This is a genomic window from Virgibacillus proomii (genome assembly GCF_018916875.1).
GTDB classification, from domain to species: Bacteria; Bacillota; Bacilli; order Bacillales; family Amphibacillaceae; genus Virgibacillus; species Virgibacillus proomii_B.
This window is the reverse complement of record NZ_JAHLNO010000019.1, coordinates 1-115,343: the sequence shown is the minus strand read 5'-3', so window position 1 is coordinate 115,343 and position 115,343 is coordinate 1. Positions and strand designations below refer to the sequence as shown.

The 115,343-nt window shown below is 35.6% G+C and carries 103 protein-coding genes, 13 pseudogenes, 1 CRISPR repeat array and 1 riboswitch (1 of these 118 running past the window's edge); of the genes and pseudogenes, 39 read left to right on the top strand and 77 right to left on the bottom strand.

Translation table 11 applies throughout. From position 1 onward, the window contains the following. The 15 genes from KQI21_RS08065 to KQI21_RS07995 all read right to left on the bottom strand — a co-directional run. Window positions 1-158, bottom strand: partial view of an enoyl-CoA hydratase/isomerase family protein gene (locus KQI21_RS08065; protein ID WP_373687653.1) — the start only. 619 nt of this gene lie to the left of the window's left edge; only the first 158 of its 777 coding nucleotides appear in the window; the start codon lies at window positions 156-158; the stop codon falls past the left edge of the window. Beyond that, window positions 151-453 (bottom strand): EthD family reductase, encoded by a 303-nt coding sequence (locus tag KQI21_RS08060; protein WP_216483693.1) that lies wholly within the window; start codon window positions 451-453, stop codon window positions 151-153. Before KQI21_RS08060 ends, KQI21_RS08065 begins: the two co-directional genes overlap by 8 nt. Before the next feature lie 447 nt (window positions 454-900). Continuing rightward, on the bottom strand, window positions 901-1,416 hold the full coding sequence (paaD, locus tag KQI21_RS08055) for a 1,2-phenylacetyl-CoA epoxidase subunit PaaD (RefSeq protein ID WP_216484278.1): 516 nt from the start codon (window positions 1,414-1,416) through the stop codon (window positions 901-903). Between the two features lie 26 nt (window positions 1,417-1,442). Further along, the gene (paaC, locus tag KQI21_RS08050; RefSeq protein ID WP_216483692.1) at window positions 1,443-2,237 is read right to left on the bottom strand and encodes a 1,2-phenylacetyl-CoA epoxidase subunit PaaC; all 795 of its coding nucleotides are present in this window, start codon (window positions 2,235-2,237) and stop codon (window positions 1,443-1,445) included. 3 nt (window positions 2,238-2,240) lie between these two features. Next, window positions 2,241-2,558 carry a 1,2-phenylacetyl-CoA epoxidase subunit PaaB gene (gene paaB, locus KQI21_RS08045; protein WP_216483691.1) on the bottom strand — a complete coding sequence of 106 codons (318 nt, stop codon included), beginning with the start codon at window positions 2,556-2,558 and terminating at the stop codon, window positions 2,241-2,243. Between the two features lie 469 nt (window positions 2,559-3,027). Next, window positions 3,028-3,999: a 1,2-phenylacetyl-CoA epoxidase subunit PaaA gene (gene paaA, locus KQI21_RS08040; protein WP_216484277.1), complete on the bottom strand. Its 972-nt coding sequence runs from the start codon at window positions 3,997-3,999 to the stop codon at window positions 3,028-3,030. A gap of 48 nt (window positions 4,000-4,047) precedes the next feature. Further along, on the bottom strand, window positions 4,048-5,370 hold the full coding sequence (locus KQI21_RS08035) for a phenylacetate--CoA ligase family protein (protein ID WP_216483690.1): 1,323 nt from the start codon (window positions 5,368-5,370) through the stop codon (window positions 4,048-4,050). A gap of 192 nt (window positions 5,371-5,562) precedes the next feature. Continuing rightward, window positions 5,563-5,781 (bottom strand): ferredoxin family protein, encoded by a 219-nt coding sequence (locus KQI21_RS08030; RefSeq protein WP_077319658.1) that lies wholly within the window; start codon window positions 5,779-5,781, stop codon window positions 5,563-5,565. Window positions 5,782-5,797: 16 nt separating this feature from the next. After that, window positions 5,798-6,808, bottom strand: coding sequence for an NAD(P)/FAD-dependent oxidoreductase (locus KQI21_RS08025; RefSeq protein WP_216483689.1), 1,011 nt, complete (start codon window positions 6,806-6,808; stop codon window positions 5,798-5,800). 484 nt (window positions 6,809-7,292) lie between these two features. Continuing rightward, window positions 7,293-8,570, bottom strand: a complete 1,278-nt coding sequence (locus KQI21_RS08020) for a TRAP transporter large permease (RefSeq protein WP_216483688.1) — start codon at window positions 8,568-8,570, stop codon at window positions 7,293-7,295. Continuing rightward, window positions 8,567-9,031: a TRAP transporter small permease gene (locus KQI21_RS08015; protein ID WP_216483687.1), complete on the bottom strand. Its 465-nt coding sequence runs from the start codon at window positions 9,029-9,031 to the stop codon at window positions 8,567-8,569. The genes KQI21_RS08020 and KQI21_RS08015 overlap by 4 nt, the downstream gene beginning before the upstream one ends. Window positions 9,032-9,092: 61 nt before the next feature. Beyond that, window positions 9,093-10,097: a TRAP transporter substrate-binding protein gene (locus KQI21_RS08010; RefSeq protein ID WP_253291362.1), complete on the bottom strand. Its 1,005-nt coding sequence runs from the start codon at window positions 10,095-10,097 to the stop codon at window positions 9,093-9,095. A 22-nt stretch (window positions 10,098-10,119) separates the two neighbouring features. Further along, a complete protein-coding gene (locus KQI21_RS08005) occupies window positions 10,120-10,887 on the bottom strand; it encodes a carbon-nitrogen family hydrolase (protein ID WP_253291361.1) in 768 nt (255 codons plus the stop codon). 426 nt (window positions 10,888-11,313) lie between these two features. Continuing rightward, the gene (locus KQI21_RS08000; RefSeq protein WP_216483686.1) at window positions 11,314-12,006 is read right to left on the bottom strand and encodes a DUF2848 family protein; all 693 of its coding nucleotides are present in this window, start codon (window positions 12,004-12,006) and stop codon (window positions 11,314-11,316) included. Between the two features lie 13 nt (window positions 12,007-12,019). After that, window positions 12,020-12,667: a GntR family transcriptional regulator gene (locus tag KQI21_RS07995; RefSeq protein ID WP_216483685.1), complete on the bottom strand. Its 648-nt coding sequence runs from the start codon at window positions 12,665-12,667 to the stop codon at window positions 12,020-12,022. A gap of 502 nt (window positions 12,668-13,169) precedes the next feature. Between KQI21_RS07995 and KQI21_RS07990 the strand changes: the two genes are divergently transcribed. After that, window positions 13,170-13,484 (top strand): helix-turn-helix domain-containing protein, encoded by a 315-nt coding sequence (locus KQI21_RS07990; protein ID WP_216483684.1) that lies wholly within the window; start codon window positions 13,170-13,172, stop codon window positions 13,482-13,484. A 218-nt stretch (window positions 13,485-13,702) separates the two neighbouring features. On the opposite strand, the pseudogene KQI21_RS16110 reads toward KQI21_RS07990, so the two are convergent. The 5 pseudogenes from KQI21_RS16110 to KQI21_RS07985 form a co-directional block, all read right to left on the bottom strand. Further along, window positions 13,703-13,849 (bottom strand): annotated as a pseudogene (locus KQI21_RS16110) (transposase domain-containing protein); the annotation flags it as partial. A 212-nt stretch (window positions 13,850-14,061) separates the two neighbouring features. Next, window positions 14,062-14,266 (bottom strand): annotated as a pseudogene (locus tag KQI21_RS17055) (IS3 family transposase); the annotation flags it as partial. 56 nt (window positions 14,267-14,322) lie between these two features. Continuing rightward, window positions 14,323-14,394, bottom strand: a pseudogene (locus KQI21_RS16525) (HNH endonuclease); the annotation flags it as partial. Window positions 14,395-14,630: 236 nt separating this feature from the next. Continuing rightward, window positions 14,631-14,888 (bottom strand): annotated as a pseudogene (locus KQI21_RS16520) (IS110 family RNA-guided transposase); the annotation flags it as partial. Next, a pseudogene (locus KQI21_RS07985) lies at window positions 14,883-15,026 on the bottom strand (recombinase family protein); the annotation flags it as partial. The pseudogenes KQI21_RS07985 and KQI21_RS16520, both read right to left, overlap by 6 nt. A 461-nt stretch (window positions 15,027-15,487) precedes the next feature. Between KQI21_RS07985 and KQI21_RS07980 the strand changes: the two are divergent. Beyond that, entirely contained in the window at window positions 15,488-16,084 is a 597-nt protein-coding gene (locus KQI21_RS07980; protein ID WP_216483683.1) for a hypothetical protein, read from the top strand. A gap of 125 nt (window positions 16,085-16,209) precedes the next feature. Next, entirely contained in the window at window positions 16,210-16,803 is a 594-nt protein-coding gene (locus KQI21_RS07975) for a hypothetical protein (protein ID WP_216483682.1), read from the top strand. An 817-nt stretch (window positions 16,804-17,620) separates the two neighbouring features. On the opposite strand, the gene KQI21_RS07970 is transcribed toward KQI21_RS07975, so the two are convergent. From KQI21_RS07970 to KQI21_RS07920, 11 genes and pseudogenes are all read right to left on the bottom strand, one after another. Next, window positions 17,621-18,478, bottom strand: a complete 858-nt coding sequence (locus KQI21_RS07970) for an AraC family transcriptional regulator (protein ID WP_216483681.1) — start codon at window positions 18,476-18,478, stop codon at window positions 17,621-17,623. A 218-nt stretch (window positions 18,479-18,696) separates the two neighbouring features. Beyond that, a pseudogene (locus KQI21_RS07965) lies at window positions 18,697-19,383 on the bottom strand (sugar phosphate isomerase/epimerase family protein). Between the two features lie 153 nt (window positions 19,384-19,536). After that, complete coding sequence (locus KQI21_RS07960; protein WP_253291411.1) at window positions 19,537-20,865, bottom strand: glycoside hydrolase family 30 protein; 1,329 nt, start codon at window positions 20,863-20,865, stop codon at window positions 19,537-19,539. Between the two features lie 530 nt (window positions 20,866-21,395). Next, on the bottom strand, window positions 21,396-22,418 hold the full coding sequence (locus KQI21_RS07955) for a Gfo/Idh/MocA family protein (protein WP_216483679.1): 1,023 nt from the start codon (window positions 22,416-22,418) through the stop codon (window positions 21,396-21,398). 23 nt (window positions 22,419-22,441) lie between these two features. After that, window positions 22,442-23,338, bottom strand: coding sequence for a myo-inosose-2 dehydratase (iolE, locus tag KQI21_RS07950; RefSeq protein ID WP_216483678.1), 897 nt, complete (start codon window positions 23,336-23,338; stop codon window positions 22,442-22,444). 711 nt (window positions 23,339-24,049) lie between these two features. Then, complete coding sequence (locus tag KQI21_RS07945; RefSeq protein WP_216483677.1) at window positions 24,050-25,534, bottom strand: aldehyde dehydrogenase family protein; 1,485 nt, start codon at window positions 25,532-25,534, stop codon at window positions 24,050-24,052. 26 nt (window positions 25,535-25,560) lie between these two features. Next, on the bottom strand, window positions 25,561-26,457 hold the full coding sequence (gene dapA / locus KQI21_RS07940) for a 4-hydroxy-tetrahydrodipicolinate synthase (protein WP_216483676.1): 897 nt from the start codon (window positions 26,455-26,457) through the stop codon (window positions 25,561-25,563). Between the two features lie 111 nt (window positions 26,458-26,568). Next, the gene (gene nhaC / locus KQI21_RS07935) at window positions 26,569-28,002 is read right to left on the bottom strand and encodes a Na+/H+ antiporter NhaC (protein WP_216483675.1); all 1,434 of its coding nucleotides are present in this window, start codon (window positions 28,000-28,002) and stop codon (window positions 26,569-26,571) included. A 46-nt stretch (window positions 28,003-28,048) separates the two neighbouring features. Continuing rightward, entirely contained in the window at window positions 28,049-28,951 is a 903-nt protein-coding gene (locus KQI21_RS07930; RefSeq protein WP_216483674.1) for a proline racemase family protein, read from the bottom strand. Window positions 28,952-28,963: 12 nt separating this feature from the next. Continuing rightward, the gene (locus KQI21_RS07925) at window positions 28,964-29,989 is read right to left on the bottom strand and encodes a proline racemase family protein (protein ID WP_216483673.1); all 1,026 of its coding nucleotides are present in this window, start codon (window positions 29,987-29,989) and stop codon (window positions 28,964-28,966) included. Next, window positions 29,990-31,171: an NAD(P)/FAD-dependent oxidoreductase gene (locus KQI21_RS07920; protein WP_216483672.1), complete on the bottom strand. Its 1,182-nt coding sequence runs from the start codon at window positions 31,169-31,171 to the stop codon at window positions 29,990-29,992. A gap of 805 nt (window positions 31,172-31,976) precedes the next feature. On the opposite strand from KQI21_RS07920, the gene KQI21_RS07915 reads away from it, so the two are divergent. From KQI21_RS07915 to KQI21_RS07900, 4 genes are all read left to right on the top strand, one after another. Further along, window positions 31,977-33,701: a sigma-54 interaction domain-containing protein gene (locus KQI21_RS07915; RefSeq protein WP_309245524.1), complete on the top strand. Its 1,725-nt coding sequence runs from the start codon at window positions 31,977-31,979 to the stop codon at window positions 33,699-33,701. Window positions 33,702-33,773: 72 nt separating this feature from the next. Next, entirely contained in the window at window positions 33,774-34,028 is a 255-nt protein-coding gene (locus tag KQI21_RS07910; RefSeq protein WP_216483671.1) for a (2Fe-2S)-binding protein, read from the top strand. Further along, window positions 34,025-34,360 carry a (2Fe-2S)-binding protein gene (locus KQI21_RS07905; protein WP_216483670.1) on the top strand — a complete coding sequence of 112 codons (336 nt, stop codon included), beginning with the start codon at window positions 34,025-34,027 and terminating at the stop codon, window positions 34,358-34,360. The genes KQI21_RS07910 and KQI21_RS07905 overlap by 4 nt, the downstream gene beginning before the upstream one ends. Then, window positions 34,353-35,570 (top strand): NAD(P)/FAD-dependent oxidoreductase, encoded by a 1,218-nt coding sequence (locus KQI21_RS07900; protein WP_216483669.1) that lies wholly within the window; start codon window positions 34,353-34,355, stop codon window positions 35,568-35,570. The genes KQI21_RS07905 and KQI21_RS07900 overlap by 8 nt, the downstream gene beginning before the upstream one ends. Window positions 35,571-36,048: 478 nt before the next feature. Here the strand turns inward: KQI21_RS07900 and KQI21_RS07895 are convergent. Continuing rightward, a pseudogene (locus KQI21_RS07895) lies at window positions 36,049-36,560 on the bottom strand (IS4 family transposase); the annotation flags it as partial. Window positions 36,561-36,930: 370 nt separating this feature from the next. Between KQI21_RS07895 and KQI21_RS16745 the strand changes: the two are divergent. Continuing rightward, window positions 36,931-37,104, top strand: coding sequence for an IS3 family transposase (locus KQI21_RS16745; RefSeq protein WP_373687640.1), 174 nt, complete (start codon window positions 36,931-36,933; stop codon window positions 37,102-37,104). 282 nt (window positions 37,105-37,386) lie between these two features. Here KQI21_RS16745 and fba read toward each other — a convergent pair whose 3' ends face one another. The 5 genes from fba to KQI21_RS07865 all read right to left on the bottom strand — a co-directional run bounded on the left by fba (window position 37,387) and on the right by KQI21_RS07865 (window position 43,851). After that, entirely contained in the window at window positions 37,387-38,244 is an 858-nt protein-coding gene (gene fba / locus KQI21_RS07885) for a class II fructose-1,6-bisphosphate aldolase (protein ID WP_216483667.1), read from the bottom strand. 73 nt (window positions 38,245-38,317) lie between these two features. Then, window positions 38,318-40,234, bottom strand: a complete 1,917-nt coding sequence (gene iolD, locus KQI21_RS07880; protein WP_216483666.1) for a 3D-(3,5/4)-trihydroxycyclohexane-1,2-dione acylhydrolase (decyclizing) — start codon at window positions 40,232-40,234, stop codon at window positions 38,318-38,320. Between the two features lie 22 nt (window positions 40,235-40,256). Next, window positions 40,257-41,234, bottom strand: a complete 978-nt coding sequence (iolC, locus tag KQI21_RS07875) for a 5-dehydro-2-deoxygluconokinase (RefSeq protein ID WP_216483665.1) — start codon at window positions 41,232-41,234, stop codon at window positions 40,257-40,259. Window positions 41,235-41,251: 17 nt separating this feature from the next. Further along, a complete protein-coding gene (iolB, locus tag KQI21_RS07870) occupies window positions 41,252-42,067 on the bottom strand; it encodes a 5-deoxy-glucuronate isomerase (RefSeq protein ID WP_216483664.1) in 816 nt (271 codons plus the stop codon). A gap of 323 nt (window positions 42,068-42,390) precedes the next feature. Further along, window positions 42,391-43,851, bottom strand: a complete 1,461-nt coding sequence (locus KQI21_RS07865; RefSeq protein ID WP_216483663.1) for a CoA-acylating methylmalonate-semialdehyde dehydrogenase — start codon at window positions 43,849-43,851, stop codon at window positions 42,391-42,393. 215 nt (window positions 43,852-44,066) lie between these two features. Here KQI21_RS07865 and KQI21_RS07860 point away from each other — a divergent pair, with 215 nt between their 5' ends. Then, window positions 44,067-44,843 carry a DeoR/GlpR family DNA-binding transcription regulator gene (locus KQI21_RS07860; protein WP_216483662.1) on the top strand — a complete coding sequence of 259 codons (777 nt, stop codon included), beginning with the start codon at window positions 44,067-44,069 and terminating at the stop codon, window positions 44,841-44,843. Window positions 44,844-45,448: 605 nt separating this feature from the next. On the opposite strand, the gene KQI21_RS07855 is transcribed toward KQI21_RS07860, so the two are convergent. From KQI21_RS07855 to KQI21_RS07835, 5 genes and pseudogenes are all read right to left on the bottom strand, one after another. Further along, window positions 45,449-45,694 (bottom strand): hypothetical protein, encoded by a 246-nt coding sequence (locus KQI21_RS07855; RefSeq protein WP_216483661.1) that lies wholly within the window; start codon window positions 45,692-45,694, stop codon window positions 45,449-45,451. 34 nt (window positions 45,695-45,728) lie between these two features. Beyond that, the gene (locus tag KQI21_RS07850; protein ID WP_216483660.1) at window positions 45,729-46,991 is read right to left on the bottom strand and encodes an MFS transporter; all 1,263 of its coding nucleotides are present in this window, start codon (window positions 46,989-46,991) and stop codon (window positions 45,729-45,731) included. A 1,049-nt stretch (window positions 46,992-48,040) separates the two neighbouring features. Further along, window positions 48,041-48,430, bottom strand: coding sequence for a tautomerase family protein (locus KQI21_RS07845; RefSeq protein WP_216483659.1), 390 nt, complete (start codon window positions 48,428-48,430; stop codon window positions 48,041-48,043). Between the two features lie 877 nt (window positions 48,431-49,307). Continuing rightward, window positions 49,308-49,721, bottom strand: coding sequence for a hypothetical protein (locus KQI21_RS07840; RefSeq protein WP_216483658.1), 414 nt, complete (start codon window positions 49,719-49,721; stop codon window positions 49,308-49,310). Continuing rightward, window positions 49,718-49,928, bottom strand: a pseudogene (locus KQI21_RS07835) (helix-turn-helix transcriptional regulator). The gene KQI21_RS07840 and the pseudogene KQI21_RS07835 overlap by 4 nt, the downstream one beginning before the upstream one ends. A gap of 248 nt (window positions 49,929-50,176) precedes the next feature. Between KQI21_RS07835 and KQI21_RS07830 the strand changes: the two are divergent. Next, complete coding sequence (locus KQI21_RS07830) at window positions 50,177-51,217, top strand: zinc-dependent alcohol dehydrogenase family protein (protein WP_216483657.1); 1,041 nt, start codon at window positions 50,177-50,179, stop codon at window positions 51,215-51,217. Window positions 51,218-51,665: 448 nt separating this feature from the next. Continuing rightward, window positions 51,666-51,758, top strand: a riboswitch (TPP riboswitch). Between the two features lie 119 nt (window positions 51,759-51,877). Further along, complete coding sequence (gene tenA / locus KQI21_RS07825) at window positions 51,878-52,570, top strand: thiaminase II (RefSeq protein WP_216483656.1); 693 nt, start codon at window positions 51,878-51,880, stop codon at window positions 52,568-52,570. A gap of 986 nt (window positions 52,571-53,556) precedes the next feature. After that, a CRISPR array of direct repeats spans window positions 53,557-53,928; the repeat unit is 33 nt; unit sequence GTCGCATCCTATATAGGGTGCGTGGATTGAAAT. Window positions 53,929-54,162: 234 nt separating this feature from the next. On the opposite strand, the pseudogene KQI21_RS07820 reads toward tenA, so the two are convergent. Beyond that, window positions 54,163-54,561 (bottom strand): annotated as a pseudogene (locus tag KQI21_RS07820) (aldehyde dehydrogenase family protein); the annotation flags it as partial. Window positions 54,562-54,723: 162 nt separating this feature from the next. Here KQI21_RS07820 and KQI21_RS07815 point away from each other — a divergent pair. Then, a pseudogene (locus KQI21_RS07815) lies at window positions 54,724-55,063 on the top strand (IS21 family transposase); the annotation flags it as partial. A 26-nt stretch (window positions 55,064-55,089) separates the two neighbouring features. On the opposite strand, the gene KQI21_RS07810 reads toward KQI21_RS07815, so the two are convergent. The 4 genes from KQI21_RS07810 to KQI21_RS16735 form a co-directional block, all read right to left on the bottom strand. Further along, entirely contained in the window at window positions 55,090-55,593 is a 504-nt protein-coding gene (locus KQI21_RS07810; RefSeq protein ID WP_216483655.1) for a hypothetical protein, read from the bottom strand. Window positions 55,594-56,465: 872 nt separating this feature from the next. Beyond that, window positions 56,466-56,579, bottom strand: coding sequence for a hypothetical protein (locus tag KQI21_RS16740; protein WP_373687652.1), 114 nt, complete (start codon window positions 56,577-56,579; stop codon window positions 56,466-56,468). Window positions 56,580-56,652: 73 nt separating this feature from the next. Beyond that, the gene (locus KQI21_RS07800; RefSeq protein ID WP_216483654.1) at window positions 56,653-56,898 is read right to left on the bottom strand and encodes a helix-turn-helix domain-containing protein; all 246 of its coding nucleotides are present in this window, start codon (window positions 56,896-56,898) and stop codon (window positions 56,653-56,655) included. Next, complete coding sequence (locus KQI21_RS16735; protein WP_373687651.1) at window positions 56,898-57,167, bottom strand: HTH domain-containing protein; 270 nt, start codon at window positions 57,165-57,167, stop codon at window positions 56,898-56,900. The genes KQI21_RS07800 and KQI21_RS16735 overlap by 1 nt, the downstream gene beginning before the upstream one ends. A gap of 1,175 nt (window positions 57,168-58,342) precedes the next feature. On the opposite strand from KQI21_RS16735, the pseudogene KQI21_RS16420 reads away from it, so the two are divergent. From KQI21_RS16420 to KQI21_RS07765, 5 genes and pseudogenes are all read left to right on the top strand, one after another. Continuing rightward, a pseudogene (locus KQI21_RS16420) lies at window positions 58,343-59,563 on the top strand (LLM class flavin-dependent oxidoreductase). A gap of 158 nt (window positions 59,564-59,721) precedes the next feature. Continuing rightward, window positions 59,722-60,705, top strand: coding sequence for an ABC transporter substrate-binding protein (locus tag KQI21_RS07780; RefSeq protein WP_216483651.1), 984 nt, complete (start codon window positions 59,722-59,724; stop codon window positions 60,703-60,705). A gap of 21 nt (window positions 60,706-60,726) precedes the next feature. Further along, window positions 60,727-61,731, top strand: coding sequence for a FecCD family ABC transporter permease (locus KQI21_RS07775; protein ID WP_216483650.1), 1,005 nt, complete (start codon window positions 60,727-60,729; stop codon window positions 61,729-61,731). Beyond that, on the top strand, window positions 61,728-62,753 hold the full coding sequence (locus KQI21_RS07770) for a FecCD family ABC transporter permease (protein ID WP_301281741.1): 1,026 nt from the start codon (window positions 61,728-61,730) through the stop codon (window positions 62,751-62,753). The genes KQI21_RS07775 and KQI21_RS07770 overlap by 4 nt, the downstream gene beginning before the upstream one ends. 28 nt (window positions 62,754-62,781) lie before the next feature. Continuing rightward, window positions 62,782-63,555 (top strand): alpha/beta hydrolase, encoded by a 774-nt coding sequence (locus KQI21_RS07765; RefSeq protein ID WP_216483649.1) that lies wholly within the window; start codon window positions 62,782-62,784, stop codon window positions 63,553-63,555. A gap of 932 nt (window positions 63,556-64,487) precedes the next feature. On the opposite strand, the gene ulaA is transcribed toward KQI21_RS07765, so the two are convergent. The 9 genes from ulaA to KQI21_RS07720 all read right to left on the bottom strand — a co-directional run bounded on the left by ulaA (window position 64,488) and on the right by KQI21_RS07720 (window position 74,109). Further along, window positions 64,488-65,846, bottom strand: coding sequence for a PTS ascorbate transporter subunit IIC (gene ulaA / locus KQI21_RS07760; protein WP_216483648.1), 1,359 nt, complete (start codon window positions 65,844-65,846; stop codon window positions 64,488-64,490). A 70-nt stretch (window positions 65,847-65,916) separates the two neighbouring features. Beyond that, the gene (locus tag KQI21_RS07755) at window positions 65,917-66,195 is read right to left on the bottom strand and encodes a PTS sugar transporter subunit IIB (protein ID WP_216483647.1); all 279 of its coding nucleotides are present in this window, start codon (window positions 66,193-66,195) and stop codon (window positions 65,917-65,919) included. Window positions 66,196-66,208: 13 nt separating this feature from the next. After that, window positions 66,209-66,943: a sugar isomerase domain-containing protein gene (locus KQI21_RS07750; RefSeq protein ID WP_216483646.1), complete on the bottom strand. Its 735-nt coding sequence runs from the start codon at window positions 66,941-66,943 to the stop codon at window positions 66,209-66,211. Window positions 66,944-67,295: 352 nt separating this feature from the next. Beyond that, window positions 67,296-67,739 (bottom strand): PTS sugar transporter subunit IIA, encoded by a 444-nt coding sequence (locus KQI21_RS07745; RefSeq protein ID WP_216483645.1) that lies wholly within the window; start codon window positions 67,737-67,739, stop codon window positions 67,296-67,298. A 43-nt stretch (window positions 67,740-67,782) separates the two neighbouring features. Next, window positions 67,783-69,354 carry a BglG family transcription antiterminator gene (locus KQI21_RS16515; protein WP_309245542.1) on the bottom strand — a complete coding sequence of 524 codons (1,572 nt, stop codon included), beginning with the start codon at window positions 69,352-69,354 and terminating at the stop codon, window positions 67,783-67,785. 618 nt (window positions 69,355-69,972) lie between these two features. After that, on the bottom strand, window positions 69,973-70,962 hold the full coding sequence (locus KQI21_RS07735; RefSeq protein WP_216483643.1) for an asparaginase: 990 nt from the start codon (window positions 70,960-70,962) through the stop codon (window positions 69,973-69,975). Window positions 70,963-70,976: 14 nt separating this feature from the next. Beyond that, window positions 70,977-72,461 carry a tripartite tricarboxylate transporter permease gene (locus KQI21_RS07730; RefSeq protein ID WP_216483642.1) on the bottom strand — a complete coding sequence of 495 codons (1,485 nt, stop codon included), beginning with the start codon at window positions 72,459-72,461 and terminating at the stop codon, window positions 70,977-70,979. An 11-nt stretch (window positions 72,462-72,472) separates the two neighbouring features. Continuing rightward, window positions 72,473-72,928: a tripartite tricarboxylate transporter TctB family protein gene (locus KQI21_RS07725; protein WP_216483641.1), complete on the bottom strand. Its 456-nt coding sequence runs from the start codon at window positions 72,926-72,928 to the stop codon at window positions 72,473-72,475. A gap of 185 nt (window positions 72,929-73,113) precedes the next feature. Beyond that, a complete protein-coding gene (locus KQI21_RS07720) occupies window positions 73,114-74,109 on the bottom strand; it encodes a tripartite tricarboxylate transporter substrate binding protein (RefSeq protein ID WP_373687650.1) in 996 nt (331 codons plus the stop codon). A gap of 1,442 nt (window positions 74,110-75,551) precedes the next feature. On the opposite strand from KQI21_RS07720, the gene KQI21_RS07715 reads away from it, so the two are divergent. From KQI21_RS07715 to KQI21_RS07660, 12 genes are all read left to right on the top strand, one after another. Next, window positions 75,552-75,719 (top strand): hypothetical protein, encoded by a 168-nt coding sequence (locus KQI21_RS07715; RefSeq protein WP_216483639.1) that lies wholly within the window; start codon window positions 75,552-75,554, stop codon window positions 75,717-75,719. Window positions 75,720-76,264: 545 nt separating this feature from the next. Beyond that, a complete protein-coding gene (locus KQI21_RS07710) occupies window positions 76,265-76,642 on the top strand; it encodes a BlaI/MecI/CopY family transcriptional regulator (protein ID WP_216483638.1) in 378 nt (125 codons plus the stop codon). 3 nt (window positions 76,643-76,645) lie between these two features. Beyond that, window positions 76,646-77,875, top strand: coding sequence for a M56 family metallopeptidase (locus tag KQI21_RS07705; RefSeq protein ID WP_216483637.1), 1,230 nt, complete (start codon window positions 76,646-76,648; stop codon window positions 77,873-77,875). Window positions 77,876-78,178: 303 nt separating this feature from the next. Then, entirely contained in the window at window positions 78,179-79,240 is a 1,062-nt protein-coding gene (locus KQI21_RS07700; RefSeq protein WP_216483636.1) for a beta-glucanase/beta-glucan synthetase, read from the top strand. Window positions 79,241-79,253: 13 nt separating this feature from the next. Next, complete coding sequence (locus KQI21_RS07695) at window positions 79,254-80,456, top strand: transcriptional regulator (RefSeq protein WP_216483635.1); 1,203 nt, start codon at window positions 79,254-79,256, stop codon at window positions 80,454-80,456. 300 nt (window positions 80,457-80,756) lie between these two features. After that, a complete protein-coding gene (locus tag KQI21_RS16730) occupies window positions 80,757-80,888 on the top strand; it encodes a hypothetical protein (protein ID WP_373687649.1) in 132 nt (43 codons plus the stop codon). Between the two features lie 300 nt (window positions 80,889-81,188). Continuing rightward, window positions 81,189-82,061 carry an ABC transporter ATP-binding protein gene (locus KQI21_RS07685; protein WP_216483634.1) on the top strand — a complete coding sequence of 291 codons (873 nt, stop codon included), beginning with the start codon at window positions 81,189-81,191 and terminating at the stop codon, window positions 82,059-82,061. 191 nt (window positions 82,062-82,252) lie between these two features. After that, window positions 82,253-83,293: an ABC transporter permease gene (locus tag KQI21_RS07680; protein WP_253291360.1), complete on the top strand. Its 1,041-nt coding sequence runs from the start codon at window positions 82,253-82,255 to the stop codon at window positions 83,291-83,293. Then, window positions 83,274-85,295, top strand: coding sequence for a DUF5050 domain-containing protein (locus KQI21_RS07675; protein ID WP_309245523.1), 2,022 nt, complete (start codon window positions 83,274-83,276; stop codon window positions 85,293-85,295). The genes KQI21_RS07680 and KQI21_RS07675 overlap by 20 nt, the downstream gene beginning before the upstream one ends. A gap of 937 nt (window positions 85,296-86,232) precedes the next feature. Next, complete coding sequence (locus KQI21_RS07670; RefSeq protein WP_216483632.1) at window positions 86,233-86,616, top strand: helix-turn-helix domain-containing protein; 384 nt, start codon at window positions 86,233-86,235, stop codon at window positions 86,614-86,616. Between the two features lie 657 nt (window positions 86,617-87,273). Beyond that, complete coding sequence (locus KQI21_RS16725) at window positions 87,274-87,378, top strand: PTS system mannose/fructose/sorbose family transporter subunit IID (RefSeq protein WP_216483631.1); 105 nt, start codon at window positions 87,274-87,276, stop codon at window positions 87,376-87,378. Next, on the top strand, window positions 87,329-87,478 hold the full coding sequence (locus tag KQI21_RS07660; protein ID WP_216484327.1) for a hypothetical protein: 150 nt from the start codon (window positions 87,329-87,331) through the stop codon (window positions 87,476-87,478). The genes KQI21_RS16725 and KQI21_RS07660 overlap by 50 nt, the downstream gene beginning before the upstream one ends. Before the next feature lie 177 nt (window positions 87,479-87,655). Here the strand turns inward: KQI21_RS07660 and dagF are convergent, their stop codons facing one another. The 13 genes and pseudogenes from dagF to KQI21_RS07595 all read right to left on the bottom strand — a co-directional run bounded on the left by dagF (window position 87,656) and on the right by KQI21_RS07595 (window position 98,556). Then, window positions 87,656-88,411 carry a 2-dehydro-3-deoxy-phosphogluconate aldolase gene (dagF, locus tag KQI21_RS07655; protein WP_216483630.1) on the bottom strand — a complete coding sequence of 252 codons (756 nt, stop codon included), beginning with the start codon at window positions 88,409-88,411 and terminating at the stop codon, window positions 87,656-87,658. Next, a pseudogene (locus tag KQI21_RS07650) lies at window positions 88,412-89,514 on the bottom strand (DgaE family pyridoxal phosphate-dependent ammonia lyase). Window positions 89,515-89,595: 81 nt separating this feature from the next. Beyond that, entirely contained in the window at window positions 89,596-90,249 is a 654-nt protein-coding gene (locus tag KQI21_RS07645; RefSeq protein WP_216483629.1) for a DUF4310 family protein, read from the bottom strand. A 16-nt stretch (window positions 90,250-90,265) separates the two neighbouring features. Next, window positions 90,266-91,048, bottom strand: coding sequence for a DUF4311 domain-containing protein (locus tag KQI21_RS07640; RefSeq protein ID WP_253291359.1), 783 nt, complete (start codon window positions 91,046-91,048; stop codon window positions 90,266-90,268). Continuing rightward, window positions 91,041-91,376: a DUF4312 family protein gene (locus KQI21_RS07635; protein WP_216483628.1), complete on the bottom strand. Its 336-nt coding sequence runs from the start codon at window positions 91,374-91,376 to the stop codon at window positions 91,041-91,043. Before KQI21_RS07635 ends, KQI21_RS07640 begins: the two co-directional genes overlap by 8 nt. After that, window positions 91,373-91,738 (bottom strand): SFCGS family glycine-rich protein, encoded by a 366-nt coding sequence (locus KQI21_RS07630; protein WP_216483627.1) that lies wholly within the window; start codon window positions 91,736-91,738, stop codon window positions 91,373-91,375. The genes KQI21_RS07635 and KQI21_RS07630 overlap by 4 nt, the downstream gene beginning before the upstream one ends. Window positions 91,739-91,751: 13 nt before the next feature. Further along, window positions 91,752-92,084 carry a PRD domain-containing protein gene (locus KQI21_RS07625; RefSeq protein ID WP_216483626.1) on the bottom strand — a complete coding sequence of 111 codons (333 nt, stop codon included), beginning with the start codon at window positions 92,082-92,084 and terminating at the stop codon, window positions 91,752-91,754. A 4-nt stretch (window positions 92,085-92,088) separates the two neighbouring features. Further along, the gene (locus KQI21_RS07620) at window positions 92,089-93,213 is read right to left on the bottom strand and encodes an amidohydrolase/deacetylase family metallohydrolase (RefSeq protein WP_216483625.1); all 1,125 of its coding nucleotides are present in this window, start codon (window positions 93,211-93,213) and stop codon (window positions 92,089-92,091) included. Continuing rightward, window positions 93,210-95,042, bottom strand: coding sequence for a BglG family transcription antiterminator (locus tag KQI21_RS07615; protein ID WP_253291408.1), 1,833 nt, complete (start codon window positions 95,040-95,042; stop codon window positions 93,210-93,212). Before KQI21_RS07615 ends, KQI21_RS07620 begins: the two co-directional genes overlap by 4 nt. Window positions 95,043-95,505: 463 nt before the next feature. Next, complete coding sequence (gene isdG / locus KQI21_RS07610; RefSeq protein WP_216483623.1) at window positions 95,506-95,826, bottom strand: heme oxygenase; 321 nt, start codon at window positions 95,824-95,826, stop codon at window positions 95,506-95,508. After that, entirely contained in the window at window positions 95,807-96,607 is an 801-nt protein-coding gene (locus tag KQI21_RS07605) for an ABC transporter ATP-binding protein (protein WP_216483622.1), read from the bottom strand. The genes isdG and KQI21_RS07605 overlap by 20 nt, the downstream gene beginning before the upstream one ends. After that, on the bottom strand, window positions 96,607-97,602 hold the full coding sequence (locus KQI21_RS07600; protein WP_216483621.1) for a FecCD family ABC transporter permease: 996 nt from the start codon (window positions 97,600-97,602) through the stop codon (window positions 96,607-96,609). Before KQI21_RS07600 ends, KQI21_RS07605 begins: the two co-directional genes overlap by 1 nt. Window positions 97,603-97,605: 3 nt before the next feature. Next, window positions 97,606-98,556, bottom strand: a complete 951-nt coding sequence (locus tag KQI21_RS07595) for an ABC transporter substrate-binding protein (protein ID WP_216483620.1) — start codon at window positions 98,554-98,556, stop codon at window positions 97,606-97,608. 315 nt (window positions 98,557-98,871) lie between these two features. Between KQI21_RS07595 and KQI21_RS07590 the strand changes: the two genes are divergently transcribed. The 7 genes from KQI21_RS07590 to srtB all read left to right on the top strand — a co-directional run bounded on the left by KQI21_RS07590 (window position 98,872) and on the right by srtB (window position 105,444). Then, window positions 98,872-99,564, top strand: a complete 693-nt coding sequence (locus KQI21_RS07590; protein ID WP_216483619.1) for an NEAT domain-containing protein — start codon at window positions 98,872-98,874, stop codon at window positions 99,562-99,564. Next, entirely contained in the window at window positions 99,561-100,196 is a 636-nt protein-coding gene (gene isdC, locus KQI21_RS07585) for a heme uptake protein IsdC (RefSeq protein WP_216483618.1), read from the top strand. The genes KQI21_RS07590 and isdC overlap by 4 nt, the downstream gene beginning before the upstream one ends. Before the next feature lie 28 nt (window positions 100,197-100,224). Beyond that, window positions 100,225-101,922 (top strand): NEAT domain-containing protein, encoded by a 1,698-nt coding sequence (locus tag KQI21_RS07580; protein WP_216483617.1) that lies wholly within the window; start codon window positions 100,225-100,227, stop codon window positions 101,920-101,922. Window positions 101,923-102,001: 79 nt separating this feature from the next. Beyond that, on the top strand, window positions 102,002-102,925 hold the full coding sequence (gene isdE, locus KQI21_RS07575) for a heme ABC transporter substrate-binding protein IsdE (protein WP_216483616.1): 924 nt from the start codon (window positions 102,002-102,004) through the stop codon (window positions 102,923-102,925). Then, window positions 102,918-103,901 carry a FecCD family ABC transporter permease gene (locus KQI21_RS07570; RefSeq protein WP_216483615.1) on the top strand — a complete coding sequence of 328 codons (984 nt, stop codon included), beginning with the start codon at window positions 102,918-102,920 and terminating at the stop codon, window positions 103,899-103,901. Before isdE ends, KQI21_RS07570 begins: the two co-directional genes overlap by 8 nt. Continuing rightward, window positions 103,891-104,661: an ABC transporter ATP-binding protein gene (locus tag KQI21_RS07565; protein WP_216483614.1), complete on the top strand. Its 771-nt coding sequence runs from the start codon at window positions 103,891-103,893 to the stop codon at window positions 104,659-104,661. The genes KQI21_RS07570 and KQI21_RS07565 overlap by 11 nt, the downstream gene beginning before the upstream one ends. A 21-nt stretch (window positions 104,662-104,682) precedes the next feature. Beyond that, the gene (gene srtB, locus KQI21_RS07560; RefSeq protein WP_216483613.1) at window positions 104,683-105,444 is read left to right on the top strand and encodes a class B sortase; all 762 of its coding nucleotides are present in this window, start codon (window positions 104,683-104,685) and stop codon (window positions 105,442-105,444) included. A gap of 266 nt (window positions 105,445-105,710) precedes the next feature. Here the strand turns inward: srtB and KQI21_RS07555 are convergent, their stop codons facing one another. The 6 genes from KQI21_RS07555 to KQI21_RS07530 form a co-directional block, all read right to left on the bottom strand. Further along, window positions 105,711-106,805 carry a galactitol-1-phosphate 5-dehydrogenase gene (locus KQI21_RS07555; protein ID WP_216483612.1) on the bottom strand — a complete coding sequence of 365 codons (1,095 nt, stop codon included), beginning with the start codon at window positions 106,803-106,805 and terminating at the stop codon, window positions 105,711-105,713. 254 nt (window positions 106,806-107,059) lie between these two features. Next, window positions 107,060-107,719, bottom strand: coding sequence for a deoxyribose-phosphate aldolase (gene deoC, locus KQI21_RS07550; RefSeq protein WP_216483611.1), 660 nt, complete (start codon window positions 107,717-107,719; stop codon window positions 107,060-107,062). 23 nt (window positions 107,720-107,742) lie between these two features. Further along, window positions 107,743-108,774: a zinc-binding dehydrogenase gene (locus KQI21_RS07545; RefSeq protein WP_216483610.1), complete on the bottom strand. Its 1,032-nt coding sequence runs from the start codon at window positions 108,772-108,774 to the stop codon at window positions 107,743-107,745. Window positions 108,775-108,940: 166 nt separating this feature from the next. Then, window positions 108,941-110,200 carry a galactitol-specific PTS transporter subunit IIC gene (locus KQI21_RS07540; protein ID WP_216483609.1) on the bottom strand — a complete coding sequence of 420 codons (1,260 nt, stop codon included), beginning with the start codon at window positions 110,198-110,200 and terminating at the stop codon, window positions 108,941-108,943. Between the two features lie 228 nt (window positions 110,201-110,428). Beyond that, a complete protein-coding gene (locus tag KQI21_RS07535) occupies window positions 110,429-110,713 on the bottom strand; it encodes a PTS sugar transporter subunit IIB (RefSeq protein ID WP_216483608.1) in 285 nt (94 codons plus the stop codon). 14 nt (window positions 110,714-110,727) lie between these two features. Continuing rightward, window positions 110,728-111,195 (bottom strand): PTS sugar transporter subunit IIA, encoded by a 468-nt coding sequence (locus KQI21_RS07530; protein ID WP_216483607.1) that lies wholly within the window; start codon window positions 111,193-111,195, stop codon window positions 110,728-110,730. Between the two features lie 1,184 nt (window positions 111,196-112,379). Between KQI21_RS07530 and KQI21_RS07525 the strand changes: the two genes are divergently transcribed. Beyond that, window positions 112,380-112,769: a helix-turn-helix domain-containing protein gene (locus KQI21_RS07525; protein WP_216483606.1), complete on the top strand. Its 390-nt coding sequence runs from the start codon at window positions 112,380-112,382 to the stop codon at window positions 112,767-112,769. Window positions 112,770-113,990: 1,221 nt separating this feature from the next. Beyond that, a pseudogene (locus KQI21_RS07520) lies at window positions 113,991-114,152 on the top strand (IS110 family transposase); the annotation flags it as partial. Window positions 114,153-114,185: 33 nt separating this feature from the next. On the opposite strand, the gene KQI21_RS07515 reads toward KQI21_RS07520, so the two are convergent. Beyond that, window positions 114,186-114,461 carry a transposase gene (locus tag KQI21_RS07515; RefSeq protein WP_216483605.1) on the bottom strand — a complete coding sequence of 92 codons (276 nt, stop codon included), beginning with the start codon at window positions 114,459-114,461 and terminating at the stop codon, window positions 114,186-114,188. Between the two features lie 180 nt (window positions 114,462-114,641). Next, window positions 114,642-114,950, bottom strand: coding sequence for a hypothetical protein (locus KQI21_RS07510; protein ID WP_216483604.1), 309 nt, complete (start codon window positions 114,948-114,950; stop codon window positions 114,642-114,644). Between the two features lie 213 nt (window positions 114,951-115,163). Here KQI21_RS07510 and KQI21_RS07505 point away from each other — a divergent pair. Continuing rightward, window positions 115,164-115,343 (top strand): DUF4372 domain-containing protein (locus tag KQI21_RS07505; protein ID WP_216483603.1); only part of this gene is annotated, 180 nt, incomplete at its 3' end.

Sequence of the window (115,343 nt, the reverse complement as noted above, 5' to 3'; positions counted from 1 at the left end):
ATAACTTTTACTTGTTCTAATTGATCAAATTCCCGTAAAGCAGCTAAAATCTCTACTACCATGGATCGGTTGATGGCGTTTAAAACTTCCGGGCGTTGCAACTTTAATTTTCCAATCCCATTGCCAGTCCAAACCTTAATAAATTGATAGTTATTCAACATCTTCACCAATCATCATGGTAACCAAGTCGCCTGCAAATGACATCAGGTCTTTTCCGGAGGCTTTTGCTTCTTTGGTTTTCATCGCAGCTTTTAATGATTCATGATCGTCATAATACATTTCGCATAACAGATAGTACTTACTTTTTCCTGTAGGCGAACCAACAATTTTCGTAACCTCCATCTTACGTAACCCAGGTATCTTCTTTGTGATCGGCGTATGAACATTCTGGTAGTGCTCATCAAAAGCAGCTTTGTCATCCGGCTGTTTATAAAGTGCAATTAACTTAACCATTATTTTCCACCCTTTCGAATAAATTGAATCTTCATCAGTGAGATTTTCTTTTATCTCTCACTGATAGAATTGGGCATTTAGGTGACGTTTTCCACTTGACCCATTTGTACCAGCTCAGACTCTTAATGTGGGAAAGCTTACGGCACCTTACATGCGGGATAAAGTGAATCTTCATTTCTTGGAATGCTTTTCCCAAGAAATGTTAGATGAACCAATCGGGCATTTAGGTGACGTTTTCTTCCACTTGACCCTTTTGTACCAGCTCAGACTCTTAACGTGGGAGACTTACGGCACCTTACATGCGGGATAAAGTGAATCTTCATTTCTTGGAATGCTTTTCCCAAGAAATGTTAGATGAACCAATCGGGCATTTACTTGCAGTTAGATCCTCCCACCTAACCTCCTAGGTTTTTCCTCATAGCATGGAAGGGGAGGTCTTACTGCAAGTTACATGCGGGATAAATTAGCGATTGGCTTCATCGCTTCAAATGGATTTTTACATTTATTACAATAAAGAATGCTTCGGCATGCTGTTGGTCCGAAAATATTCTCCATTGTTGTGTACATGGAATTACAATAAGGACATGCAATTCTCCAAGATTCACCTGCAGAATACTGTGCTGGCGGTGGAGAAATTCCATTTCGTTTTAACTTTTCTTTTCCCTCCTCGCTGATTCGATCCGTTGTCCACGGAGGATGAAAACTAAATATAACTTCAATCACAAGGTCATTATTCCATTCGTTTAATAATTTTTTTGCCTTTTCTTTCACATCGGCTTTAATCATGTCTAATGCCGGACAACCGCTAAATGTTGGCAATAGCGTCACTTGAACAAAATCATCATCTTGAACAGTTATATCCTCGAGCATCCCCAGTTCAACAATATTAATAAATGGCATTTCTGGATCTGTCACTTGCTCCAATACGTGACGTACTTCAGCCTTTAGATGTGAATTTTTCATCATACCCATCCCTCATCTCGTCTTTGTTACCAGGAAACTGCTTCTTTGTCACCTCCGTATACTTCATTTAACACTTTCAATGCCTCCGTTAGATCATTCGTATGCTCTCCATTACGTCCATTTCCACTTTCCATTCCTGGAGGTTCTTCTATCCTGAACTTCAACTTTTGAAATACGTTTTCAATTCTATCAAGCCATGCCTTTCGCAAATCAGCTTCACTGGTAATTAATTTACGCTTACTCAGTTCCGCACTGTACATGCCTAGTGAAATCACTCCGGCAAACTCTTTCCAGCAGCGGAGAATAGCCTGTTCCATCCGCTCACGTGCTTCCTTGGTGCTAGCCATTAACTGCGTAAACCAAGTTTCCCAATGCATGAAATGATAATAATGTTCGGATAAAATTTTAACAGCAGTTTGCTTTAGTGGTTCATAGCTTGATTGCGTAAGTGCTTCCAAACGATTTTGTTTGAAAACACTAAAGAGAAAATTCCGAGCGACGGTAAAAGCCCAATCATAATCAGGATTTTCCAGATAGTGACCTGAACCATTTTTTAATTCAAGTAAAATTGCATTGCGAAAGTTCTGTGGTTTTCTGGAGTGAGATAGATCATCCATATTTCCTGACCCGATTTCTTCAAGTAAGCTGTAATACATTACCGCATGCCCCATCATATCTTGATTAATGGAAGAAAAGGCAACATCTTCTTCAATATGCGGTGCCAATCCAAGCCATTCTGATCCGCGATAGGCGAGAATAAAATTATCATCTGCTAATTGATACAGTAATTCACGTAAATAATAATCATCTTGCTGCTTCATATACTATGCCTCCTCTATTTGAGGTTCTTTTTTGAATTCCTTCCACTTTTTTGGCAAATCTGTATAGCCTCTTGTTTCTCGATATGCTTTATTATCTAAGAGCTTGAATGCTTCCCGCTCTTCTTGATTCATCATTCTAATATCTTTCCGCTTAACGACCCATAGCTCCTTTATCGGTTCCCTGCGAAAAAAATTCTCTTTAGCTAACAGATAAGCCATCTCTTTATTTGGTGCCGTTAAACTAAATCGGTGTTCCAGTGCCAACCCATCTCTTTTTCTGCTAAAAACCTCGTATTCTTCATAAAATATGTCATCACTCATTGCTGTACCTCCATTCATAAAGTGAAACTTCATTCCGTGAACGCTTTTTACACGGAATGTTAGTTGAACGAATCGGGCATTTAGGTGCCGTTTTCTACCGCTTAGACCTTTTTGTACCAGCTCAGGTGCTTAAAGCGGGAGGATTACGGCACCTTACATGCGGGATAAAGTGAATCTTCATTCCGTGAACGCTTTTTACACGGAATGTTAGTTGAACGAATCGGGCATTTAGGTGCCGTTTTTCCAGCTCATACTTCTCACGTATTCTCTCAACCCTTGATGGGGAAAGCTTACGGCACCTTACATGCGGGATAAAGTGAATCTTCATTTCTTGGAATGCTTTTCCCAAGAAATGTTAGATGAACCAATCGGGCTTTTACTTGCAGTTAGATCCTCCCAACTAACCTCCTTAGGTTTTTCCTCGTAGCATGGAAGTGGAGGTCTTACTGCAAGTTACATGCGGGATAAATTAACTAACAAATTCATTGACAGCTTCTTTATAAACACACAGCGCATCACGAACCCATTGACTGTTTTGATAAGAAGTTTTTCGCAACGCTATTCTTGCATCCGACTCCGGTCCATTTCCCGAAACAATTATTTTAAAATTCTGCCAATCAGGTTCTGTATAATGCCATTCTTGGGTGTTTTCATTAAAATGCAGGTTTTCATCAGGAATTGTTAACCCAAGTAATTCAATCTTTGGTACATATTTTGACAAAAACTCTTGACGTAATTGTTCATTGGTTTTCGTTCTAAGTTTATACTTCAGGTTAATATCGACATTCGAATGTCCTGTTTCTTTTTTGGACTTTGGACCAAAGAAGGTTAGTAGTGATTCCCACCAGCGATCAAGCGCCCCTTGCAACATTTCTTTTTGCTTTTTGGTTCCTGCTGCTAATGCAAGCGTGAGACTTTCTCCATGCTTTGCATGAAACGATTCTTCCTGACAAATTCGTTTTAACGCTCTGCCGTACGGACCATAAGATGTATGTAACATCATCGTCTGGGTTAAAATTGCAGCACCATCAACGAGCCAGGCGATGATTGCAGCATCTCCCCAGGAAGGTGCCGGCATATGAAATACATTGTGGAATTTTAATTTTTTGCTAAATAAATCATGCAAAATATGCTCTCGGTTCTTGCCGTATGGTTTAATTAAATCTTCTACCACCCGTAAAAGCAGCTGTCCATGCCCCATTTCATCTTGAACTTTTGCCATGATCGCTAATTTTCTTTTTAATGTTGGCGCCTTAGGTACCCATTCTTTTTCAGGCAGTGCTCCCATAATTTCGCTAACACCGTGCATAGAAATTAAACGAATTAACGCTTTTCTATAATCCTCTGGCATCCAGTCACTAGCTTCAATTTTCTCATTGTTTTCAATACGCTCCATAAAATGATCGTATTTTTCTTTCTCTGTCAATTGAGTAAATGACATCTGCATTAGATTCATTTCCTTTCATGTAATTCAATAATCAATCAAACACTAAACTTGGGCAACCTTGTCCCGAACGATACGAATTGCTTTGCCATTTGATCGTGGAATGGCTCCGGGATGCTCAATATGAATATCTACACTAACTAGACATTTGTTTTTTAAACGATATGAAATCTTGTTAGAAAGCGCTTTAATATGATCGTGTTGTAAATCTTGTCCAAGGCTCCGGTAAATCTGTTCATTTATTTCAACCTTTAACGTTACTTTATCCAACGCTCCTTGTCTTGAAAGGTACAATTGATAATGCGGCACAAGCTCTTCTATCTCTAATAAGACACTTTCAACCTCTGATGGAAACACATTTACACCACGAATAATGAGCATATCATCAATTCTTCCTTTTACCCTTGACATTCGTCTTGTCGTCCGCCCGCATATACATGGTTCTGAAATAATCGAAGCAATGTCTCCGGTACGATAACGTATGATTGGAAAGGCTTCTTTCGTTAAACTCGTAAATACAAGCTCCCCTTCTTCTCCTTCTGCTACCGGTTCTAAAGTTTTAGGATGAATCACCTCTACATAAAAGTGATCATCGGCCACATGAAGTCCTTGCTGCGCTTCTTTACACTCGCAAGAAATTCCCGGTCCCATCACTTCACTCAGCCCGTAGATATCCATCGCCTTAATGCCAAGTCTTCGTTCCAGTTCCTCACGCATTTCTGTTGACCACGGTTCCGCACCAAAAATACCGTATTGCAAACTAGTTGCTCGCGGATTTTTTCCTAATTGTTCCATTTTATCAGCAATATTTAAAATATATGACGGTGTTCCAACAATAACTGTCGGTTCAAAGTCTTCAATCAATAGTATTTGCCTTTCTGTATTACCTCCGGAAACCGGTACGGTCGCCATCCCTAACTTCTCTGATCCATAATGTAATCCGAGGCCCCCGGTAAATAAACCGTAGCCAAACGTGTTTTGTAACACTTGATCTCGCATACCTCCACAAGCAACAATTGCTCTGGCAACAATTTCCGACCAATTATCTAAATCATTTCTTGTATATCCAACCACTGTCGGTTTTCCACTTGTTCCACTAGAGGCATGAATTCTTACTAGTTTATTTACAGGTAGAGCAAATAAATCAAATGGATAATGATCGCGGAGATCCTTTTTTTCTGTAAACGGTAATCGTTGAATATCTGTTAATGATCGGATATCTTCAGGTTTTACTTTATGTTCAGCTAATTTCTTCCGATAGAAAGGTGTCTTTTCATAAACAGTCTGTACCGTTTCTTGCAACCTATTTAATTGAATTTCTTCCATTTCTTTCATAGGAAGCGTTTCCATTTTAGTGTTAAAGATCATTTTCTCACCTACCATTTATTATTTTAGTTAAGACTGTATATGGAAAAGCTTTGCACAGAAAACTCTCTTTTTTTATAGAAAAGTTATTAAGCACCAAACCTTTTTGTAAGCGATGAACTAGTTGCACTTATACTGAAAACTTTAAAATTTTCACTACGCTGTGTTAACATCTGTGGTTAAATTCTATCTTTGTTAACGTGTGATAATAAACTGCTCCTCATGCTTCGGTACATCTTCTTCTGCGTAAATTGCCTGAACGGGACAAGCAGCCTCACATGCAGCACAATCAATACATAAATCAGGATCTATATAGTACATATCTTCTCCAGCATGAATGGCGTCAACCGGGCAGACTTCTACACATTCTGCTGACTTTTCTTGTAAGCAAGGGGAGGTGATTACAAATGCCATGCTTGTTCCTCCTTTGTCAGACCTTCATCTTTTCCCATTTTTCAAAAAGTGTTGTACTATGTTGCGGCTGTAGCCTTGCCTTAGGATCGATAAATGTTTTAGCACTGCCAATTGCAGTAGCGGCATCACTAAAGCCGGTTGCAATTAATTTTACTTTCCCTTTAAATGTTACAATATCACCAGCAGCATAAATTCCTTGAATATTGGTATTCATTGCAGAGTCTACTATAATTGAATTCTTGTTAAATTCCACCCCCCAATTCTTAATAGAGCCCAGGTAGGATACAAAACCATAGTTTACGATTAATTCTTCTAGTGGAATTTTTAAACTTTTTCCAGTTTGATTGTGTATAATAATGATTTCCTCAACTTGTTCATCTCCTAAAATTTCCTCCAACTGATATGGCGTCAAAACTTCAGCACTAGAGGCAAGAAGTTCCGCTACACTATGTTCATGCGCCCGAAACTGTTCTCTACGGTGAATTACTTTTACACTCTTGGCGATTGGTTCTAGCATCATTGCCCAATCTACAGCAGAATCTCCTCCTCCTAATATACAAACATCTTTCTTTTTATACCGATTGATATCTTTTACAAAATAATGTAAGTTCTTTCCTTCATACGCTTGAGCATTTGCTAATTTAATCCGTCGCGGTTCAAAAGCACCTATACCTGCTGTGATAAGAATGGTTCTTGAATAATGCACTTCCTTATCTGTGATGAGCTGAAAGTTTCCGTTATCTATTTTAACTACATTTTCAACGGTTTGATTAAGTACAACGGACGGGTTAAATTGTATCGCTTGTTCGGTAAGTTGATCAATTAAATCCTGAGCTTTCACTTTTGGATATGCAGCAACATCATAGATAAACTTTTCCGGATATAAAGCTGACAACTGCCCTCCTAATTGTGGCAGACTTTCAATGATTTTAACTTTCATTTGCCGCATTCCTCCATAAAAAGCAGCAAATAAACCAATAGGTCCACCGCCAATAATCGTTACATCATATATATTTCCTTCTTCCACCTTTTCACCTCCATCCTAGAAAACAATGATCCTACATTTATATAACTATATTTAACATACCGTTTTAAAAACGTTATATTCATTTTCGTTATAACACATAATATCAGTACTCGCCTAAGTTGTCAATATTTAAAATTGATATTATTATTTGTTATTTCTGAATGTTTTAATTAAATGTGTATGGTTCCAGCTTAGCTAGGAGAGTTATACTAACGGGAAAACTATCTTTGTTTCTTACAATCTTGACGTAAAAAGTTCCCGAAAAGACCAGCTTAACGTACCAAGAAAGTTACACGTGAAAGCTATTTTTTCAGCAAATGAACCTCTTTTTACATTTTTTACATGGAAAGAACAACAGCTAGAAGCGCTCGGTTAGCGAAGTATAAAATTTGGAGAACTTTTGATGAGAAAAAGGAAATGCTAGCCAAAAACAAAACGCCCATATCCTTTAACACTTAGGAACTGGGCGTTAGATAATTATTTTCTATGAATGGAACAGGTTTACAGGAAACAGGATTAGATCTGGAATATACGTAATAACCAAAAGTATGAATAGTAAAATTATTATTTGCGGCATTAAATACGTAAACATTTTAGGGACCTTTATTTTAGCAATGGAAGATGTAACAAATAAACAAACTCCTAATGGTGGTGTTACCATACCAATGGTTAAATTGACAGCCATTACAATTCCGAAGTGAACCGGATCAATACCAGCCGCAGAAACTAAAGGGAAAAATAAAGGTGTAAAAATGGATACTGCCGAAATAGTATCGATAAATGTACCGGCAATCAACAAGATGACATTAATAATAAATAGCAATACGAGCGGATTCTCTGAAATACCTCCCATCATCTCTATTAGTTGATTAGGTATTGAATTATACGATAAAAACCATATAAATAATGACGCTGATCCGATTAAAAAAACAATTGTTGCAGTTGTTTTTGCAGTATGAAGCACAATTGGTAATAAGTCTTTTATTGTAATCTCCTTATAGACAAACAGTCCTATAATTAAAGCATACACTACTGCTATGACCCCTGACTCTGTTGCAGTAAAAATCCCAGATACAATACCTCCAATGATTATAATTGGCATAATTAAAGCTAAAATAGCATCTTTTATCCCACTCATTACTTCTACAAAACTAGCTCTTTTATCACTGGAACGATAGCCATTTTTCTTACCAATATAATAACTATATCCCATCAACCCAATTCCCATAAGTAAGCCAGGGATTACCCCTGCAATAAATAAATCACCTATAGATACACTGGCTATTACACCGTATAATATAAGAACAATACTAGGTGGAATAATTGGTCCGATTGTAGCTGCACTTGCTACTAGACTTGAAGAAAATCTAACATCATACCCTTCTTTATTCATTGCTGGAATCATCATACCACCAATTGCCGCTGCAGCAGCAATTGCAGTTCCTGTTAATGCTGAGAAAAAAATACTTGCTAAAACAACTACCATGGCAAGTCCACCGGGTAATGGACCAACAATTGTTTTGGAGAAATCAATGAGACGTTTAGAAATACCACCTTTTGTCATAATTTCTCCTGCTAAAATAAACAATGGAACAGCAACAAGCGTAAAATTATCAATTCCTCCAAAAATATGTCTCGGTACATTGATTAATAAACTAGGAGATATTAGTAAAATACCTAATATTGACACAAATCCTAAACTAAATGCAATGGGGATTCTTAATATAATCAACAAAAACAATACGATAACGAGCCAAATCATGAAAACACCTTCTTAATATGGAAAAATAGCATAAAGAAAGCACTTATTGGTATAGCTAAGTAAACATAGGCTTTTTTTATTGGCAATGAAGCAAATGTCTGTCCGGATTGAAGGTTCTCCATTACAAGTATGTATCCATAATACATTAGTACAATAATGACCATTCCAACAACTAAAAATTGTAAAAAATCTAGAAATAAAGTTAATGGTTTCGAGAGATTTTCAAACAAATCTACAGTCAAGTGTTCATTGTTTTTAATGGCGATTGCCGCACCAAATAATACGCTATATACAAAACTAATCATTAATGCTTCTTGAGACCAAGGAAGAGGTTGTTGCAAAATATATCGATAAATAACTTGCAACAAAGTTAATAAGACTGTTATAGATAAAGAAGCTGTTATAATAAATTCCAAAAGCTTTGTAAATAAATGTTCTACTTTTTTGAAGAATAACGTCATATTTTCACCTCTTTATATTATTTGTCCCATAAGCCAGATATCCTTATGGGACCCTAAATTATTACTTTTCCTTATCTATTCTATTAATCAGCTCTTTTTGTGTATCGTCTGCAACTTCATCCTTGACTTTTATCGTTACTTCCCTAAACAGTTCTCGATCAGGTTCTGTTATCGTTACACCATTTTCTTTTAATTTACTTTTTATCTCTTCTTCTTTATCAGCCAGGTATTCTCTTTGGTAAGTGGCTGTTTCATCTACCGCTTGCTTAATCACAGATTGTTCCTCTTCACTTAAACGATCCCACTTTTCCAAACTCATTAATACAACAGCTGGTGTATATGTATGAGCAGTTAGAGCTAAATGCTTTTGGACTTCATAGAACTTCATAGAATCAATGGTAGCTAAAGGGTTTTCCTGTCCATTTATAACCCCTTGATCTAAGGCAGAAAACAGTTCACTAAAATCAACTGGAGTGGGGTTAGCGCCTAAAGTCTTCATATGATTTTCCCATACAGGTGCAGGTTGAACACGGATTTTAAGTCCCTTAACATCTTCAGGTTTTTTAATCTCTGTCTCATCATTTGTTATGTGACGAAAGCCAACTTCCCAAAATCCAAGACCTTTCATATTTTTATCCTCTGTTAGTTTTAATAAATCAGCTCCTATTTCCCCATCCAGCACTTTATAAACATGTTTTTCGTCTTTAAAAACATAAGGAATTCCAAACAGATTCATCTCAGGAACAGTGTTAGCCAAAGCACTATCAGCTGCTACAGTGGTCATATCTACTGATCCACTAATAACTTGTTCAATTACTTCGCCTTCACTTCCAAGAGTTGAATTAGGGTGGATCTCAATTTTTAACGATTTACTTTTTTCTTCTACCAATTCTTTGAACTTTTCTGCTGCGATATGATATTGATGAGATTCAGATCCTGAATGAGCTAATTTTAATGTAGTAGTTTTTCGTTCACTATCTTTACTTTCAGCTGAATCTGATCCACATGCATATAAAAAAGTAAACCAAACCATAGCAATGCCAAATAGTATTAATCTTCTTATCATCCCATTCTCTCCTTTGCCGGTGTTATTTATATAAATGTGGTACTCGACAACTAAATATTGGAACCTTTTTTCTTACTTCTTTCACTTTTAATAAATCTAATTCAGCAAATATTGATTCTTCGTTTGTTTTACTACCTTCCTTCATAATTTCTCCCCATGGATCAATAATCATGGAGGTTCCACAAAATTTTACACTGTTATATTCACCTACTCTATTTGAAGAGACTATATACATTTGATTTTCTATTGCTCTTGCTATTTGAAGATATTTCCAATGATCGATTCTAGGACAAGGCCACTCAGCAACAATGTGTAGAATCTGAGCACCTTCTAAAGCTAAACTGCGAATCATTTCAGGGAAACGCAAATCGAAGCAAATCACTAATCCCATTTTAATTCCTTCTAAATGAAATATTTCAGGTGGATTTTTTCCGCCTGTCAAGTAATGATGTTCATCTAGCATAGGAACTAAGTGAACCTTGTTATATTCATATACTAGATTTCCTGATCTATCATATACTAGAGCAGTATTGTATAAATTTCCGTTAACTTTATTAGCAATGGATCCACCAATGATGTTGACATTTAATGTTTTTGCCAACTTCTTCAAAAAACATTTCGTTGGTTCCCCATCTCTATCTGCTATTTCATTTAAGGAACTTAATGTATATGCAGTTGTCCACATTTCAGGTAAAACCAGAATATCTGAACTGTTTTTAGTCACCTCCTCCTCAGCCCACTTTTTAACTAATTTTCGATTTTTTTGAGGGTCCCCAGGTACTATATCCATTTGAAATATAGAATATTTAATTTTAATTACCTCCTATATCAATTTATTGTAATTGCTTTCTAAAAAGGCAGTATCCTTTATTTGATAAGTAAATTAGCAGTCTTACACTTACAATGCTTTCTTTCCTGTCTACTATAAAGAGATCATATCAACCAGTGAGGGTTTTCTTTTGTCCTCCACTGATTGTTAGAATGAACAGAATCAGGTATTTGACTCGCAGTTGGCCCCTCCACTTATCCGTTCACCTCGTAGCATGGAAGGACAGGTCTTACTGTCAGTTACATGCGGGATAAAGTGAAACTTCATTCCGTGGAATGCTTTTTACACGGAATGTTAGTTGAACGAATCGGGCATTTAGGTGCCGTTTTCTTCCACTTAGACCCTTTTGTATCAATTCAGGTCTTGAAGGGGGAGGCTTACGGCACCTTACATGCGGGATAAATTTTTTATGCAGTATTCTGCACGAATTGTATCCTTGTTAACCGGATCAATGAGCTCCATTCTAAATTTTTCTCCATATTTAAAGCCGTCTACTAATGGAACAGTACCGCAAAAGACAATGGTGTTTTCCAGATGTATATATTTTTTAATTAAAAAATCTTCTATTTCCTTTAAACGAATAATCGATGAAACACTATCAAATTGATATTTTTGCCATTTTTCATCTATGAAAACGCTGGAAGATAATATTAATTTATCCCAATATGTTTTTATTTTTCGAACACACCAGGCTTTATTGGCAAATGGTTTGCTGCAAACTTGCTTTGATTTATTAATATTATTTGTCTCTAATGATCGATCCGTATGATCACTTCCAACAGTTACATAAACTTCCTCAGAAGTATTGCCAAAAATAATTACTATTTCCGCTTCGCCACTAGTTTCTTCCCCTATAACTTCTATTATATTTTTTTGAGTTAATGTACTGACACTGACCGGATATAACGTTGGTATTTCTGTAGGCTCCGGGACGCCAATTCTAGCCAATTCTCTAATATGAGCTAAGGTTTTTTCTTTATCACGCCCAGAATATCCTATACAAAAGGCTTTTTTAATATGGAATTCTTTATTTTTTCCATCAACTTCGATATTACTAGTAAAAACTAACGAAGCTCCCATTTTTTCCCCCACCTTAATTAATTTTTTTTACAATATCTGTAGTCATTTCTAAATGTGCTTTCATTAATTTTATTGCGATTTTATCGTCTTTTTCTTCCAATGCTTGTATTATTCCTCGATGCTCATCAAGCACCTCTGCCATTCTCCCATCTTTCATCAACGCGTTATGACCTATTAGTCTCGTGAGATTATATACTCTAAGCAGCACTTCTTCTAATAAATTTTGATTTGAAAATTTTAAAATTTGCCTATGAAAGTCCTGATCAAGTTCAATGTATTTAATTCTATTATTTTGTTCCATAGCTTCTTCTTGTTCTGCAATAATCGACTTTAATTGTAAAATATGTCGCTCTGTAATTACTGGGACTAGTTTAAGAAGCCCCTCACATTCAATAGAAACTCTTAAAAAAGTAATCTGTTCGATTTCAGAAATAGATATTTTGGGGACATGAAATCCTTTTCTTGGTATATGAACTAGTAATCCTTCATTGGTAAGGTCTGCAACCGCCTCTCTAATAGGAGTTCTTGAAATCTTGAGCATTTCAGAAAGCATTGTTTCAGTTAAAATTTCATCACTTTTTATTTTTCCGCCTAAAATAGCCTCTTTTAACTCATCATAAACACTTTCTTTCGCAGTTTTTCTTTTTGGTATCGGTTTCATTTATCTCACAACCTTTTTTGTGTTCTGTATTATGTATACATAATACATTAATTTGACCGAAAAAGCCAATACTTTTTATATTCAGTTTTTTCGAGGTTAAACCATCTCTTTAAATAACTGCTCATCCGACCCCACAATAACAAAAAAATACCATAACAGATGATTCCCTATTTACAAAATGTTTTTCGACATCGTTTTTTTACTCGGGTGATAAATATAATTATAATGGCAGCGGTTACCGTTTTTTTCCATCTGATGAAGATCTCCTTTTTTATCTTATTCATAGTTTTACATTAATATAGATCATGACATTTAACACGTAATACTCTAAGACTACTAACTATCTAAAAGGATATACTAATTTGTAGTTTATTCATCTAAGTTCTGCTTATCAATATTTTTATTACTATTTGTTCTAAAAATTAGATAATGCTTTCTCCCTTATAAAATCCAGCTAAACTAGTAGTAAAGAGTATATTTCTATATTTAAAGGGAGTATCTTATGGAAAATAGTAATGTAGTTGGAAACAAGTTAAGGAAGTTAAGAAAAGCCAAAAATTATTCTACCCAGCAACTTGCAGACATGGTAAATGTTTCTCAGTCGTATATTAGTCGTTTTGAAAATGGAAATGCTATCCCTAATGTAGACATGCTTGAAAGAATACTTCATGCACTTGAAACAAATTTGTCCACATTTTTCTCTGCGGAGTTTGAAGAAATGCCGCAAGATCTTTTGCAATTAATTGACACAGTTAAAAAGTTGAGCCACGAAGCCAGGGTGAAGTTAAATGAATTCTTGAAGGTTATGGTGGAATGATTTTCGCTTACAAACTTACACGTTGAACCTAATTTATATTAATTAAAAAAGAAATAAAGGAATGAAGAAGGGTCTGGCTGCGTAGTTCGAATATTGGAATGTATCCTAGATTAGAAATGCAAGCGTAAAACAGCCCTCACTGTCATAAGAAGTGGACTTTATGTATCCTTTTATTCAGATTGATTTAGTACACGGCATTCATCAGAAAGAGTTGGTGATCAAGGAAGCAATAGAACTATATTTGTTTCATCTGTCGTTTTCATATTGGGAAGCATTTCAAACAGATAAATAAGGTCGTTGAACGGATTTAACCCATTTTCTTTTGCCGTCTCTGCTACGCTAATTGCACTTGAGCAAGCTCCTTGGATCTATGTCAAGAAGTTGGACAAAAAGAATATGTATTTTTATAAAATTACTTCTCTGTTTTGTTTTGTCGTTTTCAGGAGGATAGCACTCCTTTGGAAGCCATCAAGGGTAAATGCCCCCTGTTTTCGCCCCCTATACCTCCTAAACCCGTGCTGTGTTAAAAGCACCACAAATAAACTTTAAAAATGGGGAGGCCCAAGAGAGCTACAGATTAAATATTCCCCCTCCTTAGGGAGGAAGTTTGAGTCTGCTTATGTTGCTTTTCAAGCGATAGGCATCCTATCGTAGAATGAATTCTTTTGTAATGTTTCGATATAATCAAATATATTCATTTTCGCTTTTACAGGCTAACTTTCATGGAAGATAAGTTCTTTCTTAATTACGCTGTGAAATGACTTAATACAGGCATTGTCATAATCATGTCAACCCTCAATTCTGGCTTCACCATTTTTAATTACAACTTTCAAAACCTAACACTTTCATAACCTTTAGGAACAATGGATCTATTAATCAAATCATAATCATTTTTAATTACACCATCCATTTCAGAATATCCGTACCCTATGTTGTAATCTTAAAAGCAAAAAATAAAGTGAAACTTCATTCAGTAGGAGTTTTCTTCCATCTCCTATTGAATGTTAGTACCACAAGAGTATGACCTAAAGGCTCTTGAACGAATCGGGTATTTAGGTGCCGTTTTCTCCCACTTAGACCCTTTTGTACCAACTTAGGCTCTTGAAGTGGGGAGTCTTACGGCACCTTACACACGGGATAAAAAAATCATTCATTTATAACCGTATAAACTATTTCTTTCTCATCTGCTTCCGAAAATTTGTAGGCTGATTGTGCTTCATCATGCCATATATAATGTTCGTAAACCTCCTAATAATACAAACCAATGTCTGTCCTTTTGTTTTGCCTTCTTTAAGCTTTCGTTGGTAAATGAAAACAAGGTTCCTTATTATTTCCTTTTGCTGCTAGTACTTGTTGGAGTGCTAGGTTGTAAAATAATCGCCCGATTTCTCTGTTTGCTTTTTTATGAATACTGTAAAATGGTTGTTCAATGCTTTTAATATCACAGCCATATTTCTTTAGTTCTCGTTGAATCAATACCTTAACAATATCCGACTTCAATAATCGAATTGTATGAAGTACTACCACATAATTTATTTGGACACACGAAAGGTGACCTACATTTCCCGCAAGTCATCCTGTCTTTTCCAATGCTTCTTCAATTAATTTGGTACTAATTTCTTCATCCGTTTTCTATTAGGGACGTAAAAATGATTGTAGATTTTTAGTAAATTCATTGCTTTTAACTTATTAATCCAAGAATCATCTATTGTAAGAAATGAAGAATTGAGATTTCCTCTAATGGATGCTGAAAGTTAAATTTCCTAGGTCATGTGACCTGTTCTGGGGAAATATTAATTCTTTTGTACAGCCATTCGCTTCAGCAAACCTTTGCTTCCGCTCAGAACGCACAAAAGAATAATTATTTTTCAATAAACTTATGAGAAAAGGTATTGTGTTTTACAATTTTTGAGTTAACTAGAAATATTTGACAGAATTAAAGTTATATGTATTAATAAAGATACATAGTATCAAAAATAAATTATTTTATGGAGGTAAGAATGATGAAAACGCAAACACGTTTAGGAGTTATGTTACTTGCCCTGTTAATGAGTAGTATCATATTTGCTACTCCTGCATTTGCGGCAAAACCGCAAGTATCTGTGAATACCGCTGGTGAAAGCGTCTACACACAGACAGTTGATATGCAACTTCAAGCAATGCCGTATGCTTTCGAGAGCAGTAAAACAGTAACCGCAAATAAAAGTTTAGGGCTAGCGCTGGACCCCGGACGAAGTGGATGGAGTGTACCTGTAACTTTTAGATATTCGCTTCCATCTAATGCAGTGGTTCGTTCTATTGAAATTGACCCTGGAAGAGGCATCATAAATAATAATAATAAAAATATGATGGGCACAATTCTTATTTCTAAAATCGAAGTAACCAGCCCATCAGGAAAAATGGCTGATATTGGTTGGAAAGCTAGTGGAATGAAAGATACCACTCATTTTTTGCAACAATCAGCTAACGGAAATTGGATCGCACGCATTTATGGAACAAATATTTCTCAACCTACCGGAGACCCAATTCTTGATATCCGCTTTTTCGGCAGTATTTCTTATAAATCTGCTAAAATGACCATTTCATACATTTTGGAATAGTCTGTTCAAGTACAGAAGAGGTAACGATAAAGAATGTTCTTCCTTATTTTTTGCTTTAAATATTTATTTTTCCCCAAAACAGACGATAATATAATTGTAACTATTTCATAAAAAGGGGGGATATTATGATTATGCGTTCTATTGGTTTGGAACGTTTTTCAAGTATAAATTCTCATACCATTTATAAAGCAAAAACAGAAACGCCAAAAACAGATAAAAGCATTTTCGAAAAGAAAAATACAAGCTCTTTACCAGATAACGTTGTAAGAAAAATTAAGGAAATGGCACAGGATGGTGCAGCGAAAGGTGTGTACATGGGAAAGGATTATATATCCTATATCAATTCTTATAAGAAACAACATGTATCTCCTGACCGTTCAAGACTTATTTCACTGATGACACCTAGGTTAATGAATGCAACATATACAAATGGTTTACCATTCTTTTTTAAGATTACCGGATTACCCTTTACAGGGCAAATGTGTGTTGGTGCAACTGGGTCATCGATGTTTATTTATGATAAAAACGGTGAAGAAGTATTATCTTATAGCACTAATGCTGGATGGGCAGAGAGGCAGACAAGAGCAGAAACTCAGTTTTATAATGAAACAACGGCAATTTATTATGAAGCCTACAAAGCCGCAAGAGCAGAGATGAAAACAAACCCGACACAAAACTACAGCAGGGTCGCTAGTTCTAACTTTGATATAAAAGTGTAAATACCATCAAGATAAGCAATTTAATTACCTCTCTTTGAATATTTCCAACTCTTTTTAATCATGATTAGTAAAAGTATAATTTAGCCGTCTAGGATGGAAAAAAGGGTAAAAATACCTCAGGATAAACTATTGAAGGTATTTTTTCCCTTTTGTTCTAACAAGGCAGTTACAATTTCCATTCGCATGTTGATAGCAACCTCCAATTTATTGGTGTTCTTCCCGCGCCAAGGATACTGGAATGTCCCTGACCGTCAAAGTCACCAGTTGCAAATTCATATCCTTTCTAAAGGAGAATATTTCTGCCGTCTTAGTCCTCACTTTTCTATTTATATGTAAACACCCATAAAAAGGATCTTTTTTTGTTGAGCAAACTCATCCAATGATACCTAATTTGTGTTCCTCAGACAGGGGATTTGTCGTTCACTTCCTTTAGATTCCGTATCACTACGGACCCTTGCATTAAGATATCACCACTACTGCCTTTACGATTTGAAACTTTCACTAGAGAGTGCAACCAGCCAGACGACTGTTAAAAACCAGCAGAGATTTCCCCTCTGGTTTTTTCATTCTAAAAAATTATATCATCTTCTACATTGTGGATATAGCTTCATTCAACTAATGCAATCAAGCTATAGTATGCCTCGTTCCTCTCCTACAATAGATCAACATCGGCTCGAATCTAAAGGAAGGCCGACTAAAAGTGGGCTTGCCGTTCAGGCGTCGACATCCCCCTGTTTTAGAGGCATGTTTTCTCTATCATGTCAGATATTCTCCTCCAGTTTGTACATGGTTAAACGAGTGCTTCTCACTTGTCTTTCTATATTTCATTATTTTTTTTATATTCATTTCTATACTGCTTAGGTGTGACACCAACATGCTTTTTAAAGGTCGTATGGAAATGGCTTTGACTATTAAATCCAACCTGATAAGCGATATCCGTTACTTTTATATTTGTATTTTGTAACAGTGTCTGAGCTTCACCTATTCTGCGTTTAATTAAATATTTAACAGGCGAACAATGGAATTGTTTCTTAAACTGATGTGCTAAATAATAAGGGCTTACTCTTACCATTTTAGCCAGATCTTCCAGTGTTATTGGCTCATAGTAATAATGTTCTATATACTCTTTCGTTCGGTATAAAATAATTTCATTATCGTAGCTTGAATAAGTTTCTACATGATTCAAAATGTTCGTTTCTAAATATTCTAAAAAAATGATGAATAATTTTTGTGCGATTATATCCTTATGTTTACAGTTAGAAGCAAGCTGTGAATGAATCAATCCCATAAATCGATTGACATCTTCAAAATGAGTACCTAAAGAAAAAACGGGGGAAGCATTATCAGGTATTAATGCATTTTTTCTAAGGTTATTTTTTTGCAGTCCTTTTATTGCACAGCAATATGTTTCAACAACATGAGCTTGAGACAAATGCTCATCATGTGCCACGAAACTGTTAAATATAATTAAATCACCTTTTTTTACCGAATAAACTCGTCCATCAATAAGGTAATCACCAGCACCACTTGTCACCAGGATGACTTCAACTAAATCATCGTGGATGTGCATAAAGCGTTTATACTGTCCATCTAAAGCTTTCACCTTACTGGTAAAAAACAGGTAAGGATCGTTATTGATTATGTCATTCGTCAAATCCGTGAAATAGACTTTCATTTCCTCACCACTTTTATAGGTACATTGTCATTTACTATCATTTTAACTAATGATGAACCATTCGTACACTGTACACTATCTGTAAAGTCCGTCTAGAAAGTCCGAGACGTCATGTCTTTTCAAGCGGAAAAATTGTACTTAAAAAACAATAGATCCTCTAACAAACCATCGAAAAACTCACGTACTCTTTTTAACGGACTTATTTAAACCACCACCTTTTAAAGATACTTTCTGCTCTTCTCTGCACCAATTTGAAATACATGTTCAGGAGAAAGCATCCAATAATCTGGGTTAAACAATTCCAAGGAACAAATGCCTGCAAATCCCTTATCTTTTAAAGCTTTACTAATTTTCTCCAATTCAATCACACCATTACCTGGAAATAAACGATGACAATGATCAAGCACCTCTATTGGCAGATCATCCGCATCATCAATATGATAAATAAAGATCTTATCAAGCGGTATTTTATCCAATACATCTATATCTTTCCATTAATCATATAAATAAAGATTAAACGCATCAATGACCAAACCTACGTTTTTTTTGTTTACTGCCTCTACAATGGCATATGCTTTATCTAAACTTCGCACACAACAATTTTGACTTCCAATAGGCTCAAAAGCTACCTTAAGTCCATAAGGTGAAACTTGATCGGCAATTTGGTTTAAGACCTTTACACTGTTTTCAAAGACTTCTTCGTTATTCCATATAACTCCATCTTTTATTGTAGGTACTACAACTATAAATTCTCCACCAATTTCTTGACTTACTTGACAAGCAAAAGCAACATCATCATGGATTACTTGCCAGGATTTTTTTTCATAAAAGTTTATGTCTTCAATGGAGTTGTATCCAATGGGCTGAAGATGACTTTTGGTAAAGAATTTTTTCAAATCCGCTATAGAGTGTTTCTACAGATAGTCTCTTAACATATCGATACGAATCTCTATAAAATCATAACCGTATTTTTCCGCCAGTAATCATCATTATACAAATTAGAATTTTTCATACAGGTTGCTTGATTAAAGCCTAATTTCATTATCTCTCCTTCCTTACTATTCCCATATTAATGTTACTGCTTGTTTAGCCACTAATTCGATAGACGTTTCTACATCTTTATCTATTACTCGAAATGCTTTAGAATCATCAGAGGCATTGTAGGCTACTAATACTTTTTCACCTTCAGGGTTGATAAATGCTACTTGCTCAATGGACTGATCATACGTAGACGAATATATTACATGAGCACCTTTTTGAACAAATCGACTAAAATGCCCAATGTAATAATAAGAAAGATTAACATGAAGTTTTTGATTATCACCATCATACTGAATTGGTGCTTCACAAGTATTTCCCATATGATTTGGTCCGCCATCAATATCGAGGAGAATATTCCAATCAATAAACGCATTCATTCCATGTTTAAAATTTCCAATTAGATCGTGAATATATACTTTCCCGTGTTTTTCTTGCGTATTATGATCAAATCCTTCAAGTGGCACACAGCCTTCAGTAAACAATAGATCCTTTTCCGGATAGGCATTTGCCAAGTAGGTAATTTGTTCAAAATGATCGCCTGTATACCAGTGAAAAGCTATCCCATCAATTGCGTTACGATACTCGGAGTTACGGAAGGTTTGATCGACCCATTCAATTAACCCATCTTTATCATGATCCCAAATATAAAGCTCTATATGATCATATCCTGATACAGAAAGAATTTTCTTCAATACTTTCACAGCGAAATAAGCCTCCTGTTCATTCGTATAAAGACAAGAATCCCATTGTTTAACTGCTACAGGCTCATTTTGTACCGAAAGCTTTTGCACATTAATGCCATTTTCTTTATATATATCCAGATACAGTTTGATTAAATTTGCCCAGTCTTCATAATACTCCTCTTTTAAATACCCGCCCCCATTCATACTATTATTCGTTTTCATAAAAGCAGGCGGACTCCAAGGAGATGCCATAAAAATGGTTTCCGGATTAGCGGCAACCGCATCCCTGGCAACAGGGATAATATTCTCTTTATCCCGGTCAAAGTTAACTTTACTTTGTTGTAAATCCTCTTCATTTTCTAAATATGCATAATTTCCTAATGAAAAATCACAGCTTTGAATTGGCATTCTTACTAAATTGTATCTATTTCCAATTTCTCCAAAACAAATGTCTATGAAAGCTTGTTTGAGAGAATCAGGCATTTTATTGTATACAGAACCACTTGCCTCCGTAAAGGAGCTACCAAACCCATAAACTTTTTGTCTTGTTTTATCTGAAAAGACCTTTAATACTTGGTTATTGTCTGTCTCTCTTTGTTTGAAATCTACTGTTACTTTCTTAAATTGCTGGTCCACGTCTGAAAAGTACGCTGTTCCTTTCATCAAACAATCACTTCCTCTCTATTTATAACAAAAACATAGGTGCAAGTAGCGACGTACAAACGGCAGAACTTCTGAAGCGATAAAGTAAAACTTCATTTCATGGAACGATTTTCCCAAGGAATGCTAGATGAACCACTCGGGCATTTAGGTACCGTTATCTCCAATTTAGACTTCTCCGTATTCTCTATAATCTTGAAGTGGTAGTCTTACGGCACCTTATATGCGGGATAAAGTGAAACTTCATCCAAGGAGTGCTTTTCTCCTTGAAAAAGAAGAACGCTTTTTCTGCGTGCAATGCTTATTCAAGCAACTTTCCTTGTCCTTGAAAAGTAAAACACTTTTCAAGGAGACTGCCATCTACACGAAGATAAAAATTTCACAGTACGAAATGAACTTCAGTGTAAATTTTCACAGTATATATGCGGTATAATTCGGTCTGTCATTTTAAGCAATGCTGTTGATCGTCCACTTTTAACTATCAAAAGGTAATAGGTTACAAAAACACCTATTACCTTTTGCTATCCAACCAATTAATTATAGAATGCAGGTTTTTTCGCACCTTCTACTTTTTCTGTTTTACCAGATTCTTGAGATTTCACACAAGCATCGGATGTAATTGCTGCAAGATAACCGTCCCATGATGTTGGTCCTGCTGGCGCTTCCCCTTTATTCAGGCGATCAAAGAAGTCTTGAAACTCTACATCATAAGCTTCGATAAAACGTTCTTTCCAATCGACAAGAATATCTGTACTGTATTTTGCATCCTTACGAACGGCTACACTTGCCGGACTAGGAAGTTCAGCCATTCCAAGTTCACCGGTTATATCACAATGAATATCGTATCCATATTTTGCATTAACAAATACTTCTACTACAATGTTAACACCTTTAGAGGTTTGCATTACAATGACTTGTGGATCTTTTAAATTTCCATTATCACTAGTTGCATATTTAGACTTACGAGGGAAGTATACTTTTACATCCTCATAATCATCATCTAACAACCAATGTAGTACATCAATTTCGTGAATCAATGTTTCATAGATTGCTTGTGCTGTTTTATATTCAGGAACACAGCTTGCATTATAATGTCTGCAATGAAGCATTAATGGTTCACCAATTTCTCCGCTAGATACAATTTCTTTCAATTTGACATAGCCAGCATCGTAGCGGCGCATAAACCCAACTTGAAGCATTTTCTTGCCGTTTTTTTGTTCAGCTTCCATCACTCGTAAACAATCATCTGCATTTAACGCTAATGGTTTTTCACAGAATACATACTTATTAGCTTCTAAAGCAGCTACTGCTATATCAGCATGTGCTTCATTAGAGGCAGTAATAATGACTACTTCTACCTCTGGATCAGCAATTAAATCATGATAATCCGCATAATCTTTTGCTTCGATTCCGAATTCATCTAATGCTGCTTGTGCTTTTCCTGGAACAATATCACAAACTGCAACTACTTCTACTCCAGCTATTACATGAGCCAAACGGCGTAAATGATCCGATCCAATAAATCCAATTCCTACAATTCCAGCTTTTAATGTCATAATAAATTCCTCCAAATAAATTTTTATTTTATAACCAATTCTTGTTCAATATACTGGCGACCTTTTTGGGCATACTCTAATGGATTAGCAATCTTAGGGTCTTGCTCAGCTTCAATTACTACCCAACCTTTATAACCATGTTCAACAAGGTAAGCAAAAATAGGTTTAAAATCAATGTCTCCATCTCCAGGAACAGTAAACATTCCGTGTAGGAAGGATCCTAAGAAAGATCTATGTTGCTCCCGGCATTCTTTTAGTTTTTCTACTCGAACATCTTTAAAGTGTACATGCTCAATCCGGTCAAAATGCTTTTTAAGTAAAGCCATTGAATCACCGTCAGATACAAAGATATGACCAGTATCATAAAGCAAGAAAACTTTGCTAGGATCTGTCATTTCCATTAAGCGATCCACTTCTTCCAATGTTTGTACCCCTGTGCCCATATGGTGATGGAAACAACATTTTAGATTATGTGATAAAGCGATTTCACCGAATTTATTTAAACCTTCTGCAAGCTGCTTCCATTCTTCATCTGTAAAATACGGTTTTTCTGTATAAACGCATTTCTCTGTACCTTGAATACTGTATGTTTGTTCGGAAACAACTGCAATATCTGCATGAACAGCTTCTAAAAACGCACAGTGTTTTTCAAACTCTTTGCAAGCCGCTTCAATGCCATCACGGATAATATAAGCTGAGAACCATTGACCAACTAGTCTCATATCTCGTAACTTTAATTCTTTATTTAATTCTTCCGGATCGGTTGGATAGCAACCACCGATCTCTGTTCCTTCAAAATCAGCAAGCTTAGCTTCGCTTAGGATTTGTCTGTAGGTGTTTTCTTTTCCTATCTCAGGGATACCATCATTTCTCCATCCGATAGGAGCAATCCCAAATATAATATTTGCATCTTTAGCCATTAGACATTACCTCCGTTATTTTTTCGGATATTATACAAACTATATTGAAAGCGTTAACTAAGTATTATTTTAGCTTACTAAGCGCCATTTTACTTTTGCAATCTTGTTCAATATCTCACAAAATAACGCTGTTTTATCGCTAATTTTTTATAAAAACTTAAGTATATTGCTATTATTTGGTTTTATGATGGAGCTAAATTTTCAATATATGATCAAAATAATAGTATATTGTTATGTTTTGGTTATTTAATAATTTGTAATTACCTTTAAAAGACCAACCATCTTCCAAATATTAGGAAGAGGTTGAATCAAAATGTAACCTTATGATAATATATGCGCAAGAAAATGTATAAAACTTGTTTGACTTAAATAAAGTGAAGCTTCAATCCGTGATGGTTTTCTTTCATCCCTTTTTGAAATAGTAGATCAAAGGCTAGGATCGTAGGCGTGCTTGAAAAAGAAGAACACTTTTTCTCTGTGCGAGGTATCGCTTGAAACGCCTCCTCAGGTCAACATCCTACCTGATGCGAACGAATCGTGCATTTAGGTGCCGTTATCTCCCGCTTAAACTTTTTGTTCTGCCTTTTGATCCCTGAAGTGGGAAGTTTTACAGCACCTTACATGCGGGGAAAAAAATGAACCATACATGTCACCAAGATGTATGGTTCATACATATCTCTCTTAAACTAAATCAAGGTCTTCCTCTTATCCTTATTGTAAATTCACCCAAACACTTTTGACCTCAGTATAATTGTCGAGTGCATAATTCCCCATTTCTCTACCAATACCTGACTGTTTATACCCTCCAAATGCAGCAGCGGGATTTTCCTGATTACAGTCGTTAATCCATACTGTCCCAGCCTTTAATCTTCTGGCTACTTGGTGTCCAGTTCGGATATTTTCAGTCCATACCGCAGCTGCTAAACCATATTCACTATCGTTGGCTCTTCTAATTGCTTCCTCTGTCGTATCAAATGAAAAGACTGCAACAACAGGACCAAATATTTCTTCTCTTGCAATCCGCATATCATCTTCAACATCTGCAAACACCGTCGGCTTAACAAAATATCCTTTATCTCCTGCTCTTTCACCACCAGCTACTAATTTAGCTCCTTCTTCTTTGCCAATTTCAATATAATTAAGCACTCGATCGAATTGTTCTTTTGAAACAAGTGGTCCCATATCCGTACCTGCTGCCATCCCGTTACCGAGTTTTGTTGCATTTGCACGCTCGACTAACGCTTCAACAACACGATCATAATGTTTCCTGTACACATAGACACGGGATGTAGCACTACAATTTTGCCCGTGATTGTACATAATTCCATCAAACGCACCTTCAATTGCTTTGTCAATATTTGCATCTTCTAAAATTAGATTTGGTGATTTCCCCCCTAATTCCAGTGTCACATCCTTTATTTGCTCTGCAGCCTTACGCATAATTGATTTTCCAACACTCGTAGACCCTGTAAATGCTAATTTATCAATTCCTGGATGGGTTACAATTGCTTCACCTGCAACTTCACCATATCCAGGAACAATATTAACAACTCCCTTTGGAAAGCCAGCTTCCTCCAATAAGCGAGCCACATATAATAAAGAAAGTGGTGTTTGTTCTGCAGGCTTTAATACAGATGTACAACCAGTGGCTAAAGCAGCTCCCAATTTCCATGAAGCCATCAATATTGGAAAGTTCCAAGGAATAATTTGCCCTACTACGCCAACAGGTTCATGGATTGTATAATTTAAATAGTCTGGAGAAATAGGAACGGTTTGTCCTAAAACTTTGGTTGCCCACCCAGCGTAATAACGAAAATGTTCTATCGTACCGGCAATGTCATCCTCTAGCGCAACTTGGTAAGGCTTCCCATTATCAAGTGTTTCTAATTGTGCTAATTCTTCTTTATGTGCTTCCAATAAGTCAGCGAATTTATATATTAAATGCGAGCGTTCCGCAGCTGATAATTTGGGCCATTCTCCTCCTTCAAATGCCTGCCTAGCTGCGTACACAGCCAGATCAACATCCTCTGCTTGCGCTTCACTAACTTCAGCTAAAACCTCTTCCGTAGCAGGATTGTACACCGGGAATGTTTGACCGCTTTTTGCAGATGTATACTCTCCATTAATATATAATCCAACCTCTTGATCTAAAAAGGCTTTTACATTCGGCTTTAACTCCATTTGCGATGTAACCATACGACTATTCTCCTCTCATTTATTTTTTATATTACTACATATTGCTCAAGCTGCTGCAAAATATCTTTTAACATCTCTTCTTCTTGCGGATTTAAAGGTAATCGTGGTTTTCTTGATGGTCCTCCCGCAAGTCCCTGCAAATCCATCGCCCGCTTCACAATCTGTACATATTTCCCTGAACCTTCCAAAAAATTGCATAACGGAAGGATTTGGTCGTAATAATGCCAAGCCTTCTCCAATTCTCCCTGTTGTACACTATTAAATAAATCGGTAGCTAATCTTGGAACAATATTGCCCGCTACAGAAATCCAACCTGTTGCTCCGACTAATAAAGACTCTAACACTAGATCATCGGCACCACAGAACGTTTTAATATGGCCTTTTCCTTGTCTTGAAATATCACGCACTTTCCGAATTTCCCCACTCGATTCTTTAATATGGGTAATATTTTCGACGTCACGCCCCACTTGTAAGATCGTTTCTGTTCCAATATCAACACCTGATGTAAACGGATTATTATAAATCATGATTGGAAACTTCACAGAATTCGCTACGGCTTTAAAATGTTCATAAATCTCTGCATCTTTCGGATGTGCATAATACGAATTAATTAGTAAAGCTGCATCTGCTCCTGTTTTTTCAGCATATTGTGTATACATAATCGCATCTTTTGTTGTCTCTGCAGCCGTTCCAACAATTAAAGGAACTCTGCCAGCTACTTGTTCAACAGCTACTTCCATTAAATGTAGTTTTTCCAGATTTTCCAAGCTAGCAAATTCTCCTGTGCTTCCGTTAACGACTAATCCTGCTACACCCTGTTTAATAAAATGTTCAATATTGGATTTTAAACCGTCAACATTCACCTCCTCGCTTTCAAACATTGGTGTAACGAGTACAGGAAATGCACCTTCCAATTGTTTCATTTTTACTTCCTCCTCTAATTTTTCTGTTATAAAATTTATAGTTATTTGTCAAAAAAGAAGTACGGATGTCTTAGAAGACCTTAATCCTTTTTTGCTTTTTTTAAACATAAATTATAGGCTTTCAGCTTGTTTTGTATCCAATCGGTTTGTTTTTGAGTCAACATTCTTTTTGGTATACCAAATAAACGTATTGGTAAATCCATATAATATCGTGATCAAAATAACGATTAAGTTAAACCATAGAAATGGGAGATAAGCTAATGTTGTCACCCCAAGGGTTGTTGCCATAAACACACCGCCATCTGACCACGGAACCATGGGCGTCGTCATTGTGCCACCTGCCTCTGTATTTCTAGATAACACTCGACGATCAATATTTAAACGATCATAATTCTCCTCGGTAATTTTACTTGCAGTAATAATCGAAACATATGCAGCACCACCAAAGAAATTACCAAAAAATCCAGATAATATAGTCGTTATTGTTGTTTTACCGGCGTTATCTGCCCAACGTAACATCCTTAGGCAAATCGCTTGTAAGATTCCAACTTTTTCCATTAACCCCCCAACACCAAGTGCAAATATAATTAAAACGATGACATCAAACATAAATACAATGCCACCACGGTTTAACAAATTATCAATAAATTCTACACCAGATGTAATTTCACCCCCTTGATACAAAATCTTGAAGGCTTCTAATAGTGAGATATTCTGAAACAAATACGCCCATATTGTTCCGAGTAAAGCACCAAACAAAATAACGGGAATAGATGGTAATTTCATGGCCAGTAAACCAATAACAATAATGGCAGGGATTAACATATACCAACTAATGGAAAAGTGTTCATTCAGTGCAGCCATTGTTTCATTTGCTTGGGTTAAATCTCCAGAGGTATCTAAAAAGAAATAACCAGTGATTAAAAATAGAAGGCCTGTTAGCAAAAATGCAGGGCCACTTACTGTAAGCATAGATTTAATATGCTCAATAAGGTTCACCCTTGATAAGGAGGCTGACATAACAGTCGTGTCAGATAAGGGTGATATTTTATCCCCTACATAGCATCCAGAAACAACAGCCCCTGCAACTAATGCTAAAGGCAAGTCAAAGCTTGCTCCTATCCCCATCATCGCAATCCCTGCTGTACCTGCTGAACCAAACGAAGTACCAGTCGCAATAGATGTGATCGCACAAATGATAAACGCTGCGACTAAAAAAATGCTCGGATGAATGATTGTAAGTCCATAGTAAATAATACTTGGAACAATTCCCCCAGCAATCCATGTTCCAATTAATGCACCAACTGAAATAAGAATCAGCACTGCTTCTGAACCATCATATACCCCCTTAAGTAAGCCTTCTTGCATCTCATTATACGAATAACCAATTTTCCAACCTACTAGCATAATGATGAACCACGTTGATAACAAGCCTAACTGAATTGGAATTGAAAACTGTACAACAAATAAAAACATAATCAAAACAAATGAGATCAGTACAAACAAAACCTCTCCAAGTGTAGGCAAACGCCTATTCATTTCCATTCTTCACATCCCCTTTTGTGAAGCGTTTTCATATGATTTCGCTATTTTACTTTAATAAAAAACCTTCTCTCAATGGGTCATCTTCTTGCAAAATGAACTGATGATCACCAGTTAAAATCGGCCGCAGTCGAATAGAGTACACCCCATCCGTCATTGTCGCAGTCAAACGGGTACCAATGAGATTTTCATGAATAATATGTGCTATTTTTTCTTCCTTTTCTCTCGCCGATGTTAATAAAGCAATTGTGCTATCTATACCTGGTGAACGTAAAATAAATCCATCCTTTTCAAATGAAACAGAACGAAACTTCTCTTCTCCTAAAGCCTCTGTTAAAATAATCCCGGCAAAATTCCTCCTTCCTTTAAAATTTGGAAGTACTAGCTTTACCCAGTTTTTCATTTGAGAAAGATGTTGCAACGAAATAGTCGGAATGGATGAAGGTAACTTAAAAACATAATAGTCCCTTAGCTCATCCATTTGCACTCGTTCCCAATCATTCGTATTACCTGTTACTTCGCCTAATAGGAAATTCATTTGCATGTTTACTACTTCATTTCCATTCATTTCAGCATATAAATTGTAAACCCCCTGCGTAGTTTCAATCGCATACTCCCCACTTCGAGAAGCCTCCAGTATTCCAGTTTCTAACAGAGCTGTTAAAGCAGCAAAAAGACCGCTATAACTAAAATAAACTTCATCGTGATGATGCAAAAACATAACTCCAAAATCAGCCTGCTCTGATGGTGTAATTACACATCCAGTTATTCCGCGATGTCCCCTCGGTTCATTCAATAGAAGCCGCCTTTTTGACAAAAGCTGATTTTTTAAAGCTGTATCTAAAGAAATACTCTCTTTCCTCTGTAGTTGGAAAGGTGAATACATTATTATTCGAAATCCTTCTCCTAATACATGGACATCATATGTGTTCATTATCTTGTTTACATCCAACCGCTTCCCTCCTCAATGTTGTGATTCCATTGGCGGAATTAGCAAAAAGCCTTCTTTCAATGGATCACGTTCATTGTAATAAAACCGGTGCATACCCATTACCCAAGCAGACCCTGTTACTTCAGGAATTATCGCTATATATTCATCTACGTTCGTTTCTTCGATGATTCTCGCTTTAAATAAAGTACCGACAATACTTTCATATGTAAAAAATTCATTTACACTGATTTCTTGCTGGCTATACATCAGAGCTAGTTTCGCAGAAGTTCCCGTACCACAAGGTGAACGATCAATACCGCCAGGAGGAACAATTACAGTATTTTTTAAATCTGCTTCCGGATGTACTGGATCTGTAAAGAACTCAATATGTGTTAAACCTTTAATGAAAGGATACAATGGGTGAACCACTTCCACATTTTCGTTAATCATGTTACGTATGGTAATGGCCTGCTCAATAATGTGTGAAGCGTTGTCTGGTGTTAAGCTAATACCGAGTTTTCTGGCATCGATAATACCATAAAAATTACCGCCATAAACAATATCACAATGCACATTCCCCATTCCTTCCACGTCTATTTCAACCGACGTTAATAAAAAGGAAGGTACATTTGTAAAAGTTACCTCTTTGGCTTTACCGTTTGTAACTTTAACCCTCGTTTTCACTAAACCAGCTGGTGTATCTAAATGAATGTATGTATATGGTTCTATAACCTCTACCATACCCGCTTCAATTAATGCTGTACAAAAACCAATTGTATCGTGCCCGCACATTGGTAAATAACCACCTGTTTCAATAAAAATCACTCCAGCATCAGCATCCGAACGACAAGGTGTTACCATCAATGCTCCAGACATAACATCATGCCCACGAGGTTCATTCATGAGGAACTTTCTAATCCAATCATGATTTGCTTTCATATCAAGCATTTTTTCAGCCATTGTTTCCCCTTTTAACTCAGGTAAACCGGTTAAAACAGTTCTAGTCGGGTTACCTCCTGTATGTGTATCAATCGTCGTAAATAACTTATTAAATTTCACTTAATTCACCACCCTCTCTTTAAAGCGATCATATCTTAATGCCTCAACGGGAATCGTTGTTTCCTCTCCGGCGAGCATTTCTGCCATTACTTTTCCAGTAATTGCCGCTAAGCTAATCCCATCTCCTTCATGACCAGAAGCAATATAAAAGCCAGGAACTTCATCAACAGGTGATACAATTGGCAGATGATCTTTTGTCCATGGTCGCAGCCCTGCATATGTTCGAATAACCATCATATCAGCCATTTTCGGATAAAATCGGATTGCCCGCTTAGCTATGTATTTAGTGATTTCATGACTCACTTTATGATTAAAGCCTACAAATTGCCGACTACTGCCAATCAAAAAATTCTGACTTTCGGTCGGTTCAAACACCAATGCCACCCCATACTTTTCCGTCATATTGTCTACTTGCCTCTCTCCTCCAAACTTGGAAATTAAATAGCCAAACTCCATTACCTTGCGAAGACCAACAGGATGTTGTCTGGACGCCACAATGATTTGACCCTTCCTTGGATGAATTGGAATGCTTACTCCCAGCATTTCTCCAATGAATGGCGCCCACACACCACAGGCATTCACTACTTTATTGGCTGTAAATTCACCCGCTGTTGTTTGAACAATAAATTGTCCATTCTCGTCTCGGTTTAATCGCTTAACTTCCGTATACGTATGTACTTTTGCTCCAAGTTGTTTGGCACTATAGAACAAAGAATAGGTAAGCATATAGGGATTTACTGTCGAATCTGTTTTACATTCCAATCCACCGTATAAATCATCCGCAAAATAAGCCGATTCATTTTTCAAATCATTTCGATCAAGCATATGAAACTCAAGGCCCGCTTCCCGCTGCTGATTTACCCACTTATGAGCAGCTTCCAGCTCTTGTTCATTTTCACAAACGAGAATGCTTCCCGGATTACGATATTCGAATGGAACGTGCAATTCTTGAGCTAGCTCATGTACTAACTGCTGGCTTTTTAATGACATTTGACTATCGAACCCCGGGTCTTTATCAATCGCTAAAATATTTCCATCACATCTGGAAGAAGTTCCACTAGCTAATTCATTTTTCTCTAGCACAGTAACATCTAAACCAGCCTTCGTAGTATAGTAAGATATTGCAGCTCCAATAATCCCTCCGCCAATAATAATAACATCACAATGAGTTGCAGAATGCATGCTTTCTTCCCTCCTTTCCACAAGACAATTGCAAAATTCATGCCAACAAATTTATTAAAGTGAAACTTCAATCAGTGAAGTCTTCTTTTTCCCCTAATGATGGTTAGATGAATTGAATTCGATATTTGTTTTGTAGTTGAATCTACCTCTCATCCTCTTGAAATTCACCTGCAAGGCGGAAGGGAAGGTCTTACTGTCAGCAATGGAAAAAACTTAACTAAACAAGCAGTTTGTACTCTACACAGCAGTAAACAGTAAAGGCTGCACATACTAGAAACTCATCTGTATTTTATAAAGGATGTTTAAAGAAGAATATCAAATGAAAGTTTAATATAAAGTGAACTTTCAATCAGTCGGGATTTTCTTTGATCCTTTGAAACAGTAGATCAAAGGCTAGGCGTACAGGTATCCTTGAAAAAGAAAAAACGCTTTTTCTGCGTGTGAGGTATCGCTGTCGGAGCTTCCCTTGTACTTGAAAAAGAAAAAACACTTTTTTTGCGTACGCTGACGGAGCTTTCCTTGTCTTTGAAAAAGAAAAACACTTTTTCTGCATGCGAGGGGTCGCTTCCGAAGCTTTTTCTTGTCATGTTGCAATGCTTACTCGATTAATATCCTACCTGTACAAACGAAATCGGGTATTTAGGTACAGTTTTGGGACTGCCTTAGGCTCCCTGTAGCAGAAGACTTACAAACCTAACATGCGGGATAAAATAAAGCAGCAAAAAGGATTGAAAATTATGAACAATTGTGTAAAAATATTTTAAAAGTGTAAATATTTTTATACATATTGGAGGAGAATGTGATAGTGCTTACAAAACTTCCTACTACGGAGTCATTTGTGTCTACCAATTTTTTGATTGCCGACAATCTTGTTCCCGATCAAAAGAAACATCAGCTACATGCTCTATCTAAACAAAATGAAAAAGTCTTTTTTCGTAAAGGTTCAGCATATTATCATGTATCATTAGCCAACCATAAAGCAAATGTTGAACTTCTTCCTTGCAAAGCGATTAAAAATAATAGTCCAGTGCACAACCTTGTACAATGGCTGCAAGAATGCTCTTGTTTAATTGTACAAGCAAAAAATAGCGAAGAAATGATCGGGTATATCCACATAAATGAATTTATTTCCCAACTATTAACCTATTTCCTTGAATTACAAGCATACATAACTACCATACTGGAAACAGTGGATGAATCATGCACTGTGATTGACCAGTCCAAGCAAGTAATTGCCTGGACAAAGGGAGCAGAAGAACTATTTTCTGTCAAGAAAGAAAAAATTATTGGTCAATTGATTACTAATTTTTTTAGCCGAGATAAATTAGAAATCTTAAATACACTGGAAAAAGGAACGTCTGTTTACCATCATCAACATCAAGCAAGGGAAAATCAAGTTGTATTGATTAATTCTAACCCTGTTCGTATAAATGACAGAATCATTGGTGCGGTGGTGTCTGAAACAGATATCACAAGTCAAATTCGCTTAAATAAAGAGTTATACGAAGCAAGAGAGAGACTATTCCATTTAGAAAAAGAAGTAACGAAATTAACATCCAAGGAAGATCCATTTCAATCTATACGTGGGAGCAGCCCAACTCTAAAGCGTACCATTCATAAAATAAAAAAAGCAGCTTCTACGAACACTGGCATTCTAATTTACGGAGAAAGTGGTGTAGGAAAAGAATTATTTGCTAAAGCTGTTCACCACATTCGCGAAAATAAGAACGCTCCATTTGTGGCCATTAACTGCGGTGCCATTCCTTCTTCTCTATTTGAAAGTGAGATTTTTGGTTATGAAAAAGGAGCATTTTCGGGAGCTGATTTGAAAGGAAAGAAGGGAAAAGCAGAGTTAGCTCAAGGTGGGACATTGTTTTTAGATGAAGTTGGGGAAATGCCATTAGAAATGCAGGTTAAAATATTACGACTTTTACAAGAAAAAGCCTTTTACCGTGTGGGAGGAACGAGAGAAATACACGTTGATTTTCGCGTTATCGCTGCTACAAACAAAGACTTAAAGGCATTAGTAAACGAAGGAAAATTCAGAGAGGATTTGTATTACCGATTAAATATTATTAGTATTGAAATTCCACCATTAAGACAACGCCCGGAAGACATTATAGAATTAAGCCACTATTTCCTTCATGAAATTTCAATCAAATATCAGCAACCGATTCACGGAATTTCTCAAGAGGTAATGCAGGCGTTACTACAACACAACTGGCCTGGAAACATTCGCGAATTACAAAATGTTATTGAACGACTCGTAGTCTTTGCCGAAGATGGAGAAATTCATCTGGAAGAATTACCATTCGATATTGAAAAAAAACATGCACCATCTACCCTTCCACCAGAACCCGCCGCGAACGATAACCGGGCGCTTAGTACTAGATTAGAAGAAGTAGAAAGAAAGATTATTATGCAAGAATTAAAGAAAGCAGGTGGAAACAAGCAGCTTTGCGCGAAAAACTTACAAATCACAAGAGCCACCTTATATAATCGTCTCAAAAAATTAGGGATTCATGGATAAGCAATTAGATTGGCACAATTTTTGCTATATCAGTTATGAATCCTATAAAGGAATACAGAGGTGATAAATATAATGAACGATAAAGAGATAATTGTATGCAGATGTGAGGAAGTTACCCTTTCAGAATTACAGCAAACAGCAGATACTTATAGCTGCTCTGCAAGAGAATTGAAATTGCGTACCCGAGCTGGGATGGGTTTTTGTGGTGGGAGGACGTGCAGCACAATGATAGAAGTTTTAGCTCATAATGAAAGAGAGAAAACCTTAAAATTTCAAGCACCTATTCGGCCGATTCATTTTGGTAAGCTAGGTGGTGAAATCTCATGACTAGATTAGAAAACCACCCTATCCTTGGAAAATTGAACAGAAAAAAAACGATAAACTTTACATTTGACAACCAGGAAATCAGTGGAATGGAAAACGAACCTATTGCTGCAGCTTTATTAGCAAATGGAATTCGTACACTAAGACTCCATGAAGAAACTGCAAAACCACGAGGTATTTATTGTAATATCGGTCATTGCTTTGAATGTAGAGTTACTGTTAATGGAATTCAAGGGAAGCGGGCTTGTCTAACACCTATAAAAGAAGGTATGGTTGTACAAAGTGGTAAACATTTACCGTCTCCCGTTCGAGATTGGAGAGTTAACCATGTATGATATTATTGTTATCGGTGCCGGTCCAGCTGGATTAGCTGCTGCAAGCACGGCAGCACTAGAAGGTTTACATGTACTTGTTTTGGATGAATATATAAAGCCGGGTGGTAGACTTTTAGGACAATTGTATGAAGAAGCGGATGGAAATTGGTGGAATGGGATCGATGAATCTGCCAAACTATATGATCAAGCTATTCATGCTGGTGTAGAAATCCTTTTACAAACAGCTGTTCATGACATGGAACGTCATGAATCATCATGGTTTATTTATACCGAAGATGTTGTTTTTTCGAGCAAACAATTATTACTTGCTACTGGAGCAGCTGAATCACCCTTACCTATTCCAGGATGGACATTACCAGGGGTCATGTCCGTTGGTGCAGCACAAGTGATGACGAATGTTCATCGAGTAAAACCGGGTGATAGGGGAATTATTATCGGAGTGAATGTACTGTCCGCTGCCATTGCAATGGAATTACATTTGGCGGGAATTGATATTGCAGCTATGGCATTGCCTCCATTAAATCGGATAACTACCAAGCATGCTCGCCCCAAAGAAGTAGTGGAAGCTCTATTACATGCATCATATTTGGCACCTTCAAGGCTTTTACGAATAGGGAGTAAATTCATGACCAATCCTTTTATGAGACAGCTTGGCATCACCTTTTACCCTAAAAATGGCGTTACTATGTGGGGCGTACCGATTCAGCTTCGAAAGGCGGTAATAGAAATTTATGGCACAAACCAAGTGGAAGGCGTAATCGTAAGTACGATTGACAAGGATGGTAATCCAATATACGGAAGTGAAGAAAATATCGCATGTGATTTTGTTTGTATTGATGGAGGGTTGTACCCGTTAACGGAGCTCGCTGAACTTGCTGGTTGTCCTTTCTACTATGTCAATGAGCTTGGCGGTTACGTCCCATTACATAATGAAAAAATGGAAACCCCTATTGAAGGTTTATACGTCGCTGGAAATATAACTGGGATTGAAGGTGCAAAAGTAGCGATTTCCCAAGGGATCGTCGCGGGGTATTCCATGGCAATCCGTTCTGGCAAACAAGGATTAGCTGACAAACTACAAGATGCCTTAAATACGGTACATGACACAAGAAGGCAAGCAGCGATTCAATTCCATCCTAAAATAGAGTTAGGAAGAGACATTATACAGAAACAGTGGGAGAAATACCAATCCCGCTTGGTGCAGATATAATGTAAGGAGCTGTAATTAAGTATTTACAGTCTTATTTAAAAATGGAAGAACAAAGATGACTATCAATTATAAAGCACAGTTATCAACATTACAGAACCTCTCGTACTATTTACCTAATGAAGATTCTTACGATGTTTATTTAGCATATAAGCATGCATGTATACATATGTACTTGTATGCTAAAACAGGAAGTCAAATAAGTAAGATGTTAGCCCTTTATAACATTTTTATATCTGTCTCGTAACCTATTTCCGTATTCTCTTTTCGCTTCTAAAATAGTTTTATTTCTCATAGGAATTATCACTAGCATTGCATAAAAAAACAAGAATATTCAGTTCCAAACTTTCTGTGATTTTGAGCTAAAAAGTCAACACCTGAAGAAAGTTGGACTGTCCATTTGATAAAAATATACAATTAATCCAAGACAACAACGGCAACAGCTGATTTACGGACTGGATCTTTCTTCAAACTTCCTAGTTCAGACATAGGATGGTTTCCAGAGCGCTCTCTTTAACCAGCGAGCAATTCGAAGTAGAGATTTTTACGCTTCTCACCTCCAGTTGGATAAGAACATGTAAGCAGTAGGTAATGAGCACTAAAAATACTTGATTCTGTACAGCTGTTTCGCCTTCCATAAAAGTGCTTCATTACCACATGTTGCTTCATCCATTTAATAAAGAGTTCAATTGCCCAGCGAGATCGGTAAATGTCACTGATTTCTTCGGCACTTGCATCAAAGCGATTTGTGATTAAACGAAGCAAATTTCCCTTTGTATCCATGACTTCAAGGAAACGAAAGACGTTTTCCGTGCGTTTTTGTGTCGTTCCGATATGAACTATTTTGTCGGATAGAACCGTATCATCATCAGGAAGTGAAAAAGAGGTAACTTTACGAATGCTGGCGTTCTTTTTCAGCCTTGAAACGAAGAAATAGCCATCATCTGTCATCCGATCAAAACGTTCATCGTCTACATAACCGCGATCAAACACCTGAATATTAATTGGTGAAATCCATTTACCAAATGATGAAATTAGTGTATTCTTGTCCATGAAGATTTCCTTTACTTTTGGATTTGGACAGGAGCCACCTGTACTTCCATTGTAAAGGATTTTTTTGTACTATAGGAAAGTATAAAACTTTATGGTTTATAATATAAGAAAAACTATAGCTTTCGCTTTCGCCATAAAGACTTGGCGACAAGCCAAGTTTTTCTAATTGTATGAACAGATTGTTTTTGAATATTGTTAGTATTTGAATTCGACAGATACAATTAATGCAACACTAGTAAGGTATACTTTTGAGTAATTTTAAAAATTACAAAATAGGCACGAAAGAATTCTCCAAAAACACCGAATATGAATGCTCATATCGAGTCATTTCCAATTTGGAGGAGAATTGCTTTTATTGAGATGGAAATTTAATACATATGCCCAGGTCAATGAGGTTGTCGCTGAATTTATGGTTTATTATAACGAAAGACGTATGCATTCTAGTATTCTAGATTTGTCACCAACGGAATTTTACGTAAAATAAATGCGGGAAAGAGGACGGTTTAATTCCCGTTACATCCTTTTGTCCACCTGAAGTGGGATCAGGGGCAACGATATTCGGACAAAATCTTTACCCTTGTTGGAATGGAAGAAATGGCTAAATTCCAAAAAGGACAAAAGGAAAAGAAAATCAATGTAATTTTAAGAAAAAACCAGATTAAGAGAACATTAGGTTAATCCGAAAGCATCAAAAACTCAAGAACTCCATATAAAGAGCCTTGAGTTTTTACCACACTCGTTATTATTTCATATGATAGCTTCATTTTTATTTGCCTTTGTTATGCGAGCCAAAGTCTTTTATTTTCTGACTAACTGTTTGTTTTATTACCAGCTTACTCGATTCCAACAAGATTTTAGGTTCATACACATCTGGATTTTCTACTAAACTATGCTGTAAAGCTTTTCGCCATGCAATATTCATCTCCGTATTGATATTGATTTTAGCATGTCCTAAAGTAATCGCTTGATGAAGCTGTGCAAGTGGAATTCCACTTGCACCATGCAGAACAAGCGGAATCTCTACAGCTGTTGATATTTCCGCCATTTCTTTAAAACCCAGCTTTGGTTCACCTTTATATTTACCGTGGACAGAACCTAATGCAGCTGCTAAAGCATCAATATTTGTTGCGTTAACCAACTCTACACATTCCTGTAAATCTGCATAATGAATATTACCAATAACTCCATCTTCATAACCGCCAACTGTACCAATTTCTGCTTCTACGGATACTCCATTTGCATGTGCATAGTCTACTACTTTTTTTGTATTCTTCATATTTTCTGCAAGCGGAAAATGACTTCCATCGTACATGACAGAGCTATAGCCTGCATCGATTGCTTCCAAGCAACGCTCTACACTTTGACCATGGTCTAAATGTAAGACGACCGGGACTTGAATGTCAAGACGCTTTATCAGATTTCTAACCATGTCAGCAATTTGCTTAAATCCGCCAAGATAATCTACCAATCTATCCGATGATGCAATCACGACTGGAGCCTTTTCCTCTTGAGCAGCTTGCAAAATTGCTTGCGCCCAAATGAAACCATTTATATTAAAATGTCCAACTGCATACCCTTTGCGCTTTGCTTTGGGCAGTACATCATTTAATGTAACTAACTCCATGCTCATTTCTCCTATTTTAGTTTTGCATCTGTTTAAATGGGTTTTACGCCAACTCCAGCGTTTTTCCATCTCACTAATACTTTCTTGCTCGTTTCATTACTTTTTGCTTATTTAGAAATGCGTTTCGGATACTTTCTTTCGTGGAAACTTCGGATAACCCGACATTCCACCAACTTCCTTCATATCCGTCCGTCATTGTTTTTGGCAATACTTTAATTTCAAATAACGTTGATTTGGATTGCTTTTTCGCATCTTCAATGGCTCGTTTTAATTCATCCAGAGTTTTGATTTTATATGCCTTTGCTCCATAACCTTCAGCTACTTTTGCATAATCAACATTCATAATTTGATTTTCCCAAGTTCTAAATTCTGTACCTTGACTAGAGCTGCCATTATCCATTTGCAAATTATTGATACAACCAAAGCCCGAGTTGTCAAACAGGACAATATTGATTTTTTTATTGTATTGAATAGCCGTAACCAATTCTGTATGAAGCGTTAAGAAGCTGCCATCACCAACTAATGAGTACACTTCTTGATCCGGTGCAGCCAAACGGGCTCCTAATGCACCGGCAATTTCATACCCCATACAAGAATACCCATATTCTAAATGATACGTATTCGGTACGGAAGGGTTCCATAGTCGCTGCATATCTCCCGGTAATGAACCAGCAGCTGAAACAACGATTGCATCTTTATCAACCGCTTCATTTAAAGCAATAAACACTTCTGTTTGGGTCAGTTCTGTATCCAAAGCATCTGCATATTCGTTCAATGTTTCTTGAGAAAAATGTCCCTTTATTTCCGGAACAAATCCTTCACGTTTAAATCGGACTTTCGCTAATCGATCTCTTTCCTTCAACCACTCGCTTTTTAGCTCTTCAAGTGTATCGTTAAATGCTGTTGTATAGGCTTCTAACAGCGGAAGCAGTTCCTGAAGTGTTGCTTTAGCATCACCAACAACCTGAAAAGCATCCAATTTATAAGCTTGAGGACGATTAATATTAATGTTTAAAAATTTGATTTTATCCCAGTTAAACAGTGTTTTAGAAGACGTTGTAAAATCGGTATACCTCGTACCGATACCAATAATTAGATCGGCTTTTTTCACAGCTTTATTTGCAGCGGAAGTACCCAGTATCCCTAGGCCGCCTAAATTATTTTTAAATTGCCATTCCACCGTTGATTTTCCTGCATGTGTTTCTACTAAAGGAATATGATGTTTTTCAGAAATAGCTATTAACTCTTGTCTTGCTTTCGAGTACTTACAACCTCCGCCAACAATAATTACCGGATAACGGCTGTTTTTAATTCGTTCTACAGCGCCTTCGATTTCACGTTTTGTTGGTACCGTACGATTAAAGTAATGAACACGCTTTTTGAAAAACTCTACCGGGTAGTCAAATGCTTCTCCTTCAACATCCTGAGACAGGCAAATCGTAGCAGGACCAGCAGTAGCTGGGTTTGTCATTACTTCAAATGCTCTAACTAAAGCAGACATCAGTTGCTCTGGTCTTTGAATTCGGTCCCAATAACGGGAAACTGCTTTAAAAGCGTCATTCGTCGTTACCGCCATGCTTGTATCTTGTTCGATTTGCTGAAGTACAGGATCCGGCTGCCTTGTCGCAAAGGTATCTGCCGGAAGTAAAAGAACAGGAATATTGTTTGCTAAAGCCGTCCCGGCAGATGCTATCATATTCGCTGCACCGGGACCGGCAGATGTTGACACTGCATAAATCTTTTTCCGCAAGGATTGTTTTGAAAATGCCACAGCGGCATGGGCCATCCCTTGTTCATTTTTTCCTATAAAGGTTTTGAGATGACCCGGATCTTCTTCTAAAGCCTGACCGATACCAACGACATTCCCATGACCATAAATATGAAAAATTCCTTCTACATAAGGGAATTCTTCCCCGTCTACATGTAAATACTGCTGATTCAAAAATTTAATCAACGCTTGTGCAGTCGTTAATCGGATCGTTTCTACCATAGAGTGATTCCCCCCTGTTCTTTCAAGATTGCTCAGCAATCAATTGTTCAATTTCCTGAACGGTCGGCATTGCTTCAGAAGAACTATGTTTACTAACAACAATGGCTGCTGATGCACTACCATATTTTAAAGCTGTCTCCACATCTTTCCCATTGAATAATGCGTAAAGAAATGCAGAAGCATAAGCATCTCCAGCTCCAAACGTTTTTAATACTTTTGTTTTGTAGGAATTCGCTTTGTATTGCTTTCCGTCCTTCACATAAGCATAAGATCCTTCTACCCCATGCTTAATTACAATTAAATCCGGCTCATATTTGAAAAGTTCATTTACTGTAGTCTGATTATCGCCATTTTCTTTTCCTTCAAGCATATCAAATTCATCACGTGTACCAATAACGACATTCGCTTTTTGTGCTACTAATGTATAGTAAATGGATACTTCTTCTTGGGTTGCCCACGTGTATGGACGATAATCCAGTTCAAAAATAACTTTTACATGATGAGCTTTTGCATATTCAATAGCCGCTAACACTGCTTCACGGGAAGGACTTTGTGCTAGTGCTGTACCAGATATTAACAGTGCTTCTGTTTCACGAATATATGCTTCATCAACCTCTTCTGGAGTTAAGTAAAGGTCTGCTACATTATCCCTGTACATTAAGATGGAGCATTCGCTTGGACTTTTAATTTCCGTAAAAGCTAAACCAACTTTGCGTCCTTCTTTATCTTTAACAACTTGTGTTGTATCCACACCTTTATCATGAAGATAATCGGTAATATAACGACCGTGTTGATCGTCGGGAACTTTTCCAATGAACCCGACGATCAATCCTAAATTAGATGTACCAATTGCAATATTTGCAGGAGAACCTCCAACATATTTTTTAAATGTCATCGTTTCTTCCATTGGGCGATTATATTCGACAGCATTTAAGTCAATACAAGCTCTACCGATGGCAATGATATCGAATTTCTTGCTTCCTTTTTTTAATAGCTTCATGTTTTTGTCCTCCACTTCTACTTTCTGGCTAAAATCCATTCATGGTCTGGATCATTATGAAATTTCCAGATTTTCTTAGGTCCAGCCATAACATTCAAGTAATAGGAAGTGTATCCATCTGGCACTCCTACTGGATGATAGCCTTTTGGAACGGATACCACATCACCGTGTTCAACACTCATTGTTTCATCTAATGAGCGATCATCCGTATACACGCGTTGGAACACAAACCCCTGTTCAGGATCTATTTCATGATAATAAGTTTCCTCTAAAAATGATTCTTCCGGAAGATTATCACGATCATGTTTGTGAGGAGGATAACTAGAGAAGTTACCACCCTCCGTATATACTTCCACAACTAATAGACTATTCGAGATATCAATACTGTCAGGTAAAATATTGTGTACCATTCGTTTGTTTTGGTATTTCCCTCGATGTTCAACCGAATTATCAGCGGCTCTAATTGCTTGAGCCGGTTTTTTCTCTGTTGATGGTGCATAGCATAATGCTAGCTTACACGCACGATCAGCACTAATTTTAAATTCGGAGTCATTTGAAATATAAATACTATCTGTCGGTTTTTTTTCAAATACGGATTCACGAGTTCCTAAATCCTTGAACCACTGATCGCCAGTACGAACAGAAGCCTTTCCTGTTAAAACAACGATGCAGACTTCCTTATCCTTTAGTACTTCTGAATAGGTTACTCCACTATCCATTTGCATCAATTTAAATGAAACATATGTTAAATCAGAGTTCTCTTCGTGAATATCTTGCAGGAGAGTAACTCCTGCTTTGCTATTTTTATTTGGTTTATATTGCAATTTACTCATCGTTATGCCCCTTTTTAGAAGTTGTTTAGAAAAACTTGGCTTGTCGCCAAGTCTTTAGCGAAAGCTATAGTTTTTCTTATACTATAAACCCTAAAATTTTATACTTTCCTATAGTATAAAAAAGTCCGGTAATAAGGACGCATCACATTTCTTGGTTGACTTGTTTCTGCGCTACTCATGTATCTAAATACATATATTCCGTTACTCAAAACTGCATCGCCTCGAACTTTCGACGTACAGGGCGTGCTAGTGTCGGCGTTGCTGACATGAGGTCAGCGTGATTAGCTGACGGATCCTTTATCCTTCTTTTTAAACACACACTTTTAGAAATCTTTTGTTGCATATCGAGCGGTTACCACTTTTTTTCGTGTATAGAAATCTACACCATCTTTACCGTTAGCATGTAAGGTACCATAGAATGAAGACTTCCAACCTGAAAATGGGAAGAATGCCATTGGAGCAGGTACGCCTAAGTTAATTCCTAACATTCCGGCATGAATATTTTCGCGGAAGTAACGAATAGCACTTGCGCTATTTGTAAATAGACATGCACCATTAGCAAATTCAGAAGCATTTGCTAATTCGACTCCAGCTTTTAAGTCTTCCACTTTCACTACACAAAGAACTGGGGCAAATATTTCTTCTTTCCAAATTGTCATTTCCTTAGTAACTTCTGTAAATATGGTTGGTCCTACAAAATATCCTTCGCTTGGAATACCTTCACGGCCATCCAACACTAATGTTGCACCTTCGTCCACACCTTTTTGAATATAATCAAACGTTCTTTGTTGATTTTCTTTACGAATAACAGGACCTAAAAATACATCTTCATCTAATCCATTACCTATTTTTATTTGTTTCGCCTCAGAAACTAGTTTTTCCATAAATTTATCATAAATGCCTTCTTCTACTGCAACTACGGAAGCTGCCATACATCTTTCACCAGCAGAACCATAAGCAGCTGAGATCACATTGCGAATGGTTTCATCTAAATCTGCATCATTTAAAACAATGGTGTGGTTTTTTGCTCCGGTTAAAGCTTGCACCCGTTTTAGATGTTCAGAACCTTTTTTGTAAACATATTCACCAACTGGTTTAGATCCGACAAATGAGATTGCTTTAACTTCAGGATGCTCTAAAATTCCATTTACAACATCATGCGCACCATGAACAATATTGAATACACCATCAGGAAGTCCTGCTTCAGCAAGAAGTTCCGCTAACTTTTCTGTTAATAATGGTGTGCGTTCAGAAGGTTTCAAAATGAATGTATTCCCACAAGCAATAGCCATTGGAAACATCCAACATGGAACCATCATTGGAAAGTTAAACGGTGAAATTCCGCCAACTACACCAACTGGATAACGATAGTTCGTTGCTTCTACATCTGTTGCGATTGATGATAATGAATCAGCCATCATTAGGCTTGGAGCACCAGCTGCAAATTCAACATTTTCAATTCCGCGCTGTACTTCACCTAATGCTTCCTTGAATGCCTTTCCATTTTCAGTAGTAATTAACCTCGCAAGTTCTTGTTTATTTTCGATGAGTAATTGTTGAAATTTAAATAGAATTCGTGCTCTTCTTGGAACTGCCGTTTTGCTCCATGATGTAAATGCTTCACTTGCAACTTTTACTGCTTCATCCAATTCCTTCCTTGTAGATAAAGGTACGCTAGCAATCATTTCACCAGTAGCCGGATTGATAACATCTTCATATTTTTCTGTGGTACTAGTTACCCACTTTCCACCAACAAAGTTCTTTAACGTTCTTACACTTCCCATTTGGACACCTCTTTTTTATTTGTGAATTTTTATTGTAATGTTTTGGTGAACATTTTGGCATATCTTGATTACAAGTCAATCATAAAACAATATGTTTTAGTAGTCAAGGAAAGAAATTATAAAAATCCATTTTTTTGTTAAGTTGTGGTTAACTATTGATTAACTGCATAGAGCATGTTATGGTAGTAATGAATATTTTTAAAGGAGAATTATCAATGAAATTAAAGCGAATACAAGAAATTGAAGCATATATCCATGCAAATGGAAGTGCTAGTATTAATGAATTATGCGAGAAATTTAATGTATCGAAAAATACGATTCGAAGAGATATTAACAAAATTTTAGAATCGGGAACAATAAAAAAAGTGTATGGTGGAGTTGCCTCACTTTCAAATCAATTACAACCATATGAATATCGACATACTAGTCATGCAAAAGAAAAAATGGCTATTGGCAAAGCTGCAGCAGAAGAAATTGAAGATCACGATTTAATTTATATCGATTCAGGTACAACGGCCAGTTGTATTGGTGACTTTTTTGATCCGGACAAACATGTAACGATCATCACTAATAATTTAAATATTATTAATAAAGCTGCTGAATTAAGTAACTACGAGCTGATTTTAATTGGTATGACGTACAAACACACTACCCAATCCTTTGTCAATGTAGAGTCTTGGGACTATTTTAAGCGTATCAATATTACCAAAAGCTTTATGGCAGCAACAGGAATTTCAATTGAACGTGGTGTCACAAATTCTGATCTACTAGAATATGATATTAAACGCCGGATTGTGGAAAAGGCCGATAAGAATATTTTGCTAGTAGACCACTCTAAATTTGATAAGGCCGCACTAATTACTTATGCGTCCATTGGACATTTTAATCAAATTATTACATCGGATACCGTTCCAGAAAATTATAAAGAATATTGTAGAAAAAATAATATTGATATTAAGTATGCTACAGAAAATGTAAATGTCGATAAATAATTCTAGTTTTATCTTCCACCAATACTACACTTCCAGTTGGAAGCTTTAGAACCTCCTACCCAATCCTGCTACCAATGAGTTTTCATAGCAAATAAATGATAAATTCATTGATATTTTGCGATATTGCGAGCATATAGTGTCTTTAATGATTTTTGTATACATCCTTTTATGAAATCTTCCTTTATGAGTATAGAGTCACTTGCTCGCCTTATTGTGTTTCTTTATCTACCACCTGTACAAGCTATTCAAAAATCCAGCTTATTACGATGGAATAGGCTTTTTTTGTTTATGCAATGAACTCCCCATTTATGAAGGGGGGGTGATTAAAATAAAAAAATTTTAGAGTAAAAACAACTTATCAACTTATCATAAATAGATTTCTAAAAAGTCCAACTATCGATCGTTCCGTATAATAATCTCAAGTTACCCCTTAACATTAAAAAAAACTTGACTGAGAGCCAATGCTTAAAGTCGAGAGAGAACATCCCTCGAAGTTTGATCTTCTTTTATATAAAAATCCCTTTCAGGTAGGCATCACGAGGCATTTTTTTCATGCAGTTTTTCTTGTTGTCTACCTGTGAAGGGTTAAATTTTCTGCTCTTATGCTACTTTTGAAAAAATGAACCTGGTGAAAACTTTAATTTATCTAGTCTACGATTAAACTCTTCCATGCTAACCCCATAAAGATTCTCTTTTTCCAATTCATTAAATCGTTCAATTAACATGTAAGCAGTTAAGTAAAGCGTAAGATGCTCTTTTGCAATAACCTCAAATTCTTTACTAGAAGATTGATAATTACTGATTACTAGATTGGCAAACTCTTTTGGATCCAATTTAATTTCTTTTCCCATTAGTTCTACCCCTTTCCATTTAAACTAGAATTGCTTATACGACAGCTTTTTCATGCTTTAATTGCGCATGATTTAACTCTTCCGGAGTCCTCAAGAAAAACGCTAGAAAACTAGCAACGAAATAAAGAATAGCAAATACATATAACACTACCTTTACTCCAAATGGCTCAAATAATAAAGACACAATAGCCGGTCCGATAAAATTACTTAAACCAGAACCTAAATTTAGTACAGAAACTGCTACTGCTTTCTTATCTGGGGCTAAGGCAGGTAATAGAGCTGAAATCGGCCCAAACGCACCTAAACCAATTGCATACACGGAAAATGATAGTAATAATAGAGCATATTGCCCTGGAAATAAAGTGCTGGTGTAGTAAAGCATTAAACAAGAAATCCCTGTTAATGGTCCGCCAATATAAACGATCGTTTTTCTCCAGCCACATTTATCACCAATATAACCAAAAAGAACATTGGCAAAGGAATTAATGATATAGGTTAACCCCCAGATACTTGCCCACTGCGTTAATGTGAAACCTTGATCAATTAGGAATATAGGCATGATGATAATAAAACCAAACTGAGCAATATTGTTGATCGCTTTTACCAGCATCCCCATACCTAACCGGGGGCGTTTGAACATAATCAAAAATCCTTCAGAAATTTCATTTGTAATCGATTTCCCGGTTTTCGGTAAAATAAGCTGATCTCGATTTAAAACCAGCGAACAAAATGTTCCAGCTAAAGCAATAACGATACCTACCCAAATTACATTAATTTCTCCAATAGATGGAATTAATGTTGCGGCAAAGCTGGGACCTACAATGGTAATACCCAGGTTAAAGCAAACCCAAAACCATGAAGTAGCGCGACCCATTATTTCATTCGTTGAACGATATGTTACCCATACTAAGAACGAATACACAAACAGTGGATAAGCCATCCCTCTTAGCATATACGTAATTGCGATAGCTATAAAATTACCAGATGGAATGGCCCAGAGTACTAGCGGAATAGAACTTACTAAAAATATAATCACACCGCTAAGCATTACTTTTCGCACTCCAAAAATTTGCACAAAAATTCCCGACAACCAAGATACAATTGCTACAAAAATGCCGTATAAAGAAAATATGGTACCTGTTTCTGTTTTGCTTATTCCTATGTTTACTAAATAGGAAGACAACCAACTATTTTCAATACATGATCCAAGCATGAATAGTATTACTCCAATATATCCCCAGACTAAAGCCGATGGGATACCTAATTTATAGAGTAAGTTACTTTTACTACTACTCATTTTCCTCCTCCTTAACTTATCCAGACTACAAAACAATGATATTCATCCTTCGTGTCAAATTAAATTTTAAAAAATAAATTACTAGTTAACGCTTTCAATGTGATTTTAGTTTTTTTAAACCTAAAAGTCAACATATTTTGGGTTTGTATTGGATATATTATTGAATAAAATGTTAACTTTGATTAACTATTGATAATATGATTGACGATTAATCAATTGATTTATGAGTAAGTAAAGGGCTTAACCATTCTATACATATGAGAATGGTTAAGCCCCAAGAAAATCAATGTAATTTTAAGAAAAAACCAGATTAAGAGAAAGATTGTCCAAAATTCGGTGATTAATCCGGTATTCAGAAAAATAAACATAATAAATATGACCACTTATAACGTTACGTAGCTTTGAAAATAGATTGGTTTTCTAAATGAAGGCCAAAGCACGTAGTTTAATCGTAGTGACAGCATTGGAATTATAGAAAATTAAAAGCATAAAAACAGATATAGGATTGGGGGTTTAGGTGCCGTTTTCTCTCACTTAGACCCTTTTGTACCAACTCAGGCTCTTGAAGTGGGAGTCTTACGGCACCTTACATACGGGATAAAAATGAAACGACCATAAAATAATATTTTTTACTACTAGTAAAATTTTCCGTAACTACACTCTCTTACCTTCTAATTTAAATAATGCTGATAAAAGGATAGTGCTAAATCCTTCAAAAACTGACCAATGTTAATGTGTGAAGAGACAATGTGCCAGTTATGCTTTACTTTAACTCGTAAAAAACTGAATCGATTTCCAATTCTACTAAGAACAAAAGCTAGATGGGCTCAGTTACCGATGTATAAACTGGAGAGCTTCTGACAAGAAAAAGAAAAATTTCATTCAAAGAGTACTTTTACCCTTGAATGCTAATTGAACAAATTAGAGATTTAGGACCGTTGTTGATTTAACACAGGAAGAAGTTTCTATAACTTGGGATTTAAGCTTAATAAAAGCGTCTTTCAAAAAGAGCCGGTCTCGTTTTCTAGCAATAAGAAATACCAGCAAGTTTATAACTCACCAGTTAGAAACTGCGCTTCTCCAAAACCAAAACTCCAGTCACCAGCACCATTAGTTACGATAGAAACTAAAACATCTTTCGGATCAATACCACATTTTTCCTCTAACTCCTGAACGAGAAGTTGATAAAACTCCCTCTTTTGTTTATCACTCCTTTGAGTACTGCGAATTGAAAGAACTACGACGTTATCACTTCTTTCAAATCCTAAACCAGTATCTTGAATAATCATTTCATGTTTTGGGTGCTGATAAACAATTTGATAACGATCTCTTTCTGGAACTCCAAACGCTTTAACAACAGCGTAATGAGTTGTATCTAACAACGCTTTTAACTCCTCTTTCGTCCTTCCTTCTATTAAATCAAATGTTAGTAGTGGCATCTAAATTCCCCCTAATTAAATTATTCCCTTTTTAGAGGTACCAAGGGAGCATCTCATCATGATTGAATAGTGAAGGTGAAAAACATCCATTATCATAGGTGGTATGAAATGGCTACGAAATAAGACATTTATGTAAACATCCAAGTAGTACCGATGAGTGCTTCCCTTGAAACTAATGTTATATTATTACAAGAACAGAACAAAACATACTCATAATAATACCAAATTATAGTCATATATTAACATGAAAACTGGAATTTGTTAAATGTTTTTGTATTTTTAATAAAAAATTAATACAATGATGTTGAAAAAGTAAATAAATTGAAACTTTATTCAGTAGAGATTCCCCTTGAATTTTCACTCTTTTAAAGAGAACCTTTTGGAAAATCTACTTAAAAGAACAAAAGCACAATTACTTGGTCAGCCCCGACAGGCGATGGAACTCCGACCACAGAAGGAGTGAAGCGACCTCGAGGTGCTGGGCGCTGAAGCTGAATGGCTGAATATGGATAAATTATCATACAAAAATTATCCACAATAAACAAAAAATAAAAAGTCTGAGTATTGTTAATACTCAGGCTTAAGGGATAGCGAACGATTTTCAAGAAAATGTAACAACTTTTCCCAATCGGTCAAAAAGAAAGATCAGCATTTCTCAATTGTGCCCATTTCAATAGAAATTCATCTTTTTCATCCATCATTAATTTTTGTGGTTCTCCTCCATACTCACCCTTTAATTAACCATCTTCCCATATTAAATAGCCAAAAACACATCATCCATTTTCCGAAAAAAATCACCAAATTGAACACCGTAATTATTCCTACTTTTATTCCCTCAGCTACATAAAAACTGATAAAATATCTAGAATAAGCCCTTTTACCTTCGTTTAATAACAATACCACCGATTCCAACAATCCATAAATATACAAAGAAATAAATCCATAGATAAAGAATTGAAATCGACTCGTTTCCTAAAAGTGTGAAAACTGCTAAAGCTACAAATAAAATAGCTAAAGTAATATGTGATGCGTATGCAAGAAAACGGAAAACATTGTGGATGACTCGCTCATCTGCTTCAGGTAAATTATCTTTTTTGCGTCTCCTCTTTATTATTTGAATGACAGTTAAAATAAAAAGTGCTGTCAATCCACCAGCAAGTGAGTCTAATGGAAATACCCCTTGGATAATATAAACAAGGAGCGAACCTAGCACAGTTCCAGCTAAAAGTCCTATATTTAAAAAATATACCCTCCTTCCATTATTTGTCCTTTTTGTTTCACTTTTACTCATTTATCATCCTCCTCTAAGATAAATATTTCTTCAATGGACATATCAAAATAAGCAATGATTTTTTAATGCTAATTCAAGACTGGGATTATATTTGTTTTTTTCAATGGCATTGATTGTCTGCCTTGTAACCTGCAAATCTTCAGCCATTTTAACTTGAGTTATTCCCTTTTTTAAACGTACATCTCTAATATAATTCCTTACCTTCATATTGATCCTCCGTTTGGACGTAAAGACATCTTTACACATATAATATTAAAAATAGTAAAAGTAAAAGATATCTTTACAGTCTTTTATAATAAAATTCTGCTTTTAAACTAAAAAGTAACCTCCATGTAACTATAGATTTATTTAATTTGACAATGTTGTATATTTTTTATGATTTTTTGGATATGTTCGATGAATATTGATAAAATAAGGGTGATTGTAAAAATTTCACTAACTAAAGGAGGAGTATCATGAAAGCGCTTATTTATCGTGGAGCAGGAAAAAAGGAATGGACTGAAAAGGAAAAACCAGCGATTCAGGAAGCGACTGATGTCATCGTAAAAATTACCAAGACGACTATTTGTGGTACTGATTTGCACATTTTGAAAGGTGATGTACCAGCAGTAGAAAATGGGCGAATCCTTGGTCATGAAGGTGTCGGGATTGTTGAAGAAGTAGGAGATTCTGTTAAAAACTTCAAAGTTGGCGATCGTGTTATTATTTCCTGTGTTACATCATGCGGTACTTGTGACTATTGTAAAAAGCAAATGTACTCACATTGTGAAAATGGCGGCTGGATTTTAGGTCATTTAATTGATGGCACACAAGCGGAATATGTTCGCATTCCATATGGTGATACGAGTTTATACCATATGCCTGAAGGTGTCGAGGATGAAGCGTTAGTAATGTTAAGTGATATTGTTCCAACTGGATTTGAAATCGGCGTTCTTAAAGGAAAAGTAAAACCTGGTGATACAATTGCAATTGTCGGAGCAGGGCCAGTTGGTCTGTCAGCACTGTTAGGAGCACAATTTTATTCCCCTTCCGAAATTATTATGATTGACCTTGATGATAATCGTTTAGCCGTAGCTAAAGAGTTTGGTGCAACAAAAACGATTAACAGCTCAGATGGAAAAACGATTGAAAAAGTGATGGAATATACAAATCAAGTAGGGGTAGACGTGGCGATGGAAGCAGTAGGTATACCTGCAACATTTGACATCTGCCAACAAATTGTAGCACCTGGAGGTCATATTGCAAACATGGGTGTACATGGAGTGAAAGTGGATCTTCGCCTTGAAAAGCTATGGATTCATAATATTACCCTTACAACAGGTCTTGTAGATACAAATTCCACGCCTTTGTTATTAAAAACCGTAAAATCCGGGAAGATTCAACCTGAGAAATTAGTGACTCACCGTTTTAAACTTAATGAAATTATGAAAGCTTATGAAGTATTTGAAAATGCTGCTAAAGAAAAAGCATTAAAAGTAATCCTTGAAGCAGATTAATTAGTTAAATAACAAACGCTATCAAAAATTCAAGATTCATTTTAAAACTAAATATTAAGATGTGGCTTGAATTATAAAATGATTTGTCTTTACTTTGGATAATTAAAATTTTCAACCAACTTTATGTTAACTGATTCACATAAAAGATGACTAAACAAAGCAATAAATAGTTGACAAAGCAAAGTCGCTTACTATCCCATGGATGTTTCAACATTTCATGGGATTTTTCTTGAAAAGCCTGTCCGTGCTTAAAAATACGTAGTGACACTCGTTTATTATATTTCGATGAAAGTAATGACTTTCGAGTTTTCTCTACAGTCTCTACAGCATGATAAGCGAGTTTTTAAACCCGCAAAATACCATTTGATTATTATTTTCAAATTAATAATTTTCGGATAATACAGTTGACTTTATATATGATTATGTTATGCTTCAATTGTGTTAGCAATATTTCTGCTAGGGGAGCCTTCAATGGCTGAGACAAAGACCCTTAGAACCTGATCTGGTTAGCACCAGCGGAGGGAAGTGGAAACTGTGCTTAACAATGCTATCTATGTGCCTACATATAGATTCTTTATCTATGTCCACAGATTGATTGCCTTTGATTAAGCTTGTCCCTTTCCTCCTTGATTAAAAATAGGAATGAGGAGGAATTTTTTTATGCAGTTTACAGACACATTACGTAAAGCAACGGCAGACAGCTGGAAGCAAAGTGTAAATCATCCATTTGTTAAAGGAATCGCACAAGGTAATTTACCATTGGATATTTTTAAATATTATATTCTTCAAGACATTTACTATTTAAAACATTTCGGAAAAGTACATGCGTTAGCTGCTACACAAGCAGAAGATTTCCAAGTGACTGCTATGCTGCTAGAAAAAGCAAAGGGCACGGCTCAAGCTGAGTTAACTGTCCATAAGCAGCATGCAGAAATTTTGAACATTACTGATAAGGATATGGAAAATTTCAAACCGGCTCCAACAGCGTATGCATATACAACGCATCTTTACCGTGCTGCACTCTCCGGCAAACTTGGACAAACAATTGCTGCTCTTCTGCCGTGTTACTGGCTATATGCAGATATCGGTAAAACATATCAAGATTCTAATCCTTCCGAAGAAATTTATAAAAATTGGATTGAAACCTATTCTAGTGAATGGTTCCATGAATCTACAAATGAGCAAATTAATCTATTAAATCAAATCGCTGCTAATTCAAGCGAAAAGGAAAAAGCTAAGATGAAGGAACAATTTATTATTGCCAAGGAATATGAGCTTGCATTTTGGGAAATGGCGTATACCAAAGAAGATTGGTTTTCTAATCGCCAATCGCCTCATAGTACAACGGTATAATGAACAAAAGCTAAAAGCGCGTCCTTATCACGTCCCAAGCTAGAATGAATCACTTGGGACGTTCTTTTAATTTCATTATTTCCTCGACATCTTAATTCGTAACTTCTACAATTAATTGAACACCGATGCCCTTCTTGCAAACTTTCCTTTCTTCTTCATAGGAAATAGGTAGCTCCATGGCTTTCTCTGCTTGCTGTATCCCATTTACTAAAGGCTGCAGCAGGCGGTTTATTAGATCGGATATATTTTCTTCAGTTTTGCTAACGTAAATGAAGCGTCATGTAATTAAAAGTAAGGACATGAAAAAAGGAAAACCTATTATATATTGATCTTTTTCCCACCTTACTTCATAACAAAACCGCTGATATTTATTATCAGTAAGCTAAAATACTAATTCATCCGTTGATGAAAATCTGTCTCAAACTTCGGGGTTCTATATGCACAATAATGACGTTTGTATTTTTCAGTTATTGTTTCTACAACAATATCTAATTTTCGAATACTTCATTCATGCAAATCTGTATGAACTTCCTCTGATAAAGCTTTAATTGCAGAAAGTCATATCTGTTACACTTCAGGAAAAGAACCAAGAAAGTATGGACTTTTTAAAAAGTTGATCATGCTTTAATGGGGAACTTAGGAGCATCTTCTTTAATCTTTAATGGCATAGCTGTCATGTTACCATTTCTGTACGGTAACCGAGGTGTAATCCTTTTAATATAATGTAGCATGGAACATCCTACTTAATGATATATTTTGGCTAGATAGTTTTCGTTAAAAATCAAATGCTACAGTTAAAAAATATATAATACAACTGGTGCGAACCCCAAGTGCACATAAAAACCTAAGGGGATTCGCACCAAAAATAATTTGTTTCATATGAAAAAATAGAATAAAATAGATTATAAAGTTGTAAATTTATAAGATTTTGTTGCAAAATTAAGCAAATCCGTTACATTTTTGTAAATTTTTATGTTATATTCGCTGTCGCATCCTATATAGGGTGCGTGGATTGAAATCATAGAGAATAACATTAAGAATCTAAGAAAATACGCGTCGCATCCTATATAGGGTGCGTGGATTGAAATTGACATACTTATTGTCTTAGCTATTAAATTAACGCGTCGCATCCTATATAGGGTGCGTGGATTGAAATACTTCTGTGTCGTTTTTCACCAGTTGCTTAATCCGTCGCATCCTATATAGGGTGCGTGGATTGAAATCAAATTAATTATAGATGAAGAAAATGTCGAACTTGTCGCATCCTATATAGGGTGCGTGGATTGAAATTCATTATTGCTCACAACATTTAGTTTTGCGGCCAAGTCGCATCCTATATAGGGTGCGTGAATTGAAATATTGATTCGTAAGCTGTAGATCCCTCGACTTTCATGCATTCTGTCTTAACTTCCATGAGTTCTGTTGCGACTTCCATGCATCCTCTCCCGACTTTCATGCATTCTCTCCCGACTTTCGTGCATTCTCTCCCGACTTTCGTGCATTCTCTCCCGACTTCCATGCATTCTCTCCCGACTTTATACCAAGGTATCACAGGTGTAATCTGACTAACAGTAAATTCATCTTACTTCCCGTCAGCACTGGCACATCAAGTATTCTAAATTTAAAAGCATAAGACTTCCAATAATCCTCCCCTTAAACATAACGAATTTATTCCTATTCCAGCTCTTGAATAGCGTATGCCGGACCGCCCTTTCCATTTCCCTTTCCTTCACACCGCCATACGGCATCTGGTCAGCACGATAACAACAGGTGTCGTTAATTACAACTCCTCCAACATCGAGTAAATATGGAATCTTATAAGACAGATTTAAATCAGACGTATAAATACCAGCTTGTAAACCATATTTTGAATGGTTAACTAAATCAATGGCTTCTTCTAAGCTGTGATATGGGGTAATGGTGACAACAGGACCGAAAATTTCTTCATCTACTATCTTCATACCAGATTCAGCATTGGTAATTACAGTGGGATAAAATACACTTCCAACGCGTTTAGCACCTGTTAAAAATTGTGCTCCTGCTTCTTTCGCTTATCATAGAACCGATATCTGTGTCTGGACGTAGTGGATCGCCTACCTTTAGAAGTGATACTTCATTAAAAACTTTTTGAGAAACGCATCGTATACAGATTTAACATGAAGACCGTAATGGATCCAACCTAAAACAAAATATCAACAAGGAAAAATAAACGAGCGTTTTTATCCATTCACAAAAGATTGTGGGTTTGAAGTGAAGCCTTGTATTGCAGGTAGACCACGAACAAAAGCGAAAGTGGAAGCTTCAATGAAACTGCTTGATGAGATACATGCATATCAAGGGAAATTTAATTACGAAGAACTGCATGATTTTATACAAAAGCTCTGTAATCGAATAAATAATGAGTACCACCAAGGAACAGGTAAGATTCCAGTATTACATTTACAAAAAGAAAAAAATCTCTTATCCCCACTTCCAAGTAAGCGAATAAGAGATTGGTAAACCAAAACAATCTGTACTGTTTAATTCGCCTGCAACAAACTTTCCTTATCCTGTAGCGTACTTTCTTTTACAACAGAAATACCATATTTTTCAAGTTCCTGGTGGATTTCAGGGCTATCCTCTATCCCTTGGCAATAGCTGTACTCTAGAAAGAAACCGTACATATTATTCCACGCTGACTCTAAATCCAAAAGTAACTCCTTTTGTTCCGTCGTTGTTAACAGCCCCTCTAATTGTGAACGCAACTTCTCTGCATGTTTTTCTGCACGTTTAAATTCAGAATCTTCTAGACTTTTATGATAGGCAACTCGATGAATTCGCTCAAAAAAGATAATATTTGTAAAAGCTTTTTCTAAAATTTGTCTAATTGAATGATAATTTTCTTCGGAATTGACTTTATATTCTTTGTGATCCTCCTGCAGAAATGAAGCTACGTACCAATTATCGTTAATTTTTGGCCGCTCTTTTTCCTTAAGTGATTCATAGTTAACAACATTACTCTCCATAATTAAATTCGCTTTCATTTTATTTTCCTCCCATCATAATCTATCCCTAATATCTTCAATAACTTTCCTCTACTTTTTTTACGTAGCAGTTACTGCTAGATTTTCAATCCTCCTTTCTAATATTTTTAGATCCTCTCAGATGAAAGAATTTTCAAATATCTCCTAGTGTATAAAATACTATTTGTAGAGAATAAAACCTAAAAGTGAATTTATCCTCCATAAACAATGATTAATATTAAGTTTTTTAACAAGTAATTATATAATATACTAACATATGTTCGGTTATTTTTCACGTTAAAAGGTTTAAATAAAGACTATCGAACCACATCCCAAATAAAAATGTGGTTCGGCTCATCCGTAAAACTTATATCCCTTTTACCAGCTGTATTTTAGAAAACTCTCCTGCTAAGAATTCGTACACAATGTTATTTTATGTTGAGTAAGAATGTTTTATATCAACAACTAATCGTGACAAATACTTTGGTATTTCATAACCAACATTCTCATTTTTTAAATGAAAAACCTGCAACAAACATTTCATCCTCTTTCAAATATTCAATAGATGATAATATAGGGCTATTGATGACTTCAATTGTTCCACCCTCATGTTTTAGTTCTTCAGTAATTTCACCATACGGTATTCGAACTTTTAAAATACCATCATCTTTAATAATGTCATAATCATTGCAAGCATATGGAGCGACTGATGGTGAAATAGCTTATTTATCCATCCACTTAAAAGGAACAAAGTTGACATTCTTTACAAATGAAGCAATAGATTTGGAAAAGGTACTAGATACAAAGATACATTTGGTGCTATTTTGTGGCTATCATAAATATTATTATCAGACTGATCGTATTTTACAAAAACAACTTTTCCTTTTCGTCTTTTAAGTCATAAAAAACTTTTTTACAATTTGAACAGCATTATTCTCTTTTATTCGCTTATAGACAATAGCAAGATGAACCATTAAATTTTGTAAACTAATATCTGAAATAGTGATCTGATGTTTCCTAATATTTTTTAGAATAGCTTAATCTTATTATATACAGTTCTTCAATTGATAATATGTTTAACTATTGACTTTCCATCATTATTGGCTGCTGGTTAAAAATGTATTCTGAAATACAAAAACGAATCGACACTTCTTTCCCTATGACCTTCATGCCATAGTTAGGTTTATGCTCAATCGATAAGCCATAATATTGCAAAATGTTTCGCACTGTTTTTAAATCACTTTGTAAAGTGGATCGACTTACAAATAATTCAGCAAGCAAATCTTCTATTTTGATATAGTCTAAATGAAAAAGCAATCTTTTCATTAAAAAGTGAACTCACGCTTCAGATTCAACCGGAAATCGTGGTAGAAGCTTTTTTTGCATAATGAAGGAAAAAAGCTCCAAATTATCTCTATTTTTGCCCTTAACAGGTAGCTTTTCCCTCGTTTCAATTGAATATGAATATCATAGCTTGTTAACATGAAATTCAATTTTTTGATATCATTTCTGATTGTTTTCGGACTCACATTGATCTCAGCAGATAGTTGAGCACTTGTTAATAGTTCGCTTTCAGCATGATCAAGCAATTGGATGATTGCATACTGTCCTTAATATCAAAATTGCCCAGGAATAAATGAATATAGATAAAACGATATAGAGATAAAAAATTTTAAAAAACAGATATTACAAAACATATAACAAAGCAGACTAAATGTTGTTAAAATAGTCATCATCAATTTGTATGTATAAATATTATTAAAATAAACTTGCTATATTCAAAAATACGCGTAACCATCTTCATTTGCTAATCCCCTTTACTTAATGGTTATTTTAATAGTTGAAGTTCTGGGCAGCATAAAAAACCAACCCTAAAGCAAACAGATTAATTATTTAATCTGTATGGTACTGCAACAATATCTTATATGCTACGTAAATATTTTTCGTTTCACTCTGTTTTTACTCTATCCAGACTTGGTTCAACTCCATATACCAGAAATCCCTTGATTAACAAATCCTGTGTTATTTGCTTTAAATGAAGGCCCCCCCCTTTTCATATCTTTTATTCTGTTAGAAAATTAATCCTCAACTGAAATAGCACCCATTAAAAAACGATCATCTAGCCTTTCCAGTTTTTCCTTTTAGAATTATCGAGACTATTGAAGTCTCTTACCGCTCGTTAAATGGAAGAAATCTGCATAAAGAGATTCCTTATATTTAATTGCATAATCAGTCTTGCATGCAACTATTAACATTAATTCATTTAAGACCTTTAAATTTAACATACCTCTTCACAAGGAACTTTGATGAATAACTGGTGAGTTCAAAAATATTTTTCACCAATAAGGTCTTCTTGTTCGCTATCTAAAAGAAAGACCTCTTTTAAACACACCATTCGAAATAATAGTTGATAATGATTATCATTATCGATATAATACTAATATATTTGCTGTTTCAATCATCCTTTACCAGTACGAATGCAACTATTGGCTAACAGGTATTAAAATATATTTTAACTTATAAGATCAATTTACCCATATAGTTCGAACCCTATTTGTTTACCCACCATAGTAACTCAGGACTAAATTGATAAAGGTATGGGGAAAGCAACGCACATATATAAACAATAAATGTAAAATATAACAGTTAATGGAATTGGATCTGTTAGTCACCTCATTGCTGACCTACGACAAAATGAAATTGAACAGCTTATAAGCTGTTTTTCAAGTTTATAGAAAGACCTATTAAAAATCATGAAAGGCTGGTAAATATTGGAGGTCAAAAACAACTTTGCATTGGCTTGTCGCTAAATAATCGCCAAATAACTCAAAATGATTCTCAGAATCAAGCGCCTATGGTGAAGTGCCAATCAGCTATACATGAGCAAATTAGTTTAGCACAACGAGCAGAAGCAGCGAAATTAGATTTTGTCTTTAAACCAGACTCCTTATTTGTACATCCAGCTATGGTATACGTTCTAGGGGTTGATCCAACGCTACTGCTAACCATGGTAGCTGAAAACACCAAAAAAATCGGCTTGGTTACAACTGCATCGACATCTTTTTATCCACCGTATGTTTTAGCCAAACAACTCCAATCCCTTCACTGGATAAGTAATGGACGCGCAGGCTGGAATATTGTTACTTCCATTGACGGGGCTGAAAATTTTGGTCAAGTTCGAACTTCTTCTGAAGAAAGATATGCCAAGGCTGCCGAATGTTCAGAAGTAGTACGTAACTATGGAAAAGCTATCTAACTGCATTATTACAGGTAAAAGAGGATAAAAAAGAAGCAGCCATTAAAGAAATGCTACAACCAATTCCAGGCAGGGGCTTCAGAACAGGACGTAATTTTGCCGCTTCGATTGCCGATGCCGTTTTTGCAGCTACATCAGATATGTCCGCAGCCATCGAGTTACGGTAAAACTTAAGGGAACGATCCAAAGAGCATGATCGTGATCCAGATAGTTTTCGTATATCACTTGGTCTATACTTCTTTATTGGTGATTCCTATGAAGAAGCACAACAAATGCATCAGGAAGCTCATCAAAATCTAACACTGGAGTATAGATACGCCTCACTTGAAGGAATTATTGGATTAAATCTTCGAGAACTGTCACTAGAAGAAAAAGTTACAAAGGATCTCCATCCAGAAGAACAACAACCGGTACGAGTCGGACTCATGCAGATTTATTACGGGATTTATTAGTAATCACGAACCAACAGTAGAACAATTACTTGCCAGACCAGAAGTTGTTCATCCTGCTCATTGGGTTGTAGTAGGAACAGCTCAACACGTTGTTAATGAAATTATGGAGGGGTTTCACAGCGGAGGAATTGATGGTTTTATCGCTATTCCAGGAGGCCCTCCTAAATCGCTGGATCTATTTTTAAAAAAAGTGATTCCTTTACTAGTAGAAGAAGGCATATTTCGAAAAAAATATACTGGCTCGACTTTAAGTGAACACTTAAAAAATTCCGGTGTTGAGTAGCATTTTTTAAGTTCTCATACGTACCAAGTGCAATAGGAATTGCTCTTGAAAAGACCACAACTAGATAAACAATCTGGTTTAGTCACACTTACAATAAGGCTTTGTTGCAACTATGCTTTTTAAAAATAAAAAATGTATCAGATAGGAGAAAACAGAAAATGAAGAAAAAATATTGGTTATTTACGATTACAGCAATAATAATGTTAGTTTTGGCAGCCTGTGGAAAAGACACAGATTCATCAAATGAAATGAATAAATCAAACGCAAAAGAAGAAACAAAGGAAGAGCAAGCTGATACAAAGGACAGTGAAACGAGAACTATTACATATCTTGGTAAGGAATATGAAGTTGCTAAAAACGTAGATAGAATTGTTATCACAGGAGCAATGGAAGCAATGGAGGATGCTGTTGCACTAGAAGTAGAACCCGTTGGTGCGATTACGGTTGGAGGAGAATTTCCAGAAATCTATTCATCTGTTATGAAAAACACAGAATCTATCGGTGAAAAACAGCAGCCTAATTTTGAAAAAATATTGGGATTAAAACCGGATATTATTTTAGGATCAACCAAATTCCCTGATGAAGTAGTGCAGAAATTAGAAAAAATTGCACCAACCATTTTAGTTTCCCATATCTCTTCTGATTGGGAAGATAACCTCCATTTAATGGGCGAATTAGCAGGCAAAACAGATAAAGCAGATCAAGTTTTAGCAGATTATAAAGCAAACATCAAAAATTTCAACCATGACAAGCTGGACGGCAAAAAAGTGGCAGCACTTCGAATTCGCGGTGGACAAATCTTTGTGTATCCTGAAGATATCTTTTTCAACGCTGTATTATATAAAGAACTTGGTTTAGAAGTTCCTGACGAAGTAAAACAGGCAAAAGCCCAAGAAGCTATTTCCGTAGAACAATTAGCTAAAATGAACCCTGACTATATCTTTATGCAAATTCAAGAAAGTGAAAAACAAGAGAATAATTATGTTTTTGAAGAAATGAAAAAAGATCCTATCGTACAGAACATCGGAGCATTTAAACATGACCAAGTGTTTGTTAACATCGTAGACCCTCTATTAGAAGGTGGACCAGTTTACAGCAGAATGCTATTTTTAGAACAATTACAAGAAAAGCTAAAGCAGTAATGGAAGCGGAGCAATAAAGAAATGCGCTCTTTCATAAAAAAATACTTCTTTTATTTTATTATTTCGTGTAGTTTAATTGCCATAACAATCTTTGTGTCCTTGTCTTATGGTTCTACGTCTATTAAACTTATGACTGTATGGGATGCATTTGTACGATTTGATGCTGATAATATGGAACATCTCGTTATACAAACAGCGCGTCTCCCTCGTGTCATTGGAGCATTGTTGATTGGTGCTTTTTTGGCTATTTCCGGTGCATTAATGCAAGGAATGACAAGAAACTATCTTGCTTCTCCCAGTATTATGGGAGTGGCAGATGGTTCGGTGTTTGTAATTACGTTATGTATGATTTTTTTACCTGATGCCTCTACAATGGCGCTTATTGTCTTTTCTTTAATTGGTTCAGCATTAGGAGCCTTCTTAGTATTTATGACAGCACGATTATTACCAGATGGCATGACGCCATTAACATTAGCTATTATAGGTACTATTCTGGGAACTTTTTTAAATGGTATTTCACAAGCCTTAGCCACTTACTTTCAAGTTTCACAACATATTAGCTTCTGGTATAACGCACGATTACATCAAATGGATCCTGTAGTAATCAAGTGGGTAATTCCTTTTGCAATAATAGGGTTGTTACTAGCGTTTTTCGTTGCAAACTTCATTTCTGCTATCGTTTTAGGAGAGGAAGTCGCTCTAGGATTAGGCGTTAATTTAATGGTTATCAAATCATTAACGATGCTTAGTGTTGTTATTTTGACAGGTGTTTCTGTAGCAATGGCTGGAAAAATTGCTTTTATCGGATTAATTATCCCGCATATCACTAGATTTTTGATTGGACAGGATTACCGTAAAATTATTCCTTTTGCTGGCATTTTTGGTGGGTTATTTTTAGCTTGGTCTGATATTATTAGTCGCTTTATGAATCATCCATTTGAAACGCCGATTGGAGTAGTTACGGCCTTATTCGGTGTTCCTTACTTCCTTTATTTAATTAAAACGAAAGGAGGAAGGAGCTTTTGAATAAACTCTATTATCGCAAGCAATTTTTACTCGTTTTCCTTATTAGTATCCTTGTTTCTATAGCTACTATGTATGTAAGCTTAAGCAATGGAACTTTTGATATAAGCCCGCTGGAAGCCATACGAACACTACTTGGCCTAGAAAAAAGCAACGATTATTCGATGGTTATTTTTGAGTTTCGGTTACCCCGAATTGTTATCGGAGCATTAGTTGGCTTTGCATTAGGCATAGCAGGTTCCGTATTACAGGGGATCACAAGGAACCAATTGGCTGATCCAGGTATCCTAGGCATACATTCAGCAGCTGGGATGACTATTGTACTTTACATGTTCTTTTTACAAGGTTCCGTAGATGGGGCTAGTTGGCTTTCCATCCTAAACATGTCCTTTTTCGGTTGGATTGGAGGTACAATCGCCGCTATATTCTTATTTCTTTTTTCACAAAATCGTGGATCTGTTGACCCTAAACGAATCATTCTAGTAGGAATCGCTCTTAACGCTGGATTTAGCGCGATAACGCTTTACGTTTCATTGAAAATGAATCCACAAGACTTTGAGATGGCAACAGTATGGCTATCCGGCAGTATCTACAGTGCAAGCTGGCAACAGATTTTAGCAATCTTACCGTGGATTGTTATTTTAGTACCTATTTTATGCTGGAAATCACGAATTTTAGATGTATTGCAATTTGACGATGTAACAGCAACTGGCATAGGTGTTCATAAAGATCGCGAACGTTTCATATTGTTGTTATGCTGTGTCGGACTTGTTAGTGCAGGTGTATCCGTATCAGGTAGTATTGGTTTTATTGGGCTAATTGCACCACATATAGCAAGACGACTCGTTGGCATACATCACCAATATAGCCTGCCTATTAGCGGTACCATTGGAATGGTAATGGTTTTAATTGGAGATTTTATTGGAAAAACTATTTTTTCTCCAGCTGAATTACCGGTAGGGATTGTCATTTCGATTATCGGAGTTCCCTATTTCATTTATTTATTGTTCAGATCAAGAAAGTAAACGAATTACTAACTGGAGGTAGGAGAGGTTGCTTAGAAAAGATGGGTACCATACTTTTAATATGTTAGGTGAACACCACTCTTATCAAATATATGTATCTGTTCCTGAATTAACAGCTCCAAATGAGGGGTTTCCGGTGTTATACGTTTTGGATGGTAATGCCTATTTTACAATGTTTCTTGAAATGATGAAGCTGCAAATTCGTAGACCTGATAAAACTGGCATAAAGCCTATGGTACTTGTAGGTATTGGTTATGAGGGAAATGAACCTTTTAACCCGCTACGTGTATATGATTTCACCCCACCTGCTCCGATCGTACATTTGCCGAAAAAACCAAATGGAGAACCTTGGCCAGAACATGGTGGTGCAGATAGCTTCTTACGTTTTTTAGAAAAAAAGCTAAAACCAGCAATAGAAAACATTTGCGCAATTCATAAAAAAAAGCAAATCCTGTTCGGTCATTCTCTTGGTGGGCTGTTCGCTCTATATACACTTTTTAACAAAACGAATTTGTTTCATCAATATTTTGTTTGTAGTCCATCTATATGGTGGAATGAACGTATGATACTAAAAGATGAAGAAAAGATGTCTATTAATGAATCCAAACGTATTTTCATTGCTGCAGAAAATAATGAAGAAAAATCGTTTATGTATGATGATGCCTTCGCATTATATAACGACTTATCAAGCAACTATACATTCCTAAAATCAGCTTTTATTTCTCCACGTGAGGAGAACCATATGTCTATTGTGCCATCCGTTTTCAGCAGAGGAATACGTTTTCTTTCTACAGAGTTTTGAGAAAGGTACTAAACTATATTTCAAATATAATAAGTGTGTTATGCTCGTCTCATTACAACGGTAAATGCAATAAGAATATCCACAACTCTTTTATTTGCATAACAGAAAGATAGACATAACTAGCCAGAATAATGAAAAATGGTTCCGAACATCAATCTGATGATGGAACTATTTTTTTGTTGTTGGATTGTTGTCATTATCTATTGATTCTACCCTATCTTTAAACTGGTTGCAGTATTATTTTTGTGCCGAGTCTGTCAATTATTTACGATAGCTCTCTCTAATTTTCTTTTATACAGCGCCTAATTTAAAAAAGCTTATTAAGAAATAATGCTAATGAACCCACAGTGAATATACACTTCGCTTTACCCGGGCAACACGGAATTTTTGGAAATTGCTTTTCCCTCAAGGAGTCTTCGTGTATACCCACTGCTTTTTGGCGATTCTAATCTATCCAAAATCCTATTAGATTTTACGTAGTACGCTAGCAAATGCTAAAACCCAGCAAGACCTCGTAAAGCTCTTACATATGGCTTACCTTAATCATCGCTTGATAATGCTGGTATATGCCCCTTCTTTACAACAATTGATTGCCTTGTCTTTTCTGTAAAGCAAGGAGGCGAAAGAAGGATACTTTTAAGACTTTTTTTCAGGAGCGTGAATCTTACAAATGGCTCTGGATCGCTTCAAATAGCGTACCCTCAAAAACGATGAATTAGAGTATTTAACATACGTTGTAGAACTTCTTTCGACCAGCTGTATCCCATTTTCTTAGAGTCTTCTGTCCACCTCTTTTGATCTTGCATATTTTTTTAACCTCCTGTTGCCATAATATTTTCTTCATTCGCTCAAAGCTTTTAAACCCAATAATTAATTCCCCTTTCATTCAACTTCTCTCTTTAAAAATTTTAACATCACCAAGTCGCTATCAATTATTCTAGATTTGCTTTATTGATCTTCTTTCTATAAAACACACTTAGCAGGATGAAAGCAGCTAGCGAAATGATCAAACCGATAATCGGTATTTCCAAAACAAAGAAGAGCTTAATCAAAGCCAAAACGATAATTCCATCTGGTACCAAGAAAGCAAGTCCTTCTACACCATATACTTCTAAACCGAACAAAGGATAGAATAGAGCTACTGGAACGGTTAATATAATTCCGTAAGTTAATCCCGAAATCATTGCTCCACGTCTTCCACCCAACGTATTTCCGAATATACCAGCAATACCTCCTGTAAAGAACCCGCCGATAATGGATGGCAACGGAACGATGGTACCAAGCAATGTAGAGACAAGCATTCCTACGACCATACCGATAATGGAGAATATAAAACCAAGCATAAGCGCATTAGGTGCATATGGAAAAAATATTGGTACATCCAAAGCAGGTTTTGCACCTGGAACAACCTTTAATGCTATACCACGAAACGCTGGTATAATTTCACCAAGAAACATTCTTACTCCTTGAAGTAAGACAAGCACTCCTGCTGCGAATCCAAAGGAATTTAATATGCTAAAAACGATATAATTTTGTCCATTAGATAATGGGTTCACCACTTCAGGCCCAGCAAAAAGTGCGGTAATTAGATATATTATAAGCATAATTAATGAAACCGAAATAGCTGTGTCTTTAAAGAAGTTTAACTTTTCAGGCATTTTAATCTTTTCACTATCCTGTTCCTTATTTCCAAACATTTTACCTACCCATGCAGAAGCAACTACACCAGTAGTAGTTAAATGTCCATAGGCAACATTATCATGTCCCGTTATTTTTCGCACAATAGGTTGAGCTAAAGTCGGTAATAAAACCAATACCATTCCGTGAATTAATGAACCAAAAATGATACCATATGTTTCTGATACCCCTAAGTCATGAAAAGCCCATGCAAGTGCCCCAGCGAGTATCCACATCATGTGACCCGTTAAGAATATATATTTAAATGGCGTTATTCGGGCTAATACTATGTTAGTTAAAAAACCAAAGAGCAATATAAAAGAAGTCATTCTACCAATGGCAGCAACAGAATCAACCAAGGCAGCAATAACTGCCTCATCTACCGGAACAACTCCCTTTAGCTGAAATGCTTCCTCGAACATGGTGGCAAAAGGGGTCAAGTTAGTTACAATTAAAGAGGCACCAGCACCTAGGATCAATATCCCTAATATTGTCTTGATCGTTCCTTTGATGACCTCCGTAAGTTCTTTTCTTTGTAGCAAAAGACCTAACAATGCAACTAAACCCAACGTGACTGCCGGTACAGTAAGAATTTCTGCAATTGCTTTTAACATTCGTAAACCCTCCCTTTAATAATCTGCTAGATTTGCTGCATTTGAGTTTCCAAATGCCCGTACAAATTGTCTATTTACTTACTTTATTCAAATAATGAAGCAGTTTTTGCTTCACTTCATCTGCATCTGTTAGATTATCAATAAATATTTTATTTGCTTCCACCCCTTCTAACGCAGACTCTAAATCTGCCGAAGTAATCATTAAATCCGCATTTCTCCCTTTAGCTGAACCTGCATCCAATGCACTAACTTCCGCTTTAATTCCTACTTGTTCCAATATTTCATCCACCGTCATTTTCAACATCAAGCTGGTTCCAAACCCCATCCCACATACAGTAATAATTTCCATACTATCCCTCCATTTATAAACAAGTTATTCGATTACGATATTTTTTTATAAAACGTTTATTAATTTGATCCCCTTTATCAAGATTCGAACTGACATATATTGGCGGCTCTACACCGTCTTTTACTAAATTCTCAATCACCTGGACAATAATAGACTGTAAAATCGTAAATCCAATAATCGAAGAAGTAGAACCGAATTTGGATTTTAAACCTGGTACTTCCATGATTGCATCTCCGGGCTCTCCATGATTGTCAAGGACTATGTCGGCCAATTGATATAGTTTTTTCCCATTTTTATATCTTGATTCTACTTCTGTAGAAAAAAATAAGGAGGTAAGTACAATAACCTGTAAATCTTTCTTTTTTGCCTCGATAGCCATTTCAATTGGCACAGCATTCCTGCCGGATGTAGAAACGATTAACATTACATCCTGTGGCTGGATATTTTCTCGATCCAAGATTACTTTCGCCAGTCCTTCCTGCCTCTCGGAAAAAGTACTTAATGGAGCGGAGGGTTCTAAAGATAGTGGAGGAGAAAGTATTGCATTCACTGGTACCAGCCCTCCAGCTCGATAGAACAATTCCATTGCATACATTTGCGAGTGTCCACAACCAAACACATGAAGCACACCGTTCTTCTTTATTGATTCTCCTATTACATCTGCCGTTTGAACGATCTTCTCCCCCTCTTTTTCAATCACCTGATGTAACATGTTTTCAATGTTTGTAAAAAAATTTTTGTACAACATCGTTATTCCTCCAATTTAAATTTAAATACTCTATTAGTGCTCACCATTACTTGCATTTCTAATAGAATAAAGATATCCCCTTGCTCAACTTTCCGAACAAAGATAACATCATAAGTTATAATCATTATCTACGTAAGTAATTGCGCCAGGCTATGCGGTAATGCCATCATTTTTTCTACAATATCACCTATGATATGCTGATCATTAGTGACACACATTTTCTGCTACCTGAACTTTATTCCTGATTTATAAAACCTATTAATTCACTTAGATGAAGCAACTTATTTTTTAAATTTTCTAAACTGTTTAATGGTAATCTTTTCTATTACAATGAAATTTCTGTCATATGCTCTTACTTCTTATTTATATAATCTATGATTTTTTGCTCTTTCGTTTCATTCTTCAGTAACTCTAAAAATTGTCCGTCATTTAAATACTTCATCAAACCTTGAAGAGCACGTAAATGGGTAGAATGATCAACTCCACACAAAGATATAACTGTAGAAACTGGATCGTTCTTTTTATGTCCAAAATTCACAGGATTTTGTAATGTTATTAAGCTGAACCCGATCTTATTTACAAATTCGCCTGGTCTAGCATGTGGCATAGCAATCCCGGAAGCAATCACAATATACGGCCCATTGTCTTTAACACTTTGAATCATGGCATCAATATAAGGCTGTTCAATATATCCGTTTTGAAGAAGTAGTTCACCACCTTTCTTTACAGCTTCTTCCCAGTCGTCCACCTTAACTTTTAATCTTGTTGTCTCAACTGTTAACACATCTTTAAGCATTGGTTCATAAACAACCCCAATCTGTACATCTTTTTCTTTTGTATTAGCGCAATTTTTTTCCCTTTTTTTCAACTTGATTTTGAATAGGGCAATTACTGAAATAATCTTTTAATCTATTATTTACAGACCTATTTCTTTGTTTAATACTGAGCAAATTTTGTTGAATGTTATCCAAATCTTCTTCTGTTATAAAAGGGTTTACAAAAATACAAGGTATATCCATTACAAATATTCGTATCGTTGAGATAATCAAATCTACTTTATCCATCTGTAAAGTTCTTTCTAGATCATGTAAGGGGATCGCATCGACTATATATACTTCGAAATTTTTCTTTACACGGGCTTCTATCAAATTTACAGTTCCAATCCCACTATTACAAACAAGTAAAACTTTCGGTTTTTTTTGCTTCTTCGGCAGTAACCGTTCAATACTGGATAAAAAGTGAATGGTCAAATAAGCTATTTCCTCTGTCCCCAGCTCTAAAGGTGCAAGGCTTTCCGAGACAATTCTAAATAACTCTTTATAATCCGTTCGTATCTCCTGTACTATATTGTTACTTATGAAAGCTTGATTATCGAATCTTTGGAGAGCTGGTCGCAAATGCTCTAGCAGTGAATAGAATAAATGAGAATCTCTAGTTAAATCCATATTTATTTTTTTACTAACATTACTTATTAAGTGTTTAACAATTATTCTTAATTTCACATCTTTTTCTAAATAAAAGTTATCAGTATGCATGATTTGGGACCCGGAGATTAATTCAGCAATAATACCGGTCTCTTCTTCTGAAATGATGAATGAATCGTCTTTGTATTTGATTAATCGCCTTATCGTAGCAGCAGCTCTATACTCAATCGATCCTAATAAGCTTTTATACTTCGAACTACCTTTATTTAAAATAAAGCCATTTTTCAAACGAATAACCGTTGAAAGAAGATAATAAAATAACAAGCTAAAGGAATCATAAGAAATCTTTCTATCTAACTCTGTTTCCACTACCCCAACCAATTTTTTTAGATAGTTTAGATTAATATTTCCTAAGTTTGCTAAAATTTCTTCATAAATATTATCTCCTAGAGGAACAGCATTCTCTTTCAATACTTTCGAAGTTGAAAGTAACTTAAAGCGGTGAAAGAGAAGATAAACTATTCTCTTTCGAATATTTAATTCATTTCCTACGATTTTTATCCCATAATGAGGCATAGATTCAATGGATAAATTTAAAAAGGATAATTCTCTTTTTAATTTTTTAAGATCATTTTTAATGGTCCCTATACTCACATCCAAAACTTGTGAGAATTTATTTAGAGTAACATAATCCTTACTTAATCCTAAAATGAGAGTCATAATGTCTATACGCTCTTCAGAAGTATAAATATAATTTTTTTCATTATCCTTGCTTAATAATTTGAATAGTTTATTTTTCTCTGCTTTGTTATTACGTAAAAGAATCTCCATTTTAATAACTCGTTCTAACGGACTGAATTCGTTTTCATTTAAAAAATCATCAATTTCTTCCAAATCATAACGTATTGTTCTTTCACTTACCCCGTACTGTTCAGCAAGATCCGAGATGGAAAAAGAAGTATTGTTACTCAAGAAACGACGTAGTATCTCTCTTGCTCTCCTATTTATAAGTAATCACCTCCCTTACCCCTAGTATATGTGTTATAATTCGTCCATAAAAGATCAAATCATTTCAATAATTTTGAAGCGCTTTCAAACGTGGGTATACAGTCCTTACTCTCTACTTTCATTATCTGTAAAAAACTTAAGAATTTTTATATTGTAGAAGCAGATATAAACTGATTAAGATTTAGCGTATTTTCTACAATGGAATCATTTGATTACTTATTATGAGTAACCGACTCAACTACATTTAATATTAATATATAAAAACGATCCTGAATTGGAAGAAGTATAGCGAATTACTATAAAGTGATTGATTTAGTGCGAATCCAAGTGCACAAAAACCAGGGCATTGCACCAGAAATTATTTTTATTTCACTTGAAAATGGAATAAAATATAAAATGGCATAAATTCCGTTTTATTACTATAAAAAGACTTAAAAAAACTAACATTTTTTTGGTAATAGGTGTTATTCACAGTCGCATCCTATTTGGGGGCGTGTAAATTATGCCGAGCTACAATTGATTAGACCCAAACTAAAAATGTCTGAATAACCCCCTTTGCATTGGGAGTTATCAGACATTTCCTTTTTTAAATTAAACTTAATATTCATTAAATATCTCTTGTATATCTGATAATTTATCAGTTAAAGTGAGAGCAAGCATAAGTAATATTCGGGACTTTTGTGGTGATAAGTTATCCGCAGTAACACATGGAAACTGATTAAAGCTATCAATTGGAACCACACGCCCTTCATGAACTCTGCGGCTTCTGACTACTACCATTCCACTTTCCACCGCTTCTTTAAGTGCAGCACTTTCTTCTGAAGAACATCGGCCTGCCCCAGTTCCTGCTATAACGATACCGGAGTATTTTTTACTGTTTGAAATAAAACGAATCAGATCGCCATCAACACCTGCATAAGAATAAACAATGGCGACATGGAGTAACTTTATAGCTGAAGTTTTCGCAAAGATGGATTGAACCGTATGCTTTCTAGCAGGACTTCGATAATAGTGAACGGTATTATCTGGGTCAACATAACCCAAAAATCCCAATTCACCTGATTGAAAAGTCTCCAAACGGTACGTACTTATTTTTGCAACTTCACGAGCACAGTTAATATCATTGTTAGAAACAACAAGCACTCCTTTACCAGTCGATTTTTCATCTGCTGCAACCCTAATCGCATTTATAAGATTACTAAATGCATCAGAACCAATAGCTGTAGAAGGGCGCTGTGCTCCTACACAAACTACAGGTTTATCACTATTAATTGTTAAATGTAAAAAATAAGCAGTCTCTTCTAGAGTATTCGTGCCATGTGTTATAACAATACCATCATAGCCATCTTCATTAAGTGCACGATTAACCATAGCTTGTAATTCTAACCAATGTGAACTTTTCATACAGGTACTACTAAAATTAGCCAATTGAACAATAGCAACTTCTGCTATTTCATTTATCTCAGGAACTTTTTGTAAAAGATCTTCTCCTGAATAAACACCCGTTTGATAGTCTTTCATATCAAGCCTATCTTTTCCCTGTGCAGAAATTGTTCCACCAGTCGCTATCAATTTTATTTTTTTCATGATAACCTCCACCTTCACGGTTCTATTGGTTTTTTTCTGAAAAAAGGAATAACAATCGTTAAAATAGCTAAGATCAGGAATATTATTGCTATTGGTCTTTCTAAGAATATACCTAAACTACCATTTGAAATCGTTAACGTTTGTCTCAAAGATTGTTCAATCATACCTCCTAAAATAAAACTTAATATAAAAGGAGGCGCTGGAAAATGAACCAATCGCATAAAGAAGCCGATTACACCAAACAATAATAATAAATACAAGTCAAATGTGTTAAAACTAATTGCATAAACACCTATCATACAAAATGTAATAACTAATGATATAAGTAATGGTCGAGGAATTAGTAATATCTTTGCAATGTATGGAATAAGTGGCAAGTTTAGAATTAATAAAAATACATTGCCAATATACATACTTGCAATGACACCCCAAAACAATGTAGGATGCTCCTCAAATAAAAGAGGCCCGGGCTGCACACCAAGCACAAGGAGAGCACCTAATAAAACAGCAGTTGTACCTGAACCAGGAATACCGAGACTTAATAATGGAACAAAAGCACCACTAGTAGCTGCATTATTAGCCGTTTCGGGAGCTGTCAAACCTTTTATAGAGCCTTTACCAAAGCTCTCAGGGTTCTTGGATAGCTTTTTTTCAAATATGTACCCGATAAAAGAAGCAATGGTGGCACCGGCCCCAGGTAAGACACCTATAATAAAACCTAGTAATGACTGTCTTGTAGCAGGTCCTTTCATCTCTTTAAAATCCGATCTTGATAGTTTTAGACTTCCTATATTTTGCTGTATTTCTTTATTTTCTTTTTTTGAATTAATAATTAGAAAACAAACTTCTGCTAAAGCAAATAATCCTAATGCAATCACTAGAAATTCAATACCACTTAGTAAATTCGCATTTCCAAATGTAAAACGAGGAGTTCCAGTTTGTGAATCAATTCCTACTGTAGCAAACATAAATCCAAGAACACCTGAAATAAGTGCTTTCACAAGTGAGCCTTCTGATAAACTTGCGATAGCAGTTAACGCTAAAAACATTAAAGCAAAGTATTCCGGTGGCCCAAATGCAATTGCTACAGAAGCAAGCATAGGAGCAAACAGCATTAATAAAATAACCCCAAACGTTCCTCCTATAAATGAAGAAATGGCTGCAATTGCAAGAGCTTTTCCAGCTTTCCCCTGTATTGCCATTGGGTGACCGTCAAAAGCAGTTGCTACCGTACCAGAAATACCTGGAGCATTTAATAAAATTGATGAAGTCGAGCCTCCAAACACAGCTCCATAGTAAACTCCTGCCATCATAACCAGTGCAATGGTAGGGTCAAACCCGTAAGAAATTGGAATCATAACAGCAATAGCAGAAATAGGCCCTAGTCCGGGTAGCATGCCAATAAAAGTTCCTGCTAAAACACCAATAAAAACAAACACAATTCCTTCCCAGCTAAATGCAACTTGGAATCCAGATAATATCCCTTCAAAACCTCCCAACTAAACCCCTCCTAAAAAAAAGACAAGACTCCCTGCGGTAATTTTATTTGTAATAATTTTGTAAACAATAGATAAAATGTTAATGGCACCAAAACAGAGGTTAATAAATTAACGATATGTTTTTGATAACCTAATACATACGAGCAAAAAAAGATAAACAAAATAGTAATAATAAGAAAACCTACTATTTCTAAAAGGATTACGTAGATAACAATTAAAAAAAGTACACTCAATAGTCTAAATAGATCACTTTGAGTAATGTTGACTTTTTTCTTATCCACAACTTCATCCTTCATAAAAAAGAGGATTGCAGCTAGTAAAAAAAGTAGTATTCCTAAAATAATTGGTAAAACATCAGAATCTACTGGTACATAAGGATAAGCAGGTAAGTTGAAAGAGAAGAAAAGATAAGCTAAAGCAATAATCCATAATAATATGGCTATTTTTCTATTCAATGACTTTAACATAGAAAGAACCACCTTTTTCTTATTAAATAGGAAAAATCCATTTCTGCTTTAAAAAGCTGTTAAAATAGCATCGTAAATGTTGATGTTGAGCTACTTTTCGCAGCTTAAGTAAACGCTCCTTTTGTTACGTAAACTTAGCCGCAAGAATTTGCAGAACTATATGAACATGGAGGGTTTGATCATTTTTATTTTTTCGTCAACCCTAGTTCGTCCAATAACTCTTTTGTTTCTTCTCTTTGTTCATCTAAAAATGCTTTGTATTCCTCTCCAGACATAAATAATTCATCCCAGCCATATTTATTACGTATTTCTTTCCATGCCTCAGATTGATTTAATTCTTTAAACTTGGAGACATAATACTCAACAGCACTTTCATCCATGTTAGACGGTCCAAAGAAACCTCTCCAATTAACAAAACTGGAATCAATCCCCTGTTCTTTTACCGTAGGATATTCAGAAATAACATCTCCTTTAAGTCTTTCTTCAGACGTTACTGCCAGAACTTTAATTTTTCCTGCTTTGACCTGTTCGATCGTTTCTGCAACCCCTGTAGAAAAGACATCAGCGCTGCCATTTAATAAAGATGTAAGTTCTCCACCATCCTGTTCAGAAATATATTTAATCTTCGTAATATCGACACCTGCCTCTTTTGCTATTTTTACAAATTGAATATGATCCATACTTCCTGGTGAAGATGATCCAATAACCGTAATGTTTGCAGGGTCCTTTTTCATATCTGCAAATAGATCATTTAAATTTTCCCATTTGGCATCTGACCTAACAACAAATGCTCCATAATCAGCAATTACGTTTGCTATAGGAGTAAAATCAGTATGGTCATATTGGGATTGTCCATTTAAAGGCACGTCGATTAATGGAGGAGATGCTATAAATAAGTGGTGTGGATTCCCACCTTTTTGAGCAATATATGCCCACCCTACAGCTCCTCCGCCACCGCTTTTGTTAATAACGCCAATATCTTTTTTTATTATGCCTTCCTCTTTAAAAACTTTTGCTGCCATCCTGGCTGTTGTATCCCATCCACCACCTGCTCCTGAAGGTGCAACAATTTCAATTGGTTTTTCCGGTATCCAGTTTTCATCAGAACTTGATTTGCTAGTCGAACATGCTACTAATATACAGAAAATAGAGATACTGAACAGGAATAATATTTTTTTTATCATATTATCTATCCTTTCATTTCACTTAATGTTAACGATTACATAGTTTGTTTGGTTATAAAAAATTTTTCTCCATCATACTTGCTTGATATTAATAAAAAACTTTGCCAACTTGTTCTTAATCTTGCATTGATAACACGGAAAATATTGCTAATATAATGAAAATATATTAGTTATCATTTGTTCTATATTTAAATTATTAGGAATTATTTGAACATATAAGTTGAACTCCTCCTTTACACTTTGTGACAGATAATCATTTGTTATTTTGAATAGATTATACAACATTTAATTGTTTTTATCAATACAAACAATTAAAAATTGTGTAAAAATAAAGTGAAACTTCATTCAGTAGAAGTTTTCTTCCATCTCCATACTGAATGTTAGTACCACAAGGGTATGACCTAAAGGACCTTGAAAGAACCGGGCATTTAGGTGCCGTTTTCTAACACTTTGACACTTTTGGACCAACTAAGGCTCTTAAAGTGGGAGGCTTACGGCACCTTACATGCGGGATATAGTGAAACTTCATTCCGTGGAATACGGAATGTTTAGTTGAACCAATCGGGCATTTAGGTGCCGTTTTCTAACACTTTGACACTTTTGGACCAACTAAGGCTCTTAAAGTGGGAGTATTACGGCACCTTACATGCGGGATATAGTGAAACTTCATTCCGTGGAATACGGAATGTTTAGTTGAACCAATCGGGCATTTAGGTGCCGTTTTCTAACACTTTGACACTTTTGGACCAACTAAGGCTCTTAAAGTGGGAGTATTACGGCACCTTACATGCGGGATAAATACGATCTTTATTCTATAAGTGGTTTTATTGTTTCTATCTAAATTCTCTTGTAAAAAAAGTTGTACTTAAATATCCCTGTTATTCTCAGGGTAAATTCAATTAAATTTTGAATCTTATTATCCAAAAGTTCACTTATATAACTGTCATGCACACCAAAACATTTTCTATCGTTTAATCTTTAGAATTAGTTTAAATTCCCAATTAGATTACTAAAACAAGTAGATGTTAGACTCTTATTTAGTACGAACCTCAAGTACACATAAAGTAAATCTTCAATTAGTGGGGGTTTTCTTTTCTCTCACTAATTGTTAGAATGAACAGAATCGGGCATTTACTTGCAGTTTGATCCTCCACCTATCCTCCTAGGTTTCACCTCGTGGCATTGAAGTGGTGGTCTTACTGCAAGTTACATGCGGGATAAAAACCCCTAGGGGGGCTCGCACCAAAAATTTGTTTGTGTTTCACCCGAAAATAAAATATAAGGGTAATAAAATTCCGATTTCTTGCTATAAAAAAGGGCTAAAAACTAGCTTTTTGATATTTTCTAGGTGTTATTCGCTGTCGCATCCTGTATAGGGTGCGTGGGTTGAAATCGATAACTTATATTCTGGTTTAGCTGCTGCTAGTGTCGCATCCTATATGGGTGAATGGATTAAAAATCGTTATGCAGATAAGCCGTTTGTAGACGCTGATGTTGCATCTTATATGCGTGCTTGGATTGAAACTCGTACATATATCCGTTTGCAAACATGTAGCCAGCAGTCATATCCTACATGGGTACGTGTAAATATGCCAAGTTACAATTGATTAGCCTAACTTAATCCTAACTAAAAATGTCTGATATCCTCTTTGCATCGGGCGTTATCAGACATTTACATTATATTAACGAGAATTAATATTCATTAAATATTTCTTGTATATCTGATAATTTATCAGTCAAAGTGAGAAATTCTCGAGCTAGGATAGTCTGGTTTACGTCAATTATATGAAAGGACACAATTTAAAAATCAGAAAATCAACTATCGAAAAATTATTTTATGCGGAGAAAAAAAGTGTATCTAAGGAAAGCTCGTTGTACCAACTCTTCAGAAGTTTTTTGTTTTTTACGATTCATTTTCTTCTATCTGAAAATCACTATTATTTGAGCTGGACCCAATACGGGTTCAGTTCATTTTTTTATAAAGAAATTTTTCATATTATTTACTCGTAACAAAAAACGGGACATTAATAAGGAAATAGCCATTTTAATTATTTCTCTCTAATTTTATATTAGGCAGTTGTAAAAAACATGTTGACATTAATTTTAGACAAACGTAAAATATAAAAAGAAGGGTCTAAAAGGAGTTGAGTTAATGAAAAATATGAAAAAACTACCTGATGCTGAGTTTGAAGTTATGAGAGTAGTATGGGCAAACGAGCCACCTATCACTACCGCCATTATTATGGAGCAGCTTGGAAATAAGCGAAAATGGAAAGCTCCTACTGTCATTTCTCTTATGCACCGTTTAGTAGAACGAGGATTTTTACGAACTGAAAAGGAAGGGAAAGAGCGTACCTACTATCCGTTGATTGAAAAAGAGGATTACCTTGCTTTAGAAACGAAAAATTTTATGAAGCAATATCATGAAAACTCATTTTTAAGCTTTGTAAATACATTATATGATGAGAAACAGCTTTCTGATAAAGAGTTGGATGACTTGTTGAAATGGGCAAAAGAACGGAGGGAGTAATGGTTGCAGAAGTTTATGATTGCATTATTTGAATCATCACTTTCTATGTCGGTAATTGCTCTTATATATATTGCGATTACACCTTTGCTTGCTAAGAAATTTTCTGCAACGGGCCGCTACTATGCGTGGCTGGTCATTATTGTCGGCTTGATTATTCCATTTCGATTTCATCCGAAAGTATCAGCTATTTATGTTGATGCGATAATACCAACTTTAAAGGAGACAGCCAATTATTCCTTGTTAGAAACGGTTTCTTCTGCACCGAAAACTTTTGCTGCCATCCCGTGGTATGTACCGGTAAGCGGCCTGTGGGCTGCTGGCGTGGTTGTTTTTTTGGTCTATCATGTTATTCGGAATAGGCGTTTTCAGAAGATGGTGAAACGCTGGAGTGTGGAGATGACTGATCAGGAAGTGTTCAAAATTTTTCAGGATTTAAAATCGGAGTTCGGAGTAGCCCAGAAAGCAACATTGAAAGTTTGTCCAGGCATTTCCAGTCCCATGCTTCTCGGCTTTTTTCGTCCAACGATTTTACTTCCGGCGTACAGTATTCCAAAAGATAAGCTTGAACTCATTTTAAAGCATGAACTTATCCATTTAAAACGAAAAGATTTGTGGTATAAAACGCTTGTGTTTATAGCTGCCGCCCTACATTGGTTTAATCCGTTTGTCTACATAGTGGCAAGAGAAATTTCCATTCAATGTGAACTTTCTTGTGATGAACAAGTAGTGAAAGATGCAGATAGCCCTTCCCGGCAAAATTATGTTGCCGCCATTATAGGAATGATGAAAAAACAGACCAAGGAACAAACACTATTCTCCACACATTTTTTTGGAAGTAAGCAGGGTATCCAAAACAGGGTGTATTCCATTATGGATGCCAAAAGAAAAAAATGGGGCATTTCTATTTTGATAATCGCTGCTATGGCCACTTTAAGTACGGGAACCGTACTAAAGCTAAGTTCGGCAAATTCTGAATCCATCTCCTCCACCTCAGCATCTCAGGTCGAAGAGCGGCTGAAAGAGGATAACCTGCAAAATCTGCTTACAGACCCTATTTCTTCAGCGAACAACTTGGAAAGTGATAAGGATGGAAACCATTCTGAGCTTAATGTACCTATGAATAGTACCATGCCACTTTTATTGGAGGATAAGGATGATAGCGAGCCTGATACTTCCACCAACGATACAACGCCGTTTTTATTTAAGAATGACTCAGAAGCAGATATGGATTAAACAAGAACTTTATTTCATATTTTAACTTCATTCAGGAGAGGTCTCCTTTAAAAAGGGAGCATGATAAATTAAACATAAGCATAAAAACGCTTGTTTTAAGTGGCGAACATCGTGTTGGCAGGTCTCCCGCGGGATGCCGTAGTTGTTAATAGGGATGTCATTGTGCTTGAAAATGGGAATTGAGCATCCTGTTGCTTCGTCTGCAACTGATCTTCCTAGACGTTGGGCACTCCGCTGGGACTGCATTATTTTAGAGAAGTCCAAGTATGGATTTTGAGGAAGGCATTATGAAAGGGTGATATTATGCAAAAGTCAAGGGTATTTCGTTTTACCTCATTTCTAATAGTAGTTGTTTTGTTTTCAGGAGGCTGTTCAAGTAAAGATATGGATAATGCTGAGTCAAAGGATATTGTCCATCAAAATCAAAATCCATTTGAACTGGATGAAAAGGATTCCGTCGATTTAGGCAACATCGGTCATGGGTTGGTTAATCCAAAATTGGATGAAAATGGAAAGATTCTGCCCTTGAGCTATGATGGAGGCGAGTTAAAAATTGATTATAACGTAGAAGCGGCTGGAAAAGCAAAAAATGTCGGTTTTCTCATTTTTGTAGACGGAATACCGCAGCCTTATAAATTTAATTCAAGTGAGGCCCCTTATGAATATATGCATAACTTTGATTTAAAAGAGGATAACGTAAACAAAACGTTTAGTTTTATATTTACGCCTGTCACAGGCAAGCGGGGGGATACCTTGACAGTCAGTATTACTAGTGTATACAACCCGGCCTTTATTCCGGATATGAAAGAATCAAGTTCTTACGGAAATTATCATTCGACGTTGGAATCGGTTTTTTCGCTTGATTTTAACAAAGATGCGGATACTCTTGATGCTTCTTCCATTCCACAATATGAGTATATAAGCAATGTTCGCCAGTCGGCTGAGCCGATAACAAAGGAACTGATGAAAACGCAAGAAGGCTTTTCAACCATAGATTCCGAAGCATTGGAAGAAAGAGTGTTCAGCGATTTGTATATTGACGATGTGAATATGGCCAAACGAGACAACTTCCAGGTAAAAGACAGTGGAACGATTCATGTAACCTTTAAATTATTTGGCCATCCTGGAGTAAAGTATCGAAATACGTTCTATCTTAATCATAAAGCGATCACAAGCAAGGACGGCAACTCTTTTGAAACAGTGTTGGCTAAGGGAGAAGCGGCTGTGATTGATCTAGACATAGATTTGGAAAAATCGGAAGATTTCAATACATTTTATGTTGTGTCGGTTCCAGTTAATGCGGCTGATTTTCCTGATGATGTGGTAGTCTCGGAAAAGACAATGTCCAAATTATTATATAAATGATAGGAGAAAAAATGTGAATAAGAAACTGATTAACGTTTTATTCGTTATAGCGGCACTACTAGCATCATCTTGTACTGAAAATAACAAAAATTCCAAACATTATAACAATAAAAATGGCAAAACGGAAGAAACGGCTAAAAATAAAACAGAAGCAGATTCTACTGCTGTTTCCAATTTGAAAATAGAAAAAATACAAGGTGATATCCGAAACATTTATTACGCTGAAGATAGTAAAATTTTTATATCAGCTGACAAACTGTATTTATATGACTTACGTACAGACAATATTTTGGCAGAAACCCCGCGAGAACTTTTTGAACAGGAAAATTATTGGGTCATTAAAAATGGGTATGTAGCGGTAGGAGAAAAAAACAATCATGATAATAATGGCGACGATTCGTTAATGATAAACGGTGAGAAAGTTTTTAGTGCTGTTTTTTACGACAAGGAGCTAAATAAAAAAAACCAATATAATTTGAATTCATTGTTTGATGACGATACACTCTTTCTTCTTGATGCCATTTCTTTTTCTGCCGATGGAAAGTTGACAGCCTATGCTACATTAGCTGGTCTATATGTATTTGATTTTAAAAAGGGGAGCACGACAAAGATTGTGGATTTGGAAACGGAAGATGGAAAAGACCGTGCCGGTATTGTGGCTTTTGAACAAATTGGTTTCACGAATAATGACAAAACGATTGCTTTTAAAGCGCAAAGCGCTGATGTCCCGGCTATCCCGGACAAGCCTTCTTTTGATACATGCGGAATCGTTCATACAGATGGTTCCGGATTATCGAATCGGACATTCAACAACTACACATGCAAGGAGTTGACGGCTTACAATAAATCCCTGCTATTTGCTGAAGATTTCACAAAGACCACCGGAAATATGTTAGTGATGGAGTCACCAAGTGGAAAAGAAGCAATTCATAAGGTAACGAATAAAGATGAAAGCGGGCATATATCGGGTTCAGACTCTGGGCGTTATTTTGCAACTTCGGTTTCAAATAAGAATGATACCGGATGGGAAGTTCGTATTTACAATACGGAAACAGGAAATCTGGAAGCAAAGCAATTTGTCTCAGCTGATGGAAAGGAGCTTTACATGGCGCATGATCCAATTATCAAGGTGATTGATGAGACAAGGACATGTATTGTGTTATTAGGGTCAAAGATTAATGATATAGAAACGAAATTAGTAGTTAGTAAGTTTTAAATGATAAAACGTGTGCGTCCATCTTAAAGATTTAAGCTCTTGAAAAAAGAATGCTGCTTTTTTCCCGCTTTTTCTGACAGGAAGACTCCCCACTTCAAGAATTCAAGTAGAACGAGAATTGTACTAACAATCAGCGGGGAATGGAAAAACCGCTATTGTTAGTATACGCCCGGCATGGACTCTGAAACGTCAAAGTGGTACAACAAGCCGACCTTCCAATGAAGACCCGCACTTCTCTCAAAAGAGCTTTGATTTTCATACAGGCAGGAACGTCCTAGACAAGGTGGATCACTATCACCTATTTTAGCAAATTTCTCTCTGCACAAGTTGCGCAGAGAGCTGGAAAAGCGAGGGCATCATTTCATTAGATACGCCGATGACTTTGTCATCAATGTTAAGAGCAAGCCGGTGAAAGCGTTATGCAAAGCATAACAAATTTCATAGAAAAAGACCTTGGGCTCATTATAAACCAAAAGAAAAGTAAAGTCTGTGGCGCAATCTCCGCCACATTCCTTGGATTCAATATACAAAAATCTCATGGGAAAGTCGGCAAAACATTGAGAAAATGGACCAGTCGGAAAAGACGGGACTAAAAGACATTTCCCATCTTTATGAGTTACTATACTCAAAAGATTGAACAGATACGGAACCGTACGTACGGTGGTATGAGAGGTAGAGGGATAATCACCCCCTCCTACTCAATTTCACTTTATTTCATGGGAGGGGCTATTTGTGAAAGTAACCTTCAAGGATATTTCAAAACAATACAGAGGCAAATATGCATTGAAAAATTTTTCTGCAGAATTGGAAAATGGAATTTATGGACTTTTAGGGGAGAATGGCGCGGGAAAAACAACCCTGATTAATATTTTTGTCGGCATTTTAAAGAGTGACCAAGGGCAAGTTCTGATCAATGAAATGGATGTGCGAATCCTAGGGACAGATTTTTTATCTCAGATCGGCTATTTGCCCCAATACCCGCAGTTTTACAAAAATTTTGAAGTGATGGATTTTTTGCGATATATGTGTGTTCTCAAAGATATTCCCAAAGAAAAAGGGGAGAAAAGGGCAAAGGAATTATTGGATATCGTCAATTTAAGCGAGGCCCATAACAAAAAGATTGGTGAATTATCCGGGGGGATGCGGCAACGTATCGGGATTGTACAAGCGATGTTGGGTGATCCGGGCATCTTGATTCTGGACGAACCAACGGCAGGACTTGATCCACAAGAAAGAATACGATTCCGGAATTTAATTGCGAAATTTTCGGAAAACAGAATCGTTTTACTGGCAACACATATCGTTTCAGATGTTGAATTTATCGCTAACCAAGTTATTTTGCTCAAAGGTGGCCAACTTGTCAAGCAGGATACACCACAGAAACTCATAAGGGGGATGGCGGGAAAAGTTTGGGATGTAACAGCCACAGATGAAACGGTCGATGAAAAGCTGGAACGTCTTAATATTAGCAATATGATGCGGGATCGGGACAAAATTTATTTAAGAGTCATTGCAGATGAAAAGCCTGATGCCGAAGCATTGATTGTAAAAGCGAATTTGGAAGATGTTTTCTTGTACTATTCTGGAGCTGGAAAAGCATGGTAGATTTAATTATTTTTGAATGCCGCAAGCATTTCCTGAAAACGTCTATTCTCGTGGCTATACTTCTCTTTTCCATACTGAACGTTGCCAAAATTTATACTGTTTATCATCAAAACTCGCTACTGTCCCCGAACTTTTCGGATCCAAAGTGGAAAAAATTATATTGGGAGATGTACGAGGATTTTAGAGGGGAAATGTCAGAAGAAAAAGTCCAGAAACTCATGTCTATTTATGAACCGCTTGAGAAACAAACAGCTGATCAGACAGCAAGTACCAGGACTGACAATCCCAATACGTATACCGGAAATATATACAATGATTTTCTTTTCTTCAAGTGGTGTCTTGTGCAACCAATGGAACATGCTTATATGTATGGCAATTATGCTCAAAAAATCGTAACGAACGCCAAAGAAAATATAAAGTTTTACGAATCAGTCGGAAATCAGTACGAAATGTCGAAAAATGCAGCTATTGCCAACATGTTTAAAGGACGAGCAATATCCGATTTTTCCTATACAGAAATGTACCAATATTATGTGCACTACGATTTTTCCGCTTTTCTGGTGTTGTTGATCTGTCTATATGCCTTAATGAGTGTATTTGTATCAGAGAAAGAAACGGAGATGGACACCCTCTTGTTGACCACGAGATTCGGGGGACAACAAACAGTCAGTGCGAAACTGGTGGCTTCTGTTATTTTTATTGGCTTTATCTGCACGTGGTTTTGGCTGCTCGATTTTGCCTCTTTTTCTATTATTTTTGGATCAATGGAAGGAGCTTCTGTACCTTTATTCGTCCTTGAAAATTTCGTAAATTCATCGATTCATGTGAGTTTGGCTCAGTATGCGTTGATATCGAGCATGCTAAAAACTGTGGGGATAGTTGTACTTGGTTTGGCATTTTTACTGATTTCTTCCTTGTTTAAAAACGCTCTGTTACCTTTTATTATGAGTCTGTTCGTAGCTTTCGGGTTGATCTATTTTGGGGAAGCGTACATGGGATCCGGAAAGGTGCTGTTAAAAAGCATCAATCCGTTTATCCTGGTTGTTAATCGAGAATTATTTCGGACGACAGAGTTTATAAATCTATTTGGCTTTCCAGTGCTTGCCTATATTCCGGCCCTATTGTTTTCAGCTGTATGGGGAATTGGCTGCTGTATAGGGATTACATTGGTCCTCAAGAAAAACGCTCTAGTGAAAAAAGGAGGAAAGAAGCGTGTCATTATGGAGATATGAGATGAAAAAGCTCTTTTTGTACCAAAAGGGCTTGCTATTTATCGGTTGTTATTTCATCTTCAGCTTGGTAACTTTGATTGTATTTGACACGTCTGCCAACCCGGATGTAGAGTTGAATTCTAAACCGTATTCCTTCTACTTAGATCAAGTGAAGGGACCTGTTTTGGAGAAAACCGAGACATTTTTTACTGAAGAAGCAAAAAAAATTTCGAATGCAAATGTCGCTTTGCGAAAGGCATATGACGATTATTATGATGGCAAGATAAGCAAGAAAGAATTCCTTGCTGTGTCACGTCCGTTGGAGGAAATCGTTCAAAATGAAAAAGGCTTTAACCTTCTTTTTGACCAATATTCCTATGTCCGTGAGCAACCGGACAACCGGTACTTTCTGTATACAAATGGTTGGGATGGGCTCCTATCCCATGACAGTCTCGATTTCCTTTTTCTTTTGTTGTTGCTGGTACTTGTAACTCCGGTGTTTTGCTATGAATATGAAAGCAGAATGGAAGCTCTTATCCTTACTGTCAAAAAAGGTATCAAGGTTCAAGCTGCTACGAAGATGATACTTGTCCTCGTCACAGTGACGATCATTTGTCTATTGAGCGCAGCCTTAAAATACGGATTTTTTTACTTCAAATATGGATTGGAAAATGGAAATTATCCACTTCAAAGCTTGGCTTATTTTGGGACATCCACCAAAGATCTCTCACTGTTTGAAACATTTTTATGGATGACAGCATGTAAACTGTTTGGCAATTTAAGTTTTGCGATGCTGATTATGTTTGTTGGAGTATGCATAAAGAAATATGCCCTTACCTTATTCACGAGTACAGCATTAATCCTCGTGCCTTATTTTGGATTCAGTCTGGAATCCTCGAAATATTTTTTGCCAGGGCCGCTCGGGTTTATGATTGCCACCGGTTTCTTTCGAGGAAATGAACATGAGTATAACATTTTTACAGAGCAAAAGGATATCTTATTCCAGGAGATTTCAAATCCGGCATGGATGATCTTGTCTGCGATTACGTTATGCATTGGCATCGGGATGTTTTTTGTCATCATGATCCGTCATACGAATAGTTGGAGCACCGGGAAAAGAAACCTTTGGCTAAAGCCGACCAGTCTTGCGCTAATCCTTTGTATTATCGCATCTGGCCTTGCCGGGTGTGTGTCTTATAAAAATACAGGATATGATGTTTATAACTATGATATGAGACAGACTTTTGAGAATGAGCGCTATCGATTTTTTTATGATGACACGTTTGTATTTGAGGATAAAAAAACTGGAGAGATCAAAGATTTAGTCCGAAATCCAATGTCATCATTGACGACAGTTGGGGATGCAATTTATGGAAACGGCCCATTTGTTTATTACATTAAATATGATCATGACAAGTCAAAGTTTCAGGAAACCCTTGTTCGAGTTTCCATTATCGAAGTAAATACAGAAACCTTTCATGAGAAAATTATTTTCGAAAAGAATTTGGACACGGAAAAAGACAGCTTTTTAGATCTGAATAAAATTTTTAATCCAGATGCGGAATTTTTAAAAACGGTCAGTCATTTCTTTTTAGATGATCACAATATATACTTTATCGCGGAAGACGAAATCAGGAAAGTCGATAAAAGATCTGGAAAATCAAAGACAATCATTCAAACTCCAGGGATAAGAAGTGTAGCTTTTGATGGCCGTTATATTTATTATGACAATGAGAAATCCGAGATTGTCCGGTACGATACGAAGAACGAATCGGAAACTAATTTTCATGGCCTAATATCAGGACATTTTATTCTAACCGATACGGAGCTCCTGTTTATTAATCGTAAAGACCAACAAAAAATCTACTCTTTCAATTTACAAAATGCAACTACCAGAAAAATAACAGATCGACCGGCAGTTTATTTTACATTTAACAAGCAATATATCTTTTATGAAGATAATCAGCAAAAAAAATATCGGATCGATCAGAGTGGTCATAATGAAAAGGTAGTCTTGGAATAAACGAAATTCGATTATTGACCGGACCGGTTTCAACGTTAAATAATATTTGGATTGCTTTTGAGACACGTATTTTGACAATTTTATTCAAAATGCGTGTCTTATTATGGATAAATAACGAGAAAGAGACGCTTTTTCTTCCCACAGCTCTTCAATTTTGAGTGATGATAGAGGATTAGGTTTGCAAAAATATAACACTGCTCGTTGTGAAAAGCGAATAGCTTTTCGGAATCATCGCATTATTCATATCGTACAAAAATCACTAAGCAAATCCTTAGCTAAACAAAAAATAAAAAATTTAAATTATTTTTATCCCGTAATGAGTCATAGATTCAATGGATAAATTGAAACAATAGATCAAAGGCTAAGTTCGCAACATCCTTGAAAAATCGCGATGTGTCGCTGCTGTAGCTTTCCTTGTCATTGAAAAGAAAAACACTTTTCTGCGTGTGATGCCTATTCAAGCAGTATCTCTAGTCCTGTCGATCCAAATGAATCGGGAATTTAGGAGCCCTTTTTTTCTCATAAAGTTGCAAAATAAGAAGGAGAATTTTAAAATGAGAAAAATATGGCATCTTACATCCGGATAAAGGAAACATGCCCCTGCAACAGGGTTATGCCGACGCCTGAGCGGTAAGCACGCTTTTAGTCGGCCTTCCTTTAGATTCGAGCCGATGTTAACTTATCACTTATCCTAGAAAGGGTTCGAAGTGCTAGCAGCACGACCGCATAAGCTAGACAAAGGCTTTCAAAAACAATATCCACCATGTAGAACGGATATTGATAGCAAAAAAATCCACTGCTGTTTATTAATTTTTTCTCATTACACACAATCTTTTGTTGTTAGGAAACTACTAAACAAAATTTCGTTGTTTTATCTCTCTTTTACAATTTCTAATTGTATAATTTTGCTAAGAATAATAGAAAGGAGGAAAATTAAATGTACAGATTTAGTGAGCGATTAACTGATGTGCGAGTTGAAGCTGGCTATAGTCAAAAGGATCTTGCCAAGGAGCTAAATATTACTACTAGCGCGTATGGTTATTATGAACAAGGGAGAAATGAGCCGTCTCTGGAGACAGTTAGATTACTAGCCAGAAAACTGAATGTTTCAACAGATTATTTATTAGGTATTATTGACGAGCCAAAGCATCCTGTTAAGTATGAAATCACTGACGGCTTTATTTTAACGGATACCGAATTATTAACTGTAAAGCAATTGAAAGCAAAACAACTTTTAAGTGAATTGAGCAAGAATCCAATTGAAAACGTAGATAAGTTAGTAAGGTTTTGGCAGTTTATGAACAAGGAAACACAAAAGTAAAGATTAGCTTAGAGGCAATCCTATGCTTAAAAATAGAAAATTCCCCTTCACCATTAAGCAATATATTATATACGATCCAAAAAACATTCATCCTATATCTTCATCATTTTATAGTGCCCTGCCATACGCCCATTTCTATACTCTATTTTCATCATGTAACCTCAGTAATAAATATAGAAAACTATCTCTGATCAACCATTCTTTAATTTAGTTAGTGTTTTTCTTATTTAGATTTGAATCAAAGATTTAAATTATCCTCATTTATCCGGACATTTTTTTCGCATTTTATAGCTTAAAAAAGAACCGTCTCCCTCTTTGAAAAAGTGATTCATTTATAGATCATCATCTTCCCCTCACCATCACTCCTATCTATCTTTAGATTTCTTCTTCAAGAATCCATAGAGTCTTGCCCCTCAACGTTTGTCCTACTTTGCCTAAAGAACAAGATTTTCTCAGACATTCTTATCGTTAAACAACAGAGGCTCCATTCTATTAACATCTATGTTTGCTATATGGATGAACCGGTTTTTTCCAGGTTAAAATTTATGGCAAGGTTCATGGAACTTTGAAAGAATGTATGCACGAGGTTTTCTTTTTACCATGATTCCTTCCTAAAAAACTATATACGGAAAACAATAATAAAAGAAAAAGCAAGCGATGAAACGCCAATGGGAACTCTTTAATACCCATCCTTTTATGGCCGCACCAATTATTGGAGTTACAGCAGCAAGGAAGAACAGAAGAAAAAAGCGCTCCAATTGATGATGATCTAATTAATGGTTTAAAAGCTGGTATGGTGGGACCTCTCAACTCAGCTAAGAATTATTTAATTTTATTGGTTACTGAAATGATCTGGAATTGATAGTCACTATGAGAATTACTAACTATATACGAAAAATCGAAATTAGAAGGGAGAAATAAACATTAGCAATCTTGAATATTTATAATTCTCCCCTTAACTAATTGGATTGGCGAATAAAGCTTAAAAAGGGTCTTGTTTTTTAATTGACAAACTCTTCTTTTACAAGTGAAGTTGACTCTAAGCATGTTTATCGACTAAACGTTTCATGGTTGTTACCAATGTTTTTACGTCTTCAACATTTGTTTTACCAGTTTCTTTATTTACAATAGATGAATAAACATGCGGAATAATCCTAGGAACCCCTACTTCTAATGCCATATCTAAGATTATCTCAAAGTTATTTAAATTAATCCCGCCGGTAGGTTCTAGTGCAAAATTAGCTTTGGCACACGCTTTTGTAACAGCATGAAGCTCTTCTTTGCATGCAAGACCGTCCATTGGATAAAACTTAAGGGCATTTCCACCCATATCTTTAACTAATGCAATTGCGGATTGTATTGGAACAACAGCTTGTTCTTTCATGTTTGAACTTATTGTACCCGTAGAAATAGTGACATAACCAGCTTTTCCAGATGGAGAAACTAAAGCATTAATCCAACTGTCTCGATTACCTAGGTTAGCACGAGTTGTACCAACCAATGGAAATACTTGGTTTATATGACTTCCTTCATAAAACTTGACGATATTAGCAACCATAACAGCTTGTTTACTATCACCGCCCCCCAATCCAATGGACACTGCTCCATCTATAGCTGCATCATATTTTTTCATGGAAGATACTGCTTCATCAAGCGTATCATAGTTTTTCGATAATAAACCGATTAACACATTTCCTTCTGCCGCTTCATAGACTTCCTTTGCGTTTTCTATACTATTTGCTAAGACGTTTAGACTCACTCTGTCTCTATAAAAATATTTATCTATATTTGTCATTCATATACCACCTAAAATATCCCTTAACTGATTAATTATAATCTGAATATCCCCCTTTTTTAACGGACGTGGATCGATATCAAAAAATCCTTGCTTAACACCATAATCGCGTGTATATATAGCAACTTCACCTTTTTTTTAATTGATCCGTAATTTCTTCTGCTGATTTACAAGTTACTGCTTTATCAATAAAAATACGTGCTCTGGAAATAGGACGTCCTGCCTCATCTTGAATAATCCAAACACGAACACCTTCCAATGCTTCTAGTTGCTTAAGTACTGCTAATTGTTGTTTATCCTGTTCCCTTGTATCAGCTTTTATATAATAATCATCCATTGCCTGTAGTAATCCAAATATAGCTTCCTTCCCCACCTTCATACTGCGACCAATAATATGTAGCTGATTTTTAACCCAGTCAATATATGCTGATTTGCCAGCAACAATTCCTGAAGTTGGTCCCTCAATTGCTTTCGAACCACTGTAAACAACTAAGTCTGAAATTTGTGGGTATTTCTTTAAATCCTTCTCTGCAGCTGTATCTACAAGAAAAGGAACATTATTTTCTTTTGCTACTTCCCATGCTTCCTCTAAAGAAAGCATATTTTTTTGTACTGCATGATGGGACTTAACAAAAAAAATAGCAGCAGTATTTTCATTTATCGCATCAGATATATGTTCTCTTTTTCCCTCATTTGCATAGCCTGCTTCCACTAATTGCCCTCCGCCAAGAGCAATCATTGTCTCCATTGGTGCGCCATATTGTACATTTTGCCCCTTTAACATAATGATTTCATTTTTAATAATCGATTTCTGATGTAATTTCTCACTTAATCTCCTGTCTCCTCTAGTACCAATGCAGCTATGGATAAAACAATTCCACTCGAAGCCGAATTTACAACATTGCAGATTCACAATTTAAGATATTTGCGATATAATTTCCAGATTTATTCATTAATTCAGGAATCTCGACATAGTTTTGTCCGCCTATCTTCATCGCCTTCATAACTTTATCGGATGGGGCAGAGACAGCAAGTATACTCATTCTGCCACTGGCATTAATTACGCGTCGCAATCCATATTTATCAAGCAAAGAATAATTCATCATTCGTCCATCCTTTAATTATTATTTTAAATTTTAACTAGGTGCTTGTTTATTTGGTAAAGTATTCATAGCAGACTTAATTTATATTGGAAAAAATACACCTAGAGCCATCGCACCTAAGATTGCTCCTCCTGCTACCGGTTTATTCCAAAGGTAGAAGATAGCGCCACCTATTGTAGATCCAATGCCAACAGGAATCGATGCAGTTGCTGCAGAAATAATTATTAAAGGTCCTAAAAACCTTCCTGATGAATTACCTGCTCCCATCATTACATCACTACCAAATGTTGAATTTGCTTGTCCAACCGTAAATTTTCTAATACTAATAACAATTACACCGATTATTGCTCCAATTATTAATCCTACCAATAAGGATACAAAAAAGTTTTCAATTGGTAATGTTATTCCAGCACCAAGTAACAATGCAGGAATACCAATTCCAACCCCTGTTAGAATAGACCCTCCAATGTCAAGAACTCCAACTAAGCCACCTTCAAGAACCCTTGCAAATAGAAAGCTAGCTCCAAAAGCTGCAGCCGCACCATATCCAGAACCTTGAATTCCTGCTTCAAGTAAGGCTACGATGGCAACTTCATTAAAAGCACCAACTTTGTAAATATAATACATGTGGGTTCCAGCAAAAACACCCGCAGAAAAAAGGGCTACAAAAATCGGAAATGACCAATCTGCATACCAAAAATTCCTTTTATAAATTTGATCGTGTTTTTGGTTCATCGTAATATTTCCCCCCTTATTTTGGATTAATTAAGTCATGAAGTGAATCTAGCCAATGAGGAACAGATAGATTTAGACTTTTAATCAATTGAATGTCTATTTCCCTAAAGAATGCGCTGAGTGTAAAAAGAATTATAATAGCAGTCATTAAGGTCTTTGTTACTCTATTCCACCCGCTGTCATCCACACCTTTACCAATTAAAATACCTAAAACAACACCAGGAACAGCATTACCCATGATGATATGTGCAAGTCCTCCAAAAATAGTTCCCCAAAAACCTGAACGTTTACCGGCATCTAGTGCTGCTAACCAAAAAATAACCGGCATTGCTAAATTAATTAACCAATCAGCTGCAGGAGCTAACACTTCAAGTGCTACGTCTCTTAAGCCAGCCGGTATTGATGCAGTAGTAATACTTAGAAAACCAATTACAATTGCTCCTATGATTGCCCCGGCAATACTCATTTTGACTGGATTATGCATCGTTTCTTCTAACGTCTTTCCTTTTCTTAATACGGAAGCAGCTGACCAATTTGGAATAATTCTATGCGCAACATCTTGGGTGAAAGCGCCGGCTCCAACAGTGGAAGCCCATGCATTAAAGAAAAAGCCAAATCCAAATGAAAAGTGTGAAGCTCTATCTCCTTGACAAGCATTCATTTCACCAATGGTTCGAAACGCTCCCATTGATTGAGACTTCGGTGCATGAAACATTCTTGCTGCCCCAGCACCTAATGGAAATCCTATAATTGTTCCTATGATTAAAGATTTAAATAGAATAACAACCATTTCACCCATGTGTTTCCCTCCTTAATACATGGTAACAGTTAGTTTTTGTCTGCCAATTCAAATTCTCAGCATTCATCGTTTTTAAATTAACTTCTACCTTCAACGTAACACTACATTTCATTCTCCTGCGAGGTAGAAAAAAGAAGAGAAATCGTTCTGTATATTCTTCTATTGTTGCCTCAACTTCTTCCATGCTTTTTGGCTCTGCTCGAATTATAAGTTGGTCCAATTTATCAAAAATTTGTTTCTGTATTTTACTTAAAGCCCTACTCACTGCTTCATCTTTTGTTTTCCCCTTGCCATTAATCATTACTGTTACACAACGACTTTCTATCATATCGATTTACTCTCCTCTCTTTTCTTATACTCCTGAACAAGTCGTTTTCCCAGCTCTTCTACATCCATAAACCCAAACCCCAATACTTTATATCCCTCACGAATTGCTGTTACCCCTTCATCAATTGACCGCATTCCATACTTTGCTTTATATCCATATTTTGTTTGTGCTGTAATTGCACCTGCTCCACCACTTCCGCAAAAAGAAATTCCCAAATCAGCATTTATTTTATTCATCTCATCACCAAGCTTCATATCGGCACCTATTCCAGGTACAACAATAGCTTCACCTCCAGCAAGATCTACTCCACGCGCCACATTTTGACCTTTCCCTAACCGATCTGCTATTACTACCTTTACCATTAAAGTCATCTCCTTATTTATTATTTCTAATTGTTTCAAAATGAATGGATAATAGATAAATTTCGTCATTTGCTATATATTCCAACTTTTCCATCAATTTATTAGAGATCTCTATGGAATCTTGAGACACTTCATTAAATATCGTTTTATCTTGAATGTTTATCTGTTCTGCATCTATATTTCGTTTTACCATTCCAGTAATATGGTTTAATAAAGCTTTTTTTTGATGTTCCTTTATTTGATAACCATTGCTATTTATGTAATTCATAGCACATTTGTAAAGTACTTCACATAATTTCGGATCTTTACTTTGTCTAAAATACTGATGTAGATTTGTTTCCTTCATAATATTAACCCCTTTGATATACAAGATTACCGTTTTTCCATGTTGCTTGTGGGATTAAGCGCTGATTTACCATCATCTTCTCACCACTTGAATCAAATAAGATACATTCATTTTCAACAATATTAAACACTGTGATATCTGCTTTACTCCCAGGCTTTAATGACCCATAATTGGATAAGGATAAAATTTGAGCAGGGATTATTGTAACTGATTGTAATAATTCTTCTAGAGTATATCCTATTGCTAATAGCTTAGAGATGGTATCCATTAAACTACCAACTGGTTGTTCAAAATTTCTCTCATAAATGTCGGTACTAACGGAAAAAGGATAGCTATATTTAGACTTAAATCGTTTAATTGTGTTATAGGAGAAGCTAGATGTCCCATGTCCAACATCAAATTTAACTCCTCTTTCAAGTGCTTTTTGTGCAGCGGGTATTAAGTTACCGTTATCATCAATAATTCCACCTTTCTTGCCATGAAAAGCATGTGTGACAATATCTCCTTCTCTTAATAATGACAATATATCTTCTAAAGGCGGTGGTGGGGAGCCAATATGTGCCATGATGGGTACATTGGCTTGATTTGCTAGTTTAATAGCATATTTTAATGGACGAATCCCCTGATTACCAACTACGGATTGACTCATTCTGGCTTTTAAACCTACAATTGATGGTTCAGCATTCTTTATCTCTTTCCACATAGTTTCGCTCATTAGATTTTTTGAATCTGATAATTCACTTAAACCCTCTATAAGCCCGGTACTGGAAATATTTAATAATGACAGTACTTCGGTAACATTTTTATCGATAATTTCTTTCTTAAATTGTTCGAAGTTGTTATACCCGGTGCTCCCTGCATCAACAAGGGTTGTAACACCTTGATTTATTCCAACTTTATCAGCATGAATACCTATTTTGGCATGATTTTCAAAAACATGAACATGCATATCAATAAAGCCTGGTGATACATAGTTGCCCTCAGCATCCCATTTTTTAAAATGATCGGAACTTTTAATATCTTTGCTATCCATAATATAGCCATTCCCAATGTATAAATCCTTTTTAGTAAACGTTTTCTTTTCTGGGCAAAATACAATTCCATTATGAATAACCGTAATCTCTGTCATTTCTCCTCCTCCTTTTCAATATAGAATAGGATTGCTTTCTTCTCATCTGAGCTCGCTTTAATGCCTTGCTTTTTAAAAATCGCATCTACTTTTTGATAATCATCTGTCTTTATAAAAAATGTATTAATTAGATAATCATAATCCATACTAAATTTAATACGGTGAACCATTAAAAAAATATGCATCAGAAAAGTTTCTTCCATATTTTGCCTAATTCTTCCTTTAAACGTCTGCTTAAGAGCTAAATATAATTCCATCGCTTCTAAAATAATCTCCCGAGAAAGTTCTTCCGGGTCGTTACTTCTTATATTTGTATACATATCAGGGGATGGTATACAATGTTCATTTCCTATTAAATTACTTACTATATTCTTTAATTCTTTTATATTTTCAGCACTTGGTACTGGGTCAACCCATACAGTAGGTATCTTTATTTCAAGTGGAAATACACTAATAATTAAGTCGAATGTGCGCTTTTTTATAACTTTTTCAAAATCATCCAATCCACAAAATTGAATAATTCTAATCTGTGGAACTTCTTTTTCAACACGATTTTTTATTACTCTTGCAACACCTTTACCACTTGCACAAACATATAATGCCTTTAAAAATTTATTACTGGAAAAAGTCGTTTCCAAAGATACAAGAAAATGCAAGGTAACAAATGAACTAATCATTTTTACTGATAAATTAGGGAATTGTATATATTTTTGACAAGCTTCTTTAACCGGGTAATAAAGATAATTATATTGTGATTTTATATCTTCCATAAAAGGATTGTTCTCTAATAATATGGCATTTTCTTCAGCGAACTTATCTAGAAAATGGGAATACAAATTAGTTTTTAAAGTAGAATCATTGTAAAACGGTACAGAAAGCTTCTCACTTATATAATGTATAATGTTATTAGTGATTTCTAATAAATTTTCTTGTTGATTGTTTAACAATGCATTTCGATAAATATAAATAAATTCGTCCTTAGTTATTTGTAAATCGGATTGTTCAAAAGTTCTATCCGCCACAAAGTAAGTAAATGTGGCAAAATTGGTAAGTGAAGCATCAAACTCATTGCTATAACTTTCTAATTGTATAATCTTACCTTTTAATACACGACAGATAGAGATGACTAATCGGATAAATAATGTGAACAATTCAACAGAAGTTGGTTTATAATTAATTAATGATTGACTAATTGTTTTTTGAAGCTTTTGATGTACTAGTTGAACTGTTTTTTCTATATCTAAAGATAACGAACTCAATTCTTCTTTATATTTTAAGTAAACGTCTACTTTATAACTATCTTCCATTATTTTCTTATTGGTTAATAAATATTCCGCATACTGGCGTATATTAACTTCATCGCCAGAAATCGTATAACCTTTTCTTGGTAACGAAAGAAATATTATATTATTATTTTTTAAGTATTCTTTCACTTTTTTCATATCTTTATAAATAGTTTGCTCACTTACTAATAACTGGTTAGCTAAAAATTCTGCCGTCATATACTTAGATGAATGTAAAATCAACATTAATATAATTCGACGAATTCGAGCTTCGATACTCCATATTTCTTCATCTACCGATAACGATAAAAGGGTGTGGTAAATTTCTATTTTCTTTTTTTCATCTAGTTTACTTATAACTATACCTTTATTGGGTTTTGACTTTATATCAACTTTGTTTTTTAAAAACCACTTTTTAACTTCTTGCATGTCTGATTTAATAGTCCGTAATGATACTGAAAATCTTTCAGCTATTTCTTTATAAAAAAGATTTTGCTCATTACTTAACAAGATAAGTGCAATCTCTCTCTGCCTATTTGTTAACATTCTTATCACCCTTTTACAACCCCTACTTTTATTATAGGAGCCCTTGTCTATACGGTACAGACAAACTTGTTTCCCTATAATAGTGCAATAAAGTATCGTAATTGTAATTTAATCACGCAAGGGAATGAAGAATTACAACAGATGCTAGGTTACCCTAAACTCCCATGTTTTGAACTTATTCCTACTAATTCCTTTATCATCGCGACTTTGCCTATGGAATAACTTTATTCTAGCGTAAAAAAACAGGCATACACATTTCAATGTGTATGCCATATAGAACATCAATTATCTGTTAAAGAAAAGAGTGAGAGGGGGTACTAATTGTTTATCTCTATAAATATATGTTTACCATATTCACAAGACAGGGGGGTTGCTTGTGAAAATATAGGTAATCAACAAATGTGTATCTAAATCTTTCATGAAACCTAAAATAATTGAAGCATACCTCTTGTCTCTCAAATTATTATGCAGGAACAATCGGCTTACGGACTATCTTTACATCATAATACGATATTTCATTGGTAATAATATAATCCGGTTTCCCACCACGATGGGTATGCGCTTCCCTAAATGCATCACTTTCCAGCCATTTTTTAAAGGAATCCTCTGTATCCCAACGCGTCATAATAGTTACTTCATCATAATCATCTAGCTTATCTGTCACTAATACTTCCAAACCCAAAAAACCTTCCATTGTCTCAATTTTACCAACTTTATTAAAACGATTGACTAACTGATAACCTTCATCTTTTTTTATTTTTGTTTTATTTGTAACGATATACATGGTGTTTCCTCCTTAATTTAGGTATAATCAATGGATAACCATCTTCATAGATAATCCGTGCATGTATCTCATAAACATTTGTTAAAAAGTCCTCTGTTAATATTTCTTGTGGTTTCCCTTTATCTACAACCTTCCCGTTTTTAAGTGCAATCATATAATCACTATACGTAGCAGCTTGTTGCAAATCATGTAAAACCATAATAATTGTCATCTTATAGCTTTCGTTAATATATTGCAGTAACTCCATAACTTCAAATTGATGGGCAATATCTAAATAAGTAGTCGGCTCATCTAATAATAAAATTTCTGTTTGTTGTGCCAAAGCCATTGCAATACGAACCTTCTGTTGTTCCCCTCCCGATAAACTAGAAAACATACGATTTTCATAGATGGCTGTATTCGTTATGTTCATTGATTCATAAATGATTTCCTCGTCTTCTTTCGATAATCGATTATTAAAAAAACGTTTATATGGAGATCTGCCGAATGAGATTAACTCTTTAACCGTTAAATTAGGCAGATGGTCTTTGGCTTGTGGTAGCATGGTGATTTTTTTTGCGAATTCTCTAGTCTTATAGGACTGACTATTTTTTTCGTATATATATACGGATCCATAGTCTGCCACTAGCAGTTTGCTAATAACTTTTAATAGTGTTGACTTACCAGACCCATTGGGACCTACAATCGTACTGATTTCCCGGTTTGGAATAGATAAAGAAATATTTGATAATTGAAAGTCATTTACATTTAATCTAATTTCATTCATACGGATAGCATTCATTACAATATTCTCCGTTTCTTAAGTAAAAATAAAAAGAATGGTGCTCCTAAACATGCTAGTAATATTCCAACTGGCAATTCAATTGGATCAAACCAAGACCTTGCAATCGTATCAGCAAGTACAACAAGGATCCCACCGGAAACAATACTAAATGGTAGTAAAAAAGCGTAATCATCGCCAATTAATAACCGGATAATATGTGGGACTACTAACCCAACAAAACCAACTAAACCTGCAACACTAACCGCTGCTCCTGCCAATAATGAAGCTAATATAATGAGCGAAAAACGTTGAATTTCCACACGTTGTCCCAAAAGTTTAGCTGAATGATCACCCAATAATAAAAGATTAGCAGGTCTGATAGCCAAAAATGATGCTAACAGACTGATAATGGCATAAGGTGCCATAAATTCTAAATGATACCATCCCTTTCCTGTTAATCCACCGGAAAGCCAAGGCAATACAGATTGAACACGGTCACTGTAAACAACCATAATTCCATTCATTATTGCTCCTAATAAGGCATTTATAGCCACTCCTGCTAAAATAATTTTGACAGGTGATGCTCCTTGATCCCATGCTAGTAAATATATAACTAGTGAAGTAAACAAAGCCCCTATAAATGCCGTTAATGGTAATAAATAGCCAAATTCCGGTAAAAGTACCATTGTAATAATTGCTGCCAGTCCAGCTCCTGATGATACACCAATAATTCCAGGATCAGCTAACGGATTTTTCATAACACCTTGTAATAAAGCGCCTGATGCTGCCAAACATCCACCTACTAACAACCCTAGCAGTACTCTAGGTAAGCGTATGTCCATAATTATTTTTTTCTGAAATGTATTTCCATCTGAAAATAATGCAGTCCATGTTTCAGACAAAGTGATTGGAACAGGTCCATACGTTATACCATAAAAGATTACAAGTAATAAAAGTATTGGAGAAATAATAGCTAGATATTTTCTGCGTATACTTCTTCTTTTTACTGACATCGTTTATTCCTTCTTCACATCTTTGATTAATTCATGAAGATAATCTAATGCATCAATCACTTTTGTCCCGGGATTTGTTCCAAACAGATCTGAAGGCAGAATAATTACGCGATTATTTTTTACAGCTTCCAGTTCATCCCAACCAGCTGTTTGTGACATATCTTTAACTAAACTCTTTTTCACTTTTTCAGGATCACCATGAGTCATTATTAAAATCATTTGTGGATTGGCTTCAATAATTCTTTCAGCGTTTAATTGAGCATATTGGGGATACATTTCTAAGCTTGGATAATCGCTAGCTATATTTAATCCCCCTGCTAATTCTAAAATATTCCCGCCCAGTGAATTTGGTAATGCTACCATATTGGTTCCAGGTGCACCATAAACTAATAGTACTCTTGGTTTACTTTTGACCTTCGATTTTTGTAATGCTGTTAATTTATCGTCTATCTTATGTATGAGTTGTTGCGCTTCGTTTTCTTTATTCAATAACTGACCAAAAAGTGAAATTTGCTTTTGAATGTCTTTAACAGAATTAGCATGACTCAGTACCATGTCTGCTCCCATATTTTCTATTGCTTGCACATCCTTTGTATTCATTGGATGATTACCTAATACAACATCAGGTTCGAGCGAAGTAATCTTTTCTATATCCATACTGTGAGTAGAACCTACTTCAAGAGCATTTTTTGCTTCTTTGACAGACGTCTCTCCAGATGGTCGACCGACCACTTCGTTTCCTAATGCATAGATAATGTCTACGTCTCCATGACTTAATGCCACAATTTTTTCAGGAGTTGTTTCGAAATCAATAGTTCGATCAGCAAAATCTGTAATGGAAAAAGTATCTTCCTTTGGTTCTGTTTCATTCTTTGCTGTTATCCCATCCTGATTACTACATCCAACGAGAATCAATAGGAAGATGCATAAAATAATGAATCTATATTGCCGCATACATTACACTCCTAATATTTAAATGATATTAATTCTCAATTAATGCTTATTATAGTGATAACGATTATCATTGTCAATAAAAAATAAGGAATTTTACAAATAAAATAAAATTATAGTTGACATTCTATTTTTATTTGCTATGGTAATAGATGAAAAGTAGATGAAAATGATTCTCATTATTAATAAGGGGGGTGGGAAAAGAAAATTACTGATTTAAAGCATATATTTTAGAGTTAGGAAGTTATCGGAACTTCTTTTTATTTTACATCTAATTGATAATGAGAATCAATATCTATGACGATTGGGGGTTAGTAATTGGAGAAACATCGCCATAAAATCTCAGTTATTACTTTACTATTCCTTTATGCTCTCACCTATGTTTGGTATCCAGTTAAAAGTAGCGATGCAAAAGCTAAGTTACCAAATGTGGAAGAAGGAGTATATTCACTGGATTATGTAATATTACATGCAGAAACAGACTCCGTATCAATTGCTAATGATTATTTTGAAAAGCCTGCAATATACATTGTACATAATGGTGAGCACTATATACGGTTTACGTTAAATCATAGTGAATGGACGAAAGAATTACAGGCACCTATAGGAGATTCATTTGTCGATGTGAAAGTAATCCGGGAAGATAAAAAAGAAAATACCAGAGTTGTTCAGTTTAAGGTAGATCGAGATTTAACGGAACCCATTGAGTTTAAAATGCATGTATTGATTGAATCGATGGAACCAGTTTATGACCACCGGTATACAGTACGTTTTAATTTTGATTTAAATAGCTTAGAAAAGTTAGATCAACAAGCAATAGATACGTTGGAAATAAAAGAGAAAGACTTCGAAACAACAAAAGAACAAAAAACCACTAAAAAATCCAAAGAAAGTGAAACGAAAATCAGTAATTTCATCATTATCTTCATGGTTTTCTTAATGATTCTTGCATTTGTGATTATATATATGATTCGAAAAACAAATAAGAAAAAGAAGGAGAATTCAAGTTGAAAAAAATAATTATTCCGTTTTTTATCATACTAATAACATTTTTCTCATTTCATGTTAATCATGTAAATGCAGCTTCACCGTATGCTGAAGGAGAATATAATCTACCTTTTACTGTTTTAAAAGGGGATACGGATGAAAGATCCATGACAAATGATTATCTAGTTTCCCCTGCCAAGCTCATTGTTAAAAACGGTGAAAATTTAGTGCAGATTACTTTAAAGAATAGTTCTTGGTGGCAATCATTCCATGTCCAATCCAAACCAGTAACTGTAGTAAGTGAAGGTAACGATACAAGAGTTGTACAATTTGAAGTTCCGGATTTGGATCAGATTGTTATCGCGAACATACATGTTATTGTACCCGATATTGATTATGACAATAAATATAAAGTCCGTTTCCAATTTGATACATCCGGTTTAGTAGCTAGTCAAAACCAAGAAACAAGTACAAACGAAGATAAAGTCGATAACGTGTCGGCAAAGAAAGAAAAGTCGGATAATAACCAGAATGTTGGAACAAAACAAAAAGCCGAAAAAAACCCAAAAACATCTGACGAAACACCAATCATTTTATTTGTAGTTGCTTTAATCGCTTCCGGGTTCATCATGATAAGAAAATTCGCAGTTAAATAAAATTGGGAATAGAAAGAGGGAGAAGGAAATGAAAAAGTTAGGCTCTATACTTTTAATGGCATTCTTAATGCTTATGACTGTTACACCGACCTTATCACCAGTTGCAGCGGCCGAGTCAAATGAAAAAGTATTCGCAGATGGCGAGTATGAATTACCGTTTGTTGTCTGGAAGGAAAATGAAGATAACACTTCTGTAGCCGATGATTATTTACAAAAACCAGCCAAGTTGATTGTTCAAGATGGGAAATATACTGTTCAGACAACATTGAAAAACAGTTCTTGGTGGCAATATTTTAAAGTCGAAAATAACGGAAAATTTATGGATGTGTCAGTGATTAGTGAAAATAAAGAAGAAAATACTCGCCTTGTCCAATTCGATGTTCCTAACCTTGAAGAAATGGTAAATGCTAAAGTCCATATCATCGTTACGGGAATCCCCGGCTTTGAATATGATAACAAGTATAATATTCGCTTTAAATTCGATCCGTCCAATATTCCGTTGGTAGAAAAACCAGCCGATCCGGAAAAACCAACACCAGAGGAGCCTAGTAAGGACAAGAGTACTCCAGCTATTATAGAAGTAGATGACGGCAATTATACGATCGAAGTTGCATCATTACATGCTAAAGAGGACAAGCCGTCCGGCATGTCAAGATATATTGATAAGACAGCTTCCTTATTTGTAAAAGATGGAAAAACTCACCTTACCCTCACCTTAAATGATCATCGAACAATTACGGGCTTCCAAGTAGATGGAAAGGAACCGGTAAAAGAAAATATAAATGAAGCCGAAAATTGGAGAAAAGTTACGTATGAGTTGAATCATCTAGCAACTATCATGAATGCAAACGTACAATACAAGGTCGGATCGCACCAAGGAGATCAACCACTTAGACTGTCGTTTAATCAAAATAGTTTAAAAGAAGTAGAAGTCAAACAACCCGATAAAGATCAGACAGACCCAAATAAGAATCTAAATAAAAAGCCAGAAGTTCCAACTGATCAGTCGGAAAATTCAAATAAAGAACCAAAAAAGCAGACGAAACGGCCAACAGAATCGAATAAAAAGATCGATCCAAAAAACTTGAAAGATGGCATGTATTCGATTGCTTATAAAGTATTAAAAAATAATACCAATCAAGTATCTGTTATGAATGATTATGTCGTCAGTCCAGGTCATTTAAAAGTAAAAAATGGAGAAAAAAAGATTGCTATTACCTTAAAAAACAGCTCATGGATTACAGATTTTAAAGTATATCACGAAGGAAAGCTAGTAGATCCAAAAGTATTAAGTCATGATTCTAAAGCAGATACTCGTGTCGTGGAATTTACAGTAGAAGATTTATTTACCAAATTAGATGCTTGGGTAAAGGTTGATATTCCTGATTTAAATTATCACCATGAATATGATATTCAATTCCAATTTGATCCTAACTCCATCAAATTGCTTAAAGAGGGAGAGTCCTACCCTCAGAAGAAAATTACAGATGCGACTAAACTGCCTTCTAAAAAACAAGAGAATAGAGAAGAACAAGGACCAAGCTTTGACCGTAATGAAGACCGCGGTGATAAACAGAATCTAGCCACTACTAAAGAAACGGGAAAACAAACCAACAATCCAACTACAAGCGATACAGCTAAACTTGTTTTATTTTCTAGTTTATTATTAGGTTCTTTAATCCCTATAGTGATTAAATTACGTAAAAAAATACGTTCGATGATTTAATAACTGTTATTGGAGTCTTGTTGCACACGTAACAAGACTCCTACTTTACAATTTTTACGATAAGGGGGCCATGATGCTAATGAAAAAGCTATTCATATTTCTTTTGATTACAGTAATCATTGGATTAGCTGGTTGCTCAGGAGAAGGAAATGGAAAAACTACTGTAAGAGAAGCTAGTGACCCTGAAAATAATCGTATCGTTGCTACTACAGTTGCCGTTACAGAAATAATGGATGCACTTAAACTGGACTTAATTGGAATACCAACAAGCTATAAAGATTTACCAAAGAGATATAACGGCGTAACAGAAGTAGGGAATCCGATGAGTCCTGATATGGAACGAATTATGTCGTTAAACCCCAAAGAAGTAATGTCTGTAACAACACTAAAATACGATTTAGAGTCTGTATTTGATGATGCAGGCATTGATACCCGATATGTCAATTTACAAAGTATAGAAAATATGCATAAAGAGATAAACAATCTTGGTAAAGAATATAATCGCGAAGAAGAAGCAGAAAAAATCGTACAAACTTTTGAAGATAAGGTAGCTGAAATTAATAAAAAAATTCAAGGGAAGAAACCTCCACGTGTCCTTATTTTAATGGGAGTACCAGGTAGTTATTTAGTAGCAACTGACCGCTCTTATATCGGAAATTTGGTAGAAATATCCGGTGGAGTCAACGTGTTTTCAGGAGAAAAGGTCGAATACCTAGCTTCCAATACGGAATTTTTACAACAGGCAAACCCGGATATTATTTTACGCGCAGCGCACGGTATGCCTGATGAAGTAGTTAAGATGTTTGATAAAGAATTTAAGAAAAATGATATTTGGAAGCATTTTGACGCAGTAAAAAATGACCGGGTGTACGACTTAGAGGAACTTCTTTTCGGTACAACAGCTAATCTGGCTGCTCCCCAAGCATTAGATGCATTATTTGGCATGTTGTATCCAGAGGAAAATAAAAGTAACGAGATAGAAAAGGGTGTCAATGGTGAATAAGCGAATCATTAGCTTTATTACAATTATTTTATTATTAAGCCTCGTAATCGTGTTCTCTGCAACTACAGGAAGTATTCACGTATCCTTGGTGGAGCTTATTCAAGGGTTGATATCTGGAACAAATGACAATGTCGAGGTCATCAAAGATCTGCGTCTACCAAGAATAATTATTGCTATATTTGCCGGAGCAGCACTATCTGTTTCTGGTGTACTTATACAGGCAGTTATGAGAAATCCTTTAGCTGAACCTGGGATTATTGGTGTATCATCTGGTGCAGGATTCATGAGTATGTTAATGGTAAGTTTTTTTCCAACATTATTCTTTTATACCCCGTTATTTGCCTTTTTAGGTGGCTCGATAGCCTTTTTCCTAGTTTATTCATTTTCTTGGAAGTCGGGATTGAATCCATTGCGCATGATTTTAATCGGGGTAGCTATTCATGCCATTTTTACAAGTTTAAGCCAAACCTTTAACTATCGTGGGAGCTATACCTCTTCCATGGTGCAAGAAGTAACAACCTCCACGTTATCTATGAAGAAATGGGCAGATGTTGAAATCATCGTGGTTTACGGTACGATCGGGTTAATCTTGGCGTTTTTGGTATTTGCTTGGTGTAATTATTTAGCATTAGAAGATAAAACCGTTAAAAGCTTAGGGTTAAATGTAAATGTTGCTCGTTTTGTTATTTCATCAATTGCTGTTTTGTTAGCAGGCATTGCAACGGCAACAGCTGGCTTGTTCTTATTTGTCGGCTTACTTGTACCACATATTGGGCGCATTTTAGTAGGGACGGATCATAAAGTTCTTATCCCCTTTACAGCAATTCTAGGGGCTTTGTTAATTTTATTATCTGATACGTTAGGAAGAATCATCATTGCACCGAATGAAATTCCTGCCTCAATTATTATGGCATTAATCGGCGGGCCATTTCTCATATTTTTACTAAGGAAGAGTGATCGAATTTATGGAACTTAAAGATATTACGTTTTCTTACGACCATAAAAACAATCATCTAATTAATATAAGCGGAGAAATTGATCTTGGTAAAATAACTACGATCATTGGTCCGAATGGCAGCGGAAAGTCAACACTACTTGGAGTATTGTCCAAACACTATACACCTTACAAAGGAAGCGTACAATTAGACGGTAAACGATTAGTTGATTTTAAGCCAAAGGAATTCGCTAAAAAAGTAGCAGTTGTTCATCAAAAAAACAGTGCTCCAGCTGATATGACGGTAGAAAAACTAATTAGTTATGGCAGGTTACCTTATCGGTCGTTTTTTTCTCAAGATAAAAAAGCAGATGCTAAAGCAATTGAATGGGCTCTTAACAAGACTAACTTATTTGCAAAAAGAAACCATCATCTCCATACCTTATCTGGTGGAGAGCAACAACGAGTTTGGATTGCCCTAACCTTAGCCCAACATACACCTTTTCTATATTTAGATGAACCGACAACTTATTTGGATATCTATTATCAATATGAGTTATTAGAACTGATTAAAGAATTGAATACAGAGTTAGGCATAACTATTGTAATGGTACTCCATGACATCAATCAGGCTATTCGATATAGTGACATTATCATTGCTATGAAGGATGGTCAAATAGTAAGAAAAGGTGCTCCAAAACAAGTAATTACAAATGAGCTTATGAAAAAAGTCTATGGGATAAACGTTCTTGTAAAAGAAGATGAAGATACAGGGCTTTATACAATTCCAATTGGGATTTAAGGTTCAACTTGGGGTGATAAAATGAGTGGTAAAAAAATCCGAAAATGGCTTTCTAATGTGGTGATAACTATTTGTATTGGGGTGTTTATATATTCAGCGTATGAATTAGGATCCTTAGGATTAGATTACTATCATAATCGGCAAGTACTCGCTGATGTGCAGGATATATATGCGACACATACAAATCGTTCAGAAACATCAGCTGAGAAAGGTGAAATACGAAAGCAATTTAAAGAATTACACAAAATTAATTCGGATATTGTCGGTTGGCTTACGATAGATAAAACAAAAATCAATTACCCTATTTTGCAAGCTGACAATAATGAGCATTATTTATATCGAAATTATAAAGAGGAAAACTCAAGAGCTGGTAGTATTTTTATGGATTATCGTAATAATGTAGCTTCATATAATCGTAATATTATTTTATATGGACATAACATGAAGGATGGAACAATGTTTCATAATTTAAGAAAGTATACGGACAAAGATTTTTTTACAAACCACCGTAACGTATTTTTTGATACGATATATAACAGCTATGATGCAGAAGTATTTTCTGTCTACCATACTACAACGGACTTTGATTATATTCAAACTGATTTTGCTACCCAGGATGAGTACAAACAATTAGTTGAGGAAATTCAAGATAAATCAATCTTCAAATCAGATGTAAAAGTGAATGAGAATGATACGATAATTACACTGTCGACTTGTGATTATACACTGGATCCTGATGAAGGGCGTTTCGTTGTTCATGCAAAAATTTCTAAACAAGAGTAAGTTTGTTAGAAAAACTTGGCTTGTCGCCAAGTCTTTAGCGAAAGCTGTAGTTTTTCTTATACTATAAAGCCTAAAGTTTGATACTTTCCTATAGTAGAACAAAAGCGATCCGTTAGTGACGTACAAACGGCAGAATTTCTGACGGGAAGCAATGAAAAAGCAGGCTCAGACGTTATTTGAATGAGCCTGTGCGATTAATGGAATCTTTTTTCAATGTAAAATGGCATAAAATTACTAAAAACTGCTGTCTTACCTTTTTAATATATTTATATGATTATTGTCTCTCTGGTTAATCCTCCTGTTTTTTCTATTATTTCGGGATGAAATAACACTTTAACTGAATCGATTTGATTATTTACTATTTTTTGAAATACTTCTGGCCCCTCAGCTAATGAAAAGGTATGTGATATCATGGATTCCGATCTTATTAGACCCTTACTCATATAATGTATGGTTGCATCCCATTCTTTACCTGGAAACGGAGAAGATACCGCATTCCATGAACCATAAATAGTCAATTCATTGCGAACAATTTTTTCAAAATAAAAACGTTCCATACTGATATTTGCATATGGTATCCCCATAAATACTACTTCTCCGCCTTTACATGGTAATGCGAGAACCTGTTGAGAAGTAACAGGTGATCCTGCAGACTCTACGGCTAAATCTACCCCTCTCCCATTCGTATGTTCCATTATTTGTTTATATGCAGGTTTTTCTCTGGAATTAATAATCACATCAGCACCAAGCTTTTTGGCAATAGCTAATTTTTTATTGTCTATATCAATGGCATATATTTTTTTTGCACCAAAGATCTTCGCCCATTGTACAGCTAATAATCCAATACTACCAACCCCCATAATAGCTATTTCAGCCCCAGCCTGAATGCTAGTTTGGTAAAATCCGTGTGCAACAACTGCAGATGGCTCTACCATTGCTGCTGTATCATAGCCTACATTATCTGGCAATTTTAAAACATGACTTTCTGGTAGTTTCGTATATTCAGCATAGGCTCCCGGATGAAATGCACCAATAACAGCTAACTTTTCACAACGTGCAGGTTCTCCCTTAAGACAACTTTCACATTTCCTACAAACAAACGCAGGACAACCTGCAACTCGATCTCCTACTTTTACGAGTGTTACATCTTCACCAACTTCTACAACTTCCCCCGCAAACTCATGACCAAATGTCATTCCTTTTATATAGGGACCTAATTTGGTGAATCTAGATAGATCAGATCCACAAATCCCTACTGATTTCACCTTAATAATAACATCCTCTCTATTCTTTATAGTTGGCTTGGGAGTGTTTTCTTCAAAACGAATATCTTTTTCTCCATATAAGTTCAAAGCTCTCACGATAAACGCCCCCTTATTTGGCTATTTGCTGTTATTTAGTTTTTTGAGTCACTTTGTACATTTCTGCTTCTATTAAAGAATAGGTTATATGCTGCAAGACCGATCACGATCGTGTTGAAAACTAGTTGATTTTCAAAATAAAATTGGCTAATTACTCTAAAAGACCCTAACATAAAATCTAAAAAAATATCTATCATGATTTTTCTCCCTTATCGATAGTAACTAAAGTTTTACCTATAGACTATATTGATTTTTTAATAAGCGTCATGATTAATCATTACTATTGCACTGCTAGAGCCAATACGATTTGCACCAGCTTTTACCATTTGAACAGCATCCTGATAAGTTTTCACTCCTCCAGCAGCTTTGACACCAATTTTGTCTTTTGCAATTGAGCGAAGTAACTGCACATCTTCAATCGTTGCACCACCACCATTAAATCCCGTAGACGTTTTCACAAAGTCTGCCCCTGCTTCCATGATTAATTCCGTTACTATAATTTTTTCTTTCTCTGTTAGTAACGCTGTTTCAATAATCACTTTAGTCGTCAATCCGTTAGCAACTTTAACCACTTCTTCAATATCGTTTTTCACAACATCAAATTCGCCAGATTTAAGGGCTCCAATATTAATAAGCATATCTATTTCTTCAGCACCATTTTTAATCCCTTGTTTTGCTTCTTCTACTTTGACACGAGTTACTGCTCCTCCTAATGAAAACCCTATTGGGATTCCAACTTTAATATGGTGTGGAGATAAAAGACTATGTGCATATGAAACATAGTAAGGATTAACAAAAACGGTATTAAAACCATACTCAATAGCTTCCTCGCAAAATATTTTAATACATTTTCTCGTTGCGATTGGGTTCAATAATGTATAATCAATCAGAGAAATCAAATCTTGTTTATTCATTTAAAAACATCCTTTCTATTTGGTTATTCTGCCGGAACTAACAATACTTTAATAGCTTCTCCACTCTTGATTACTTGGTATGCTTCATCCCATTGTGTAATATCAAATTCATGAGTTACTAGAGCTTTAGCATTTACTTTCCCTTCATTCATCAAGGCTAAAGCAGGCTCCCAATCAGCTGAATTTTGACTTCTGCTTCCCACTACACGTATCTCATTTTGAATGACTTTTTCTAAGTCAAACGGTACTGCTGGTTGAGAAAATATTCCTACTTGGACATAATTACCTTTTTTTCGTAATACATCTAAACCTTGTTTTGCAGCAGGTACTGTTCCTGAACATTCAAACACCACATCTGCTCCATATCCATTTGTAAATTTATTAACAACTTTTTGAACATTGCTTTTTTGTGAATCTATCGTAATATCAACCCCAAGTTCTTTTGCTTTATCCAGACGAATTTTATCATTTGTTAGTCCAGTAATAATTACCTTGGCACCAAAGCTCTTTACTACTTGTGCTGTCAATAAACCAATTGGACCAGGCCCGATAACAACAACAACATCTTCCTCATTGATTTTTGTTTTTGAGACGGCATGATAAGTACATGCTAGTGGTTCAGTCATGGCGGCTGATTTATAGTCTACGTTCTCTGGAAGAGAGTGGACACTTTCTTTTCTAGCAATTAAATATTTAGCAAATCCACCATCTTGATGAGTTCCTAACCCTTTTCGGTGATCACAAAGATTATAATCCCCTGCCCCACAATATTTACATTCACCACAGATATAAAAAGTAGTTTCAGAAGTTACTCGGTCACCCACTTTAAATTCAGTTACATTGTCACCAACTTCTACAACTTCACCGGAAAATTCATGACCTAAAGTAACTGGTACTTGAACTTTATAATGTCCTTCATAAGTATGGATATCAGATCCACAAATACCAGCATATTTAATTTTAATTTTCACTTGATCTTTTCCAGGAATTGGCTCTTTCTTATCCTGAATTTCGAGATTACCAAATCCTAATTCTGTTTTAACTAGTGATTTCATTGATTTGCCCTCCTTCTGTCCGCGGTTAAATATCTTCAATTCCCCCGTTTTTAGAATTTCTTAAACACCTTATAAAGATTTTTAACAACCCATACAATACATCAATACCATTACATCTAATGGTATCCAAATTCCTTACTTTTAAATGTATTTTTTAGGCCTAACTTTAATTAAATAACTCGAAAAATCTCCAAATCAACCAATTTAATAGATTGCCTCCTTGGTCAATACTAGAAACCTTTGCAGATCCTTCTGGCAGCTTAATTTCTGCACTCATCGCCATATCGGTAAATACCGGTGCGATATCTGTAGCCATATAAAGTGATAGCGCAATCATAACTGTTCCTACAATAATAGAGTGAATAATATTACCTCTAGCAGCACCTACAATAAAAGCAACGATAAATGGAATAGTTGCCAAGTCACCGAATGGGAGTACATTGTTACCAGGCAAAATTACAGCAATTAATACAGTAACAGGTGTTAAAATAAGAGCTGTAGCAATTACAGATGGATGTCCCAATAATACAGCTGCATCCAAACCAATCGTAATGTCACTTTCTCCAAATCGATTATTTAACCAGGTACGAGCTGATTCTGAAACAGGCATTAGACCCTCCATTAAAATTTTTACCATTCGTGGCATCAAAATCATAACTGCAGCCATAGACATACCGATTTCAATAACTTCACCAATACTATAACCAGCAAGTAAACCGATTATTATACCAAGAAATAAACCAACAACCATGGAATCTCCGAAAACCCCAAAACGCTTTTGAATAGAATCTGGATCGGCATGTAAATTCTTTAATCCAGGAATTTTCCGGATAAATTTTACTAAAAAGATAAATGGTGCATATGAAATGGTACTACCAGTAGCAACCGATACTCCTGGCATTTCATAAAAGTCTCTCACCATTGGTGTTGTCCAGTCAGCAACCTTTAAACAAACGATTTGAAATAGGACAGCTGCAATTAAACCTTGGATAACACTTCCAGATATTGTATACACTACTGCAGCCGCAAATGTATAATGCCAATAATTCCAAACATCCACATTCATTACTTTCGTTGTTTTCGTAAATAACATGATTGCATTGACAATCAATCCTAGTGGAATAATAAAAGCTGCTACAACTGATGCCCATGCTATGGAAGAAGTAGCTGGCCAACCTACATCAATTACATTCAATTCTACGTTTAATCGATTTACCATTCCCTGTGCAGCCGGTCCAAGATTAAGCGTCAACAAATCAATAACTAAAAATATTCCTACAAATGCTACACCAATTGTTAAAGCCGAACGAAATGCTTTACCCACCTTCTGACCGAAAAAAACTCCTAATATAAAAATTGCTACAGGTAAAATTACTGTCGCACCTAATCCTAGAAAGCTTTGAATAAAGTCAACAAACGATTCCAATTATTTAACCTCCTTTAACTCACTAAGATATAAAGTGAAACTTCATTCCGTGGAACGCTTTTTACACGGAATGTTAGTTGAACGAATCGGGCATTTAGGTGCCGTTTTCTACCTCTTAGACCTTTTTGTACCAACTCAGGATCTTAATATGGGAGGCTTACGGCACCTTACATGCGGGATAAAGGATTTCTCGGCTCTATACGAAGTCCGAGAACCCCATTCGTAGTATTATTTTTCAAGTTCATCTAATATTTGTTTTCTCGTCTCTTCTGTACCAATACCAGTTAAAAATGAGCGTGCATTAATTACTGGAAACGGATACTCTTTTTTCGTCATTGCAGTTGTTACCAACAGATCTGCTGTATCTAAGTACGATTCAACTTCTGCAATTTTAATTTGAATCAGGTTTACATCTATATTATTTTTCCTAGCAATTTCCTCAATTGCACCATTTACCACTGTAGAAGTTGCAATCCCGGCTCCACATGCTACTAGCACAGTCTTTTTTGCCACTAAAATCACCCCTTTTAAGTAATACCTAGCTTCTTTTTTAACAGATTTTTTATATCCGTTTTATTTTTTTGATTTACGATATACGTTAATGTTTTTTCATCTTGAAAGATTTGCATTAATTTTTGTAGTAAAGATAATTGAGAATTGGGTTCATTCATTGCTAACATAAAAATTAATTGAACTGGTGTTGTGTTATTTCCATCCCCCATAATAAAAAAATCAACTGGATGCTTTAAAATAGCAAGACTTATTGTCTTCGTTTTGACATGTTTAACATCTGTATGCGGTATAGCTACTGACACGCCATTTGTAGGGAGACCGGTTGGGTATTCTGCTTCCCTTTGAATAATTGCAGGAATAAAACTTTTTTTAACTAGGTTTTGATCGACTAGATTTTGGGCAACTGTTTCCAATGCTTGTTCTTTCGTCTTGGCTTCAATATCCGTCAAAATAACGGATTCGTCTAAAACGCAATCACTCATTCCTTCACCTCATTTCATAACGGACAAGATTAATTCTTAGAATCGAATCATTTCGTTAACAGATTCGGCGTTAGTATTCGGTTTCTTTTTTATTAAAAACTACTAAATTCAATAGTTGCATCGTCACATGGATGTATTATGGTTTGTCTACAGAAGATTGATAAAGTGAAACTTCATTTCTTGGAATGCTTTTTCCCAAGAATTATTAGTTAAACGAATCTGGCATTTAGGTGCCGTTTATCCCACTTTGACCCTGTTGTATCAACTCAGGTATTGAAGTGGGAGAGGCTTACGGCACCTTACATGCGGGATAAAGTGAAACTTCATTCCGTGGAACACTTTTTACACGGAATGTTAGTTGAACGAATCGGGCATTTAGGTGCCGTTTTCTACCACTTAGACCTTTTTGTACCAACTCAGGATCTTATGTGGGAGGCTTACGGCACCTTACATGCGGGATAAATACCAAAGAATTTTATAATCATCCGTATACTAAATACCATCTTTATTCGTAATAAACTCATCTCCCCTCTTTACTATTACCTTCGGGGATACCTGGAGAGGAACATTAGACGCATTTACGATATAAGAATGCATTCCTAATATTCAAACATAATCGACATAACTCGGTTCTATCTTTTTAATATCAAAATAAACTCAGCGTTTTTATATGAATCAATTGAATCAACTAAATGGATTTATTCATTTGTGATCAAATCAACCAAGTTATTATGGTAGCCATCTATAGTTTGTTGCACAAAATAGGACGGAATAATAACTATCATAACTTACACATTTCACTTCATCACGACACATCGGTTAAATGTGGAATGCATACTCTTAAATCGACATGAACAAGAATATTTGCGAACAATTAAGATATGTACTCCCATCCTCAAAGCTTATTCATAACAATTATTTTCGATTTCCCCCTGAAACTAGTACCTTTGCATAATATAATTCCCTATTAGTCTTTCTATTTCCAGCAAAAATTTAGCCTAATTTACTTCTTGTAATTACTGCATTGTAAAATTACACAGATGATCACTCCCATTATTTTTTTTCATTATACACAACATTTTGTTGTTTGTAAACCAATATATAATTTTTTGTTGTTTTTACTGTTATTTACAATTTATGATTGTATAATTTTGCTAAGAATAGTAGAAAAGAGGAGAAAGTCTGTGTACAGTTTTAGTAAACGATTAACTGATGTACGAGTTGAAGCTGGCTATAGCCAAAAGGATCTTGCTAAAGAACTAAATATTACTGCTAGTGCGTATGGTTACTATGAACAAGGAAGAAATGAACCACCGCTGGAAACAGTAAGACTATTAGCCAAGAAACTGAATGTATCAGCAGACTATTTAATAGGATTGATTAATGAGCCAAAACATCCTATCAGGTATAAAATCACGGATGACTTTACATTAACAGATGCCGAATTAGTAACAGTAAAGCAATTGAAAGAAAAACAGCTGTTAAGTGAGTTGAGCAAGAACCCAGTTGAAAACATTGATAAGTTAGTTCGATTTTGGGAGTTTATGAACAAGGAAACACAAGAGAAAGGCTAATCTCTAGCTTAGATATGCAAAGACTCCCTTCACTATGAAGCTATATTTTATAAGATCATAAGACATCCATCCTATATCTTCTTCATTTTCAAGTACCCTGCAATAAGTCCATTCTTTTTTATAATCATTATATGAATTACTTAGAAACCATGCTAAGCAACAGCGACTCAAGATTTATTTAGCGATCCATATTTGATTTATTTATTTTTTTGTCTGACTATTACATTTATTTGATTCTATTTAATAGAAAGAGCAAAAAAGAACCACTTCCCTCTTTAAAAAGTGGTTCATGTAAAGAACACTCCATCCTTGCACCCCGCTTCACTCCTATCTGCTTTAGAGATTTCTTATTTTAAAACTGTTCCAAAGCCTGCTTTAGATCGCCAACTTTATAAAAACATAGAAGTATTTTAAGCAAAATCCGGCATAATTTCGGTAAGAAAACCGAAGCGAACGAACTCTACCTACAAGAAAAATCATGAAAATATTAGGCTAAAATATTGGTTTTGTTGAAAACATAAGAAACTCATTTGATATTTGATTTTTAATATAAGTTTATCTATTATATGGCTGTTTTATATCTTAAAAGAACATGACAGTGATAAAGCTAATGAGTATGCCTTGTCAAAATACGATTTTATGATAAATAAGTTAGGGACAAAACCAGGAAGGAAACAGAAATTATACAACAGGACGGGAAATTTGACATTGTCGATTATAGTGATAAGTTCTTAGTAGATATATTTGCTGCTGGAGAAGTTTATTAAAAATTGAGTAGAAGAACAGTATCCTCTAAGTTTGATTTTGTTAGCTTCCTTATTTCGCACAGAATATAAAACCAGAAAAAGTGGTCAAAAAACTTGGCCTGTAGCCAAGTCTTTATGGAAATCTATCGTTTTTCTTATACTATAAAGCCTAAAGTTTTATACTCCCTCTATATTCTTACGAAAACTCTTATTTTCTCTGTTTAACTTACAATTTCAATTTGTTCATTTGGAATCATTAACATGATATAGATATGTTAAACAACTTTTTCTGTAGAAGGGCGCACTTAATAAGCCATTCTCTTCTTTTAAAAAATGGGAACGGTTATGTTATAATTGCACCTTTTTTTCCCACAATACTCATGGCGACAAACCCTCCCACATCTCACTGCGTCATTGCGCATACATTCCTTCGTTCGGTCTATCCATGAAGTGGGAGCCGACGATGCTTTCCTACACAAGAAAAGAAAATCCGTTAAAGAAAAAGCAATCATTGATAGCATTATGTTGTAAGTTGATACGAATTTTGTTTGCGGTAGGTACGAAGCAAGTAGCATTTAGTCCAGAAAAGATGTTACGTGACATTCCGCATTTTCGATTACAGAATGTAGAGACATAACGTTTCACATGTATTAATGAAAATGTAAAAACGTTAATTTTTAGAGGAATCATCTATAACAATGGAAGCACGGAGTAGGCGGCAAATTTTTATACAATCGGGCATGACCCTAACTGTTTTGCCTTTCCATTTACCCGTCGTAGCTAACTTTAAGTTTAGCCCTGCTAACTTAATGAGCTGTTCTGGATGTGTAAACTTATTTAGTTCACCAGTTTGTGCTAGGAATGAAGCGATTGTTATTTCACCTATTCCATTTATATCCGTCATTTCTTTAACCCCAGGAATTGGTGTAATAAGTTCTTTTACCATTTCCACCACTTGATTTATCTTTTTACACGTATAGTCATGGTACACCTCGTATATACTAAGGGGGTATTTTTTATTCAATCTTCATTTTGCTTTATTACAGGAATACTTTCCTATCGTGTAAAAAAGACCCCTTAAAAGAGGTCGATTATTAAAATGGTATGATGTTTTTAAACCCACTACTTAGGTGATACTATTCAACTCTTTAATTAAAATTTGGTTCATTTTCTTTTGGCACCTAACTAAATAGGATTCTCTATCAAGTTTATGAAGCTTAAACCTACCAATAGTTTTACGGACATTTTTGTTGTGAACAATTAATTTTTTGTATTTTTCATTACTAAGATAATTCTTGAACCATTGGTATTTCTTTAGTTGTTGTAAATTTTCACCAATATCCTCTTCACTTACATTTATTAGGCTTGGTATAAAAAGACCAATGCCTAAGTAAACAATTAAAGCAGCTATTAAGAGCAAAAATAAAATTTCCAATTTACCACTCCTCAATAAAATGTTTCAGTAAAAAATACGTTTAAGCTGACAATAAGTTTCATATTTTTATTCACTAGCGTTGCATTTATTAAAACAAAATATTAAAAATACGCGAAATCTTCGCTAATTTTCTATGTTGCAAAGAAAAAGTCCTTTATAATGGATATAGTCAGGTGGTAACCCGTCCAAATCCAAAAAATAAAGGACTAACATATGGACAAGAATACACCAAAAACGTCATTTGGACAATGGTTTTCATCCATAAATCTAAAGATTTTTGAAGAAAATGTGAAAACCATGAAATTAGATTACTATACGAAAAAATTAACGACAGCGTCATTTCTTAATTTATTGCTTTTCGCACAGCTGGAAGAAGTGGAGAGTTTACATGAA

Bases quoted from the DNA above. Each gene is read 5' to 3' on its own strand.
- KQI21_RS08060 (WP_216483693.1), bottom strand. From the start codon at position 453: ATGGTTAAGTTAATTGCACTTTATAAACAGCCGGATGACAAAGCTGCT.
- paaD (WP_216484278.1), bottom strand. From the start codon at position 1,416: ATGAAAAATTCACATCTAAAGGCTGAAGTACGTCACGTATTGGAGCAA.
- paaC (WP_216483692.1), bottom strand. From the start codon at position 2,237: ATGAAGCAGCAAGATGATTATTATTTACGTGAATTACTGTATCAATTA.
- paaB (WP_216483691.1), bottom strand. From the start codon at position 2,558: ATGAGTGATGACATATTTTATGAAGAATACGAGGTTTTTAGCAGAAAA.
- paaA (WP_216484277.1), bottom strand. From the start codon at position 3,999: ATGTCATTTACTCAATTGACAGAGAAAGAAAAATACGATCATTTTATG.
- KQI21_RS08035 (WP_216483690.1), bottom strand. From the start codon at position 5,370: ATGATCTTTAACACTAAAATGGAAACGCTTCCTATGAAAGAAATGGAA.
- KQI21_RS08030 (WP_077319658.1), bottom strand. From the start codon at position 5,781: ATGGCATTTGTAATCACCTCCCCTTGCTTACAAGAAAAGTCAGCAGAA.
- KQI21_RS08020 (WP_216483688.1), bottom strand. From the start codon at position 8,570: ATGATTTGGCTCGTTATCGTATTGTTTTTGTTGATTATATTAAGAATC.
- KQI21_RS08015 (WP_216483687.1), bottom strand. From the start codon at position 9,031: ATGACGTTATTCTTCAAAAAAGTAGAACATTTATTTACAAAGCTTTTG.
- KQI21_RS08010 (WP_253291362.1), bottom strand. From the start codon at position 10,097: ATGATAAGAAGATTAATACTATTTGGCATTGCTATGGTTTGGTTTACT.
- KQI21_RS08005 (WP_253291361.1), bottom strand. From the start codon at position 10,887: ATGGATATAGTACCTGGGGACCCTCAAAAAAATCGAAAATTAGTTAAA.
- KQI21_RS08000 (WP_216483686.1), bottom strand. From the start codon at position 12,006: ATGGGAGCTTCGTTAGTTTTTACTAGTAATATCGAAGTTGATGGAAAA.
- KQI21_RS07995 (WP_216483685.1), bottom strand. From the start codon at position 12,667: ATGAAACCGATACCAAAAAGAAAAACTGCGAAAGAAAGTGTTTATGAT.
- KQI21_RS07990 (WP_216483684.1), top strand. From the start codon at position 13,170: ATGGAAAATAGTAATGTAGTTGGAAACAAGTTAAGGAAGTTAAGAAAA.
- KQI21_RS07980 (WP_216483683.1), top strand. From the start codon at position 15,488: ATGAAAACGCAAACACGTTTAGGAGTTATGTTACTTGCCCTGTTAATG.
- KQI21_RS07975 (WP_216483682.1), top strand. From the start codon at position 16,210: ATGATTATGCGTTCTATTGGTTTGGAACGTTTTTCAAGTATAAATTCT.
- KQI21_RS07970 (WP_216483681.1), bottom strand. From the start codon at position 18,478: ATGAAAGTCTATTTCACGGATTTGACGAATGACATAATCAATAACGAT.
- KQI21_RS07960 (WP_253291411.1), bottom strand. From the start codon at position 20,865: ATGAAAGGAACAGCGTACTTTTCAGACGTGGACCAGCAATTTAAGAAA.
- KQI21_RS07955 (WP_216483679.1), bottom strand. From the start codon at position 22,418: ATGACATTAAAAGCTGGAATTGTAGGAATTGGATTTATTGGATCGGAT.
- iolE (WP_216483678.1), bottom strand. From the start codon at position 23,338: ATGGCTAAAGATGCAAATATTATATTTGGGATTGCTCCTATCGGATGG.
- KQI21_RS07945 (WP_216483677.1), bottom strand. From the start codon at position 25,534: ATGGTTACATCGCAAATGGAGTTAAAGCCGAATGTAAAAGCCTTTTTA.
- dapA (WP_216483676.1), bottom strand. From the start codon at position 26,457: ATGAAACAATTGGAAGGTGCATTTCCTGTACTCGTTACACCAATGTTT.
- nhaC (WP_216483675.1), bottom strand. From the start codon at position 28,002: ATGGAAATGAATAGGCGTTTGCCTACACTTGGAGAGGTTTTGTTTGTA.
- KQI21_RS07920 (WP_216483672.1), bottom strand. From the start codon at position 31,171: ATGCATTCTGCAACTCATTGTGATGTTATTATTATTGGCGGAGGGATT.
- KQI21_RS07910 (WP_216483671.1), top strand. From the start codon at position 33,774: ATGAACGATAAAGAGATAATTGTATGCAGATGTGAGGAAGTTACCCTT.
- KQI21_RS07905 (WP_216483670.1), top strand. From the start codon at position 34,025: ATGACTAGATTAGAAAACCACCCTATCCTTGGAAAATTGAACAGAAAA.
- KQI21_RS07900 (WP_216483669.1), top strand. From the start codon at position 34,353: ATGTATGATATTATTGTTATCGGTGCCGGTCCAGCTGGATTAGCTGCT.
- KQI21_RS16745 (WP_373687640.1), top strand. From the start codon at position 36,931: ATGCTCATATCGAGTCATTTCCAATTTGGAGGAGAATTGCTTTTATTG.
- fba (WP_216483667.1), bottom strand. From the start codon at position 38,244: ATGGAGTTAGTTACATTAAATGATGTACTGCCCAAAGCAAAGCGCAAA.
- iolD (WP_216483666.1), bottom strand. From the start codon at position 40,234: ATGGTAGAAACGATCCGATTAACGACTGCACAAGCGTTGATTAAATTT.
- iolC (WP_216483665.1), bottom strand. From the start codon at position 41,234: ATGAAGCTATTAAAAAAAGGAAGCAAGAAATTCGATATCATTGCCATC.
- iolB (WP_216483664.1), bottom strand. From the start codon at position 42,067: ATGAGTAAATTGCAATATAAACCAAATAAAAATAGCAAAGCAGGAGTT.
- KQI21_RS07865 (WP_216483663.1), bottom strand. From the start codon at position 43,851: ATGGGAAGTGTAAGAACGTTAAAGAACTTTGTTGGTGGAAAGTGGGTA.
- KQI21_RS07860 (WP_216483662.1), top strand. From the start codon at position 44,067: ATGAAATTAAAGCGAATACAAGAAATTGAAGCATATATCCATGCAAAT.
- KQI21_RS07855 (WP_216483661.1), bottom strand. From the start codon at position 45,694: ATGGGAAAAGAAATTAAATTGGATCCAAAAGAGTTTGCCAATCTAGTA.
- KQI21_RS07850 (WP_216483660.1), bottom strand. From the start codon at position 46,991: ATGAGTAGTAGTAAAAGTAACTTACTCTATAAATTAGGTATCCCATCG.
- KQI21_RS07845 (WP_216483659.1), bottom strand. From the start codon at position 48,430: ATGCCACTACTAACATTTGATTTAATAGAAGGAAGGACGAAAGAGGAG.
- KQI21_RS07840 (WP_216483658.1), bottom strand. From the start codon at position 49,721: ATGAGTAAAAGTGAAACAAAAAGGACAAATAATGGAAGGAGGGTATAT.
- KQI21_RS07830 (WP_216483657.1), top strand. From the start codon at position 50,177: ATGAAAGCGCTTATTTATCGTGGAGCAGGAAAAAAGGAATGGACTGAA.
- tenA (WP_216483656.1), top strand. From the start codon at position 51,878: ATGCAGTTTACAGACACATTACGTAAAGCAACGGCAGACAGCTGGAAG.
- KQI21_RS07810 (WP_216483655.1), bottom strand. From the start codon at position 55,593: ATGAAAGCGAATTTAATTATGGAGAGTAATGTTGTTAACTATGAATCA.
- KQI21_RS07800 (WP_216483654.1), bottom strand. From the start codon at position 56,898: ATGAAAAGATTGCTTTTTCATTTAGACTATATCAAAATAGAAGATTTG.
- KQI21_RS07780 (WP_216483651.1), top strand. From the start codon at position 59,722: ATGAAGAAAAAATATTGGTTATTTACGATTACAGCAATAATAATGTTA.
- KQI21_RS07775 (WP_216483650.1), top strand. From the start codon at position 60,727: ATGCGCTCTTTCATAAAAAAATACTTCTTTTATTTTATTATTTCGTGT.
- ulaA (WP_216483648.1), bottom strand. From the start codon at position 65,846: ATGTTAAAAGCAATTGCAGAAATTCTTACTGTACCGGCAGTCACGTTG.
- KQI21_RS07755 (WP_216483647.1), bottom strand. From the start codon at position 66,195: ATGGAAATTATTACTGTATGTGGGATGGGGTTTGGAACCAGCTTGATG.
- KQI21_RS07750 (WP_216483646.1), bottom strand. From the start codon at position 66,943: ATGTTGTACAAAAATTTTTTTACAAACATTGAAAACATGTTACATCAG.
- KQI21_RS07745 (WP_216483645.1), bottom strand. From the start codon at position 67,739: ATGCTTAAAGATGTGTTAACAGTTGAGACAACAAGATTAAAAGTTAAG.
- KQI21_RS07735 (WP_216483643.1), bottom strand. From the start codon at position 70,962: ATGAAAAAAATAAAATTGATAGCGACTGGTGGAACAATTTCTGCACAG.
- KQI21_RS07725 (WP_216483641.1), bottom strand. From the start codon at position 72,928: ATGTTAAAGTCATTGAATAGAAAAATAGCCATATTATTATGGATTATT.
- KQI21_RS07715 (WP_216483639.1), top strand. From the start codon at position 75,552: ATGGGTGAATGGATTAAAAATCGTTATGCAGATAAGCCGTTTGTAGAC.
- KQI21_RS07710 (WP_216483638.1), top strand. From the start codon at position 76,265: ATGAAAAATATGAAAAAACTACCTGATGCTGAGTTTGAAGTTATGAGA.
- KQI21_RS07700 (WP_216483636.1), top strand. From the start codon at position 78,179: ATGCAAAAGTCAAGGGTATTTCGTTTTACCTCATTTCTAATAGTAGTT.
- KQI21_RS07680 (WP_253291360.1), top strand. From the start codon at position 82,253: ATGTCAGAAGAAAAAGTCCAGAAACTCATGTCTATTTATGAACCGCTT.
- KQI21_RS07670 (WP_216483632.1), top strand. From the start codon at position 86,233: ATGTACAGATTTAGTGAGCGATTAACTGATGTGCGAGTTGAAGCTGGC.
- KQI21_RS16725 (WP_216483631.1), top strand. From the start codon at position 87,274: ATGAAACGCCAATGGGAACTCTTTAATACCCATCCTTTTATGGCCGCA.
- dagF (WP_216483630.1), bottom strand. From the start codon at position 88,411: ATGACAAATATAGATAAATATTTTTATAGAGACAGAGTGAGTCTAAAC.
- KQI21_RS07645 (WP_216483629.1), bottom strand. From the start codon at position 90,249: ATGAACCAAAAACACGATCAAATTTATAAAAGGAATTTTTGGTATGCA.
- KQI21_RS07640 (WP_253291359.1), bottom strand. From the start codon at position 91,048: ATGGGTGAAATGGTTGTTATTCTATTTAAATCTTTAATCATAGGAACA.
- KQI21_RS07635 (WP_216483628.1), bottom strand. From the start codon at position 91,376: ATGATAGAAAGTCGTTGTGTAACAGTAATGATTAATGGCAAGGGGAAA.
- KQI21_RS07630 (WP_216483627.1), bottom strand. From the start codon at position 91,738: ATGGTAAAGGTAGTAATAGCAGATCGGTTAGGGAAAGGTCAAAATGTG.
- KQI21_RS07625 (WP_216483626.1), bottom strand. From the start codon at position 92,084: ATGAAGGAAACAAATCTACATCAGTATTTTAGACAAAGTAAAGATCCG.
- KQI21_RS07620 (WP_216483625.1), bottom strand. From the start codon at position 93,213: ATGACAGAGATTACGGTTATTCATAATGGAATTGTATTTTGCCCAGAA.
- KQI21_RS07615 (WP_253291408.1), bottom strand. From the start codon at position 95,042: ATGTTAACAAATAGGCAGAGAGAGATTGCACTTATCTTGTTAAGTAAT.
- isdG (WP_216483623.1), bottom strand. From the start codon at position 95,826: ATGTATATCGTTACAAATAAAACAAAAATAAAAAAAGATGAAGGTTAT.
- KQI21_RS07605 (WP_216483622.1), bottom strand. From the start codon at position 96,607: ATGAATGCTATCCGTATGAATGAAATTAGATTAAATGTAAATGACTTT.
- KQI21_RS07600 (WP_216483621.1), bottom strand. From the start codon at position 97,602: ATGTCAGTAAAAAGAAGAAGTATACGCAGAAAATATCTAGCTATTATT.
- KQI21_RS07595 (WP_216483620.1), bottom strand. From the start codon at position 98,556: ATGCGGCAATATAGATTCATTATTTTATGCATCTTCCTATTGATTCTC.
- KQI21_RS07580 (WP_216483617.1), top strand. From the start codon at position 100,225: ATGAAAAAGTTAGGCTCTATACTTTTAATGGCATTCTTAATGCTTATG.
- isdE (WP_216483616.1), top strand. From the start codon at position 102,002: ATGAAAAAGCTATTCATATTTCTTTTGATTACAGTAATCATTGGATTA.
- KQI21_RS07565 (WP_216483614.1), top strand. From the start codon at position 103,891: ATGGAACTTAAAGATATTACGTTTTCTTACGACCATAAAAACAATCAT.
- srtB (WP_216483613.1), top strand. From the start codon at position 104,683: ATGAGTGGTAAAAAAATCCGAAAATGGCTTTCTAATGTGGTGATAACT.
- deoC (WP_216483611.1), bottom strand. From the start codon at position 107,719: ATGAATAAACAAGATTTGATTTCTCTGATTGATTATACATTATTGAAC.
- KQI21_RS07545 (WP_216483610.1), bottom strand. From the start codon at position 108,774: ATGAAATCACTAGTTAAAACAGAATTAGGATTTGGTAATCTCGAAATT.
- KQI21_RS07530 (WP_216483607.1), bottom strand. From the start codon at position 111,195: ATGAGTGATTGCGTTTTAGACGAATCCGTTATTTTGACGGATATTGAA.
- KQI21_RS07515 (WP_216483605.1), bottom strand. From the start codon at position 114,461: ATGGTAAAAGAACTTATTACACCAATTCCTGGGGTTAAAGAAATGACG.